Raw genomic sequence first — 114,487 nt, forward strand, 5'->3', positions numbered from 1 at the left:
CGAGGATGACGACGCTGGCGCCGTCGGCGAGCAGGGCCTTGGCGGTGGCGAGGCCGAGGCCCGAGGCGCCGCCGGTGACGAGGGCGACGCTGTCGTTGACGATCATGTGGGTTCCTTCCGGATGTTCTTGTGCTTCAGGGTCGTTCGATGATGGCGCGTTGGCCGTTCCCGCGCCTTCGCGGATGGTCTGCAGACCGTACCGCTCGCCTGCCGCTTCGAGGTGAATGACGAGTGGCGGGTCCCTTTCCCAACAATCTTACTTATCGATCGCTAAGTGTTATTACCACGGGGGCCGAGGGAGGTCAACGTGTGGGTCAGTGCTGTTCGACCCCGACCATCTTCGACGCGATCGCCGCGTACTTGGCGGCCACGGCCTGGGGTCCCAGTTTGCCCTCGGTGTGGTACCAGCGGGGAATCGCCTGGCACATGCCCAGGATGGCCCGGGTCGTCTCGGCCGGGTCCTCGACGTCGAAAGCGTCCGCGCGGTTTCCGTCCCGGACGATTCCCAGTACAAGGTTCTCGATGCCCTTGCGGACGGTCCGGTAGCGCTCGTAGGCCTCGGGGCTCAGGTAGCGCGCCTCGCCCTCGACGGCCGCCAGTCGCGCCCGATCGGTCATCCGCAGCACGATCGCGGACACCACGTTCTCGAGCCGACGGGCGGGGTCGTCCTCGCCGGCGTCGTCCGCGGCGTGTGCGCGCGTCAGCACGTCCCTGGTGGACAGCTCGGTCAGGGCGACGAGCAGGCCTTCCTTGCTCTCGTAGTGGTAGTACAGCGCCGGCACCGTGACCCCGACCCGGCGGGCGATCTCGCGCACGGATGCGCCGTGGAAGCCCTTCTCGTAGAAGGCATCGAGCGCCGCTGACAGGATCGGCGTGAGCTCCAGCGGCTCGAGGCGCTGCCACTGAGGCTGAGGTGCGTCACCAGCTGTTGTGCCCATCTACGGTCTCACCTGTCGATCGTCGGTCAATGCTCGTCGAGAATACGCACGGTGCGGGTGTCCCGGGGCGCCCCGCCCTGAGTGCCCCGCGGAAGCGGAAGGTCCCTTCACACGCTGACAGCGTGTGAAGGGACCCTCCGCTCGAGCGGTGACCGCTTACTTGCCGGTGAAGTTGGGGGAGCGCTTCTCTGCGAAGGAGCGCGGGCCCTCCTTGGCATCGTCGCTCTTGAAGACCGCCATGCCGATCTGGGCCTCGAGCGCGAACGCCTCCTCCTCGTGCATGCCCTCGGTGACCCGGATGGTCTTCAGGATCGCCTGCACCGCGATGGGGCCGTTGGCGGCGATCTGCTCGGCGATCTCGAGTGCCTTGTCGAGGGCCGTGCCGTCGGGGACGACATGGCCGATGAGGCCGAGTTCCTTGGCCTCGGGGGCGGGAACCGTCCGGCCGGTCAGCAGGATCTCCGCGGCGACGGTGTACGGGATCTGGCGCACCAGTCGGACCGCGGATCCGCCGAGCGGGAACAGTCCGAGTCGCGCCTCGGAGACGCCGAACCGCGCGCTCTCGCCGGCGACGCGGATGTCGGTGCCCTGCAGGATCTCGGTGCCGCCGGCGATGGCCGGGCCCTCGACCGCGGCGATGAGCGGCTTGGTGAGGCGGCGGCCCTTCAGCAGTGCCGGCAACCGCGTCACGTCCATCCCGGCGCCGAACTTGTCGCCCGGGGCGTTGCGGTTCATCTCCTTGAGGTCCATTCCGGCGCAGAACGTGCCACCGGCGCCGGTGAGGATCGCGACGCGAATGTCGGGATCGGAGTCGATCCGGTCCCAGGCGTCGGTCATGATCGCCATCATCTCGCCCGAGAGCGCGTTCCGGGCCTCGGGGCGGTTCATCGTCACGATCATGACGTGGCCACGCTTCTCGATGAGGCAGTGGGGCGATTTCGCCGAAACGTCTGTGTTTTCCGTAGTTTCGGTGGACACTGAGGGCTCCCGCTATGTGTGTGAGTTGAGTCTCAAATTGGGTCTTGTCACCGACAGTAACACGTTCTACTTTGTTGACGTGGCCATTAATATCGCAGATCTCGTAGAACACTCGATCGACCTCAACCCGGACCGCCTCGCCCTCGTGGACGCCGACCGTGAGCTGACGTTCGCGCAACTGGAGGAGAAGGCCAACCGTCTGGCCAACTACCTGCGGGATCAGGGCGTCGAGCCGGGTGACAAGGTGGGCATCTACAGCCGGAACACCATCGAGGCCATCGTGTCGATGGTTGCCATCTTCAAGGCCCGCGCGATCATGGTCAACGTCAACTACCGGTACGTCGAGAACGAGTTACAGTACATCTTCGAGAACTCGGACATGGTCGCGCTCATCCACGAGCGCCGCTACAGCGACAAGGTCGCGGGCGTCCTGCCCGAGACCCCTCTCGTCAAGACGGCAATCGTCGTCGAGGACGGCACGGATCTCGACTACTCGTCGTACGGCGGCGTCGAATTCGAGAAGGCGCTGTCCCAGGGTTCGCCCGAGCGCAACTTCGGTGAGCGCAGCCCCGACGACATCTTCATCCTCTACACCGGCGGCACCACCGGCATGCCCAAGGGCGTCATGTGGCGGCACGAGGACTGGTGGCGGGTGCTCGGCGGCGGTGTCAACTTCGTCACCGGTGAGTACCTGCAGGACGAGTGGGAGCTGGCGAAGCTCGGTGCCGCGCACCCCGCGATGGTCCGCTTCCCGATTCCCCCGATGATCCACGGCGGTTCGCAGTCGGCGGTGTTCCACAGCCTGTTCGGTGGCGGCACGCTCGTCATGCACCCGGAGTTCGACGGCCACGAGGTGTGGCAGGTCATCGACCGTCACAAGATCAACCTCATCTTCATCACGGGCGACGCGATGGCGCGTCCCATGATCGACGCGCTCATTGCCGGCAACCCGGAGACCGGTGAGCCGTACGACCTTTCGTCGCTGTACGTGATCGCCAGCAGCGCGGCCCTGTTCTCGCCCGCGCTCAAGGAGCAGTTCCTCGACCTGCTCCCGAACCGTCTGCTCACCGACTCGATCGGCTCCTCGGAGACCGGATTCGGCGGCCTTGCGACCATCACCAAGGGCTTCGAGCACACCGGTGGCCCGCGCGTGAAGATCGACGCGGCCACCGTCGTCATCGACGACGACGGCATCCCGGTCGTGCCCGGTTCCGGCCAGGTCGGCATGCTCGCCCGCAGCGGCCACATTCCCCTCGGCTACTACAAGGACGAGGAGAAGACCAAGGCGACGTTCAAGGTCCTCAACGGAACTCGCTACTCGATTCCGGGCGACTACGCCACGGTCGAGGAGGACGGCACCGTCACGATGCTCGGCCGCGGATCGGTCTCGATCAACAGTGGCGGCGAGAAGATCTACCCTGAGGAGGTCGAGGGCGCCGTCAAGACGCACCCCGACGTCTTCGACGTCCTGGTCGTCGGTGTGCCCGACGAGCGCTGGGGCAACCGTGTCGCGGCCGTCGTCGCACCGCGCCCCGGAACCAACCCGAGCCTGAACGATATCGTCGAGGCGGCCCGCAAGGAGATCGCCGGCTACAAGGTGCCGCGCAGCCTGTGGCTCGTCGACGAGATCAAGCGCTCGCCGGCCGGCAAGCCGGACTACAAGTGGGCCACCGCGGAGACCCAGTCGCGCGACGCCGACGATCACTACACCAACGGCAAGGACGCTTGATGCACACCGATCTCGCCGAGAAGTTCGGCATCCAGTACCCGATCTTCGGTTTCACGCCGTCCGAGCATGTGGCAGCAGCAATCTCGCGGGCCGGTGGACTCGGTGTCCTCGGTTGCGTCCGGTTCAACGATCCGGAAGAGCTCGAGGCCACCCTCACCTGGATGGACGAGAACACCGACGGAAAGCCGTACGGCGTCGACATCGTAATGCCGGCCAAGGTCCCCACCGAGGGCGCGGCGGTCGACCTGGACAAGCTGATCCCGGCCGAGCACCGCGCATTCGTCAACCGGACTCTCGAGGAGCTCGGGGTCCCGCCGCTGTCGGACGATGTCGAGCGCGCGACGGGAACGCTCGGCTGGCTGCACTCGGTGGCACGCTCGCATGTCGATGTGGCACTCAATCACCGGATCGCGTTGATCGCCAACGCTCTCGGCTCGCCGCCGAAGGACGTCATCGACCTCGCTCACGAGAAGGGCGTGCCGGTCGCGGCCCTCGCCGGGGCCGTCGGGCACGCGCGCAGCCACGTCGAGAACGGTGTCGACATCGTCATCGCGCAGGGCTACGAGGCCGGCGGCCACACCGGTGAGATCGCCTCGATGGTGCTCGTCCCCGAGATCGTCGACGCCGTCGGCGACTCCGCCGCCGTCCTGGCGGCGGGCGGCATCGGCAGCGGCCGTCAGATCGCCGCCGCGCTCGCGCTCGGTGCGTCTGGTGTGTGGATGGGGTCGTACTGGCTCACCACGTCGGAGTACAAGCTCGGCAGTGCCGCCGACGGGCCGTCGTCGATCCAGCGTGCCCTGCTCGGTGCCACGTCGGCCGACACGGTCCGCTCGCGGATCTACTCCGGCAAGCCGGCCCGGCTGCTCAAGACCAAGTGGACCGAGGCGTGGGCCAAGCCCGACGCCCCCGATCCGCTGCCGATGCCGCTGCAGAACATCCTCGTCAGCGAGGCACACCAGCGCATCTCGGCGGGTGACGACCCCGAGGTCGTGGCCATGCCGGTCGGACAGATCGTGGGCCGGATGAACGAGATCCGCCCCGTCGCCGAGATCATGGCCGAACTCGTCGAGGGCTTCGAGTCGACGGTGGCCAGGCTCGACAGTCTGAAGTAGCCTTCGCGGTCACAGAAGAACTGGAGCCCGGAACGACGAAAGTCGTTCCGGGCTCCAGTTCTTCGTCGGAGCTAGGCGTCTGCGGTCTGACGCTCCAACGTGAGCGCGAGCTCCGGTGTGAGGAGTGCGAATTCGTCCTGGCCGCGCTCACGGATCCACACGGGCTCGGGGCAGTGCCAGCGCTCCGCACTGAGCGTGCGGGTGACGACCTTGAACGTTGCGGTGCGCGGGAACTCGCTGCACACCCGCAGCAGGGTCGGGCGCTGCTTGGGCCCCAGATCGGGCTGCCCGTCCAGGAACTCGGCGAAGGCGACCGGATCGAAGTCCGCCGCATCCGCGGTGGGGATGACGGCGGCCATCACGCGGTCGCCGACCTCCCGATCCGGTACCGCGTACACCGACACCTGCGCGAAGCCGGGATAGCGCACCAGGATCCGTTCGATCGGTGCGGCGCCCAGGTTCTCGCCGTCCACCCGGAGCCAACCGGAGCTGCGTCCGGCGAAGTAGACGAAGCCGTCGGCGTCGCGGTAGGCGAGGTCGCCGCTCCAATACATGCCGTCGCGCAGGCGCTCGGCGTCCGCCTCGGGATTCTTGTAGTAGCCGGCGAACGCGCCCGCGCCGGAAACGTTGACCATCTCGCCCGTCGACTCCTCGGCGTTCACGAGGCGGCCGGAGGCGTCGAATTCTGCAGGCGGGCAGACGGCGCCGGTGTCCGGGTGGCGGATCTCCACGTTGTCCGGAAGGAGCCCGAGGGCGCCCGCCGGGGAGTCGGGGTGCGCCGAGATGGACACGCCGCCCTCGGTGGAGCCGAAGCCGTCGATCACGCGCGCCCCGAAGCGACGCGAGAACTCCCTGACCACCGGCGCGGAACCCTCGTTGCCGTACATGATCTTCAGCGTGTTGTCGGCGTCGTCGGAGTGCTCCGGGGTCGCCACAATGAACGACAGCGGCTTGCCGACATAGTTGGCGTACGTGACGCCGTAGCGGCGCACATCCGGCAGGAAGCCGGACGCGGAGAACTTGCGTCGCATCGCGATACCCGACCGTCCCCGCAGGGCGACGGCCCACGCGGCCATCATCGCGTTGGAGTGGAACATCGGCATCGACATGTAGACGACGTCGTCGCTGGACAGGCCGAACCGGTCCGCGAGCATCACTCCGGGATCGGCGATCTTGGTGTGCGTGCACCGCACGGCTTTCGGATCGCCACTCGTACCCGACGTGAAGATGAGCATCAACAGGTCGTCGGGCGCGGCCGTGGGCGGGATTGCGGGGCTGCCCGCGAAGGGGGACAGGATCTCCGCCCAGTCCGGGGAGTCCACGTTGATCACCCGGACATCGCCGAGGTCGATGTCGTCGAGAAGGTGGGCCTGGGTGTTCTCGGTGAACACGATCTGGCAGTCCGACAGTGCGATGTCGCGGGCCAGGGCCTCACCGCGCCGGGTGGTGTTGAGGCCGGCGAGAACGGCACCGGAGAACGCGGCGGCACCGAGCAGGGAGGAGAACTCGGGGACGTTGTCCATGAGGACACCGAAATGCCGCGGTCGCGCCGGATCGAGGAGGCGGTTCAAAGCGGATGCGCGGTCGTACATTCCGTGGACGTGATCCGTCCACGGAATGTACGCATCTTCGAATCGGATTCCGTGCGTATCGATGTGGCGGACCTGCGCGAGCAGGTCCGCCACCGTGGGAGTCGCTGTCATTCCCACATCATGACGATTGTGACGCCCGTCATGTTTCCCGATTTCACTGTGTGGGACCGATCCGAGTCGTTCGTTTCGGACCGCTTGTGTCCGTGGTGCTTACGCCGGAGTCGTGGCCAGGACGGCGCCGAGGCGGCGGAGTTGATCGGTCGCGGAGCCGAGCAGGAACTCCTGGCGCTTCGCGGCCAGGAAGTATCGGTGCGCCGGATGGTCCTCGTCGAGACCGACACCGCCGTGGATGTGCACGACGGAGTGGGCGACGCGATGGCCCGCATCCGCGGCCCAGAACTTCGCGATCTCGATCTCGCCCTCCGTCGGCAGTCCCTCCGCGAGACGGAAAGCGGCCTGCCACAGGGTCAACCGCACACCCTTGACATCGATGTACCCGTCGGCGAGTCGCTGCGCGACGGCCTGGAAGCTGCCGATGGGCCGATCGAACTGGACGCGTTCGCGCGCGTAGTCGGCAGTGATCTTGAGCCCCTGGTCAAGGACGCCGAACTGGAAGGCACTCGAGCCCACTGCGCCGCGGTCGAGGATCCACTCGACGATCTCGCCGCCCTGCTCGACGGTGCCGAGCACCCGGTCGGCGTCCAGCTGGACGTCGGACAGCTCGACGATGCCGGTGCAGCCGAAGTCCGTCGTCTGCTGGCGCGTGATCGTGACACCCGCGTCGCCCGGCTGGACCAGCAGCAGCACGGTGCCGCTCTCGGTGGCGGCCGGCACGAGGATCAGGTCCGCGATCGGTGCCGCGTCGACGACGATCTTGGTGCCGCTCAGCGTCCACCCGTTCGCCGTCTGCTTCGCCCGGGTGACCGGCGCCGCGGGGTTGTCGTTGAGCTCCTCGGCGAGCCCGACGGCGATGATCTTCGATCCTGCGGCCGCGGGTGCACCCCATTCGGCACGCTGGGCATCAGAACCGAATTCGGCGATCGCGCCGGCGCCCATCACGATCGACGACAGGTACGGCACCGGCGCGACGCCGCGACCGAGTTCGATGAGGATGCTGCACTGCTCGAGAATGCCGAAGTCGTCGCCGCCGACCGACTCGGGCAGTGCTGCGCCGAGCACGCCGGACGACGCGAGCGCGTCCCACAGCTTGCGGTCGAACCGGTCCTCCGCGGAGTCGAGTTCGCGCAGGTGCTCGTTGGTGACGATGTCGGAGACGATGCCCTTGGTGAGACCTGCCAGGTCCTGCTGGGCCTCGGTGAGAGAGAAGTCCATGGTGTGGTCCTTGCTTATCGCTTGGCGTGGGGCTGGCCGAGGGCGGTCATGGCGATGATGTCGCGCTGGACCTCGTTGGTGCCGCCGCCGAAGGTGAGGATCAGTGCCGAGCGGTGCCACCGCTCGAGCCGGCCGCGCAGGACGGCGCCGGGCGAGTTCTGCCGGATGGTGGCGGACGGGCCCATGATCTCCATCAGCAGTCGGTACGCCTCGGTGGCGAACTCGGTGCCGTACACCTTGTTGGCGGACGCGGCCTCGGGGCCGGGAGCGTGGTCGGTGGCCGACGCGATCTCCCAGTTCATGAGCTTGAGGTACTCGGTCTTGGCGTGCACCCGAGCCAGATTGATCTGGACCCATTCCTGGTCGATCACCCGGCGGCCGTCGGCCAGCTTGGTGTTCTGTGCCCACTCGCGCACTTCCTGCAGCGCGGTCATGATCACGCCGGCCGACGTGAGCGCGACGCGCTCGTGGTTGAGCTGGTTGGTGACGAGCTTCCAGCCGCCGTGCTCCTCGCCGACCAGCGAGCTCTGCGGCACGCGGACGTCCTGGTAGTAGGTTGCGCTGGTGTCGGGCCCGGCCATCGTGTGGACCGGCGTGTACGAGAATCCCTCTGCGGTGGTCGGCACGATCAGCATGCTGATGCCGCGGTGCTTCTTCGCGGCCGGATCCGTGCGGCAGGCGAGCCAGACGTAGTCGGCGTACTGGATGAGGCTCGTCCACATCTTCTGGCCGTTGATGATGTAGTCGTCGCCGTCCTTGACCGCGGACGTGCGCAGCGACGCGAGGTCGGTGCCGGCGCCCGGCTCGGAGTAGCCGATCGCGAAGTGCAGTTCACCCGCGGAGATCTTGGGCAGGAAGAACGCCTTCTGTTCGGGTGTACCGAAATGCATGATCGTCGGTGCGACCGAATTGATCGTCAGGAACGGCACCGGCGCACCTGCAATCGCGGCCTCGTCGACGAAGATGAGCTGATCCATCGCGGACCGCTCCTGGCCGCCGTACTCCTTGGGCCAGCCGAGGGTGAGCCACCCGTCCTGGCCCATCTGCTGGACGACCTCGCGGTAGACGTTTCCCGCGCCGTACTCGCCGGTGGTCGCCATCAGTGCTTCTCGACGTTCCGGAGTCATCAATTTCGCGAAGTAGCTTCGCAATTCCTCGCGCAGCTTCTGCTGCTCCGCGGTGTAGGTGATATCCACTTGGTTTCTCCAATCCAGGCTATCGTCGGCGCGGAATCGCGGGATTCGGCACGGTTTCTGGAAAGATCGCGGGCCACGGCCGTGGTGTTCGAGGCCGTGCGGCGGGCTGTCCGTCACCGAGGCGGAGCCGTGCAGCAGCCGCGTCGAGGATGGTTGTCCGAATCATTGCACAGCAGTGAAACGGGTTCTAGTCTTATGACCGAAGTCGTTGGACCGCAGCCCGGTGCAACGCGCTTTCCGCGAGTCTTTCGAACGAATGTGAAAAGAGGAATGGTCATGGAGGTCAGGGTCGACAGGGATCGCTGCGAGGCGAACGGCGTGTGCGTCGGAATCGCTCCCGACATCTTCGATCTGGATGACGACGAGGAGTTGATCATCTCGGCACCCGTGCCCCCGGCCGACAGGGAAGCCGACGTTCGTTCCGCGATCGCGCAGTGCCCGCGCGCTGCACTGACCGAACACTAGACCGAGCCTTGCGGCCAATGTAGAACACGTTCTACATTGGCCGCGTCGCCGGCAGCCGCAGCGACGAGGCACCGATCGGCACGAGGCCGGTCGACGTCACGGGTACGGGAGTGCGTTCATGAGTGCAGTCAACAGTCGCGAGGTCAGCCTGGAGGGCAAGGTCGCAATCGTGACCGGCTCGGGTTCCGGCCTCGGCCGGGCCGAGGCGATCGGCCTGGCGCAGTCCGGGGCGGCGGTCGTCGTCAACGATCTCGGTATCAACGACGCGGTCGAGTCCACGCTGGACGAAATCCGCACTCTCGGTGGAAAAGTCGAGTTCGTCGCCGGTGACGTCGGCGAGCGGTCCACTGCGGACGCGCTCATGGCCGCGGCGCAGGGCCTCGGCGGCGTCGACATCGTCGTCAACAACGCGGGCATCGTCCGCGACCGCATGCTGTTCGGTATGTCCGACGAGGAATGGGACCTCGTCCTCAAGGTCCACCTGCGTGGACACTTCCTTCTTTCCCGCAACGCCGCCACGTTCTGGCGGGACCAGTCGAAGGCGGCCGGTGCGCCCGTCTACGGCCGACTGATCAACACGTCATCCGAGGCCGGACTGCTCGGCCCGGCCGGGCAGCCGAACTACGGCGCCGCGAAGGCCGGAATCACGGCGCTGACGCTGTCGGCAGCGCGCGGCCTGTCCCGGTACGGTGTGCGCGCCAATGCCATCTGCCCCCGCGCCCGGACGTCGATGACGGAGTCCGTCTTCGGTGACGCTCCCAAGGGCGAGATCGATCCGCTGTCGCCCGAGCATGTTGCCGCGCTCGTGTCGTACCTGGCGTCGCCGGCGGCGGACAAGGTCAACGGTCAGGTATTCGTCGTCTACGGCCCCATGGTCGCGCTGATGGCGGCCCCCGTCGTGGAACAGCGGTTCGACGCGGCGGCGCAGTGGACGCCTGCCGATCTCGCGAACGAGATGGGCGCGTACTTCGACGACCGCGATCCCGAACGCATGTTCTCCGCATCCGAGGCGCTGAAGGGTCTCGGCTGATCGAGGCCGCTCCTCGCGACCGTGTCCCGCAATCTCCCCTGTAACGGGAGATTGCGGGATTTTCGATACATGCAGGACGAATGCGGACGAAGATGGGGCGGACGCGCGCGACGTGAGTCGGTGCGTCGGGGGAGTGGTACTTCGGGGGCAGAACGCTGTACTGGTGTCTAGAACGCGTTCCAGTTTTTCTGTCGGCTCCTGCCGGTCCGGGGCGCTCGGGGATGGGGTCGATTGCGGTTCTGGACGAGCGCGGCGATCGGAGTGGGTTGTCGATCCGGGCTATTTCGGGACGTCGGATCGCGGCGCCGGACGGCTATGGCGTCTCCTTCACGGCCGCGGCGAAGGCGCTGTTCAGGCTCGTTTATGGGATGGATCGACGTTCCGGGCGTTCGGCCGCTCGGCGTCCCGGCCGGCCGTGTGCAACGTCCGGTGTCGCCGCTTCGGGGCGTGGCGCGCGTCGGGGTTTCGGGTCCCGCGAGCGGAATTCCGAAAGTCGGACACCGTGGACCTTTGACAGGTGAACACGTTCTAGTTAATATGACCTGGATCACAGGGCGTTTGTGCTGTTCGGGCGCTCTGGGGGATGTGTTGCGTCGCGGAAGCGATCGGCGCACACACGATCGACAACGACGAGTTTCGAGTACTGGTGAGGAGGAAGAGTGGTCGACCTCCTCGAAGTACCCCTGAGAGCGGCCGGCGGATTCTTCGCGATGTCGGCGGACACGCTCAAGGCCGTCTTTTCGCGTCCGTTTCAACGGCGGGAGTTCATCGATCAGGCATGGTTCGTCGCCCGTGTGTCGATGATTCCGACCGTGCTTGTCGCGATCCCGTTCACGGTGCTGGTGAGCTTCACGATCAACATCCTGCTGAGGGAGATCGGTGCGGCCGACCTCAGCGGCGCGGGTGCGGCCCTCGGCGCGGTCACGCAGGTCGGTCCGATCGTCACGGTGCTCATCGTTGCCGGTGCCGGCGCGACCGCGATCTGCGCGGACCTCGCGGCGAGAACCATCCGCGAGGAGATCGACGCGATGCGCGTGCTCGGCATCAATCCGATCCACCGGCTGGTGGTGCCGCGAGTGCTGGCCTCCACCGCGGTTGCGCTCCTACTCAACGGCCTGGTCTGCACCATCGGCATCCTCGGCGGTTTCCTCTTCTCCGTGTACGTGCAGGACGTCAATCCGGGTGCCTTCGTCAACGGCATCACCCTCCTCACCGGCTTCGGCGAGTTGATGATCTCGATGCTCAAGGCCGGTCTGTTCGGAATGATCGCCGGTCTCATGGCCGCGTATCTCGGGATGAATGTCCGGGGCGGCGCCAAGAGCGTCGGCGACGCCGTCAACCAGACCGTCGTGTTCTCGTTCATGGCGCTGTTCGTGGTCAACGTGCTCATCACCGCCATCGGTATCAAGCTGACGTCCGGATGAGTGACAGGGGGGTGAAGTAGATGGCTCTGGTGGCATCGGGGCGTTTCGTCCGCACTCGGCGGCGGATCGCAAGAACGTCGCGGTCGGTGGACAAGGTTGGCGAGCAGGCGCTGTTCTTCTGGCGCGCGCTCGTGGGGGCGCCGCGCGCGCTGGTGCACTATCGGAGGGAAGTAATCCGCCTGATCGCCGAGATCGGCATGGGCACAGGCGCGCTCGCCGTCATTGGCGGCACCGTCGTCATCGTCGGCTTCCTGACGCTGTTCACAGGCGGTGTGATTGCCGTCCAGGGCTTCAGTTCGCTCGGGAACATCGGCGTCGAGGCCCTCACCGGCTTCTTCTCCGCTTTCATCAACGTGCGCATCGCCGCCCCGGTCATCGCGGGCATCGGCCTGGCCGCCACCATCGGCGCCGGCTCCACCGCGCAGCTCGGTGCCATGCGCGTCTCGGAGGAGATCGACGCGCTCGAATCGATGGCCATTCCGTCGGTTCCGTACCTGGTGTCGACACGTGTGATGGCCGGCATCATCGCGATCGTCCCGCTGTATTCGCTCGCGGTGATCGCGTCATTCGTGGCGAGCCGGTTCGCGACCGTTGTGCTCAACGGGCAGTCGGGCGGCGTCTACGACCACTACTTCTCGACGTTCCTCATACCGACAGACATCCTGTGGTCGTTCGTGCAGGCGATCGTGATGGGCGTGGCCGTGATGCTCATCCACACCTACTACGGTTTCAACGCGAGCGGTGGACCGGTGGGTGTCGGTGTCGCGGTCGGTAACGCGGTCCGCGCCTCGCTCATCGCCGTCGTGACCGTGACCCTGCTGATCTCACTGGCCATCTATGGCCAGTCCGGCAACTTCAACCTCTCGGGATAGGGGGGACGATGCCCGAAGCAAGGTGGAAGACGAAACTCGCTGCGGCCGTGATGGTGCTCGGCCTCGTGGCGATCGTCGTGGTGGCGCTGACGATGTTCGTCGGTGGATTCACGAAGAGCGAACCGGTCACGGTGACAGCCTCACGCTCAGGCCTGGTCATGGAACCCGACGCCAAGGTCAAACTCCGTGGTGTCGAAGTCGGTCGGGTGGCTTCGATCGACGAGGTCGACGGCCAGGCCCGGATCAAGCTCGACATGGATCCGTCGCAGATGCACCTCATTCCCGCGAACTCTCCCGTCGAGATCAAGTCGACCACGGTGTTCGGCGCCAAGTACGTCAACTTCGTTACTCCGAGCGATCCGTCGCCCAAGTCCCTTCAGCCGGGCTCGGTGATCGGCGCCGAGAGCGTCACTGTCGAGTTCAACACGCTGTTCCAGAACCTGTCGACGCTGCTGCAGCAGATCGAGCCGGAGAAGCTCAACGCGACGCTCGGTGCCATCTCGTCGGCGCTCAATGGGCGCGGTAACGAGCTGGGAGAGCTGCTGGGCGAGACGGATGCGTACCTGAAGAAGATGAATCCGACTCTGCCGCAACTGCAGCGGGATCTCGACGCTGCGGCCACCGTGACCAACACGTACGCCGACGTCACACCGGACCTGATGACACTGCTCGGCAATCTGACCGCGACCAGCGGCAGCATCGTCGAGGAGCGGGAGAACCTGCGCATGACGCTGGAGAACGCTGTGGCCCTCGCGAACAACGGCAACCAGTTGCTCACCGACAACGAGGCGAACCTGACGCGGTCGCTTGCGCTGCTGGAGCCGACCACGGCTCTGCTGTCCGGATATTCGCCGGCCATCTCGTGCCTCATCGTCGGGCTCAACAAGGCCCGCCCGATGGCCGAACAGATCGAGGGCGGTGGTCAGGCCGGGTTCGCGATGAGCTCGAGCTTCCTGGCGGGACTGGAGCCGTACACGTATCCGAGGGATCTACCCAAGGTCAACGCCACGGGTGGTCCGAGCTGCTGGGGCCTGCCCGACTTCGACCCGCGGCGTGACGGCAACGCGCCGTTCGTCGTGACGGACAACGCGAACACCCCGTACATGCCGGCGACGAAGTCGACCCTGAGCATGCCCACGCTGTTCCAGATGCTCTACGGCGGAACCCCGGTTGCGGAGGGTCGGAAGTGATGCGCGCGACCACAGTCAAGTTCCTTGCGTTCACCACTGTCATGGTGCTGATCTTCGCCGGTCTGGCAATCGTGTTCAGTCAGGCCCGATTCAGCAGCACCGACGGCTACCGTGCGGTGTTCACCAACGCGTCCGGTCTCAAGTCCGGGGAGAAGGTGCGGATCGCGGGTGTCCCCGTGGGCACGGTCAAGGGCGTCGAGGTGAACTCCGACAACCTCGCCAAGGTGACGTTCGACGTCGATGCGAAATACCCTCTGGTGCAGAGCACCCGGGCCACGGTCCGCTACGAGAACCTCGTCGGTGACCGGTACCTCGAACTGCTCGAGGGCGAGGGCTCGACGGCGCCGCTCGACACGGGCGGGACCATCCCGGAGTCGCAGACAGCGCCGGCCCTCGACCTCGACCTGCTTCTGGGTGGCTTCAAGCCGCTGCTCCGGGGACTCAGCGCTGAGCAGGTCAACGATCTGAGTGGCGCGCTGCTGCACGTCCTTCAGGGACAGGGCGGCACGCTGGTGTCGCTGCTCGGCAACACCAGTTCGTTCACGTCGACGCTCGCCGACCGGGACAAGTTGATCGGCGACGTCATCACGAATCTGAACACCACGTTGACGACCATCAACGACAAGGGTGACCAGTTCTCGTCGACGATCGACCAGCTCCAGCAATTGGTGAGCGGCTTGGCGCAGGACAAGGACCCGATCGGAGCCGCGATCCCGAAGATCGCCACGGCGACCGACGATCTTGCGCAGCTGCTCCAAGGAGCACGTCCGGATCTGCAGTCGACGATCGCCCACGCGAGCGATCTCGCGACGAACCTGCAGAACGGCCAGGACGACATCAACTGGGTGCTCGAGCGGTTGCCTGAGGCGTACCGGAAGCTGATCCGCACGGGTTCATACGGCGCGTTCTTCCAGTTCTATACGTGCGAAGTGGCGTTCAAGTTCTCCGGGCCCGACGGGAAGGAGCTGCGGGTGGACCTGCCGACCACACCGCTTCAGACAACGGGGAGGTGTGCATTCGATGGCCAAGGGTGAGCGGAATCTCACGCGCATCGGCATCATCGGTGTCGCTGTCTCGGCGTGCCTGGTGTTGGCTGGACTGCAGTACGACAGACTGCCGTTCCTGTTCGGCAACGTGCGCTACGAGGCGCTGTTCGAGGACGCGGGCGGGCTTATGCCCGACGACTTCGTGACCCTCGCCGGCGTCAACGTCGGCAAGGTGGAGAGTATCGAACTCGACGGTGCCGAAGTGCGGGTCGCCTTCTCGATGAACGAGGGTATTCGCCTCGGCGGCAGTTCGGGCGCCGACATCAAGACCAACACGATCCTCGGACGCAAGTCGCTTCAAGTGACCTCCGAGGGCGAGGACGTCATGAAGGTCGGCAGCACCATTCCGTTGGAGCGCACCAACTCTCCGTACTCGCTCAACGATGCGCTCGGGGACCTCACCTCGACCGTCTCGGATCTCGACACGAACCAGCTCAACGAGTCGCTCAACGCGGTGTCGGAGACGCTCTCCGACACCCCGCCCGAATTGCGCGCCGCGCTCGACGGCGTCACTCGCCTGTCCCAGAGCATCAACTCGCGAGACGAGTCCCTGAAGGACCTGCTGGGCCGGGCCGAGGGCGTGACGAAGATCCTTGCGGACCGCAGCGACCAGATCAACACGCTGATCCTCGACGGCAACCAGTTGCTCGGCGAACTCGACCGTCGCCGCAACGCGATCAGTGAGCTGATCACGAACGTCTCGGCCGTCTCGCAGCAGCTCACCGGTCTGGTTCAGGACAACGAGCAGCAGATGAAGCCGACGCTCGACAAGCTCAACGCGGTCGTCGCGAACCTGCAGAACAACAAGGACAACATCGGCCAGGCGCTCGAGGGTCTGGCGCCGTACGCGCGTTCGCTGGGCGAGGCTGTCGGCAGTGGCCCGTTCTTCATGGCGTATGTCGCGAACTTCAGCGTCAGCGCGCTCACGCAGACTGCGGTCGATCAACTGTTGTGGCCCGAGCATGTGCCGCAGGACCTCGCCCAGCTCCCGCCATTGACGACCGAGCTCAAGGATCCGAACCGATGAGCGACGAACAGCAGCAGACAAGTACCAGGAAGAAGTGGCTGACGATCGGTGGTGCTGCCGTCGTCGTGGTTGCCCTTCTCGTGGCCGGGGTGATCTACCTGTTCCCCGGGCTCGGAAAGACCACCATCACGGCGCAGTTCCCCTCCACCACAGGCTTGTACGCCGGCGACGACGTTCGAGTGCTCGGTGTGACGGTGGGCTCGATCGAGAGCATCGACCCCACCGGAACCGGCGCGACGGTCGTCATGAACGTCGATCGCTCGGTGGACATCCCGGCCGACGCCAAGGCGGTCATCATCGCGCCCAGCCTCGTCGCTGCGCGGTTCGTGCAGCTCACCCCGGTGTACACCGGGGGAGAGGCGATGGCAAACGGTGCTGAGATTCCGATGGAGCGCACCGCTGTTCCGGTGGAGTGGGACGAGATCAAGACGGAGCTGACGAAGCTGTCGGACGCACTCGGTCCACAGGGCGGTGCCGATCAGGGCTCGCTCGGCAACTTCATCGACACCGTCGGGGACAATCTCGACGGCAACGGTGATGCACTGCGCAGCACACTGCGCGAGCTGTCCGACACGATGAAGACCCTGTCTGACGGGCGAACCGATCTGTTCGCGACGATCCGCAACCTGCAGGTGTTCGTGTCGGCACTCGCGTCGAGCAACCAGCAGATCGTGCAGTTCGGCGGACGCCTGCAGTCCGTGTCGTCGCTGCTGGCCGACACCAGTGACGAACTCGGCACGGCGCTGCAGGATCTCGACGTCGCGATCGGCGACGTGAACCGCTTCGTCACCGAGAACCGCGCCTCACTCACCGAGCAGGTCGGCCGGTTGGCGGACGCGACCTCGGTGCTCGTCGAGAAGCGCCCGCAGCTCGAGCAGATTCTGCATGTCGCACCGAACGCCCTGGCGAACTTCAAGGACATCTACACCCCCAAGCAGGGATCGGTGAACGGTGTTATTGCCGCGAGCAACGCAAGGAACCCGATCAATATGGTCTGTGGCCTCATCGCGGGGCTCGAAACCAATGATTCGGATCGATCGGCAGACCTTTGTGCTCAGTTCCTCGGCCCGGTGCTCAACTCGATCACGACGAACTACCCGGCGATCCTGACGCGTGTAGCGGATTCCCAGGGTGCGCTGCCAGAGCAGATCGAGTTCAGCCCGCCGAGTCTCGCCGGCCAGGTGCCGGCGCGGGCGCCGTCGGGACCGTCCTCCTCCGAGATTGCGCCGCTCTTCACTATGCCGTCGGTCCAGGTGCCCAAGGACCTCAGCGAACTGCTCAATCCGGGAGGTGGGCGATGACCGGGAACCGTAAGCGAACCCGAGTGCTGGCCACGTCGGCCATCGCCCTCACCCTCACGCTGGCCGTGACAGGCTGCGAGTGGAACGGTCTCAACTCGGTTCCGTTGCCGGGCACCGAAGGCCGAGGAGACGACTCGTACACCGTGCAGGTTCAGATGCCGAACGTGACGACTATGTCGCAGAACTCACCGGTTCGGGTGAACGACGTGACGGTCGGCGCGGTCACCGGCATCGAGGTACAGGACTGGCACGCCCTCGTCACGGTGTCGCTCAACAAGGATGTGCAGTTGCCGGCCAACACGACGGCGAAGATCGGGCAGACCAGCCTGCTCGGTTCGCAGCACCTCGAGTTGTTGCCCCCGGTGGGCATCGCCCCGCAGGGAACCCTGAAGGACGGGGACGTCATCCCGCTCGAGCGAGCGGGCGCATACCCCACGACGGAGCAGACGCTCTCGTCCCTGTCGGTCGTGCTCAATGGCGGTGGCCTGGCGCAGATCAACGACATCACCCGGGAACTCAACGCGGCCCTCGGCGGGCGCGAGGATTCGATCAGGGACCTCCTACCGCAACTCGATCAGCTTGTGGGCAGTCTCGACGATCAGCGCACGCAGATCATCTCCGCCATGGAAGGGATCGATCGACTGGCCGGCACGGTGAACCAGCAGACCGACACGCTGAACCGCGCTCTCGACGGGATTCCGCCTGCCCTCGAGGTGCTGGTGGCGCAGCGTCAGAACCTGACGAATGCGCTTGTGGCGCTGGGTAACTTCAGTGACACCGCGACGCGGGTCATCAACGAGAGCGGCGACGATCTGAAGGCGAATCTTGCTTCGCTGTCACCGCTTCTGGAGCAGCTCGCCAGCACGGGTAACAACCTGACCGAGGTGCTGTCGCTGATGCTGACCTTCCCGTTCACGATGAAATACATGGATCAGGTGTTCCAGGGTGACTACGCGAACCTCAACATGATGATCGATCTGACCAACGAGCGCCTGACCAGCAACTTCATCGACTCGACGGGTTTGGGGCCGACACTCGCAGGTGTCGAGGGCGCGCTCGGGACGTTGGCGGGCACTGCCGGCCAGACCAACGATCCGCTCAAGATCCCCGAGCCGAAGAAGCCTGATCTGATCCAGCCCCAGCCCAAACCTGCGACGGCGGACGATATTCCGTCGCTGCAGATTCCTGGCCTTCCGCAACTAGGAGCGCCGACGCCATGATGCTCTCGAGGTTCGTCCGCATTCAGTTGGTGATCTTCTCGATCCTGACCGTCATCGGTCTGGTCGTGATGGGCACCCAGTACGTGCAACTGCCCGCGCTGTTCGGCATCGGGCAGAACCGCGTGACCGTGCAGCTGCCCTCGAGCGGTGGGCTGTACGTCAACGCCAATGTCGCGTTCCGCGGCACCAATATCGGCAAGGTCGAGGACGTCGTGCTCACCGAGGACGGTGTGGACGCGAAGCTGTCCATCAGCAGCAGCTACGACATCCCCGCGGACCTCGACGCGGCGGTCAAGAGCGTGTCCGCGGTCGGTGAGCAGTACGTCGACCTGATTCCGCGCACAGATTCGGAGCCGTACCTCACCGACGGGGACGTGATTCCCGTGGACCGCACGAGCATTCCACAGGACGTCGGCGTGATGCTCGACCAGGCGAACACTCTCGTCCAGAGTATCTCGAACACCCAGTTGCGCACCGTCGTCGACGAGTCGTTCAAGGCGTTCAACGGCGCCGGCCCGGACCTGCAGCGGCTCATCGACTCGGCGCGCCTGTTCGTCCAGGAGGCCAACGCCAACTCGGACGCCACCAAGACACTGATCGAACAGGCCGAGGGCCTGCTTGACACGCAAGTGGTCACGAGCGACGCGATCCGTGCGTGGACACAGAACCTGGTGACCTTCTCGAACCAGTTGCGCGCCAGCGATCCCCAGATTCGAAGTGTGCTGGCGCAGACGCCGAACGCCGCGACCGAGGCCAATGCCCTGTTCCAGGAGCTGAAGCCGACCCTGCCGCTGCTGCTCGCCAATCTGGTGAGCGTCGGTGAGGTCTCCACCATCTACCACAAGAGCATCGAGCAGGTGCTCGTGATCTATCCGCCGCTGGTGGCGTCGCTGCTGACCATGGCGATGAACGGGCCGATCGACGACGGCGCGATCGTGAACTTCGCGCTGCAGGTGAACGATCCGCCGCCGTGCACCACGGGCTTCCTCCCGGCCGACCAGTGGCGTGCACCGAACGAGAGGACGACGCCTCCCACGCCGTCGGACCTCTTCTGCAAGGTGGCCCAGGACGACCCGAGTGTGGTTCGCGGTGCGCGCAACTACCCGTGCATGGAGTTCCCGGACAAGAGGGCCGCTTCGCCCGAGGAGTGCGGTAGCGCAGCCGGATACGTTCCGCTGGGCAACAACCCGCCCAGTGGGCCGCCGCAGGATCCGTCTGTACCCTCGTACACGACGGCTCCGGCGAGCGTCGGGAGCGCGAATGTGCCTGCCACAGCGCGCCCCTACGACCCGACGACGGGCAAGTACGTCGGGCCCGACGGCCTGCTGTACTCGCAGCCGGGGCTTGCGGGAGGAACACCGAGAGAGGACACGACGTGGCAGACGATGATGACACGTCAGCAGGGCTGACACCCGACGAGTACAAGCGGCCGACACGTCGGCGTGCCAGTCGCAGTGCGGGACCGGCGAACGGCGACGGCGCACAGTCGGTGAAGAACGTACAGTCTGCCGACTCGGGTACCGGCCCCACAGGCATTATCACGTTGGAGAAGGCCCGGACGCCGGTCGTGGATGCCTCGGCGACGGAATCCTCCGCGGACACCGAGGCGGCAAACCTCTCGGGTCCGGCGGGGGAGGCTGCGTCGGACGATCGGAACCCGGTCGCCTCGACCGAACCCGGTCGGAGCCGCGGTGCGCTGGCGGCCATGATCGCTGTGGGCTTGGTGATCGTGGCGCTTCTCGGGGTCGGTGGGTGGTTGGTGTTCGAGCGGATGGCCGCCAATGATCGTGACGCCCGGCGAGAAGCCTTCATGGGAACCGCTCAGCAGACGGTCCTCAATCTCACGACGATCAAGCCGGAGACTGCCAAGGAAGACGTCGAGAAGATCCTGGCGGGGGCGAGCGGCGAGTTCAAGTCCGAGTTCGATGGCCGCGAGGACCCGTTCGTCAGCATCGTGAAGGAAGCCGGCGTGACCACGGTGGGCCGGATCGTCGCGTCCGGAATCGAGAGCGACAGCGAGGACACTGCAAAGGTTCTCGTGTCCGCGCGCGCCGATGTGACTACCCCCGACGGAGCGCAGAACGGTACGCGTGACTTCCGGATGCGAGTCACGGTGACCGACAACGACGGGACGTTGACCGCTTCGAAAGTGGAGTTCGTGCCGTGACCGACAAGAGTGTTGAGAACGAGGGCGCTGCTATGAGCACCGACACAGGTTTGCCGCCGACCGAGCTCGCGTCCGAGTCCGTGCCCGTGAAGTCCTCGTTGCCGACGGCGCTCGTGGCCGTCGCCGGCGTGGTGGTTGCAGCCCTGCTGGTGGGCGTCGGGTTTCTGGGCTGGGGCTACCTGCAGGATCGGGCCACCGAACAAGCCAGGACCGACGCGGTCCAGGCGGCAACGGCTCAGGCTACGGCGATGCTGTCCTACAACTTCAACGACGTCGACCAGCAGTTGGCTGCCGCCGGTGACGGTCTCACCGGTGACTTCAAGGCCGACTACGACAAGTTGGTGAAGGAAACGATCGCGCCGGGCGCCAAGGAGAAGAAGATCACCGTCGAAGCCACAGTGCAGGCGGGGGCGATCGAATCGGCGAGCCCTGACGACGCAGTGGTCCTGTTGTACGTCAACCAGATCACGACCAGTGAGGAAATGCCGGACGCCGCCACCACCGGCAGCCGGGTGCGGATGGAGATGCACAAGGACGGCGATCGCTGGCTGACAGGGCGACTCGCGCCGGTATAGCGATGCCCCGCGTCGCAGGGTGTCGAGTCGACGATGGCCGCAACTTCCTAGATGTGGAGGAGCGCCCGATCTGAGGGGATGCTGGGATGGTGCGTTCGGCTCCATACCGCTCCTTTCCCAATGGAATACTTCTGGACGCCATCTGTTTCGACCGGGGGGTAGTCACATCGATGAACCGGCAATCGACAGTCTCGAGGTCGATCACGACCGACGAACTTCGCAGTCTGGTGCGAAAGTCTCCCACTGCGCTCGCAGCTCATGACAAGTCGGCATGGCTCGAGCTGTTCGCTGAGGACCACACAGTGGAGGACCCGGTGGGTGGACGTCCGGTGATCGGTGGAGGATTCGACAAGAAGTCCGGGTCCCGGGGACGCGGACCCTTGTCGCGGTTCTGGGACACATTCATCGAGCCGAACAACATTCGGTTTCACCAAGAGCGAGACGACATTGTGACCGGGCTGTCGGTGGTCCGTGATGTGACCATCGAAGTAGGGTTCCCAGGTGGAGTGACTGCGCGTGCGCCAATGCACTTACTCTATGAGGTCACTCTGGACGAGGAGGTGCCTCGCATCCGTCGACACGCCTCGCACTGGGAGCCCGGACCCATGTTTGCGCAAGTCCGGGGTGTGGGTCCGACCGTGCTTCGTATCCGAGCGCGCACGGTCGCGCGGATGATTCGACTGCAAGGAGTGGGAGGGGCACACGCGTACGGCCGCTCGAGGAACAGCGTCGGCGAAGCGGGTAAGCGGTCCGTTCTCGACCTGGTACATGCCAGTCAGTCCGGAGATCAAGCGGCTCGGAACCTCCTTGGGGGCAAGGACGTTCGAGATATCGTCAAGATCATTGCGGCGGGCGATACCGTGACAGTGTCGTGCACTGCCGATGGGGTGCAGGCCGTTGTCTTCTTCTACCTCAACAGAAAGACAATGACCATCCGTCGATGCGACGTCTACAGCTGATTTCAAACCCGACATCGCGGGCTGAGTAGCAGCCTGTTCGCGGCGGAGGCGGGCGTTCGGCGGTCCGTAGCGCGACGTGCCCAGTGGGGCTCCGGACCCGGCCGGCGGAAGGGACGGGATCCGATATCTCTCGGGGCCCGGAGGTATTCGGACTAGCGGATGGGTGGCGCTGTGGCCAACTACTGTCGCGCGCATCGCGGAAGGTTTCTGGCGGTTCCCGGCAGAGCCTTTGTCCCTGCCTGCAGCGCGCCTGCGTTGGGCCATGCCTGCGGCATCCCCTGAGCGGACACGGTGTCCTTCCCTCTTCCGTCCTCGAGCCTCGAGTGGTCTCCCGTTGGACAACCCTGGTCCATGAGGTCGCGCCGCAACTGCGCACTTGATCCTTCCCGCTAGTACTTGGAAGACAGTTGCTCGCGGCGCGGGATCCGGCGCGGGACCATCGAAATCGTGAGACGAACCCGTCGGCGGCCGGCCGTCCCAATCCACGGCAGACGCAAGATAGACGCCGGTGCAAATTGTGAGTCAGATCATAATTCGGTGGCTGTTGGATTCTCCGAAATGTGGTTGATGGGTCCTTCGTCGTGCTTAACTGGCTTTGGTAGCGGCACCGAATCCGGGGGGTGGTTATCCAAAGCTTCTGCTCTTGTCGGTTATTCGATCAGTGTGGGTCGAGTACAAAATGCGGGAGGTCGGAGTTGTTCTCATTGTTGTGGCGCAAGAAAATCATTGGTTTGGCGAACGGCGCTGTGGCACTCTCTTTTGGGATGGTGGCGGCGCTCGCGCCGCCGGCCTCGGCGCACACGTTAACCAATATGTTCGATACAGGATGTCTGGGAAAGTCTCCCACGACGTTGTTTCCAAACAGCCACCTTCCGGGTAATACCATGTCAATCGAGGTATCTCACCCGAGCTCTGGCGTTTATCACCTTCAGACCGGAGTCGGAACTTTTGCCAACACGCCTACCGGGCCATCAGTACCGGCGGGAACTCTGGCGACGGCGATGTCGAGGTTTAGGCTGCTGTACAAGATCAACCCATCCACGTTTGTTTCTGCGTCGGTCGTTCCGGGTACCGGAATTGGTTTGGTGGGTCCCTCTTCGGTCACGCGGGTAAACGCGACTGGTGCCGCAGATCCCGGCGGCGATTACATCGCGCTGTCCGGCGGAGCCACCATCGCGGGGGCGAGTCCCTCTGGATCGAACGGATCGGTTGCTGGACTAACCGCTCCTGCTGTGGGTGGACCCACTAGTACGACGTCTTTTCAACTTCCAGCGGTGTCCATTTCGACAACGGCGAATGAATTGGATGCCGTTGTTGCAACGAATGGGTCGGCGGGGAAGTACGGGAACCCTGCGAACTTCTTGACCTTCCTGGTTTCAGTGAGCTACTACGGTGTTGCTTCGCACGCTGCGACGATGTGTATGCCGACCGACGTATCTGCATTGTCTGATTCGGATATCGGAAGCTATCTACCCTTGAATGGCGGCGCAGGTTCGCTTCATTCGTGAAGGTTGTCATGTCTGATTCGTCGACCGTCAAAAGGCTCACCACCTCTGCACGGCTTATCTGGGGGCCGTGAGAATGTAGCCGCTTCCGATCTGCGGCGGGTGCGATTGGCTAATTGGTGCGAGTCGGGAAAATGTTGCAGCGCCGTAGTGGGGTGCAGGCTTTAGAATTGCGATTTTGGCAACGGGTATTCCTTGTTCGTCCATACGGCCGGAATCGGTGTTGAATCTCTTGCGGCGTTGGGGTTCCGGCGACCGAATTTCGGGAAGAAGTTGGAGGAGATCGTACTGATGACTGATGACGCAAAGCTCCGGGAATATCTCGAACGAGTGACGGTCGAGCTGCGTAGAACAAAATCCTCTCTATCCGCACTCGAAGCGTCGTTGTCGGAACCGATTGCGATTGTCGGCATGGGTTGCAGATTTCCAGGGGGAATCGATTCGCCCAAGGCTTTGTGGCAGGTTGTGGATTCGGGTACCGACGTAGTGGGGTCGTTTCCTGAGGACCGTGGATGGAGGCTCCAGGATCTCTTCGACGACGACTGGGAACGCAAGGGAACGACCTACGCGAGGGAGGGAGGTTTCCTGGACTCCATCGCGGACTTCGACGCGGGATTCTTCGGTTTGTCGCCGCGGGAAGCGCGTGTAACGGACCCTCAGCAGCGACTGACGCTCGAGGTGGTCTGGGAGGCACTGGAGCGCGCCCACGTCGATCCTGCATCCTTGCGCGCCAGCAATACGGGCGTGTATCTCGGCGCCATTTTCGACGAGTACGGAGATCGACTCCGTACCCCGTCAGGCGGTATGGGCGAATACGAAGGTCAAGTTCTTCTGGGGAATTCGCGAGGAATCCTCTCCGGACGTATCGCATATGTACTCGGTCTAGAAGGGCCGGCGATCACTATCGATACGGCTTGCTCGTCCGCGCTCGTCGCGCTTCATCAAGCGGTGACGTCGTTGCGGATGGGGGAATGTGACCTGGCAATCGCCGGCGGCGTGACGATCATGGCCACGCCGTCATTTCTCTTGGAGTTCTCCAGACAGCGGGGGGTGGCGGCTGACGGTCGAAGCAAGGCATTCTCCGCCTCGGCCGACGGTATGGGCGTTGGCGAGGGTGCTGGTGTCGTTGTCGTGGAGCGACTTTCGGATGCCGTCCGCAACAACCGTCCAATACTTGCCGTCGTACGCGGGTCTGCGGTCAACCAAGATGGCGCATCGAATGGATTGACGGCACCTAATGGCCGAGCCCAGCAACGCCTCATCCGCAGCTGTCTAGCAAATGCCGGCCTGGGTTTCGAGGACGTCGATGTGGTCGAAGCTCACGGGACCGGTACCAAGCTGGGAGACCCCATCGAAGCAGAGGCGTTGCTTCGCACGTACGGGCAGGCTCGGCCGCCGGAGAGGCCGCTCTGGTTGGGCTCGGTGAAGTCGAATATCGGCCACTCGCAGGGTGCAGCGGGGATCGCGGGAATCATCAAGATGGTCGGCGCCATGCAGAACGAAGTGCTACCGAGGACATTGCATGCGGATACGCCTACGCCGCTGGTGGATTGGCAGTCCGGCAACGTCCGGCTACTCCAGGAACCGCGACAATGGCCAGTGGCGGACGACAGGCCACGGCGTGCCGGCGTCTCTTCGTTCGGTGTGAGTGGGACAAACGCTCATGTCATCCTCGAGGAATACAGCGTGCAACAGGACTCGCACCGGCCTGAGGCGCGTGACGCGTCGGACCCGCCGGTGCCGTTCACACTGTCTGCGCGGAGCGAAGTCGCGCTCGAGGCCTATGCGTCGCGGCTCCTCGACCATCTGTCCGATCGTCCAGACGTCGATCCAGTTACCCTCGCGCGGTCACTGTTTCACACCCGCACGCACTTCCAGCACCGCGCTGTCGTCGTAGGTCGGTCGGTGGAGGACTTCGCCATGGGACTTCGATCGCTGGAGACCAACGGGTTCGACCATATGACCATTACCGGACGGGCGAAGGCGCGGAAGGTGGCGTTCGTGTTTCCCGGGCAGGGATCGCAGTGGGACGGGATGGGGCGCGATCTGCTGGAGAGTTCGGCGGTGTTTGCGGACAGCATCGACGCGTGTGACGCCGCGTTCGCCGAGCACCTTGGATGGTCGTTGCGGAGCGTTATCAGCGGTGCTACGGACAGCCCTGCGTCCGACCGTGTCGACGTGGTCCAGCCCCTCCTGTTCGCCATCAACGTGTCGCTCGCAGCGATGTGGCGGTCCCTGGGCGTCGAGCCGTCCTGCGTGATGGGGCATTCACAAGGTGAGATCGCCGCCCTCCACGTGGCGGGTGCGCTCTCTCTGGAGGACGCGGTACGGGTGGTTGCGCTGCGGAGCCGGTCGATTCGCGAACTTGCGAGCGGTGGCGCGATGGCCGTGATCAACGCAGCCCCCGAATCGGTGTCGGCAATCCTCGGTGGCCGGATCGATGTTTCCATCGCGGCTGTCAACGGGCCACGCACCGTCGTCATATCCGGCGAGTCGTCCGCGGTCGATCGCATTGTCGGGGAATGCGATTCGTCGGGAGTGACCGCCCAACTGATCCCAGTCGACTACGCGTCCCATTCGCCGCAGATGGATGTGCTATTTTCGCGCTTATCGGATGCCCTCGGCGACATCGTGCCGCGCCCGTCGGGTATCCCGTTCTATTCGGCCGTGACCGCAACGCTCGAGGAGCCGGGTGATCTGGGTAGCGCCTACTGGTTCGAGAACCTGAGGCGGCCTGTCGATTTCGTGGGAGCCGTGAGGTCTGCGCTCAGCGACGGAGTCGATGTGTTCATCGAAGTCAGTCCTCATCCGGTCCTGGTTCCTGCGCTCGAGCAGATATTCGACGCGGAATCGAGCGATTTGACGGCAGTCGGTACCGTCAATCGGAACGACGCCGAGCGGACGTCCCTTGTCCTCAACGCTTCACGGTTGTTCTGCTGCGGCGTAGATGTCGATCTCGACGCGGTGGCCCCCGTGGTTCGGGACGCTGTCGGTACCGTCGATCTGCCGACGTATCCGTTCGAGCGCAAGCGATACTGGGTGGATCCGCCGGAAGTGGTCGGGATTTCATCCGGAACTGAAGAAGTTCAACATCCATTTGTCGGTAGCATGGCGCGACTGGCTTCCGGCGATGCAGTTCTCTTCTTCGGCGAGATATCTCCGGTGAAGCAACGGTGGCTCCTGGATCATGCAGTCTGCGGGCAGGTGCTGGTTCCTGCAACAGCTTTGCTCGAGATTTCGATGTTCGCGGCCAAGAGTCTGGATATGAGCCGGCTGGACGAACTCACAATCGTCACGCCGATCGTGATTCCAGACCGTGAAACCGTAGATATCCAAATAGTGGTGAAGTCGCCTGGTACTGATTCTTGCCCGATCGAAATATATGCTAAGAGTGGTTGCCTGGAAACGGGAGGTTCGGCGGAATGGGTACTCAGTGCGACCGGGGAGCTCCGCGGGGAGGCCGCGGGGGGGCTGAACTCCCGTAGTCTGGGCGAATCATGGCCGCCCGGTGTGGTGCGTGAGATCGATGTGTCCGAGTTGTATCTCAAACTCGATGCGGCCGGTTACCAGTACGGGCCTACTTTCCGCGGACTCTCGAGAGCGTGGCAGGCGGAGTCCGGCGTGTATGCCGAAATTGATTGTCCAGCAGAGATATTCGATCAGATCCCGCTCTTCATGATCCATCCGGCGATGCTGGATTCGGGGCTTCACGGTGTCGTCGATGCTCTTTCGCTCGGCGCCTCGGGGATGATGCTTCCCTTCTCCTGGAGGGGTGTCGAGTTCTCGGAGATGAAACCGAGCAAGTTTCGAATCGCGATTTCCATGCGCGAATCGGCGAGCATCGAAATTTGTGTGTATGACGGTCATGGGCAGGCGATCTGGTCGGCGGATTCATTGTTCATGCGATCGCTTCCGTCGGAGGGCTTCGCATCCCGGCGATCGGGAGTGGACAACCTGTTCGACCTTCGTTGGGAACGACTGACCCGGACCCAGGTCCCCTCGGGGAAGGAACTCGGCGAAGTCGCCGTTCTCGGAAAACCGGTCGGGGAGTTTGCCGAAGTTCTGGACGCCGCGAGCGTTACCTTCCATGAAGACATGGACTCCCTGCTGAAGGACATCGAAAACGGGCGAGAAGTTCCATCCCTCGTAGTGATCGATCTCGTGGGGACGGGTTCGGAGGACGCAGCACCCTCGCTGGAGCTAGTCACAGTCGTGGTGTCAGAGATCCAGCGGTTCCTGACCTCGGACAAGTTGAGGAATGCGCGTCTTTCTCTATTCACTGTCGGCGGTGTCGCGTGCGCGGGTGCGGACGCGCGTTTTCCGTCAGCCGGGGCTGTGTGGGGCGCCGTCAGAAGCGTTCAGATGGAGCACCCTGACCGGGTACGACTGATCGACATCGACAGCCCTGTGCTCTCTTCCGACAGGATCCATGACGTTCTCAATGCGGATGATCCTCAGTTCGCGGTCCGGCGGGGGCAGGTCTTCGTCCCGAGGTTGGAGAGGCTCGGAACGGCAGGTCCGCGCGACCCGCTGACGATTCCCGCGGACGGTAGCGACTGGCGGCTGACCGTTGGGAACGACGGCGTGATCGACAGCGTGGCGCTTGCGGCTGTCGATACCGTTGGTTCCGAGCTGAGCAGCAATCAAGCTCTGATCGAGGTCAGAGCCGCGGGCCTCAACTTCCGCGATGTGCTCATAAGCTTGAACTCGTACAACGGAGTTGGAAGCGCGGGCAGCGAATGTGCCGGCGTCGTGACAGCGGTTGCGGACAACGTCTGCGACATAGCAGTCGGCGACAGGGTCTTCGGCCGATGCATCGATTCACTGAGTTCGATTGCCGTAGCGGACGCTCGCGAACTCGTCCGTATGCCCGATGACTGGACGTTCGCGGAGGCGGCGGCAATGCCCATCGCATACGGCACCGCCTACTACGCCCTCGTCGATCTGGCGGACCTGCGGCGTGGGGAGCGAGTGTTGATTCACTCCGCGGCGAGTGGCGTCGGTATGGCGGCGGTCGGGCTGGCACAGCACTTGGGGGCTGAGATATACGCGACGGCGAACCCCGAGAAGTTTGCGGTCCTTGAATCCATGGGTATTCCGCGTGACCACATCGCGTCGTCCCGAAATGGAGATTTCGAGGAGGTCTTCGCACGTCGGACCCGGGGAGCGGGCATGGACGTGGCACTCGATGCGTTCTCCGGCCGACTGGTGGACGCGACATTGCGACTCATGGGTAGTACGGGCTCGCGGTTCGTCGAGATCGGACGCGCCGACCTCCGTGACCCGGTCGAGGTAGCGCAGGCATATCCGGGAGTCGACTACAAGGTCTTCAACTTGCTCGGGATGTCACCGGAACAGGTCGGCGAGCGGCTGCGGACGATTACCGATCTGGTTCGGGACGACCTGTGGCGTCGGATCCCGGTCAGGGCCTGGGACATTCGTCTAGTTCGGGATGCCCTCCGGCATATGGGTGATGGACGTCAGGTCGGAAAGAATGTCGCTACGATGCCGCCCGTAGCGCTGAGATCGTTCCGCGACGGAACGGTTCTCATCACCGGCGGCACCGGAATGGCTGGATCGAACGTCGCCCGTCATCTGGTTCGGCAATGGGGCATTCGCAACCTGGTTCTTGCCTCGCGGAGCGGTGTCGATTCTCCTGGGGCCGTGGAGCTGTCGTCGGAGCTGGAAGCGATCGGCGCCTCGGTCCGGTTTGTTGCCTGCGACGTCTCGAATCCCGACGCGGTCTCGCGTCTGGTCGACTCGATCACTGCGGACTTCCCACTGATCGGGGTGGTGCACTGCTCGGCGGTCCTCGATGACAAGGCGGTGGAATCTCTGGATGCCGAGTCGATTTCGAAGGTGTTCGACACGAAGGCGACCGGTGCATGGAATCTGCATGCGTCGACCGCGGATCTGGACCTGGCGTTCTTCGTCGTGTTCTCCTCGGTCGCAGGAGTACTGGGCAGCCCGGGCCAAGCCAACTACGCGGCTGCCAACGGGTATCTCGACGGTCTGGTGAGGTGGCGGCGGAGCCTGGGTTTGGCCGGTACGTCGATCGCGTGGGGGCTCTGGAGTGAGCCGAGTTCGTTGACCCAGAACATGCTTGCCAGCGACATCAATCGGCTGAAGCGAATCGGATTGATCGGCATGGAGTCCGAGGAGGCGCTGGATGCGTTCGATCGCACGGTGCTCTCTGCGTGTGCGGTTCCAGTCGCAACACGGCTCGACGTGGAGTCTGCGATGTCGCGGCCCGAGCACCGGCAGTTCGCGAGTGTCTTCGAGAACCTGGTCAAGAAGCGCGGGGGAGGACGAGGGGCCGAACCGGCGACCACGAGCCCTGAGCTCAGCACCACCCTCTTGTCCGCGCCGGCGAACCGACGGAACGACATCGCGTTGACGTCGATACAGCGTGAAATTGCAGCCACTCTCGGGTTGGAGTCCGCCGCTGAGGTCGAGCCCGATGTCGCGTTCCGATCTCTCGGATTCGACTCACTTACCGCTGTCGAACTGCGTAATCGGTTGAACAACCGAACGGGACTTCGTCTACCGACCACCATCGTTTTCGATCGACCAACGCCACGGCAGCTCGCCACGGCAATCGTCGAAGCTCTTTCTGAAATCTCTTCGGTCGACCCCGACGATGCCGAACTCGATGAGGTGGAGGCACTTCTCGCCCAGCTAGAGAACGCAATCATGAAGTCGGGCAAGCTGTTAGAAGATTCGGTCCTGATCAGGGGGCGAATCGACGCGTTGCTCGAAAGCGTCGGGGTCGGATCCGGTGACGAGGGCGGCGAACGTAGCGTCTCGGAACTGTCCGACGACGAGCTGTACGAAGCCATCGACCGGGAGATCGGGGCAGGCAATGATGGGCGGTGATTTCGAGATGGCAGATTCAATCGAATGCTCGGACAGTCGATCGGATGGCGAACTGCGTTTCCGTGAGATCGATACCGGAATCGACCTCGACCGATTCGCGCGGGGATGGCACTGTCTGGGCCGCGAGCAGGATTTCCTGGACGGACTTCCACACGCGGTCGATGCCTTCGGCGGCAAACTTGTGGTTTTCGCGGACTCGGCGAAGCGGATCCGTGTACTCGATGCGTATTGCAGGCACATGGGCGCGGATCTGAGTCAGGGGACTGTCAAGGGTGATTCCATAGCCTGTCCTTTCCACGATTGGCGATGGGGCGGTGACGGACGGTGCACGGAAGTGCCCTACGCCCGTCGCGTCCCTGCCCTTGCTCGTACACGTTCCTGGCCTACGATGGTCGAGAACAAGCTGTTGTTCATTTGGCATGATCCGGAAGGTCGGCCACCGAGCGTCGGAACTCAGATCCCCCGAATCGACGAGATCTTTACCGATGAATGGACTGACTGGATATGGGGTGGTGTCCAGGTCGAGGGCTCAAACTCCAGAGAGATTATGGACAACATCGTCGATGTGGCCCACTTCTTTTACTTGCACTTCGGTATTCCTGACTATTTCAAGGTCAGTCTTGACGGTGAGAATGCGGTGCAAAGCATCGGGATGGCTGGGCGTAAGGATATCGGGCCAGGCCGGGATTTCGACGGGTCGATGTACGTGGATTCTGTTGCGGCATATTTCGGACCGGCATACATGGAGAATCGACAGCATTTCAACTACAGCGGAATCGAAATGGATGCGATCGCTGTGTTCACCCACTTTCCGGTGAGTAAGAACGTGTTCAGACTGCAGTGGGGAATAGCCGTAAACAAGACTCCGGGATTCGACGATAAGGTTATCGATCTCGTGGCCCGTCGCCTCTATGACGCGGCAACCGAGGGATTCATGCAAGATGTGGAGATCTGGAGAAACAAAACCAAGATGGAAAATCCGCTTCTGTGTGACGAGGACGGGCCGGTCTATCAGCTACGTCGGTGGTACAACCAGTTCTTTATCGATGTACACGATATCGCGCCGGACATGCATGCGAGGTTCGAATTCATCGTGGATACGACGTGGTCGCGGGAGCGTTGGGAAGCGGAGGTCGCGAGCCGCATAACTGCAGAATCAGAACGACTCGAGGAAATGGCGGATGCGAGCGAATAGGGGAGATTATGCGTGAAACGGCTATCTTGGCTGCGGTTCGGACACCATTCACCCGTGCTTTCACCGGCGGGCTCGGCCAGGCATCGGAGTTCGATCTTGCGAAGTCTGTGATCGAAGGGTCGTTGGTCCAATCGGGCCTGCCCCCGGAAGCGGTCGATGACGTCGCGCTCGGTGAGGTTTACCAGGGAGGCGGATGCATCGCGAGATACGCGGCGCTTGACCTCGGGCTGCCGGTCGATACGCCAGGGGTCGCGATCGGGGGTTTCTGTGCATCCGGGATGCTTGCCATTCATCACGGCGTTGCGGGCATACGATCCGGAATGAGCCGCGCTGTGATCGCCGGTGGAGTCACGTCTGTAACGCATGCGCCGGTGACCTATCCGATGTCGGCGGACCCGGCGAATTCTGCGCCGGTCTGGTCGCCGAGTCATCCCAGCACTTCGGCCGCTCCTGCAGGGGACTTGACCTTCACCATCGGTGAGGCCACCGCGCGCTCGTTGGGCATCGGACGCGAGGAACTCGATGAATGGGCAGTGCGGGCTCACGCGCTGGCAGTGTCCGCGCTGGACAAAGGGATCTTCGATGCCGAGAAGGTCTCCGTCCGTCTCGCGGCTGGCGGGACGGCCGAGGCGGACGAGTTGCCCCAGCGGGGAGTCACAGCAGAAGGATTACGTGAGTTGGAGCCTGTCCTCGGACCCGGAAACACAGTCACTGTGGGGAACCAGACCGGCCTGACCGATGGTGCAGCGGCGCTGTGCTTGAGCGGTGGACGGGAAGCTGGGGATTTCGGAATCAAGCCGCTGGGCTTCGTGACCGGATGGGGTAGCGCCGGGGTCGAACCCAACGAGAGCATGTCCGCGGCGTTCGTGTCCGTACGAAGGGCACTGACAGTCGCGGGCGTCAGGTTGGACGACGTCGATCTGTTCGAGATTCACGATTCCTTCGCAGTAATCGGTCTGGCGTTCGAGAAGGGCTTAGAGATCGAACGGGAGAAGATCAACGTTCTGGGCGGCGGTCTGGCGTTGGGACATCCCTTCGCAGGGTCGGGCGCGCGAACCGTCGTCACTCTGGTTCATGAACTCCAACGACGTGGAGGTGGGACCGGTCTGGCAGCAATTCTCGGTGCGGGTGGACTCGCGACAGCAACGGTGGTTCAAGTTTGAAGGGAAGCGCCCGGCCAGATGAATGGACCGCGATTGTCATCCGCGGTGGCGGGAGCTCAAAGATCGTAGTAGACGCCGGTCGCTGTCTCAGATCTTGTCCACAGTTTTGCGGCCAGATCCGAGTCCAGCGCCGTCTTGCTGGGCCGCGTCAATGCAGGTAATCCCCGGATCTGAAGAAGGCCTGACGGGCCGACGAGGGTTCCGCCGGTGATTTCGGGGACCGTGGAAGCGTGAATTGCAGGGAGGCAACCCGACTCCGGGCTCTGGCCGGCGACGGCGCAAATCGCCTTCCATGCGATATCGCCGATCGGGGACTCGGTGTGCAACCCTACCGTAGTTCGGCAAATTCCAGGATGGACGGCGACGGATTTCAACTGACGACCCGACGAGGTCAACCGGCGGTGCAGCTCGTTGACGAAAAGGAGGTTGGCGAGTTTGGACTGACAGTAAGCGCCGAATGGGGTGTACCGACGCCGTTGCCAACCAAAATCGTTCGGATCCAACGTCCCCATGTGGAGGAGGCCCGCGAAATGATGCGCCATACTGGAAACGACGACCACTCTGTCCGTGATCTTATCGAGGAGGAGGCCGATCAGTGCGAAGTGGCCGAGATGATTTGTTGCCATGTGCAACTCGAACCCGAGGCTTGTTTGTTTGAACGGAACAGCGGAAATTCCGGCGTTCGCTATTACTACATCGACGGTGTCGACGGACTCCGCGAACTGAGCGATCGAGATGGCGTCGGTCAGGTCCAGTTTCAGTGAGGTCACCCTCGGACTGATCGACGCCGCTAGAACTTGGGCTCGTTTCGTATCGCGACAGGCCAGTATGACATTGGCGCCTCGGTCGGCGAGGACCCGGGCAGTGGCAGCTCCCAACCCGCTGTTGCCGCCGGTGATGATGAAGTTTCGTCCGGACTGATCGGGGACGGATACATGAGATTCATTCCGTTGCACTATCGAACCTTCCCTGTTCCGTTCCGGTGCCGATCCCCGAAACCTCCGAGATTCGACAGGCTTGCACGGGCCATTGCGCGAGGGGTGAACAGGGTCAGTGGTGATTTGTTTCGGGTGCTCACCCCGAAAAGTTGGTCTGCTATCCAGGGATCTCGTGTCGCCGCGCGATAAAGGAAATCTACGACCGACGAGAATTCGCGGCGATGGCTGAAGTCGATCGCTGCGTGTTGATGAGGCAACAAGTGCCACCGGTGTCGCAGTTGGTAGCGGAACAGAGCTCGATCCAGGCCGGCAGTCGACCCGGAACCGTCGAGAACCGAGGAGACTTCGTCAGCCAACCATTCAGCCGATTGCAGCGCCCAGCCGCAGCCGGCACCAATCAGGGGGTCAGTCACCATTGCAGCGTCGCCGATCAGGGCAACTCCTTTTCGAACGATCTTCCGACGTAAGACCATCGGGTAGTCCCGCGTGCCGATGACATCCGATAGTCGGGTCGCACTCGACAGATCCGGGGCGGAATCGAGGCCGATGAACGTTTTGCATAACGCGCCCTCCCGGTCGCTCATGAACTCACCGATACGCTCCTTGTCCGGCATCGCAGCAACGACAACCACGCCATCGTCGTGGACGGAAATGGATGCCGCGTCCGGCTCGAGTAGCCAGACGCGCAGGCTCTGATCGTCGGGAACAACGACGTCTCGATACTGTGCAAAGAAGGTGAACCGTCGATTCGGATACTGCTTACCCGGTAGATCTGATTGACACGCAACCCGCGAGTGGCGTCCATCGGCGCCCACGACAAGGTGACTGTCGACTCGATGTGTGGTGCCACGGGACGCGAACTGGACGCCATCGACTCGATCATCGGACGAGCGTGTGAGCCCGATGACCTTGGCGCCTAGAACAAGTTCCACCCCAGGTGTTTCCGCGGCAACCCGACGAATGATGGGGTCGAGGGTTTCGCGACGAATATTATAGCCATAATTTGGTCGGTTCGGGGTCGGACTTTCCCGTAGCCATCCATGTCTTGTCCACAGGCTGTCGCGCGTTCGAACTCCACCGGCATCTTCGATTTCGGAGTGTATCCCGAGCCTTCTCAATGTGGGCACAGCGCTCGATCGAATGACATGCGTGCACAGCCGTTTGTATGAGTTTTCGTGTGTGTGGGTCTCGAGAAGGGCTACCTTCAGTCCTTTCCTGCCGAGGAGGATTGCGGCAGCACTACCGGCGAGACCGGCTCCAGCGATAACTACATCATATTCAGGCACTGGTCCTCCTGTAGCGGCGGGAAGATCGAATCCAGCGTAGCCGTCGGATCGGGAAGGATTGCAGGTTCGACGATATTCGTAGAAATCACCGCCTGGGGGACGGTATGGGCGTGTTTGGTCAATTCACTCATGTATTGAGCCGCCCGCGGCTAGAGTCGAGAGTCGTGGGGCCTCCATTGATGTGGATGCATGCCGGCGGTGGCCAGAGCGTTCGGGTTAGCAGCCTTTCGTTCGGTCGGTTCCTGCGATCGCTCGGTGGTTAGCTTTCGGAAGCGAAGTCGGGGAGTACTTCTACGCCGTTAAGGAGGGCAGCCTCAGGCCTCAGGCTAAATCTCTCGCCGCCGCGTCGCCACCGGGGCGTGGGTGGGATTCGTATCGGCGGGGTCAGGGTCGACGCGGATGCGGTGGATTCATGTTTTCTGCAGCTGGAATTGAGGAGTTTATATGTCTGTTCTCGACAGCAGGAACTCGGGCCGATCGGTGGCATCACGGGTCCCGCTGCTTGGCTGGATCGTCAATTTTTTGGTGAGAAGTTCTGAGCGGGGGTCGCTCCCGAAGATTATCTACGGGGCCGTCACGGAGATGACGGTTGTGGCGGTCTTGATCATGCTTGCCCTGTACATCTGGGTTTTTCCAGACGGCTCTTCAACCGACGACATCGTCTACTTCTTCACCACATATCGCGGCTATGTCAAGGCTGCGATGCTCTTTGCGGCCTTTCTGTTCGTGCTTCTGTTGTGCATTAGTGGGGCGATTGCGGGGCGGTTGTTCAGTCTGGATTCCAGTCCGGGGCACAGGGTGAGTTGGATCGGCTTCGGAAGCGACATAGCTGTCATGACGATATTTGCGATGATCACCGGAATAACGGCATCGGTAAATCTGCTGGCCGGTCAGGTTTCTGCAGATATCGTACACGCCCTCCATGTTGTCAGCTTCACGTCTGCGTTCATTCTGGGCGGGCTCTGGATTCCCTTTCTTGTGTCATTTATATTGATTTCTGTCCGATCGCGAGAATTTCCGATTTGGCTTAATTGGTTCGCGGTCTGCACAGTGATCCTGAACGGTTTCAGCCTGTTCGCGTGCCTGACTCTATCCGGGCCGTTCAACGGCCAGAACGGCTTGTTGGCACTCGGGGGTGCAACGGTCGGACCCATACCATTCTTGTTCTTTGTCTCCGCCCACATCTTCCTCCAGGAAGTTTCTGAGAAGGCCGTGAAGGTCAAGGCTGATTTGGGGATGGTTCAGCAGGCCGTGTAAATCAATCGTCGGAAAGGTTGCGAATGGTTGTAGGGATTTCTTTAGGAGCTGTGACCGATGGGCGCGACGGCATTGTTTCCAGGACTCGACGCTGGCTGAGTGAAGGTGTGAAGTTCCTCGGGTTGGTGTTCCGAGTGGGTTCTGGTACGTCGAGTATCGGACGTGCATACGACATCATCGGAAGTCGAAACTGGTTCTCTGAGAGTTCGTTGTTCTTGAACCTCGGCTACTGGGTAGGCGCGCCGACCAGCCTCGATGAGGCAAGTGCTCAGTTGGCGCGTCTCGTTGCGCGGGAAGCTGATCTCGAAGCGGGGGATGTGGTTGTCGACGTCGGTCCGGGGTTCGGAGATCAGAATGTCCTGTGGTTGAAGGAGTTCGGACCACGGCAGATCGTCGGAGTCAACATATCCGCTACTCAGATCAAGCTTGCAGAAGATCGGGCGCGCGACTTGGGGATGTCCGATAGGATTATCTATCGGGAAGGGTCCGCGTCTGCCCTTCCCGTTGGGAACGGTTTTGCGAGCAAGGTAGTCGCCCTCGAGTCTGCTTTTCATTTTCCATCCCGCCGAGAGTTCTTCTCAGAGGCCAATCGAATATTGGCTGATGGCGGCCGAATTGTCACGGCGGACATGATAATGAAAGGTGCCCGAAAGGAAGCAAGGCGCAAGTATTCCTGGCTGAGGCGGTACTACGACAACGAGTTCGTGGATATTGACGGCTACACGCGGATGCTCGAGGAATCGGGCTTCTGTAATGTCCGCGTCTACTCGATATCGGATCAAGTGTTCCTGCCGTTTGCGCGCTATGTGAAGGCGCGTAAGCGCGACCGCGCGGTGCGTCATGTCAACCCGATGGTCAGGGTGTTCTACGGTAGTACCTCAATCAAGGCGCTGGCGCGCACCTGTGACTATGTGGTCGCTGTAGGCGACAAGAAGGCAATCGGATAGAGGTCTACCAGCCGGCGTCGGGGAAATGCCCAGCACTCGACGTCGGCGGGGTGGAGCCCGTCAGTTCTGCTCCGTGTACTCGCCGTCCGCGGGCAGCAGAGCCGCCCCGGCGACGCCCTGCTGGCTGAGTGCGTCGAGGAAGGACCGGGCCCAGCGGTCGACGTCATGGGCCAGGACCTGGCGGCGCAGGGCGCGCATGTGGCGTCGGCCGTCCTCCCGGTTCTGGTTCAGTGCTTCCTCCATCTTGTCCTTGACGTCGTCGAGGTCGTGGGGGTTGCACAGGAAGGCCTGGCGGAGTTCGGCTGCGGCGCCGGTGAATTCGCTGAGCAGCAGGGCGCCGCCGAGGTCGCTGCGGCACGCGACGTACTCCTTGGCGACGAGGTTCATGCCGTCACGCAGCGGCGTCACGAGCATGACGTCGGCAGCGACGAAGAACGCGATCAGCTCGTCGCGGCCGATGGGTCGGTGGATGTAGTGCACCACCGGGCGGCCCACCTCGGCGTACTCGCCGTTGATTCGGCTGACGGTCTGCTCGATCGCACCACGCATCTGGACGTAGCTCTCCACACGCTCCCGGCTGGGGGTGGCGAGCTGCACCATGACGGTGTCGGCCGGATCGACCCGGCCCTCGTTGAGCAGCTCGTACAACGCGTCGAGTCGGACGTCGATGCCCTTGGTGTAGTCGAGGCGGTCTACGCCGAGCATGATGTGCTTGGGGTTGCCGAGTTCCTTGCGAATCTGCTTGGCGCGGTCGCGAATCGACTTGCGCCGGGACAGCTCGTCGAGCTTGCCGGAGTCGATGGAGATCGGGAAGGCGCCCACCCGCACGGTGCGGAATCCGACCTGGACGACGCCGAGCTTGGACCGCACACCGACCGTGCCGCGCGAGGTCTGCTGGCCGGCGAGACGGCGCGCGAGGAACATGAAGTTCTGTGCGCCGCCGGGCAGATGGAAGCCGATGAGGTCGGCACCGAGCAGTCCCTCGACGATCTCGCGCCGCCACGGCATCTGCATGAACAGCTCGACCGGCGGGAACGGGATGTGCAGGAAGAAGCCGATGGTCAGATCGGGGCGCAGCATCCGCAGCATCTTCGGCACCAGCTGCAGCTGATAGTCCTGGATCCAGACGGTGGCACCCTCGGCGGCCGCCTCGGACGTGGCCTCGGCGAAGCGCCGGTTCACCTCCACGTAGGCGTTCCACCATTCACGCCGGTACTCCGGCTTGACGATGACGTCGTGGTACAGCGGCCACAGGGTGGCGTTGGAGAAGCCCTCGTAGTAGTCCGCGACCTCCTGCGAGCTCAGCCGCACGGGGTACAGGTCGAGGCCGTCCTCGACGATGGGCTCGAGGTCCACGTCGGGGACGCCCGGCCAGCCCACCCAGGCGCCCTTGTTGTTGCGCAGGATCGGCTCGAGGGCCGTGACGAGACCGCCGGGGCTGCGCTTCCAGCGCGTGGTGCCGTCCGGCAGCTTCTCGAGATCGACCGGCAGACGGTTTGCGACGACGACGAAGTCGGATCCTCCGCGCTCCGCGTCATCGGAGTCGGCGCCCGCAGCGCCCTCGGAACTGTTCGATAATTCCGAGAGCTCAGCCACGGATTTCCTACTCTTTCTCAGTCGTCGTTCGTCAGTCGAGCTTCGCGGCAGGTCCGATGCCGAGCATCGAGAGCAGCATGCGGCACTCGTCGGCGTCCGTGGCATACGCAGCGACGACGCGCTGGGCCTGCCGGGCGGTCTCGTCGGCTACGGGCTCGAGGTCCTCGTCCGCGATCTCGTTCTCGGCGGTCGTCTTCGCGGCCATCTTGTTCCTTCCGGCTTGCTGCTACTTCACGAGCAGGTAGTTCCTGACTGCGACTCTATGAGAACTGCCCCGGTCAGCGCCACTCACCACCGGGTTAGGGTCTACTAACACACGCTGTGGTCGAGGGCTGGAGGGTTGATGGCAGGTGGTACCGCGGTGCTGCGCCGCACGTTGGCACGGAATCGTGCGCGTCTGATCGCGGGCACGGTCCTGGTGAGCCTGCATCAGGTGGCGGAAACGGCGGTGCCGATCGCGATCGGCGTGATCGTCGACCGCGCCATCGAGACCGGCGACGTCACCGCGCTGGTGGTGTGGCTGGCCGCGCTCGCCGCGCTGTTCGTGGTGCTGACGTCGGCGTGGCGTTTCGGTGCCCGATTCATCGTCGTCGCCGTCCAGCAGGAGGCGCATCGCCTCCGCGTCGAGGTCGCCGGACGGATCCTCGATCCGCGCGGGGTCCGCACCGACCTGCGGGCCGGTGAACTGCTGACGGTGTCCACGTCCGACGCGGACCGCGAGGCCTGGATCCTCGACGTGGTCCCGCGCGTCGCGGCCGCGCTCACCGCGTTGATCGCGTCGGCGATCGCGCTGCTGTGGATCGACGTTCCGCTCGGACTGGCGGTGCTGATCGGCACCCCCGTCGTGCTCGGCCTGCTGCAATTGGCGGCGCCGTTGATCACTCGTCGGGTGACGGCCCAGCAGGAGACCACCGCGCGGGCGGTGGGCATGGCGACCGATCTGGTCAGCGGTCTGCGGCCGCTGCGGGGCATCGGCGCGGAGGCCACCGCCGCGCGGCGCTACCGCGACGTCAGCCGCGGCGCGCTGGCCGCGACGATGCGGGCCGCGAAGGCGACCGGTGTGTTCGTCGGGGTGTCGACGACGGTCAGCGCGCTGCTCGCGGTGGCGGTGGCCGGGTTCGCGGGCTGGTTCGCGCTCGACGGCCGCATCTCGGTCGGCGAGCTGATCACCGTCGTCGGCCTGGCGCAGTTCATCTCGGAACCGCTCGGCATGCTCGCTCGGGTGCCCGGCTACTACGCGAACGCGCGGGCGTCGGCGGATCGTCTCGCGTTGGTGCTCGACGCCGAGCCGCTGCTGCCGACCGGGACCGTCGAACCCTCCGGCGCGAGCGACGTGCGGCTGCGGTCGGTCGCGTACCGGTCCCTCGACGGCGTCACCCTCGACGTCGCACCGGGCGAGCTCCTCGGAATCGTCGCGTACCGGCCCGAGGACGCCGAGGCGCTCGCCGAGGTCCTGTCGGGGCAGGTGCCGCCCGACCGTCGCGCGGGCGAGGTGCGGATCGGCGGCGTCGACGTCACGGAGCTGGGGCTCGTGCACGCGCGCCGCACGATCCTCGTCGAACCTCACCACACGGATCTGTTCGCCGGCACCGTCCACTCCAATGTCACGGCCGGGGCCGCGGACGCCGACCACGACGTCGTGCAGCACGTGCTGCGGGCGTCGGCCGCCGTCGACGTCGTGGACGCGCATCCGGACGGTCTCGATCACGAGGTGACCGATCGGGGCGCGAGCCTGTCGGGTGGTCAGCGGCAGCGGGTCGCGCTCGCCCGGGCGCTGGCGGCGCAGGCCCCGGTGCTGGTGCTGCACGATCCCACCACCGCGGTCGACGCCGTGACCGAACACGCGATCGCCGACGGCATCGCGGCCGGCCGTCACGGTGGCACCCGCGCGCACTCGACGATCCTCATCACCAGCAGCCCGGCTTTGCTGTCCGTCACCGACCGCGTGGTGGTCCTCGCGGACGGCCGCAGCGCCGCCGAGGGCACCCACGCCGGGCTGTCGGCCACCGACGAGAACTACCGGAAGGCGGTGCTGCGATGAGCGCCCCGGAGCGGCAGTTGCTGCCGATCGCGTCGGCCTCGGAGAGCTGGCGCTGGCTGCGCGGCGAACTGGGCCGGCACAAGGGCCTGGCGACACTGACCCTGCTCGTCGGGCTGATCGCGGCGGCGGCCGCGGTGGTCCCGGTGTACGTGTTCGGTGTCCTCGTCGATCGGGTGTGTGAGGGCGCCCCGGCGTCGACGATCGTCGGGGTCGTCGCCGTCATCACGGCCGCCGCGATCGTGGCGGGCGCGCTCACCGGGCTGGGTTCGTATCTCATCGCACGCCTGGGCGAGGGCACGCTGGCGCGGCTGCGGGAACGGGTGGTGGCGCGGGCGCTGCGGCTGCCGATCCCGACGGTCGAACGCGTCGGCAAGGGGGATCTGCTCTCCCGCGTCGGCGACGACGTCTCGGTGATCGGCAAGGCCGTCGCCGACGTCGTGCCGGGACTGGTGTCCGCGCTGCTGCTGGTGGTGCTGAGCATGGTGGCGATGGTCGGCATCGACTGGCGGCTGGGTCTGGCCGGGATGGTCGCGCTGCCGATGTACGCGCTCGCGCTGCGCTGGTATCTGCCCCGGTCGGGCCCGCTGTACGCCGAGGAGCGCGTCGCGATGGGGCGGCGCTCGCAGGCGCTGATCAGCAGCATGCAGGGTGTGCGCACGGTCCGTGCGTACGGACTCGAGGACCGTCATCTCGCGGACATCGACCGGGCGTCGGCGGAGGCGCGTGATGTTGCCGTCGGGGTGTTCGGGCTGTTCACCCGCTTCGCGGGGCGTGGCAACCGAGCCGAGTTCGTGGGACTGGCGGTGATCCTCGCGGTCGGGTTCGCGCTCGTGAAGCAGGACGTCGTCACCGTCGGTCAGACCACCACCGCGGCCCTGCTGTTCCATCGTCTGTTCAACCCGATCGGCACGCTGCTCTTCACGTTCGACGAGGTGCAGTCGGCCGGCGCGAGTCTCGCCCGACTGGTGGGCGTGCTGCGGATCCCGGAGTCGGACGACGAGGGCAGGACCACCGACCCTGCCGATGCGTCACTCGAGTTGGTCGATGTGCGGCACAGCTACGACGACGACCACGAGGTGCTGCACGGCGTGAGCGTGCGGATCGAGCCGGGGGAGCGGGTGGCGCTGGTCGGTTCCACGGGCGCCGGCAAGACGACGCTCGCGGCGCTGGCGGCCGGTTCGCTGCTGTCGACGTCGGGCGCGGTGCGGCTCGGCGGCGTGCCGATCGCCGACCTCGGGGACCGGCTGCGGCGTCACGTCGCGATCGTCAGCCAGGAGGTGCACGTGTTCGCGGGCCCGCTGATCGAGGACCTGCGGCTGGCCCGGCCGGACGCGACCGTGGACGACGTCACCGCCGCACTCGACGCGGTCGGGGCGCTGGCGTGGGTGCGCGCCCTCGACACCGGCCTCGACACCGTCGTCGGCGAGGGCGGCCATGCGCTGACGGCGGCACAGGCGCAGGAGCTGGCACTGGCCCGGTTGGTGCTGGCCGATCCGCCGGTCGCGGTCCTCGACGAGGCGACCGCGGAGGCCGGCAGCGCCGGCGCCCGCGAACTCGAACGGGCCGCCGATGCCGCGACCCGGGGTCGGACGACGCTCGTGGTGGCGCACCGGCTGACCCAGGCGGCGGCCGCCGACCGCGTCGTGGTGCTCGAGCACGGCCGGATCGTGGAACAGGGCACTCCCGCCGAATTGGTCAGCGCAGGTGGCCGTTACGCACAGCTGTGGGCGGCTTGGGAGGGCGCCGGTTCAGGCGAGCAACTTGGTGCGCAGGGCGTCGACGGTCTGCTGATCGACACCTAGCCCCTTGCGCACGTAGTTCTCGACGCTGCCGTACAGCCGGTTCACCTGCGCGAAAGAGGCGTCGAGCCAGGACTTCTCGACGGCGTCGGAGCGTCCGAGGTAGGTGTTGCTGGCGAGGAAGTCGGCGTACACCGTCTCCTTCGGGACCCCGAGCAGCGTCAGCAACACCGCGGTGCCCCAGCCGGTGCGGTCCTTGCCGGCGCTGCAGTGGTAGACCGTGGCGCCGTCGGTGTTGCCGGCGATCGCCGTCAGCAGGTCGCGGAACGCGACGTCGGAGCCGCGGTAGGTGACCATGAACGGGTAGCCGATGGACTGGCCGATGTCGGACGATCCGTTGACCGCCGCGTCGATCAGCGCGCGGCCCAGCGTGAGCGGCACGAACTCGTGGAATGCGATCCCGTGCTCGAACGAGACGACATCGGCCACCTGATAGCGGACGCCCTCGGGGATCCGGTCGGGGTCGTCCTTGCGCTCCCACATGTTTCGCAGGTCCACGTCGAGCGTGACGTTCGCGGCGGTCAGCGCGGCCTGATCGGCGTCGGTGAGCGAGCTGAGCCTGTTCGACCGGAACACGAGGCCGGTGCGGACCCGCTTGCCGTCGGACGTCTCGTAGCCGCCGATGTCGCGGAAGTTCTTCGCGCCCTCGAGGCGGATCGCGGTGGTGGGCTCGGTAGCCGGTTCGGCGGATGCGAGCGGAGCGACGAAGGCCGGCGCCACCAGGGCGAGCACGCCCACCACGAGCAGCAGTAGGCGGTTGACGGCGGAGCGGACGGAGCGTGTCGATCCCATGGGGTCCTCACGTCAGACGGGGTAGGTGAGCGGCCCAGTGCCCCTCTCCGATTCGGTGGGAGGGTAGCCGGTCCGGAGCGGTGGCAGCAGGCGAATCGTCGAACCCGGCAGCGCGCCGGCCACATCCGGACCGCGACGCGCTCGATGTTCACGCGTCCTTCACCCGGCGGCCAGCGGGGGCGCACCTCGTACTATCCGGCGCCACCTGGCTTAATTGGTCCAGACCAATTATCGGATCGGGTCTGGTCACCGCGCCCGAAGACAAAGGAATTCTCGTGAGACGCAAAACTATCGTGATGACTGCCGTGGCTGCGGCGCTCGTCGGACGAAGGTGGTCTCGTCGAAGGTGCTCTCGGACTTCTACTTCATGCCGCGCCCCAACGTCCTGGACATCCCCGTCCCGGATGCGGTGGCGGGCAACACGTACGAGGCCAAGGTCGTGGCGGTGGACGCGTACGGCAATGCCTCCCCCGAGGCGACGCTGACGTTCACTCGCTGACCGTCGACCGGAACGTTCCGAACTGGGGAAGACTGTTGCCGCAGGGGTTGTCGTGCTGTCGCACGGGTTGTCGGTACTGAATCGGCATGCGGCACTCGCACAAACCCTGCGGCAACTAGCCTGTGCGCGACTCGACGGCGGCTTCGATCACGACCAACTCGACGGATCGGATGATCTGGGCCGCATCGAGACCCCCGACTTCGACGGTGACGTGTGCTGATCGTGTCGAAACAATTCCGCCGCGTGGGGCCGGGATTCGTGGCACACTGGGCGCCCGGAAGTCAGCCACGCGATCAGGAAGGAACAGTCGGATGCACATCAATACGTATTCGCAGTGCATGTCGCATCCGCTGATTCAGTGCATGGACCGGCACTCCGAGAATCCTGTCGCCACAGCCGGATTCCGCGTCCTCTGACGCCCCACTTCTCGGGGCGTGCGCGCCCCGACGGTGTAGTCGCCTTCCGGTGATCCACTGGCCGATTCAGGCCGCCACGGGCCGTGCATACCTCGAGAACCCGCCGCTCCCTTTGTGAGAGAACGAGGTTGTCGATTGTCATGGCCCGTATATCCCCCAACGCAGTCACCGCGCGAACCTGGATGAACACCCACGTTCGGGTGCTCAACGTCACGTACGAGGACTTCGACGTAGTACCAGCAGCGCGCGCAATCGTGCTGATCGCCGAAGGGCTCGCCGTCACGCTGGTCGAGCGCACCCCGCGATTCGTGGTGCGCTCCCAGCACGTCGCGTTCCCGCTCCCGTGCACGATCCAGCTGCTCGAGTACGTCCACACACCGCCGCGTCCGGTCGTCGACGACGACTCCCGGGCCGCGTTCCCGGCGATCCTGGTGCGCGATCACTACCGGTGCGCGTACTGCGGCCGGACCGGCGCTCGCACGGTCGACCACGTGTTTCCCCGCAGTCGGGGCGGTGGAGACACGTACGACAACCTGGTCGCAGCGTGTGCGGACTGCAACGGCCGCAAGGCGGACCGGACCCCCGAGGAAGCCGGCATGCCACTGCTGTGGATCCCCCGGGCGCCGCGCGAGGACCTCAAGCGTCAGCGTGCGATCTGGCGCGATCTGACCCCGACGGCGTGAATCACCCTGTAAGGAGGCACAACCGATGACCACCGTGATCTTGGCCGATCTGTTGCCGGTCACCGACGACTGCGACGACTGGGATGTCGCCGCCTGCCGCGGCGACAAGCACCCTGACCGCTGGTTCCCGGACCCGAGCGAGCCGCTCGACTACGCCGCCAGCGTCTGCGCATGCTGCCCCATCGCGGCCGCGTGTGGCGACTACGCCGTGGCCACCCACCAATCCGGTGTGTGGGGTGGACGGGAGTACCGGCGCGGCACCATGGTGCGGTAGCCCGGCGGTTTCGAGGCGGTCGCGGGGTGACCTCGCTGATCACGGGAGTGTTCGTGCACGGCTCAGTCTCGAAACAGCGCCGCGGCCGCGAGTCCGTCGTCCAGGTGCTCGTAATCTCCGATCATCGCAGCGCGAAGGATCGCTTCGTCCATGTCGGACCCGGCGGCCAGCAGTGTCTCGAGTGCCGTGTCGTCTCCGCGCACCGCTGAACCGAACAGGTCCTCGGATGCCTGCTCGAGGAAGTCGGCGAGGGTGGAGAGCGCGGACGTGGGCTCCCGTGACGGGCCCGGCGCCAGCATCATCGGCGCGATGCGCATCGGGTCGTGGCCGACCGCAAACCACCGTCCACTGTCGTACCCGTACGCGAAGTTCGAGATGGCTTCGCTGCATGCTGATTCGAGCCACCAAGGAGTGGATCCGAGGTCCTGCAGCACCTGGCGATTGTCCTCGAGGGTGGGATCGGGGCAGGCGCGATCGAAACCGAAGATCGTCGCCCGACCGTTCGAGAGTCGGGCGAAGTGGAAGTGGGAGCCGCCACCATCGTGGTAGGTGACCCGACCAGCGTCGATGGAGAAGGCACTCTCGAGTTCCGGCAGGGAGAAGATTGCCGCGTGGACGGCAGCCCATCCCGCGAGCATCCGATGAACTGAATCCGGATCCGGTAGTTCGACCTGAATCTGTTCCATGGGGTGTGCTCTGCCGGGCAGCCCGGACCTATTGACCGGCGGGGGGCTCGTGTGCGGCGCTCGACGCGGCGAGCAGCTGGTCGAGCAGCGCCGGGATCGCGTCCTTGGGCTCGAACCCGAACAGGCGGCCGATCGAGGTGAGCATTCCCATTCGTGTCTCCTGAGGTCTCGGTCCGGCCGAAGCCGTGCCCGGTGGGGGAGAAGTGATCTCCGCTGTGCCGTCGGGGACGGTATCAATCGGGTTGGGAGCGCCGACGCGATTCGGCCGAAACCGGGTGTGCGGTGCATTCGAGCAGGGTGACGCCCGGCACCGCCTCACGATCCGGGTCCGGGACGGACTGCGGGGTACCGTTGCCCCAGGATTGGTAGCCCCAGCCCGATCGCAACTAGCCGGAACGTCACGAGGAAGGCCGACATGCCCATCGCCACCATCAACGGGATTCCTCTGAACTACCAGGTCAAGGGTGACGGCGACCTGGTCGTGATGATCATGGGCACCGGAAGCCCCGGCCGGGTGTGGGACCTGCATCAGGTTCCGGCCCTGCTGTCCGCGGGATATCGGGTGTGCACGTTCGACAACCGTGGGATCGCCCCGTCGGGGGAGAGCGTCGACGGCATCACGATCGAGGACCTGGTGGCCGACACGGCGGGGCTGATCGAGCTGCTCGGCGGCGGCCCCGCGCATGTCGTCGGCACGTCGATGGGTGCGCGTGTGGCGCAGGAGCTGGCGCTCGCGCGTCCGGAGTTGGTGCGCAAGGCGGTGTTCCTCGCGGGCCACTCCCGGATGGACCAGTTCCAGCGGACCCTCAACGAGGGCGAGCGCGAGCTCGAGGATGCCGGGATCTCGCTGCCGTCCAAGTACCGCGCCGCCATCACGGCCGTCATGAACCTCTCGCCCGCGACGCTCGCGGACCAGCATGCCGCGCGGGACTGGCTCGACGTCTTCGAGTTCTCCGGCGGCAAGACGTCGGCCGGTGTGCGGGCCCAGCTCGCGATGGACCGCGACTTCGACCGGGCCGACGCCTACCGCGCCATCACCCGTCCGTGCCTGTCCGTCGGATTCGCGGACGATCGGATGATTCCGGCCTACCTGTCGAAGGAACTCGCCGACGCCATCCCGAATGCGGTGTACCAGGAGATTCCGGACACGGGGCACTACGGTTACCTCGAGCGTCCCGAGGCTGTGAACAAGGTGGTTCTGGACTTCCTGGCGGACTGAGACCGACGGGCTGAAGAAAGCTGCAGGACATGACCGGCCTATCGGTGACCGCTGCGCAGTCCCGGATCCTGATCGCACAGCAACCGGATCCGCAGAGCCCCGCACACAACCTGTCGCTTGTCGTCGAGGTCGCCGGTCCGATCGATCTGGATCGGACCGCGGAGGCGATCCGCCGCACCGTCTCCCACGCCGAGGCGCTGCACGTGCGGTTCCGGGCGGGGGAGGACGGCACGCCGCGGCAGGTGCCGGTCCCGGCCGACGCCTGGCCGCTCGATGTGGTCGACCTGCGCGAGGCCGCCGATCCGGAGGCGGCGGCGCAGGCGTGGATGGACCGCGACGCCCGCACCCGCGTCGACGTCGCCGGGGCCGACGCGCTCTTCGCGCACGCGCTGCTGCGGCTCGCCGACGACCGCACCGTCTGGTACCAGCGCTACCACCCCGCCCTCGTCGACGGTTACGGGATCGCGCTGCTCGTCGCCGACACGGTCGCCCGCTGCGACGACCCGGACCTCGAATCGAATGCGGGGGAGTGGGCGCTGCGCGATCTGGTCGACGCCGACCGCGACTACCGCGGCTCGGCCCGGTTCGCCGCGGACCGCGACTACTGGCTCGCCGAGGTCCTCGGATCGCCCGAGCCGCCGCAGCTGTGCGCCGGTGCCATCGACGCGTCGGCGCCCCCCGAATCGACGACCGTCCACATCGACGCCGGCATCGCGGATGCGTTGTCCGCGTTCGCCGCCGACGTCGGTATCCGTCGCAGCCGGCTGCCGATGGCGTTGCTCGTCGCCTACCTGCACCGGATCACCGGACTGCGCGACCTCACGGTGTCCGTGCCGATCGCCGCCCGCGTGGGACGCGGGATCCGTCGCACGCCGGGCGCCGTGTCGACGGTCCTGCCGGTGACGTTCCACGTGGATCCGGACGCCACCGTCGGCGAACTCGCCCGCGCGATCGACGTCCGACTGGTGGCGGCGCTGCGCCACGGCCGCTTCCCGGGCGGGGATCTCGAGCGCGAGGTCCAGGCGATCGACCCGGACCGCCGGGTGTTCGGCCCCGGCATCAACTCCATGATGTTCGAGCATCCGCCCGCGCTGGGCGGTTCGCCCGCCGGCGTTCGGGACCTGGTCACCGGGCCGGTTCGCGACCTCGACTTCTCCATCCTCGGCGGCGGGGACGGTGAACCCGTCCGCATCGACCTGCGGGTTCCCGCGGGTCGGCGCGCGGACCTGCTCCGGCACCAGGATCGGTTGGTGCACTTCCTGTCCCAGTTCTTCGCCGACCCCATGGCCACGGTGGGCACGCTCGACCCGATGACCGACGACGACCGCAGCCCGACGCTGGTCCCGACGGACGGGTCCGGGCCGGTCCCGCTCGCGCCGTCGCAGCGCCTGCACTGGCTGCGGCATCGCGCGGCGGGCAGGTCGGCCCGTGCCGACCACGCGCTGGCGCTGCATTTCGCCGGATCGGTGGATCCCGAGCACCTGTCGCGCGCGCTGGACGACGTCGTCGACCGGCACGCCCCGCTGCGGACATTGTTCGCAACGGACGGGCGGGAGGTGCTCGCGTCCGACGGCCCGCGACCGCGCCTCGAGATGATCGAGATCGGTGACGACGACCTGCAGCGCCGGGTCCACGGACTGGCGCAACTGCGGATCGACCTCACCGAGGAGGCGCCGGTGCGGCTGCACCTCGTGTGCGACGACGCCGGACGGCAGGTGCTGCTCCTCACGATGCACTACCTGGCGGTCGACGACCGGTCGGTGGGTCTGCTTCTCGCGGACCTGTTGTCCGCGTACGCGGCTCGATCCGGTGGCGGCCGTCCGCAGTGGGCGCCGCTCGAGGTGGCGTACCCGGACTACGCCCTCTGGCAGGACCGGTTGCTGGGCGATCCCGCCGACCCGGACAGCAGGCATGCCCGGCAGCTCGACTACTGGCGGAATCGGCTGTCGGACATGCCTGCCCGGCTCCACCTACCGGCCCCGGCCGGTGTCCGCGAGCCCCGGCGCGAGACGATCCGGGTCGAGATCGGCGCGGCGCTGCGCGACGGCATCGACCGCCTCGCGGACCGGACGGAAACCAGCACGTTCATGGTGCTGCAGGCGGCGTTCGCCACGATCCTCACGAGACACGGTGCGGGGAACGACATCCCGATCGGTTCGCTGGTCGCGGGTCGTACGGAGGACGCGCTCACCGGCCTGGTCGGGTGCTTCTCCAACCTGGTGGTGCTGCGTACCGACACGAGCGGCTCGCCGAGATTCGACGAGTTGCTCTCTCGCATCCGAGCGTCGAACCTCGAGGCTTTGGATCATCGGGATGTCGGATTCGCCTATGTCGCAGCCGAACTCGGTGGTCGGGCGGGCACCCGCTACCCGCAGGTGCTGCTCGTCCACGACGAGCAGCCCCGGGTCGACGCCCCCGACGGTGTCCTCGACGGACTTCTGCCGGTTCCGGTCGGGATGCCCTCGGCGGAACTGACACTCGGCTTCCGCGAGCCTGCGGGCGCAGGTCCCGTGCATGCGTACTTCGAGTTCTCCACGGGAGTTCTCGATCGGGATACCGTCGAGCGGTGGGCGCGAGAGATGCCGGTACTGCTGGAAGTGGTTTCGGACGCCGAAGCGCGCGCCTGAGCGGGGCCGCGAGCGACGAAGCGCGCGGTCGGTCCTCCGTTGGTGCTCCCCGAGTGAGGATAGCCTTTGCTATCTTCCGCAATGCGCCCGACGCGCGGATCACCGCACGCTTCTTCGAGAAGCAGGATCAGTTCGGCTGGCACCAGGACATGCTGCTCGACGGCGCCACGATGCAGATCGCGTCTCCCGAAGGACCTGGTCACGTTCCGTAATCCGTGCAGCGGAGCGGGTCGAGGCCGACGTCCGCTACGGCACGGTCGACGAACTGCACGCCGCTCCGGCGGAGGAACGCGCCCGACTGCTCGAACTGCACCGCAGCACCAACTATTCGGTGGTCGACATCGAACTGATCAACGAGCTGTACGCGACCGAGTACCGGGAACGGGTCCGCGGTGAGCGGCGCCTGTTCATGCGCCGCGCCTCCGAGATCGACGGCGTCCGCGAAGTAGAGGACGGCATCGAGGTGTCGGTGCGCAGCGCGGTCGACGGGCTCACCGACACGCTGACCTGTGACGCGCTGATCCTGGCCACCGGGTTCTCGGCCGCGCCGCTCGAGTCGCTGTTCGGGAGTTCCCTCCCCGAGGTGAGCGTCGATCGTGGTGTCGGCCGGGACTACCGACTCGAGGTCGGTCCGGGTGTTCGCGGCGGCATCTACCTGCAAGGTGGGATCGAGAAGACCCATGGTCTGACAGCATCACTGTTGTCCGATGTTGCGGTGCGCGCAGGAGAGATTCTCAATTCGATTCTCGCTCATCGAGATCTCGGCGGCAGCCTTGCTAGGCTGAACGCAGACAACCCGTACGCGACAAGCGAGGTTAGATGAGCACCAATCCGTTCGACGACGAAGACGGCCGCTTCTACGTGCTGGTCAACGACGAAGACCAGCACTCACTGTGGCCCACGTTCTCCGAGGTCCCGCAGGGCTGGAGGATCGTTTTCGGTGAGGATTCGCGTCAGGCATGCGTCGAATACGTCGAGAAGAACTGGACCGACATGCGGCCCAAGAGCCTGCGTGAGGCGATGGAGCAGGACCAGAAGAACGCCGGGAAGTAGCCGCTTCCGGCCCGCCCCGTCGACCTACTGCGTCACGGAATCGGGCACCGAATCGCTCATCACGACGCTGCGTCGTCCGAACCTCGGACGGCGCAGTGTCGTGTTTCGGCGAACTATCGCATTCCGGCGCATCCGGGGCGGCCGCCGTAGCGTCCGGGCGCCCCATTCTCCGAGCGTGACCCCCGCCGCCAGCGCACACCCGATGCCGAACGCGGACAGCAGGGCGCTCAGCCCGATGATCAGTTCGTCGTTCAGCAGCGCGTACAAACCCCGGTAGAGCGACAGGCCGGGCAACAGCGGGGTGATGCCCGCGACCGCGACCACGAGTGGCGGTGTCAGGGCGCGGCGTGCCATCAGGCCACCCGCGAAACCGACCACCGTCGCCGCGATCGCGGACGAGATGACCGGGCCGATGCCCACGCTCTGGGCAATCACGAAGAAGAGGAGCCCGGCGGCGCCGCCCAGTCCGGCCGCTGTGAGTGCCCGACGCTCGGCGTAGCAGGCCAGCGCGTAGAACATGGACGCCAGCGCGCCCGCGGCCATCTTGACCGGAAGCTGTGTGAGGTCCGGTTGCGCGGCGTTGCTGATCACCGGCAGGTCCGCCCCCAGCGCCGACGCCACCCGCAGCGACAACGCGACGCCGGCAATGATGCCTCCCGTCATCATCACGACCTCGAAGAACCGGGCGGCCGCCGTGATCGGAGCCCCCGTGATCGCGTCCTGCACCGAGCCGACCAGCGACAGCCCGGACAGCAGCACCACCACACCGGCGGCGATGACCTGGGAGGGTCTGATGACGACCCCCAGGTGGTCCTGGACCGTGTACAGCGCGGTCGCCGGCGCCGCCGCGATCAGTCCACCCATCATCTGTTGGAAGAAGTACGGAAGGCCGAAGCGGTTGAGGACCCGGTTGACGCGGTCGATGACGACGGTGGTGAGGAACGCGACGGCCGTGATGAGCGGACCACCGCCGAGCAGCACGGCCACCGCGGCCGCCAGTCCGGCCCAGCCCAGCGTCGCGATCCACCGGTTGTAGGGGTGCGGCGCGGAGACGATCGCGTCGAGCGCGGCGTGCGCCTGCGCGGGGGTGATCGCCTCGAGGCGGATCCGCCGCGTCAGGCGGTCCGCGGCGGCGAGGCGGGTGAAGTCCATCGACCGGTAGTGCACGATGCGCATCGTGCCCGCCGGCGGGATCAGCGGACCGCGGTGCGCGGAGACCACGATCGAGTTGTAGGTGACGTCCACGTCACACTGCGCCAGCCCGTAGGTCGCCGCGATGAACTTCACCTGTGTGGCGGTGTCCATCGCGGCGGTGCCGGCTGCGAGCAGCACCTCGCCGACCCGGACCGCGAGATCGAGCACTTCGGCCACTCGCGCATCGTCGGTGAGGTCGATCGGCTGCAGCGGGGTCGGCGCGGCGGTGACCGAGTCGACCGTCGCCCGGCGGTCCTTGACGAGACTGCCGATCGACGCTGCAAACCTGCGCACGTCAGATGTCGGTGACGAGATCCTTCTCGCTGAGATCGGTGGCCTCCAGTGCCTCTTCGAGGGTGTCGTGCCGGAAGACGGTGGTCACCTGGTCGTTCACGACACGGAAGGCGGTCGCCACGGTCTTCGACTGGTCCGGCTGAGACGCCCAGGTGGCCTGCTCCTCGACGACGATCACCCCGTCGTGCATGAACATCCGGCCGGGAACCAGTGTAAGGCCGGACGACGAGGCCCATTCTCGGAGCACCGTGAGCCCCTGCGCCGCGCCCTCCTCCCCGGCGATGTCGATGTCGTCACTCGAGACCGCGAGGAGAGTGTCGATGTCGGATGAGTTGAGAGCGTCGTGCCACGCGAGGACAGTGGCGATCTCCGAGATGCGCATGGGACAACGCTAACGAAAACGGGCGGTCGCGGCACGGTTACGCACACCACTGTCGGCTATGGATATGATGAGCGCGCTCGAATGCCTCCTTAGCTCAGTGGTAGAGCACTCGCCTTGTAAGCGAGCGGTCGTCAGTTCAATCCTGACAGGGGGCTCCACCAGCGGAAACGCGTCGAAGCAGGTCAGGGGTCGGTACCGGAAACGGGACCGGCCCCTTCTCGCGTTCCGGCCCACTTCTCGCCCACACGTGGGCCTCAGGGGTGCAGTGGCGCCTGGAGGAGCACGTGGTCGTTGCCGGGGGCGCTGATTCCAAGCGTCGTCACGTCCGACATCGGTAGTGCCACCGCCAGTTGCATCGACATCGTCCGATCGCCGCCCGCGATGAAACTGCCTGCGTTCATGCGACTTCCGTCCGGGCGCTGCAGCCAGACGTTGTAGGTGCCCCCTTGCGGGAGTCCGGTGACGTCGAGGCTGATGCCGGTTCCCCAGGCCCGGTTCTCCACCCGTGCGGACGCCTCCACTCCCGGGGACAGCGCGGTGAACGCCACGGCCTGTCCGGGCGGATCGCCCGCGGTGGCGCCGCGGAGCAGGAACCCTGCGGTCACCAGGCCCACGGCGATCACGGCGGCCGCGGCGACCAGTCCGATCCGGCGGTACCGCTGCCGTCCGCGTTCGCGGTCGAGGGCTCCGAAGATCGTGTCGGGCAGAGTCGGTGGCGGCAGTGGCGGCGGCTCGGCGAGCCGATCCGGGTCGGCCTCGGACAGGGCCGCCGCGACGGGCGCCAGCTGGTGCAGCTCGGAGCGGCAGTCCGGACATCCGTCCAGGTGGGCGCGCAGCGCGACGGTCTCGCGGCCGTCGAGGTGTCCCAGCGCGTACATCCCCAGCAGGGGACGCGTCTGCCGGCAGTGCTCACTGGTCACCGTGCCACCCCATTTCCTCCAGTACGAGTCTCAGTGCCTTCAGCCCGTAGTACACGCGACTGCGGACGGTGCCCACGGGTATGCCCAGTTGTGCCGCGACCTCGGCGGCGGGGCGATCGCGCAGATGGATCTCCACGAGCACGAACCGATGCTGATCGGACAGCCGTCGCAGCGCCTCCTCCATCTGCAGTCCCACGAGGAGTTGTTCGAGCGGTCGTTCCGCCGTCGGCAGGTCCGGGGGCTCGGCGTCGGCCAGGCGTGGGCGGGCGGCGAGGGCACGACTTGCGTCGATGACGACGTTGCGGCAGATGGCGTACAGCCACGTCCGGACCGTCGAGCGCCGCGGGTCGTATCGGTCGGCGCCGCGCCAGGCCCGGAGAAACGTCTCCTGGACAGCCTCTTCCGCGCGTCCCCGGTCCCCGAGCGAGCGGTAGGCCAGGGCGAAGAGTTCGCCGCCGTGGTCGTCGTACGCGGCCCGCAACACCGTGCCGTCGGCCAAACTGCCGACCGACTCGTCCGTTTGCCGACGCGACCTGCGTAGCCGCACGCCGTCACCTCCTGCCTCAGCGGAAACTCGTCGGTGCGCCCGACGTCCACCGAGGAGTACGTGACCGAGAGCCGCGGCGTTCACGGTCGATCCTCGCATCGGTCCGAGTTGCCGCGTCGAGTTACCCGTGAACGGTCCGGGTGGACGGTCCGTACTCCTGTGCGTCGCCCGCAGCGAGTGGGTGACTGCCCCGAAACCTGACGATGGAGACCCTGATGAAGTCCAAGAAGTCGATCATTGCCGCGGTCTGTGCTGGTACCGCCCTCGTATTGACGTCGGGATGCGGCGCGAACACCGACGAGCAGGTGGCCGCCCCCGCGATGGTCAGCACGAGCGCCGCGCCGGCGGTGACGAGCACCACCGCTGCGCCGACGGGCGGCCTCGAGATCGGCACCGCCGAGACCGCGCTCGGCACCGTGCTGACCGATGGCGACGGCTTCACCCTCTATCGATTCGACGAGGACGTGCCGGGCGCCATCAAGTGCACCGGTCAGTGCGCCGAGATCTGGCCGCCCGCGATCGGGGCACCACAGGCCGCCGGGCCTCTCTCGGGTGCTCTGGGAACTGCCGCGCGTCCCGACGGGACCACACAGGCGACCTACGACGGCCAGCCCCTCTACAGGTTCGCGAAGGACACCGCGCCGGGCCAGACCAGTGGCGACGGGGTCAAGGGCACCTGGCACGTGGTGAGGGTGGACACCGCCGACGAGTGACGTGGCGGAGCGCTCGCGTTACAGGGCGAAGCCGTCGCCCACGCTCGATTCCGCGACGGCGAACAGTGGGTACTTCCCGCCGGCGTCGTGCTGCAGGAGTTGGACGCGCACACCGGACTCGCAACGCCGTCGTCCGACGATCCTGCCGAAGCACCAGTTGCCGCTGTCGAGAGCAACGAGCGTCTTACGTCCGCGACGCATCATGAACTGTTCACCTCAACCGTCGTCCTGAATTGGTCTACTACCAGGTTCTCTCGGGAGGGGATCCGGGGCCACGTCAGAACTACCTGTTCCACTACCTGTATTCGGCCCGTAGGCAGGGGCTTTTCCGGGCCGCGCCGCGCACCGACATGCGCGCGGCGCGGCCCGCCCGACCGGGCGTCACCGAACGGGGACGAATCCGTTCAGGCCACCGGTCGGCTTGATGACCTCCAGCCCTTCGGGCAGGTACGGATCGACGTACGTGCGACCGGGGCGAGTGACGTCGTGGTCATGACGCCGAGGGGTGGCGAACATGCGTCCGTCGGGGGCGATCGTGAGAATGCCCTCGGTGGTGTCGGTCGCGAAAGCGACGTTGCGGCGGCCCTTTCCGGTCGCCGGGTCGATCTCGACGACGGCCGACTTCACCGGCACGGACACCTGCTGTCCCTGCAGTGGCGCGTTGTACCCGTAGACACCTCGATCATCACCGCGCCGTCGACCACGGTCGGATTGCCGTTGCCCCGGACGACCGGTGCGCCGTAGGCATCGCTGACGGGGAGGGCATCGAGGGCCTGCGCGGCCAGGTCCGCATCCCACAGCTTGTCGCCGGCATCGTCGAACGCGGTGAGCACGCCCGGATCGGTGAGCACGTAGATCGACCCGTCCGGGGACAGGCCCGGGCTCGATCCGCTGCCCGGGCCCATCTGCGCGGCGAAGGCGATGTCGACGCTGCCGGGGGTGGTGCCGGCGGGCGGCGTGACGTCGATGCCGTACAGCGCGCCCCGGTCCCCGTTCGGTGCTGATGCTGAGCACCACGATGCTGTCCCTGCGTGTACAGGACCTGGCCGGTCGACGCGGGTTGCCGCTCGGCGCAGTCGATTTCGAGAAGAACCTCGTATCGATGGTGACGGCGGCCCTCACCGCGCCGGCGGACGGGTAGCAGGAGTTACGTCGCCGGACCGCGTTCGATCGGATTGCGCGGGTTCGCCGACCACTGCGACCACGACCCGGGAAACAGGGTGATGTCGAGTCCGGCCGTCTCGGCCGCGGCGAGGACGACGGCGGCGGTCACCCCGGAACCGCAGTAGGCGCCGGCCGGCCTCGTTCCGTCCAGGCCGTGCTCGGCGAACAGCGCGCGCAGTTCCTCGCTCGACTTGAACCGCCCGTCGGCCGCCAGCACCCAGGTCGACGGGAAGTTGCGGGCCCCGGGGATGTGCCCCGCCACGGGATCGACGGGTTCGACCTCGCCCCGGAAGCGTTCGGGCGCACGCGCATCCAGCAGCCGGCCCGAGCGTCCGAGGGCCGCGGCCTCGCTCTCGGTGAGGGTGCCCGCATACAGGTCCCGACGCGCGAGCGATATCGTGCCGGCGGGCGGTGTCACCTCCCCGGTTTCCACCCGACCCGACGCCTCCCGCCACGCCGACCACCCGCCGTCGAGGATCCGGACATCGCCGAGCCCGGCGGCGCGCAGCACCCACCACGCCCGCGACGATCCGGCGGCGTTCCAGTCGTCGTAGACGACGACCGTGTCGCCGTCGTCCACGCCCCACCGGCGCAGGGCCGCCTGCAGGTCGTCCGCGGCGGGCAGGGGATGGCGGCCCCGATCGGCGACGGCATGGTCGCTGAGGTCACGCTCGAGGTCGACGTAGACCGCGCCCGGGATGTGCCCGGCCGCGTGGCCGGCGCGGCCGTCGGGCTCGGGCAGCGACCATCGGACGTCGAGGACCCGTGTGACTGTGCCCGAGGCCAGTCGGTCGGCGAGGTCCGGTGCGGAGATCAACGTCATGCTGGGTCCTGTCTGAGGTGCTGCCGGATGGATTGCCCTGCCGGGGTGGATGATTAACGCTGTCCGGCCAACTCTGCGGGGGTCGTCAACGGTGGGATCGCGGGGTACTCTGCACGGTACCCGTGCCCGCACTGCAAGGAGTGACGAGATGATGCCGACCAGTGGACTGCAGCCTCCTGCGCTGCGCACGGTCTGGCACAGCTGGCGGTTGTATGTGGACCTGTGCCGAGTCGGCGCCCTGCGCTGTCGTAGCTGATCCTTCCCGATCGCCGAGGTGATCGGGGCATTCGGCTCCCGCGTCATCCCGACACACGAAGGTATCTCGTCATGTCCGCTACGTCCTTGTCGTTCCATTGGTTCCTGCCCACCTCAGGCGACAGCCGCAAGATCGTCGGCGGTGGCCACGGCGCAGATCTGCGCTCGTCGGCCGGCGACCGGCCCGCGACGTTGGAGTATCTCGGCCAGATCGCGCGTTCGGCCGAACAACTCGGCTTCGAGGGGGCGTTGACCCCGACCGGCCTGCAATGTGTGGACGCCTGGGTCACCACCGCAATGCTCGTCGCGACCACCGAGCGGCTGAAGTTCCTGGTCGCGTTCCGCCCCGACGCGCTCTCACCGACCCTCGCCGCGCAGATGGCGACGACCTATCAGCAGCATTCGCAGGGACGCCTGCTGGTCAACATCGTCACCGGCGGCGAGAGCGCCGAGCAGCGGGCCTTCGGTGACTTCCTCGACAAGGACGATCGCTACCGCCGCACCGACGAGTTCCTGTCGGTGGTCCGGCGCCTGTGGCGCGGCGAGCGAGTCGACTTCCACGGCAACCATATTCGGGTCGAGGGAGCCGAACTCGAGCAACTGCCCGATCCGGCGCCGCAGGTGTACTTCGGTGGCTCCTCGGCGGCGGCGCTGCCGGTGGCGGGTGCGCACTCCGACGTGTACCTGACGTGGGGCGAGCCGCCGGCCGCGGTCGCGGCGAAGATCGCCCGCGTCCGGGCCGCCGCGGCGGAGCGCGGCCGCACCCTCCGGTTCGGTGTGCGCCTGCACGTGATCAGCCGCGACACCTCGGCGCAGGCCTGGGCGCAGGCGCAGCTGCTGCTGGACGACATGGACCCGGCCGACGTCGCCCGGGCGCAGGCCGGGATGGCGGCCAGTGAGTCCGAGGGGCAGCGCCTGATGCGGGAGTTGCACGGCGGGGCCACCTTCGGAGACGGAGACGCCCGCTCCCTCGAGATCTACCCGAACCTGTGGAGCGGTGTCGGCCTGGTCCGCGGCGGTGCCGGGACGGCCCTGGTCGGCAGCCACGCCGAGGTCGCCGCGCTCATCGAGGAGTACCGCGCCGCCGGGATCGACGAGTTCGTGCTCTCGGGTGCGCCGCACCTCGAGGAGGCGTACTGGTTCGGGGAGGGCGTGCTCCCGCTCCTCGAACGCAAGGGGCTGTGGACACACCCCGCCTCCGCCACCGCTGTCCCGACCACTGTGCGGGGGCTGGCGGGGGTGTCGGCGTCGTAGGGCCGAGGCCGGAGCACAGGCGGTGGCCCGGTGCTCCGGCCAGGGCCAGGCCGGCGTCAGCGAAGGCGCTGCGCGCGGACGACGCTGTCGTGGATGGTGACCTCGTGGCCGTCGTGCTCGACGGTGCGCGACGTCGCGGCCGCGGTGACGATCTTCCATTCCTTCGGATCGATCCGGGACACAACGTCTTCCGGCGTGAAGTACAGATCGGCGTGGCGTGGACGCTGCAGGTGGGTATCCAGATCCGACGGGTGATGTCCCACGATCAGCAGGGTGCCGCCCGGCGCGACGAAGTCGGCGAGGCGGTCGTACAGCGCCTCGCGCGGACCGCTGGGCAGGTGCACGTACTGCGACGTCACGAGGTCGTACCGGTCGGTGCCCGGATCCCATTCGAGCAGGTCGGCCTGCTGCCAGGTGATCCGGCCGGCGATGTCGTCGCCGGAGCTCGCTGCGTGCTCGGCAGCGCGCTCGACCGCCACGATGGACAGGTCCAGGGCCTTCACCTGCCATCCGCGGCCGGCCAGCCAGATCGCGTCGGCGCCCTCGCCGCAGCCGACGTCGAGTGCCGTTCCGGGATCGAGGTCCGAAACCTCGTTCACGAGACCGCCGTTCGGGTTCCCGCTCCACACACGGTGGCTCGATCGGTAGCGCTCGTTCCAGAAATCCTCGTCGAACTGCACGGTCATGCGTCCACTCCCTTCGATTCGCTTGCGCGGTGTTCCGCGACGGCAAGCTGTGTGTCCTCGGCGATCAGATCGTTGTTGATGGCGACGGCGGCGATCGCGGCGCCCGCCGCGGCCCCGAGCACCTGCAGCTTGGCGTCGGCGACGTTGCCCGCGACCCAGACCCCGGGCACCTTCGTCAGTCCCGACCAGTCGCCCGGCACGAACTGGCCACCACTCATCGGCTCGACCTCGGTCTCGAGGCCCAGCGAGGTGAGCGCGTCGACGCGTGCCACGAACCGCGGCGCCACGACCAGCGCCCGACGGTCGACGACGGTGCCGTCGTCGAGACGGACCCCGGTGAGGCGTCCGTCGTCGGTCACCAGCGACTGCACGTGTCCGGGCACGACGCTGATGCCGCGCGCCGCGAGCTGCTCGTGCTCGTCGGCCGTCGGCTCGGGGCCGGTGTGCTGGAACAGGACGACGTCGTCGCTCCACTGCCGGAACATCAGCGCCTGGTGCACGGACATCGGTCCGGTCGCCAGCACACCCACCGGCTGATCGGCGATCTCCCACCCGTGGCAGTACGGGCAGTGCAGCACGTCGTGCCCCCACAGTTCCCGCAGGCCCGGGACGTCCGGCAGCTCGTCGACCAGCCCGGTCGTCACCAGTACGCGTCGCGCCTGCACGGTCCGGCCGTCGGCGAGCGCCACGGTGAACCGGGACCCGTCGCGGCGGATGTCCGCGACGGTGCCGTCCACGATGTGCCCGCCGTAGCCGCGGACCTCTTCCCGGCCGACCCTCACCAGCTCGGCGGGTGGGACGCCGTCCCGGGTCAGGAAACCGTGGACGCCCTCTGCCGGCGCGTTGCGCGGATCGCCCGCGTCGATCACCAGCACGCTCCGGCGGGACCGAGCAAGTATCAACGCCCCCTCGAGCCCGGCCGCGCCGCCCCCGACCACTACTACGTCGTATCCGTCCGACATCTGTTCGCTCATCGATACCTCCCTTGGTGCCACCACCATGCCGACCCTCGGCCGGATCGAGCAAGCTTTATTGCCGAAGCGGCAACTTCCGGGCAGTCTGGAGGGCATGGACGACGTCGAGGACATGGACCGGATTCTCGGGGCGGTGGGCCCGCGGTTGCGGGATCTACGGCAGCAGCGGGCGGTGACGCTGGCGGATCTGTCCGCGGACACCGGGATCTCGGTGAGCACGCTGTCGCGGCTCGAATCGGGTCAGCGCAAGCCGAACCTGGAACTGCTGTTGCCGCTGGCCAGGGCGTACGGGGTGCCGCTCGACGAGCTCGTCGGCGCACCACCGACCGGTGACCCGCGGATCCACATGCGTCCGGTCACCCGGGGGGACAAGACCATCGTGCCGCTCACCCGGCGACCGGGCGGAATCCAGGCGTACAAGCACGTCATGCCGGGCGTCACCGGCCGGCAGGCTCCGGATCCGCGGGTGCACGAGGGCTACGAGTGGCTGTACGTCCTCAACGGGAAACTGCGACTGGTGCTCGGCGACCAGGACATCGTGATGCTCCCGGGCGAGGCGGCCGAGTTCGACACGCGCGTCCCGCACTGGTTCGGGGCCGCCGACGCGAACCCGGTGGAGTTCCTGGGGCTCTTCGGGCGCCAGGGCGAACGCGCGCACATCCGGGCGCGTCCGGCGCGGGACGAAACGGGGGAGTGATCGAATTGGGAAGGGGCCGGGACTACTTGTCCTGATGGCCGGCGGGGGCGTCTCCGAACATTGCCGCGATGCGTGACTTGATCTCTTCGGTGCTGATGGATCCGGTGCTGATACCGCTCGCGGTGGTCTGACGAGAGTTCGAGATGTGGTTCATCGACTGCTTCCGTGCCTTTCCAGGTACTTCCATTGCCGTCCGGTGCATTTCGCACCGGTATGACCGGCGGCGCCGCATCCGAGGTGGAGCAACTGCGCCAAGGCCAGGCTAGCGACGGAACGACCCCGCGGGAGGGCCTCGGCGAAGTGGTTACGCAACCGGAATGAAAGGGCGGCAGCGGCGGTCGAATCGTTACGAATCCACCGTGTATCCGGGACCGAGGACCCTAGTCTCGGAGGATGTCCACGGTTTCGCTGCCCACACCGGACGGTCCGATCGACGCGGTGCTCGAGACTCCGGGGCACGACGGACCGTGGCCCGGCGTGGTGGTCGTCCACGACGCGCTCGGGGTCGGCCGCGACATCCGCGAGATCACTGCCCGTGTCGCCGCGCGCGGATACCTCGCGCTCGCCCCCGACCTGTATTCCCGTGGGGGTCGAGCCCGATGTGTCACCCGGGTCTTCCGCGAGTTGATCCGGCGGCAGGGGCGCGCGGTGGACGACCTGCTCGCCGCGCGGGACCTGCTCGCCGCCCGACCCGACTGCACGGGACAGGTCGGCGCGGTCGGGTTCTGCATGGGCGGTGGGTTCGCACTCGTGCTCGCGCCCAAGGGGTTTGCTGCCTCCGCGCCGTTCTACGGGCCGCTACCTCGGCACCTCGAGGAGGCCCTCGGCGGGACGTGCCCGATCGTCGGAAGCTACGGCGCACGGGACCCGATCCTGCACGGTGCCGGACGCAGACTCGACGCGGCCCTCACCGGCTTGGGCGTCGCGCACGATGTCGAAACGTATTCCGGGGTGGGACACAGCTTCGCCAACCGCATCGTCTCGGGTCGGGCGAACACGCTCGCGCGGATCGCCGGGATGGGGTACGACCACGAGACGGCCGAGGACGCGTGGCGTCGGGTGTTCGCGTTCTTCGACGCGCACCTGTCAGGCGGGTCCGAGGGTTAGGTCGGGTCCGCGGCCGCCCTTGAGCCAACGTCCGGGCAGGCGTCCGGCGAGGTCGCCGAGCGGTCCGACCGCGGCACTGAGCACCCCAACGGTCTCCTGGAGCAGATCGATGCTCGCGCTCATCCGCTGCAGGTTCGGGGCCAGCGCCGTGAGTGTCTCCGACAGCGCGACGATCTGGTCGAGCGGACCGCCCTCCGCGATGAGTCGCTCGAAGGCGCCATCCTCCGCGAGCAGCGTCTCGAGGATGCCGTCCTCGGCCAGCGCGCGGTCGACGATCCCGTCCTTCTTCGTGAGCCGTTCGACCGCGCCGTCCTGCGCGGTGAGCCGCTCGAGCGGGCCGTCCTCGGCGGTGAGCCGGTCCAGCAGACCGCCCGGTGCGAGCAGGCGTTCGAGCGGGCCGTCCTCGGACAGCACGCGGTCGAGCGGGCCGTCCTCCGACGTCACGCGGTCGAGCGGACCACCCGGTGCCAGCACGCGATCGAGCGCTCCGCCGGGCTCGAACAGCCGCTCGAGGGTGCCGCCGTCGGACGTGAGCCGGTCGACGACCCCGCCCGGCGCCAACAGTCGATCGAGCGGACCGCCGGGACGCAGTGCCTGGCCCAGCGGGCGGTCGTCGGAGGCCAACGCCGCCAACTGCTGCACCAGCTGCAGCGGTCCGCGAGGATTGGCGAGTGTTGCCGCGCTGACGCTGGTGACGGTGGTGCTGGACAGCGCCAGCCGGGTCGTGGCCAGCGCCGTCTCGGCGACCTCGAGCGCCGCGTCCGTGATGGCGAGGCCGGCACGGACCGGGAACGTGATCGCTGACACCAGGTTCATCCGATTACTGTAACCCCCGCCACACAGTCAAACGGGGTGTTCGGTACGCGGGGCGCGGGTCCGTCGGGCGGTCAGTGCAGGACCTTCAGGCCGACGACGCAGCCGACGATGCCGAGGATCAGCAGGACCTTGACGAACGAGGCGCTCTCGTCCCCGGTGAGCATCGCGTAGGCGACGGTCAGGGATGCGCCGATGCCCACCCAGACCGCATACGCGGTACCGGTGGGCAGGGTGCGCATCGCGTAGGCGAGTCCGGCCATGCTGAGCGCGATGCCGACGGCGAACACGATCGAGGGGGCGAGGCGGGTGAAGCCTGCGGACTTACCGAGGGCGGTCGCCCACACGGCTTCGAGAACGCCGGAAATTACGAGAACGATCCAGGCCATGGTGTTTCAACTCTCCAAACACCGTCTTGTCGCTGGCCGGGTACGGTGTGCTCGTCCGGATGTCGTCTTGACCGGTACCAAGGTACCGAATTCGCGCATCGATTCCGAGTTCGGTGGCCGCTCTCACCACCCGTTCAGGCGCTCGCCGGGCATTCACAGGAACATCCCAGGGAACGTCCAGCATGCGACCAGACATGTACGGGAGTCTGGAGCTGTGAGTGAGATGCCGCAGGTCCGGGTGCTGATCGTCGACGACGAGCCGTCGCTCGTCGAACTGCTGTCCGTCAGCCTCCGCTTCCAGGGGTTCGAGGTGGAGACCGCGTCCAACGGGGCCGAGGGCCTCGACAAGGCGCGCATCTTCCGACCCGACGCGCTGATCCTCGACGTCATGATGCCCGGCATGGACGGGTTCGGGATGCTGCGCCGCCTGCGGGCGGACGGCATCGATGCTCCGGTGCTGTTCCTGACCGCCCGGGACGCCGTCGAGGACAAGGTCACCGGATTGACGATCGGCGCCGACGACTACGTCACCAAGCCGTTCAGTCTGGAGGAGGTCGTGGCCCGGCTTCGGGTGATCCTGCGGCGCTCCGGTCACGGCGACCAGGACAAGCAGCCCGCCCGGGTCCGGTTCGCGGACATCGAACTCGACGACGACACCCACGAGGTGTGGAAGGCGGGCGACCAGGTCTCGTTGTCGCCCACCGAGTTCACGCTGCTGCGCTACTTCATGGTCAATGCGGGCACGGTGCTGAGCAAGCCACGGATCCTCGACCACGTCTGGAACTACGACTTCGGCGGCGAGGTGGGCGTGGTGGAGTCCTACGTCTCGTACCTGCGCCGCAAGGTCGACACCACCGAGCCGCGCCTGATCCACACCCTGCGCGGCGTCGGCTACGTGATGCGCGAACCTCGGTAGGCGGACGGATGAGGCGCCTGCGCGCGTTACCGCTGCGGATCACCCTGGTCGCGGCGCTGCTGCTGTTGGCCGCGGCCGGGCTGCTCGCCTCCGGTGTCGCGGTGACCTCCGCGATGGAGAGTTCGCTGATTGCCCGCACGGACCGGCAGTTGTTCGACGCGGCGCACGGGTGGGCGAAGCCGCGGGACTCGCGCCCCGGTCCACCAGTCGCCGAGCCAGGACCGAATCGGCCGCCCAGCCCGTTCTACGTCCGCGTCACCGCCCCGGACGGCACGGTCCACCTCGAAGTGAACGACGAGAGCACCAACGCGACACCACAACTCGTCGCCGACCCCGGACCGGTGACCGTCGGATCCGCCGGTGGTGGCGACATCCGGTGGCGGGAGATGACGGTCACCACCCCCTCCGGGACGACGACGGTGGCGATCAAGCTCACCGACATCGACGAGACCGTGGACCGGTTGGTGGTGCTGCAACTCGGAATCGGCATCGTGGTTCTGGCGGTACTCGGATTCGCGGGGTACTTCGTGGTGCGTCGCAGCCTGCGACCGCTGCAGGAGGTGGAGGAGACGGCGGCCGATATCGCCGCGGGCGATCTGCACCGACGGGTGCCGGAGCGGGACCAGAGCACCGAGGTGGGTCGGCTGTCTTCGGCGCTCAACGGGATGCTCGCGCAGATCCAGTCGGCGTTCGCCGCGACGGAGGCATCGGAGGAATCGGCGCGTCGGTCCGAGGAACGGATGCGGAGGTTCGTCGCCGACGCCAGCCACGAACTGCGCACGCCGCTGGCCACGATCCGGGGCTTCGCCGAGTTGTACCGTCAGGGCGCGTCGACGGATGCCGAGATGGTTCTGAGCCGGATCGAGAGCCAGGCCACCCGGATGGGTCTGCTGGTCGAGGATCTGTTGATGCTGGCGCGGATGGATGCGCAGCGACCGTTCGAGCGGCATCCGGTGGACCTGCTGACGGTCGCGGCCGACGCCGTCCACGACGCGCGCGCGCTCGCGCCCGGGCGGCGGATCACGTTGGAGGTCTTGCCCGGTTCGGAACCCGCCCAGGTGATGGGCGACGACGCCCGACTGCGGCAGGTGCTCGGCAATCTGATGGGAAATGCGCTCGAGCACACCCCCGGCGCGGCGTCGGTGACGGTGCGCGTCGGCACCGATGGCACCGACGCGGTCCTCGAGGTGTCCGACACCGGACCCGGCCTCGGTGACGAGGACGCGGCCCGGGTGTTCGAGCGGTTCTACCGCGCCGACGAGTCCCGGACTCGGGCGAGCGGCGGAAGCGGACTGGGGCTGTCGATCGTCGCGGCCATCGTCGCCGCGCACGACGGCACGGTCACCGTCGACAGCGCACCCGGGAAGGGTGCGACCTTCCGGGTGCGGCTGCCGAGAGGCTGACCGGTCAGGCCGGAACGTTCTCGGCGTGGCCGAGGTCGCGCAGCGCGGCCTTGATCTTGGTGGCGGCCTCGTCCATGGACTCGGGCGACGGGTCGGTGTCGGCGCCACTGATGTCGAAGTTCCCCATGGTGTACGCGGGAAAGACGTGCATGTGCAGGTGCGGAACCTCGAGGCCCGCGATCAGGAAGCCGGCGCGGGGCGCGTCGAACGCCTTGCGGACCGCCTTCGCGATCGTGCGGGAGACGGTGGTGCACTTGGTGAACAATTCGTCGTCGACGTCCTGCCACTGGTCGACCTCCTTGCGGGGGACGACGAGGGTGTGGCCCTGGGTGACGGGCGCGATGGTCAGGAATGCGACCACGTCCTCGTCCTCCCACACGAAACGACCCGGCAGATCTCCGGCGATGATGGCGCTGAACACAGAAGGCATATGGCGAGGATAGGTCCCGGCCGTGGCCTCCGGTACTCGGACCGCGATCGCGGCCGCGCACCCGGGCGTGCCCGCCGGCGACCCGGGGAAAATCACGGTTCGTGATGTGCGAGCGCATTGCGTGGGTCACACTGTAATCCGTCTTTCACATCTCGGTCGGGGGACCGTTACGCCAAGGAGCGTCATGTCCGTCCGTTCGTTACGCCCCCGCCGGATCCTCGTTTCGGCCGTCATCGCGGCGGCCGCCGCCGGACTCGCGCTGCCCGGCCAGGCCGGTGCCGAGTCCTCGCTCGACATCGTCAATGCGGTGTCGCCCACCACGCTCGTCAACGGTGCGCTCTCCGTCGTCGGCGGATGCCAGACGCCGGTCCGGGACCTCATTGTCAGCTGCACCCGGCTCGAGACGCTGACCACGCAGGTCCCGGTGATGCTGGCGATCAATCCGTTCACCACGAACATCGTCGTGCTCGGCGCCGGACTGTTTCCGGACGGCACTATGCGGCCGGTGCTCGAATCCCGTCTGCGGGCGGCCCTCCAACTGGCGCAACAGTATCCGCTCGCGCCGATCATCGTCAGCGGCGGCGTGCCGCAGTCGGGTGTCACCGAGGCGCAGGCGATGCGTCAGTGGCTCGTCGCGAACGGGGTCGTGCCGTTCCGGATCACGGAGGAGAACACATCCCGCTCCACCGTCGAGAACGCGGCCAACACCAACGTGATCCTGCAGCAGCGCGGGGCGGTCGGCGCGGTGGTCGTGACCAGCCCCGACCACTTGCAGCGGGCCATGGTCGACTTCCGGGTCGCGGTGGCCGGCCGCATTCCGATCGCGGGCGTCGTCGCACCGTAGGCGGAGTTCCCCGGAGGTTCGTGGCCGCTTCGCGCAGGCTTCCGTGAAATGTTGACACCCATCACGCGCTGAGCCACTATGTGCACCGAGCGATCGATCGGTCGGCTCGGTGGTGAGGATGGAAGAGGATCGCTTTATGGCGCCGTCGGCGCGTGCTCGGCAGGCTCCGGATGCTCGCGACAAAACTGTCATCGACCGTCCGGAAGGGTGAAACATGCAGCTGCTCATCGTGAGACATGCTCTGCCGGAACGCATCACGGTTGCGGAGGGGCCTGCTGATCCCGGGCTCGCCGAGCTCGGACATCGGCAGGCGGGCCGCCTGCCGCAGGCACTTGCCGAGTACGACATCGCACGGATCGTCACGAGTCCGCAACGTCGGGCACGGGAGACTGCCGCGCCGATCGTCGAGGCGACGGGGCTGACACCCGAGGTCGACGAGGAACTGGCCGAGTACGACTCCCAGATGGACCACTACATCCCGATCCACGAGGCGCGGGACAGGGCTCCGGAGGTGTTCGAGCGGATCCGCGGCGGTCTGCTGCCCGAGTTCGTCGACGAGGACGCCTTCCGGGCCCGGGTGGTCGGTGCGATCGAGCGGGTGGTGGCGGGCTCACGGCACGAGGACACCGTGGCCGTCGTCGCGCACGGTGGCGTGACGAACGTCTTCCTGCAGCAGGTTCTCGGTCTGCCTCGGCCGTTGACCTTTCCGCTGGACTACACGTCGATCACGCGGGTGCTCGTTTCGCGCAACGGCAATCGACGTGTGGCCTCGGTCAACGAAACCGGACACGTGCGGGACCTGCTGCACCACTGACGGCCGTCCCCGGCACGACCGCCCGCCGTCGCTGCCGGGGTCCGATTGGCAGGTACCTCACAGCTGGGCTCCAGCCGGGCCGCAGGCGCGAGCGCCAACCTGGGCTCCATGACGACCGAACCCCAGCCCTCGACGTAGTGGTGCCGGTGTACAACGAGCAGCAGTTATTCGAGGGATGCGTGCGGCGCCTGCGCGCCTACCTGTCCACCGAGGTGCCCTTCACCGCGCGAATCACGATCGCGGACAACGCCAGCACCGACCGGACCCTGGAGATCGCGCGGACACTTGCCGACGAGTTCGGCGACGTCCGGGTGGTGCACCTCGACGAGAAGGGCCGCAGTCGCGCGTCGCGCACCGTGTGGAGCGGCTCCGACGCCCGCGTCCTCGTCTACATGGATGTGGACCTGTCCACGCGACGGTATGGGCGGCGGTCGCGACGGCGCAGGCACGGCGTCGCAGATCTCCGAATGGGTGCAGGCGAACTTCACCGCGACCACCGTCGACGGGATCACGATCTACGACCTGACGCGGTAACCGGACAGCGCTGCCGATCCGGTTTACCCTGAGGTGGGAGGCACACCATGTCCGAGCACGACATCATCGAGAGCATCGACGAACTCGTCCGTGAGGAAAGGGAATTGCGCTCACGGGCCGAGGGGCAAGGGCTCTCGGACGAGGAGAGTGCCCGCCTGACATTCCTCGAGCAGCGGCTCGACCAGTGCTGGGACCTGCTCCGGCAGCGCCGTGCCAAGGTCGAATTCGGCGAGGATGCAGCGCGGGCCGCTCCGCGACCGGTCGACGAGGTCGAGTCCTACCGTCAGTAATCGGCCGGTCGGGATTGTCCGATCGATGAAAGCGGCTGCGCACCAGGATTTCCGGTGCGCAGTCGCAGTGCGCGGCGGTGTGCCTGCCGGTACGGAACAAAGAATCGAACTGCTTGGTGGTGATTGTCATATGACTTTGGTGGAAGACGTGTACACGACCCGGGTTTCGGATGAGCCGCGGGTGATCGGCCGCCCGGATCCGGTGTTCTGGGGCGATCCCACCACTGCGGAGTATGCGGATTTCGACCGACGCGGATATCTGCATCGCGAGGACGTGATCGGCGACGCGGACGTCGGGGCCTGCCTCGCGGAGATCGAGCGGATCCAGCACGATTCGGCGTTGCGGGATGACGAACGCATCGTCCGCGAGGACGGCTCCGATGCGGTGCGCTCGATCTTCGACATTCTCGAACTCAGCGATGCCGTTCGTCGGGTCGTCGAGTTGTCCGGCGCGTACGACATCGCGCGCGACGTTCTCGGCTCGGACGTCTACGTCCACCAGAGCCGGCTCAACTACAAGCCGGGATTCCGGGGCGGCGCGTTCTACTGGCACTCGGATTTCGAGACCTGGCACGCGGAGGACGGCATGCCCCGTCCGCGCGCGGTGAGCGCCTCGATCGCGCTCACCGGAAACACCGAGTACAACGGCCCACTGATGATCATGCCCGGCACCCAGCGGTCCTTCGTGCAGTGCTCCGGGGCCACACCGGACGACTTCTATCGCGAGTCGCTCGTGACCACGACGCCCAGGATCGGGGTGCCGTCGGAGCGCGTCATCACCGACATGTGGCAGCGGCACGGCATAGAGGTGCTGACCGGCGGCGCCGGTTCGATGACGATGTTCGACTGCAACGCCCTGCACGCGTCCGGTGGGAACATCTCGCCGATGCCGCGCGCCAATGTGTTCGTCGTGTTCAACAGCGTCGAGAACGTCGTGCAGGCGCCCTACTCGGGTTCGGCACCGCGGCCCTCGTTCCTGGCGAAGCGCCCCCGCTGACGAGGGTGGGGGTGGTCGAGGCGTCGGCGTCCGGCCCGTAGTCTGAGACCCGTGCGCGTACTCGTGATCGGCTCCGGAGCCCGTGAACATGCCCTCCTGTTGGCCCTCGCCCGTGACCCGGGCGTCGACAAGCTGATGTGTGCCCCCGGCAATGCCGGCATCGCCCGCATCGCCGAGACGCATGCGGTCGACGTCGCGTCCGGTGACGCCGTCGTCGAGCTCGCGAAGTCGCAGGCCGCCGACCTGGTCGTCATCGGCCCCGAGGTGCCGCTGGTGCTCGGTGTCGCCGACGCCGTCCGCGCCGCGGGGATCGCGTGCTTCGGCCCGTCCGCCGAGGCCGCCCGCATCGAGGGCTCCAAGGCGTTCGCCAAGGACGTCATGGCGGCCGCCGGTGTCCGCACCGCGCACAGCGAGGTCGTCGACACCCCGGCCGATCTCGACGCCGCCCTCGATCGCTTCGGCCCCAACTGGGTCGTCAAGGACGACGGACTGGCCGCCGGCAAGGGCGTCGTCGTCACCACCGACCGCAGCGCCGCGCGCGACCACGCCGCCGAGTGCCTCGAGATCGGGCACCCCGTGCTGCTCGAGTCGTTCCTCGACGGCCCCGAGGTGTCCCTGTTCTGCCTGGTCGACGGCGAGACCGTGGTCCCCCTGCTGCCCGCGCAGGACCACAAGCGCGTCGGCGACGGCGACACCGGCCCCAACACCGGCGGCATGGGCGCCTACACGCCGCTGCCGTGGCTGCCCGCCGAGGCCGTCACCCAGATCGTCGACGACGTCGTCAAGCCGGTCGCGGTGGAGATGGCGAAGCGTGGTTGCCCGTTCACCGGCCTGCTGTACGCGGGTCTGGCCATGGGCAAGAACGGCCCGGCCGTCGTCGAGTTCAACTGCCGCTTCGGCGACCCTGAGACCCAGGCCGTGCTTGCGCTGCTCGAGTCGCCGCTCGGCGAGGTGCTGAACGCCGCCGCGACCGGCACCCTCGCGTCGGTCCCGCCGCTGCAGTGGCGCGACGGCTCCGCGGTCACCGTCGTCCTGGCCGCCGAGAACTACCCGGCCACCCCGCGCACCGGTGACGTCATCACCGGGTCCGACGCCGAGCGCGTCCTGCACGCCGGTACCGCCGCCCGTGAGGACGGCGCGATCGTCTCCGCCGGTGGGCGAGTCCTGAGCGTCGTCGGCGTCGGCGCCGATCTGACCGAGGCCAGGGAGGATGCGTACGCACGCCTGTCCGAGGTCAAGCTGCCCGGCGGCCACTTCCGCACCGACATCGGCCTCGCCGCCGTCGAGGGTCGCATCTCGATCTGACGATCGGCCGTACAGCCGTCTGGCCCGCCGCTTTCTTCTTTGTCGTGCCGCGCCCCCGAATGGGGGATCGGCACGACTGTTTCCGGCGCGGCAGCGGGGCCTCCGCCGGTGCGCGGCGGGGCCTGTTCACCCATCCGATCAGCAGCCCTGGTCTCGGAAGATGTACGGGGGAACCCCGGCGGCCTCACCGCGCACAGTCCGATCGCCGCGAGCCGCCGCGTCCTGCTCGACGACTGACCTCGCGACGTCGAATTCCGGTACCTCGTTGCACAAGTTCGGGCCGTTGCTAGCGTCGAAGATGTGCGTACCGAATCCCAGCGATCGTCCATCCCCGCCTTCCACGTCATGGACGTGTGGAAGGCCGCCACCGAGCGGCAGCGCACGCACGGCGATGTGCTCACGCTCGCGGCCGGTCAGCCGTCGACGCCGGCCCCGCAGCCGGTACTGCGCGCCGCGCGGGAATCGCTGGACAACCACCTGCTCGGGTACACCGAGACGTTCGGCATCGAGCCGCTGCGCGAGGCCATCGCGGGATACCACAGCAGCCGGTCCGGGATCTCCGTCGACGCCGACGACGTCGTGGTCACCACCGGTTCGTCGGGAGCGTTCACGCTGCTGTTCCTCGCGGCGTTCGACGCCGGCGACACCGTCGTCGTCGCCCGGCCCGGCTACCCCGCGTACCGCAACACGCTGACAGCGTTGGGCTGCAACGTGATCGAGATCGACTGCGGACCCGAGACCCGGTTCCAGCCGACCGTCGCGATGCTCGAGCAGATGGACACCCCGCCCGCCGGGCTGATCGTCGCGAGCCCCGCGAACCCCACCGGCACCGTCATCGACCCTGCCGAGTTGGCCGCGCTGGCCCGCTGGTGCGAGGAGCACGACACGCTGCTGATCTCCGACGAGATCTATCACGGGATTGGGTTCGGAGCGCAGGTCACGGCATCGGCGTGGGAGACGTCGCGGCAGGCCGTGGTGATCGGGTCGGTGTCGAAGTATTTCTCGATGACGGGCTGGCGTCTGGGTTGGATGCTGGTGCCCGAGAGCCTGCGCCGTCCACTGCAGCGGCTCGCGTCGAACATGACGGTGTGCCCGCCGGCGATCTCGCAGTACGCGGCCGTCGCGGCGTTCACCGACGAGGCGCGTGCCGAGCTCGACGGTCACGTGCAGCGGTATGCGGTGAACCGGGAGCTGCTGCTGACCGGGCTACCCGAGCTGGGGCTCACCGAGCTGGCGCCCGCCGATGGTGCGTTCTACGTGTACGCGGACATCGCGCACCTCACCGACGACTCGACGTCGTGGTGCGCGCGGCTGCTGGCAGACACGGGTCTCGCGCTGGCGCCGGGCATCGACTTCGACACCGTGCACGGCGACCACACGGTGCGGTTGTCGTTCGCGGGTTCCACCGCGGAGATCCGGGACGCGCTGGCCCGGCTCGAGCGGTGGCTGCCCGCGCCGAAGTAGGACCGAGGCAGGGCGAGACAGGGCGAGAAAGGTCGAGAAAGGTCGAGAAGGGTCACTGCCTGCGCTGTTTGGTCGAATTCACTCGGGCGTGTCGCCGTGGCTGGCACGATGGAGGGATGACGTCCGCGGCGACCCCGAAGGGTGAGAGGCGCCGTCAGGCGCTCGTCACCGCCGCGGCCGACCTGCTCCTCGAGGGCGGCTTCGACGCGGTCCGGCACCGTGCGGTGGCCTCCCGTGCGGGTCTGCCGCTCGCGTCCACCACCTACTACTTCGGCTCGCTCGACGAGCTGGTGGCCCTCGCCGTCGAACACAACGGCAACCGGGAACTGGACGCGATGCGCGAACGCATCGACGACGTCACGCAGCGGCGGCGCGGCGTCGAGGCGACGGTCGATCTGATCGTCGACCTACTGATCGGTCCCGACGAGGTCGGCGACGGTGCCCGGGAACGGCTGATCGCACGGTACGAGCGGTTCGTGGCGTCGGCGCGACATCCCGAGCTGCGGGACGTGCAGCTGCGGCTGCGGGCGCAAACCGACGACCTCCTCGCCGAGGTGCTGCGCCGGTCCGGCCGCGTCGTGCGCGAGCCGCAGCTGCGTCGCCTGGTCGCCGTGGTGGACGGGGTGGTCGTGGGCGCGCTCAGCGAGGTGGACCCCGATCCGCGGGGGATGGCGCGCGCGATGCTGCTCGACCTGATCGACGAGTTCGCTCCTCCGAGCACGCACTGACGAGGGGCTTGGGGTCTCGCCGTAAACTGGGATCTCGTGAGCCGCATCCCGAATGTCCTTGCCAACCGTTACGCCAGCCCCGAGCTGAAGGCGCTGTGGTCGCCGGAGTACAAGATCGTGCTCGAGCGTCAGCTGTGGTTGGCGGTGCTGCGGGCGCAGGCCGAGCTGGGGATCGACGTTCCCGCCGAGGCGCTCGCCGACTACGAGCGGGTGCTCGAGAGCGTCGACCTGGACTCCATCGCCGACCGTGAGCGCGTCACCCGCCACGATGTGAAGGCCCGCATCGAGGAGTTCAACGCCCTCGCCGGCCACGAGCACGTGCACAAGGGCATGACCAGCCGCGACCTCACCGAGAACGTCGAGCAGCTGCAGGTGCTCCGCTCGCTCGAGCACGTGTACAACCACGGTGTCGCGATCGCCGCCCGCCTGGGCGAGCGGGCCGCCGAGTACACCGGTTTCGTGATGGCCGGACGCTCCCACAATGTCGCCGCGCAGGCCACCACGCTGGGCAAGCGTTTCGCGTCGGCCGCCGACGAGCTGCTGGTGGGTCTCACCCGGCTGCGTGAGCTCATCGACCGCTACCCGCTGCGCGGCATCAAGGGCCCGATGGGTACCGCGCAGGACATGCTGGACCTGCTCGACGGCGACGCCGCCAAGCTCGAGCAGCTCGAGAAGAAGGTCGCCGAGCACCTCGGCTTCGCGCACGTGTTCACCAGCGTCGGCCAGGTGTACCCGCGCTCGCTGGACCACGACGTGCTGTCCGCGCTGGTCCAGGTGGGTGCCGCGTCGTCGTCGTTCGCGCACACCATTCGCCTGATGGCCGGCCACGAGCTGGTCACCGAGGGCTTCCAGCCCGGCCAGGTGGGCTCGTCCGCGATGCCGCACAAGATGAACACCCGCTCGTGCGAGCGGGTCAACGGCCTGCAGGTGGTCCTGCGCGGCTACGCGTCGATGGCGTCCGAGCTGGCGGGTGCGCAGTGGAACGAGGGCGACGTGTTCTGCTCCGTCGTCCGCCGTGTCGCGCTGCCGGACGCGTTCTTCGCGATCGACGGCCAGATGGAGACCTTCCTGACGGTGCTCGCCGAGTTCGGTGCGTACCCGGCCGTCATCGAGAAGGAGCTCACCCGCTACCTGCCGTTCCTGGCGACCACCAAGGTCCTCATGGCCGCGGTCCGCGCCGGTGTCGGACGCGAGACCGCGCACGAGGTCATCAAGGAGCACGCCGTCGCCGTCGCGCTCGCGATGCGCGAGCAGGGCAAGGAGCCGGATCTGCTGGATCGCCTGGCCGCCGACGACCGGCTGCCGCTCGACCGCGCCGCGCTCGACGAGGCCCTCGCCGACAAGTCCGCGTTCATCGGTGCCGCCGGCGCGCAGGTCGACTCGGTGGTCGCCGAGGTGCAGAAGCTGGTCGACGCCAACCCGGATGCTGCGCGCTACGCGCCGGGCGCCATTCTGTGACAACGGGTTCCACGGTGAGGTCACGGACCGTCACGGTCGGTGACCTCACCGCGCACCTCGCGCAGCCCGACGGCGGCAGCGATACCGTCATGCTGCTGCTGCCGATGATCAACGGCGTCGATGCGCAGGTGCGCGATTACGCCGCCGACATCGCCGCGGCGGGGATCACCGCACTGGTGTGGGATCCCTGGCACGGACCGAGCCTGGACGACACCCCGAAGGAGCGCCTCTTCGAGCTCATGGGGCAGCTCGACGACGAGGAATGCCTGTCGGAGATGGGCGCTCTGCTCGACTACGCCCGAGGTGAGCTGGGCGCACGGCGCGTCGGAGTCATCGGCTGGTGTCTGGGCGGCCGGTTCTCGCTGCTGCTCGGCGCGCGTGACCGTGAACTCGCGAATGTCGTTGCCTACCATCCGTCGATCTGGGATCCGGCCGCGGCGAACCACGCGCTCGACACGGTGGCGCTGGCTCCGGCGATCGCCGCACCGGTCATGGTGCTGCACGCCGGCGCCGACACGATCCTGTCGGCCGGAACTTTCGGGGCCTTGCAGTCGGCGCTGCAGTCCCGCGACAGCGGCGCGACGATCGTGCACGCGTATCCGGGTGCCGCGCACGGCTTCAGTGCCCGTGCGCGCCAAGACGATCCGGTGAACAAGGCCGCGTGGGACATCTCCTGGCCGCAGGTGCTCGCCTTCGCTTCCGCATCGATGGCCCGGTAGCGGTCGGGACGTCTGCACCACGCCAGGCGGATCAGCCGGAAGTCGGCGGAGTCAGGGTGCCGTCGACGACTTCAGCGGCAACGTCGTGGAGCGGTCGGCCATGGGTGCGGGCGTAACGGCGGAGCGCGTCGAATGCCACCGCCGGGGTGCATCCGGCACCTTCGGCGAGCATCCCCTTGGCTTGCTCGATAATGATTCGGCTGGTCAGCGCCTGCCGCAGTTGTGCGGCCTCTTCCTGCGCGTTGCGCGCGGTGCGATTGTGCAGCAGCCCGATGGTGGCGATCCGCGCCAGCGCCCGGCTCGTGTCGACGTCCTCCGCTGGGAGGCTGCCGGTGGCGACACAGAACATGTTGAGCGACCCGATCACCTGGTTTCCCAGCTGCAACGGAACGGCATGGACGGCCCCGAAGCCGACCTCTCCGGACAGGTGCTGAAACCGTGGCCAGCGCGCCGAGGTCGCGTCGCGGCCGAGGTTGACGAGGGGGCGCCCCGTGGTGAAGCAGTCGTAGCAGGGGCCACGTGCGTCCGCCACCTCCAACTGTTCGAGGGTGTGCGCCGGCTCGGTGGTGGACGCCACCGAAGCAAGGTGCCCGCGTTCATCGGTCAGCAGGATGCCGGCAGCGTCGATCGCGACCAGTGCCACGGTTCGGTCGGTCAGAGTGTGGAGAAAGTCGGTGGTGTCGAAGCCGGGTACGAGGGCGTCCGCCAGTTCCTCGAACACATGGACCAGTCGTTGTTCACTCATGAGTTTCCGGTCTTCCTGGCCGCTCGTCGCCGCAGTCGGTTCCAGGCTAGCCACGTCTGGCGTTGTCGGCACGGAGCACTTCGAGCGGTTGGCGCGTGTCGAGTGGCTCTGGCAGGATGGGTGAGCGGCCACCAAGTGGCCCGAGACGTCACAGGCGTCATTTCGCCACCCCGGACCCGGTGGCACGGTCGGCACGTTCGAGCGAGAAGACTCCACCGCAGCTCCGATATCGGGCACTCGCCGAGCAGGTCGGCGTCACCGCGCGTCGGCGGTTCGTCCCTCGGGACGTGGTGCGTGACGCGCCACTGCGCCCGCTTGTTCACGGGCCGGTTATTCCACCCGCGACAGCCAGGTCGCGACGACACGACCAGATTGCACTCTGATGGACGAACAGGCGGAGTCGACGTCAACCGGATTCGGGACATCTCCCATGGAAGTTTCTGCCCTGAAACCCTTTCCGCTGTCGTCGGCGCAGTACGAGGTCTGGCTCGCGCAGCGACTGGCCCCACACCTTCCGTACTGCATCGCTCAGTACGTGGAGTTCCACGGCGACCTCGATCTCGACCTGTTCCGATGGGCGGCCGTGACCGCGGGACGTGAGACTCAGGGCGCCTTCCTCCGGCTGATCGAGGTCGACGGGGAGCCCAGGCAAGTTGTTGATCCGTCCTTGGATAACTCGTTGGGGTTCATTGATTTTCGTGGAGAGAGTGATCCGGTGGCGGCCGCGGATGGGTGGATGCGCGAGGACCGGTCGAGTCCGGTGGACCCGATGCACGACCCCCTGGGGGTGTCGACCATATTGCAGGTCGGCGATGCGCAGTACCTGTGGTACAGCCGTGCTCACCATGTCGCGTTGGATGGGTATGCCGCGATGACGTTGGTCAACCGCATCGCGGCTCTGTACTCGGCTGCGGCGTCGGGCCGGGACCCGGAACCCAGCAGAGCTGCCGATCTGCGAACGTTGTACGAACTCGACTGTCGGTACCGTGCCTCGAGTCGGTTCGAGGCGGACCGTGCGTACTGGATCGAGCGGTTCCAGGGGCTGGCGGAACCCGTGAGTCTGGCCGACCGAGACGGCACTGCGGTGGCCCGCGACATGCTGGTGGCCACATCACTCGACGAGGACACGGCCACCCGGCTCGAGGACTCCGAGGGTCGGGCGAGCAGAACGTCCGCTGCGGTGATCATCGCGGCGTTCGCCTGCTACCTCTCACGGATGACGGGCCGGGAGGAGGTTCGCGTGGATGTCCCGGTCTCCGGGCGGACCACTGCGGTGTTACGCAGTTCGGGTGGGATGTTCGTCAACGTCGTTCCGCTCCGGATTCGGGTCGGTCCCAGCGACACCGTGGGCGATCTGGTCGAGCGGGTGAGTCTGGAACTGATGGGCGCGTTGCGACACCAGCGCGGCAACCTCGCCGAGATTGCGCGAGAGGTGAGCGTCGGTACCGAGGCCCACCGGACCGCCGCGCCGATGGTCAACGTGATGCTCTTCCGTCAGGAGCTCGATTTCGGTTCGGTGACGGGTGAATTTCATGTGCTCACCTCCGGTCCGATCGCGGACCTGCTGATCAATGTCTACCAAAGCGGCACACCCGCAAAGACGTTCGTCGAGTGCCGCGGAAATCCGCTGCGATACCGCATCGACGAGCTGAGGCTCCATCACGAGCGGTTCGTCGGCGTGGTCGAGGACTTCGTCGCGGCCGGTCCGGAGTCGCTGATAGCGACGATCCACCCTGACAGTGCCAGGGAAGGCGAGCGCCGGCTGGAGGCGGCCCGGGACCTGGACTATTGGCGACGGACGCTGGCGGGGTTGCCGGTACTGCTCGGGCTGCCGACAGATCGGCGGCGACCGAAACAGCGGTCCCTGGACTCCGGAAGCCTGCAGTTCACGCTCGGCGCGGAGCTGCATCGCAAGCTGCAGCAGCGTGCTCGCGAGTACGACTCGACGATGTTCATGACGATGCATGCGGGGCTGGCCGCACTGCTGGCCCGGGTGAGCGGCTCCGACGACATCGCGGTCGGTGCGCCGATTGCCCGACGGGCCGACGCCGCGCTCGACGACGGGGCGGACGCGTTCGTCGATGCCGTGGTGTTGCGGACCCACGTGGATCCGGGACTCTCGTTTGCGGACCTGTTGGAGCGGGTGAAGCGCTGTCAACTCGGCGCATTCGCGCATACGAGGGTGTCGTTCGACCGGTTGGTCGAGGCGCTCGCCCCGGACCGCACTACGCCCTGCCCGCCGCTCGTCCAGGTTGTCCTCGGCCCCACTCGTGCCGAGCCGACCGCGGTCGCCGACGTGTCCGTCACGGCACCCGAGAACTGTTGTCCCGAACGCTGCGATCTGCAGATGACCGTAGGTGAAAGCTTCACCGACTCCGGTCGACCGTCGGGACTGTCAGTCGACCTCGTGTTTGCCACCGATCTGTTCGACTCGGCGACAACGCAGGCATTCGCGGATCGGCTGGTGCGGATTCTCGAGTATGCGGCGGCAGATTCGTCGGCTCCGGTCGGCGACGTCGATGTGCTTGCCCCCGAGGAGCGTGAGCAGTTGATGCCGGTGTCCGGGGCAGCGGCGTTGCCCGCGTTGACTTTGCCGGGGCTGTTCGCGGCATCGGTGCGCGCGGACCCGAATGCGGTCGCGGTTGTATACGGCGACCGGAGCTGGACGTACGGCGAGCTCGACAGCCGGTCGAACCGTCTGGCGCGCTGGCTGATCGGTCATGACGTGGGGCCGGAGAAAGTCGTGGCGGTGGGACTGCCGCGGTCGCTCGAGTCGGTCCTGGCGGTGTGGGCCGTCACAAAGACCGGTGCGGCCTTCGTTCCGCTGGATCCGGGGTATCCGTCGGCTCGGCTCGAGTACATGCTCACCGATTCGGGCGCCATCCTGGGGCTGACGACGGAGGACGTGTCGAGAGACCTGCCACCGACCGTGCCGTGGCTGGTGCTCGACGACGAAGCGGTCGAGGCGGAGGTGGCGGGGACTCCCTCGACGGCGGTGACCGACGGCGAACGGGTCTCGGCACTGACATCCGACCATCCGGCATACGTGATCTACACATCCGGGTCGACGGGGGTCCCGAAGGGCGTGGTGGTGCCGCATCTGGGTTTGGCGGACCTGGCGGCCGAACAACGCGACCGTTTCGCGACGGGGCCCGGTGCGCGGGTCCTGCACTTCGCATCCCCGAGTTTCGACGCGTCGGTGTTCGAGCTGGTGTGGGCGTTCGCGGCGGGCGGGTGCCTGACGATCGCACCACCGACGGTGTACGGCGGCGACGACCTGGCGGCGCTGCTCGATCGTTGCCGCGTGACCCATGCGATCCTGACACCGTCGGCGTTGTCGTCGGTCGATCCCACGGGTCACTGCTGCTTGCGGTGTCTCGTGGTGGGGGGTGAGGCGTGTTCCCCGGAGTTGGTAGCGCGGTGGGCGCCGGGGCGCGCGATGTTCGACGCCTACGGCCCGACGGAGTCGACAATCATGGCGAATCTCGGAGTGATCGGGTCGGCGGAAGAGCCGGTGACACTCGGCGGCCCGATCCGGGGTTTCGAGGAGTTGGTGCTCGACGGGCGGCTGCGGCCGGTGCCGGTCGGTGTGGCGGGGGAGCTGTACCTGGCCGGTCCGGGCCTGGCACGTGGGTATCGGAATCAGGCCGGTCAGTCGGCCGCTCGATTCGTCGCCGATCCGTTCGGTGCACGGGGACAACGCCTCTACCGCACCGGGGATGTGGTGAGGTGGCTGCGCGATCGGGAGGGGGACCTGACGCTCGAGTACCTGGGCCGGACCGACTCCCAGGTCAAGATTCGTGGCTTCAGGATCGAGCCCGGCGAGGTGGATGCGGCGCTGACGGCTCACCCCCATGTGAGATTCGCGGCGACACTCAGTCGTGCCGGCCCGACCGGCGACCCGGTCCTGGTGTCCTACGTGCTTCCCGCCGCCGAGCACGTCCCCGACCCCGCCGACCTGAAGGCCCAGGTTCGTGTGGCGGTACCGGACTACATGGTGCCCGCGGCGATCACAATGATCGACGAGATTCCGCTGACCCCGGTCGGCAAGCTCGATCGCACCGCACTACCCGCACCGGACTTCGGGACGAGGCCCACCGAGTCCCGGCCGCCACGCACGCCGACCGAGGAGACAACCGCAGTCGTCTTCGCCGAGCTCCTCGCGGTCGACCACCTCGGTGTCGATGCAAACTTCTTCGATCTCGGCGGAAACTCCCTCGTCGCGACCAAGGTGGTCACGCGGATCAACTCGGCGCTGGATCGGAACATCGATATCCGCGACCTGTTCGAGGCGCCCACCATTGCCGCGCTCGCGGCCCGGATCGACGGGATCGACGGTATCGACGATCGATCGTCGGCCCGACCGGCACTGACCACGGGCACTCGGCCCGACAGTGTTCCGACCTCCCTGGCACAGCACCGAATGTGGGTCGTCAACCAACTGGATACGTCGTCGCCTGCCTACAACATTCCCATCGCGCTCCGATTCTCGGGCGATCTGGACACCGATGCCCTGCGGTTGGCGCTTGCTGACATCGTGGATCGGCATGCCACGCTCCGGACCGTCTACCCCGACTCCACGGACGGTCCCCGCCAGGTGGTGGTCCCGACGGGACAGGTGCATCCCGACCTCACGCCGATGTCCGTGTCCGGCGCGGCAGACCTGCGGGCGCACCTCGTGCGGGGTGCCGCCGCCGGATTCGACGTCACCGACGAGACGCCCATCCGAACGGCACTGTTCCGGAACGGTCCGCAGCAGCACGTGCTGATGATCGTGGTGCACCACATCGCGGCGGACGGTGCGTCGATGGCGCCGCTCGCCCGGGACCTGACGGTCGCATACACCGCCCGCCTGCACGGGCGGGCACCCGACTGGGCGCCACCGGCAGTGCACTACGCCGACTACACCCTGTGGCAGCGCCGCATGCTCGGCAGCGAGTCCGAGCCCGATTCGCCGATCGCACGCGAGTTGGCGTACTGGCGGTGGGCGTTGTCAGGGATGCCTGCGACAGTCGAATTGCCGACGGACCGACCACGACCGGCGCAGCGATCGATGCAAGGGAAGAAGGTTCATTTCGAGATCGGTTCGGATCTGCACGAGCGATTGCAATCCCTTGCTCACGAACATCATTCGACAGTGTTCATGGTCATGCACGCGACGCTGGCCGTGCTGTTGAGCAGGGTGAGTGGGAGCACGGACATTGCGGTGGGTACGCCGACAGCGGGGCGAGGCGAGGCTGCACTCGACGACGTGGTGGGCATGTTCGTCAACACCGTCGTGCTGCGGACGCCAGTGGAGCCCGAGTCCACGTTCACCGACCTGCTCGATCGGGTGAGGGAGCGCGATCTCGGCGCCTTCGCCCACGCGCAGATGCCGTTCGAGCAGGTCGTGGAGGCCATCGATCCGGTGCGGTCGACGGCGTACTCCCCGCTCTTCCAAGTGATGCTGGAGTTTCGGAACGCCGAGTCGCCACGCCTGGACTTGCCGGGGCTGACGGTCGAGCCTGTCGACATCGATCTCGATGTCGCCCGGTACGACCTGCATCTGAGCCTCGCCGAGAAATTCGACACCGGCGCCGGCGCTCCCCTCGGGATGTCGGCTTCCTTCGGCTTCGCTGCCGACATCCTCGACTCGGACACCGTGCAGCGCCTTGCGGGCCGATTCGTCCGCATTGCCGAGGAAGTCGTTTCCTCGCCCTCGATTCGGGTCGCGGACATCGATCTGCTTTCCCGGGCTGAGTGTGGGGAGTTGGTGCCGGTGTCGGGTGGGTCGGGGGTGTCGGGGCGGGTGTTGGTGGAGTTGTTGTCGGCGTGGGTGGTTCGGGATCCGGGTGCGGTTGCGGTGGTGTGTGGGGGTCGGGGGTGGACGTATGGGGAGTTGGATGAGCGGTCGAGTCGGTTGGCGCGGTTGTTGATCGGTCGGGGTGTGGGTCCGGAGTCGTGTGTGGCGGTGGCGGTGGCGCGGTCGTTCGAGTCGGTGTCGGCGGTGTGGGCGGTGGCGAAGTCGGGGGCGGCTTTCGTGCCGGTGGATCCGTTGTATCCGGCTGGTCGGATTGGGCGCATGTTGTCGGATTCTGCTGTGGTGGTGGGGGTTACGGTGGCTGAGTGGCGGGATCGGTTGCCTGGGTCGGTGGGGTGGGTGGTGCTCGATGATCCGGTGGTCGAGGTGGAGTTGGCGGGGTTGTCGTCTGGGCCGGTGAGCGACGGGGAGCGGACGGCGTGCCTGGGTATCGATCATGCGGCGTATGTGATTTATACGTCGGGGTCGACGGGGGTGCCGAAGGGTGTGGTGGTGACGCATCGGGGGTTGGCGAATCTGTTGGCGGAGCAGGGGGTTCGGTTCGGGTTGGGTCCGGATGCGCGGGTGTTGCATGTTGCGTCGCCGAGTTTCGACGCGGCGGTGCTCGAGCAGTTGTGGGCGTTCGGGTTCGGTGGGCGGCTGGTGGTGGTGTCGCCGGCGGTGGTCGGCGGTGCCGATTTGGCGGGGATTCTGCGGCGGGAGAGGGTGACTCATGCTGCGTTGACGCCGACGCTGTTGGGGACGGTGGATCCGGTGGGGCTCGACGATCTCGGGACCGTTGTGGTCGGTGGTGAGCGGTGTCCGCCGGAGTTGGTGGCGCGGTGGGCGGCCGGTCGGCGGATGTTCAATACCTACGGTCCGGCGGAGGCGACGATCCAGTCGAATGCCAGTGTGCGCATGACGGTTGCGGGTGGGGTGACGATCGGTGGTCCGATTCGGGGTGTCGGGGAGTGTGTGCTCGACGGTTGGTTGCGGCCGGTGCCGGTGGGGGTGGTCGGGGAGTTGTATCTGGCGGGTTCGGCTCTGGCGCGTGGTTATCGAAACCGGGCGGGATTGACGGCGGCGCGGTTCGTTGCGGATCCGTTCGAGGGTTCGGGTCGGCGGATGTATCGGACGGGGGATCTGGTGCGGTGGTTGCGGTTGCCCGGTGGGGGTCTGACGCTCGATTACGTCGGTCGCGCGGATCTGCAGGTGAAGGTTCGTGGTTTCCGGGTGGAGTTGGGTGAGGTCGAGTCGGTTCTGTCGGCGTGTGTGGGGGTGGCGCGTGCGGTGGCGGTGGTGCGTGCGGACGATGGTGCCGGTGATCGGTTGGTCGGGTATGTGGTGCCCGGGGTGGGTGTGGATCTGGATGTGCGTGAGGTTCTTGCGTTTGCGGGGGAGCGGTTGGCTCCGCACATGGTTCCGGCGGCGGTGGTGGTGGTCGATGCTGTGCCGCTGACGCCGAATGGCAAGCTTGATCGTGCGGCGTTGCCGGCGCCGGATTTTGCTGCGGGCCGAGCAGAGTACCGGGCACCGGACACCGAGATCGAGAAGGTACTCGCCGGGCTGTTCGGGGAGGTGCTCGGCGTCGATGTGGTGGGCGTGGAGGATTCGTTCTTCGCGCTCGGTGGCGACAGCATCATGTCGATCCAGTTGGCGGCGCGGGCGAAGGCGGCGGGGGTGGTGTTCTCGCCTCGGGACGTGTTCGAGTGCAGGTCGGTGGCAAGGCTGTCGGAGGTTGCCGTCCGCGGCGACAGTGGTTCGACGCAGTTGCTGGAGGAGCTTGCCGGTGGCGGGGTAGGGGAGATCCCGTTGACGCCGGTACTGAGGTGGTTGCTCGAACGCGGAGAGTCCGGGTTCGGTCGTTTCTCCCAGGCCGTGATGCTGAATCTGCCGGAAGGCATCGGAGCGGACGGCCTGGTGAACACAGTGCAGGCGGTGCTCGATCACCATGACATGTTGCGCGCTCGGTTGCGCCAGGATGCCGATGGGGTGTGGGCGTGGGAAGTGTTGCCGCGCAGTACGATCCTTGCGGACGGGCTGATTCGTCGGGTGCCCCTCGACGTGTCGCCGGGAACGGTCGAGTTCCACGAGCTGGCGGCGGCGGAGTTGAACGCCGCGGCGGATCGGCTCGACCCGGCGGCCGGGATCGTGGTGCAGGTGGTCTGGTTCGATCCCGTGGACGAGGCGGAACGGGGTCGGGTCCTGGTGGTGGTCCATCATTCGGCGGTCGACGGGGTGTCCTGGCGGGTGCTGGTGCCGGACCTGGCGGCAGCGTGGTCGCGGATCGAGGCGGGTGAAGCGCCCGATCTGGCCCCGGTGGGGACGTCGATGCGCAGGTGGGCGCACGGGCTGGTCGAGGCGGCGCACCGGCCGGAGCGGGTTGCGGAACTCGAGATGTGGCGGGCGCTGGCTGCGGTGGACGATCCGGTGATCGGGTCCCGACTCCTCGACCTCACGATCGACCTGGTCGCCACCACCCGGAGCGTGGAGGTCGACATACCGCCGGAGGTAACCGAGGCCCTGTTGACCACAGTCCCGGGGGCGTTCCACGGCGGGGTGGGCGACGGGTTGCTGGCCGCGTTGGCGGTGGCGGTGACGAAGTGGCGGCGCGAGCGTGGAGATGGGGTTGGCGGTTCCCTTCTCGATGACGCGGTGATCAGGCTCGAGGGGCACGGGCGCGAGGAGAGTGTGGTCGCTGGTTCGGACCTGACTCGCACGGTCGGGTGGTTCACCACGAGTTTTCCTCTGCACCTGGATCTTTCCGGAATCGATCTCGACGATGCGTGCGCCGGTGGGCCGGCCGCGGGAGCGGTGGTCAAGTCCGTCAAGGAGCAACTCCTCGCGGTCCCGGACCACGGGATCGGCTTCGGACTGCTGCGCTATCTCAACGAGGACGCCGGACCGGTGCTGCGGGACCAGCCTGCGCCGCAGATCGCGTTCAACTACCTCGGCCGTATCGCCGGCGGCGGGCGTGGGGCCGGCTGGCTCCCGGTCGACGACGCCACCGATCTCACCGGTGCGCAGAATCCAGACATGCCGGTGCCGGCGGTGCTCGACATCAACGCTTTCACCCTCGACGACGGAGGCCGACCGAGGTTGCGGGCGATCTGGTCCTTCCCCAGCGGAGTGCTCACCGCCCGTGAGGTGGGTGCGGCGGCCCGGATGTGGCGCAATGCGCTGGTCGCGCTGGCCGCGCATGTCGCGACGCCGGGGGCGGGCGGGAGGACCCCGTCGGATCTCGACCTGGTCGGGCTCGGGCAGGCGGAGATCGAACGTCTCGAGGACCGGTATCCGAACATGACGGATGTGTGGCCGCTCTCGCCGCTGCAGGAGGGGTTGCTGTTCCACACGTCGGTGTCCGAGGAGTCGGTGGACGCCTACGTGGTGCAGTTGGTCGTCGAGCTGCGCGGGGACGTCGACCCGGCGCGTCTGCGGCGCGTGGGACAGGTGCTGCTGGAACGGCATCCGAACCTGCGGACCGCGTTTGTCCCCGGCGTCACTGGGGGCCCGGTACAGGTGGTTCAGGACCACGTCGTGGCCCCGTGGTCGGCGAGCGACCTGTCGGGTTCGGACGACGATCAACGGAATTGTGCGTGGGATCAACTGATGTCTGCCGACCGGGCGACGCGGTTCGATCCGGCCCAGGCCCCACTGCTGCGCTGGATGCTGGTCACCACCGGACCCGAGTGTCACCGACTGGTGCTGACCAATCATCATCTGCTGCTCGACGGTTGGTCGACGCCGCTGCTGTTGCGCGAACTGTTGCTGCTCTATGCCACCGACGGCGACGGCGCGATGCTGCCTCGTATCCATCCCTATCGGGACTACCTGACCTGGGTAGGTGGGCAGGATGAGCCCAGGTCACTCGAGGCCTGGGCTCGCGCGTTCGACGGCGCCGACGAGCCGACCCTGGTGGCGCCGGCCGACCCGGGTCGTCGATATTCGGAATCGCGGGACTTGCTCGGTGGGCTGACCGAGGAACAGACCGCGGCGCTCACCTCCCTCGCGCGCGCCCGCGGAGTCACCCTCAACACCGTGGTCCAGGCGGCGTGGGCGATCGTGTTGGGCACGTGGACATCCCGGGACGACGTGACGTTCGGTGCGACCGTGTCCGGGCGCCCTGCGCAGGTTGCAGGCGTCGAGTCGATGATCGGGCTGTTCGTCAACACACTGCCGGTCCGGGTCCGGCTCGACACCGCAGACAGTCTGGGACAGCTACTCGACCGGATCCAGGCGGAGCAGGCCGGACTACTCGATCACCACCACGTGAGGTTGGCCGACGTCCAGCGGGCGGCCGGGCCTGGAGCAGTTTTCGACACGATGACCGTGTTCGAGTCCTATCCGGTCGATCGGGGTGGGCTCACCGCCGAGACCGACATAGCCGGCATGCGGGTGGTGGATGTGAGTGGGATCGACGCCTCGCACTATCCGATCGGTCTCGTTGCCCACGTCGACACGCGACTGCACCTGCGAATCAGCTACCTGCCCGAAGTCTTCGACCGCGACACGATGGAGGCGATCCTGCAGCGGGTCCTGCGCGTGATCGATGCCGTCGTCGCCGACCCTGACCTGCCGCTGGCCCGGCTCGATCTGCTTTCCCGGGCTGAGTGTGGGGAGTTGGTGCCGGTGTCGGGTGGGTCGGGGGTGTCGGGGCGGGTGTTGGTGGAGTTGTTGTCGGCGTGGGTGGTTCGGGATCCGGGTGCGGTTGCGGTGGTGTGTGGGGGTCGGGGGTGGACGTATGGGGAGTTGGATGAGCGGTCGAGTCGGTTGGCGCGGTTGTTGATCGGTCGGGGTGTGGGTCCGGAGTCGTGTGTGGCGGTGGCGGTGGCGCGGTCGTTCGAGTCGGTGTCGGCGGTGTGGGCGGTGGCGAAGTCGGGGGCGGCTTTCGTGCCGGTGGATCCGTTGTATCCGGCTGGTCGGATTGGGCGCATGTTGTCGGATTCTGCTGTGGTGGTGGGGGTTACGGTGGCTGAGTGGCGGGATCGGTTGCCTGGGTCGGTGGGGTGGGTGGTGCTCGATGATCCGGTGGTCGAGGTGGAGTTGGCGGGGTTGTCGTCTGGGCCGGTGAGCGACGGGGAGCGGACGGCGTGCCTGGGTATCGATCATGCGGCGTATGTGATTTATACGTCGGGGTCGACGGGGGTGCCGAAGGGTGTGGTGGTGACGCATCGGGGGTTGGCGAATCTGTTGGCGGAGCAGGGGGTTCGGTTCGGGTTGGGTCCGGATGCGCGGGTGTTGCATGTTGCGTCGCCGAGTTTCGACGCGGCGGTGCTCGAGCAGTTGTGGGCGTTCGGGTTCGGTGGGCGGCTGGTGGTGGTGTCGCCGGCGGTGGTCGGCGGTGCCGATTTGGCGGGGATTCTGCGGCGGGAGAGGGTGACTCATGCTGCGTTGACGCCGACGCTGTTGGGGACGGTGGATCCGGTGGGGCTCGACGATCTCGGGACCGTTGTGGTCGGTGGTGAGCGGTGTCCGCCGGAGTTGGTGGCGCGGTGGGCGGCCGGTCGGCGGATGTTCAATACCTACGGTCCGGCGGAGGCGACGATCCAGTCGAATGCCAGTGTGCGCATGACGGTTGCGGGTGGGGTGACGATCGGTGGTCCGATTCGGGGTGTCGGGGAGTGTGTGCTCGACGGTTGGTTGCGGCCGGTGCCGGTGGGGGTGGTCGGGGAGTTGTAACAGGCGGGTTCGGCTCTGGCGCGTGGTTATCGAAACCGGGCGGGATTGACGGCGGCGCGGTTCGTTGCGGATCCGTTCGAGGGTTCGGGTCGGCGGATGTATCGGACGGGGGATCTGGTGCGGTGGTTGCGGTTGCCCGGTGGGGGTCTGACGCTCGATTACGTCGGTCGCGCGGATCTGCAGGTGAAGGTTCGTGGTTTCCGGGTGGAGTTGGGTGAGGTCGAGTCGGTTCTGTCGGCGTGTGTGGGGGTGGCGCGTGCGGTGGCGGTGGTGCGTGCGGACGATGGTGCCGGTGATCGGTTGGTCGGGTATGTGGTGCCCGGGGTGGGTGTGGATCTGGATGTGCGTGAGGTTCTTGCGTTTGCGGGGGAGCGGTTGGCTCCGCACATGGTTCCGGCGGCGGTGGTGGTGGTCGATGCTGTGCCGCTGACGCCGAATGGCAAGCTTGATCGTGCGGCGTTGCCGGCGCCGGATTTTGCTGCGGGCCGAGCAGAGTACCGGGCACCGAAAGCGGGCGTCGAATCCGCTGTGGCGGCTGCCTTCGCGGTCGAACTCGGTGTGGCGAGGGTCGGTGCGGACGACAACTTCTTCGCCCTCGGCGGCAACTCGTTGACGGCCACGGGGGTGGCTGCGCGACTGCGGGAATCGACCTCCACGGAGGTACCGGTCGAGTGGATCTTCACACATTCGACGCCCGAGTCGCTGGCACACCGGATCGAGACGCGCGAGGCCGAGACCGTCGAGAACGACGGCGCCGGTTCAGCGGTCGAGGTGCTACTCCCGCTGCGTGCCACGGGCAGTCGGAATCCGCTCTTCTGCATACATCCCGCCATCGGGCTCGCCTGGTGTTACAGCGGCCTGGTGCAGCACGTCGACGACGACCGACCGATCTACGGAATCAATTCCCCCGCGCTGACCGATCCCGATGTACGTTTCGGATCGCTCGACGACCTTGCCCACCGCTACGTCCGGGAGATCCGGTCTGTGCAGCCACACGGTCCTTATCACCTGCTCGGCTATTCGGTGGGCGGGCAGATTGCGCACGCGATGGCGGTCCAACTTCGTCGAGAAGGTGACGACGTGCTCACCCTTGCCATGATGGACAGCCGCGCGCCGTCCGGAGCCGAGGTCGACGGTGAGATGCCCACGGCCGCAAGGTTGGTCGCCGAGTTCGGTGGGGTGGAGTTGGTCGACGAGGGGGAATCGGACATGACGACCGAGCAGGCTGCACGGCTGCTGCGTGCGAAGGGTGGACTCTTTGCATCACTGACTCCGGATCACCTCGACACCCTCTACCGGGAGTACCAGGACCTCGTCCATGGCGCTCTCGCGCATCGGCCGTCGACCCTCGAAGGTACCGTGGTCGCGTACTTCAGCGCGGCGACAGACTCGGACGACGATCACGGTCTCGACCGTGAGGCCGGAGCAGCGGGCTGGAGAAAGTACATCATCGGTGAAGTACGCGAGTACCGAATCCCTACGCGTCACGAGCAAATGACGAGCCCGCAGGGCCTTTCGGTCGTGGGCCCCCTCCTCAACCGGCACTTGAATCTGGTCGACCGAGAGCGGGGGGCACCCGAGTAATGCGCAGCACGACACAAACCGTGCACCCGTTGCCCGACTCTTCAGCGCGGACTACCGTGGTGTCGAGCGGGCCGAATGGATGTACAGGTCGTGCTCGATGCCCTTGGCTGCCCCGGACCCGGCAGTCCCATTGGAGGACAGCGATTCGCCGAGAGGGTTCCTCAGGACTGCAGCTGTTCACGGCACTCGCCGAAGCAGTGTCTCTAGTCGGTCTTTCGCCTGATCGCCAGGTGCGGACGCACCGCAGTCGACCCGGAAAGCATGCTTTTGCGTATGGCGCGGAGCGCCACCGGTCCCTTCCTCTCGTCGGCGCCTTTGCGCGTCGGATGGTGGTCGATGCGAATCGGGTAGGAGGACAAATGACCGCGATTCGGCTCGAGAAGTTGTTCGGAGAGGACGCGGTCGTGGGCTCCGAGCATCGGTGCTCCGAGGTGCTGCGTAGTTGGGTTTGCGACTACCTGATCCGACCGCATCCGGATCTCGGCAGATCGGGTCCGGTCTGCCCGTTCACCAATCCGTCGATCTCGCGAGGACTGTTGTGGGTCGGATTCATCGATGGCTGCGACGTCGGTGTTCAGCAGATGACCGAGGCGGTGGACGAGATGTTCGCTGCTTTTCGTGAATTGCCGCCGGTTGACGGCGACGATGCGCTCCTGAAGGCCGTGCTCCTCGTGTTCGCCGACGTCTCGGACTACTCGTTGATCGAGGAGGCGCAACGCGAAGGTAAGTCCAAGTTCGTCCAGGAAGGACTCATGCTCGGCCAGTTCTATCCGGGATGCACCACGTCCGGGCTACGGAACAAGGCGTTCCCGGCACTGGACGCGCCGCTTCCCATTCTGGCGGTGCGCAGTATGGTCGGCTCCGATTTTCCGTTCCTGGCGGAGCGGAGCGAGTGGGTCGACGCCTATCTGAAGAAGTTTGCAGACCGGATCCCAGGTCCGGTCAGGAGCAGCATCACGGAGAAGGTGGTCGGGGAATTCGCGGTGGACACCTGCCCGGACCGGTAGACGAGACAGGATTGATCGGGTGTGACAGGTGACTGCCGCGACGCGGTGGCAGAGCGGAGTGCCGGTCACAGAGTCGACAGGTTGCTCCCGAGGGCTGCGTCCCATAATCGGAGTATGGCGATCACCATGCGACGATCCGGGCCGCAGGACCGGGAGGCGATCCTCGCGCTGATGGCGGCCTCGCGCTGATGGCGGCCTGTCCGCCCAGGAGCGCGCCGAGCGCGGCTTCGTCCAGGGGCGCATGGACGCCGATGTCCTCACCCGGTTCCAGGAGGGCACCGGCGTCTTCATCGCCGAGGAGACCGGCAGACTCGCCGGGTTCGCGATGACGTCGGAGCCCGGCGCGGTCGCCTCGGGTCCGCCGCGCTTGGCGCTGGATGCGTTGGGGGACGGGGACGGCCGATTGTTCCTGTACGGGCCGGCGGCTGTGGACCCGGGCTTCCAGGGGCGCGGGGTGTTGACGATGCTGCTCACCGCGCTCAGTCGTGAGCTTCGGGACCGCTTCGATCTCGGCGTCGCCTTCGTCGAGGCGGCGAACGCGAAGTCGCTTGCGGTGCACCGGCATTACGGGATGACCGCGGCGGCGACGTTCGTGTTCGACGGGCGCGACTACTTCGTGTTCACGTTCGACCCGGCCGAGTTCGCGGCCCGCCCCAACCCCTGAACGGGAGTTCAGCACACGCCGTCGCGCTCGAACCGTGCCGTGAACTCCCGTTCAGGGGTTCGCGGGGCGCGCGCGGGGTCAGCCGTCGCCGGCGGTGAGCTTGCCGAGGATGCGGCGCAGCTGCGCGCGGTCGTCGGCGTCGAGCGGGGCGAAGAAATCGGCGGCCTGGGCGTCGCGGGCGTCCGACATCTCGGCGATCAGCTTGCGGCCGGTGTCGGTGAGCTGGACGCACACCGCGCGCCGGTCGCCGCCGTCGGAGACGCGCTCGACGAGCTCGCGCTTCTGCAGGCGGTCGACCACCTCGGTGGCCGACCGGGGCGCGATGCGCAGCGCCTTCGCGACGTCGCCGAGGCGGGGGCGGCCGTCGGACTCGGTGCCGATCACGCGCAGCGCGCGGAACTCGTGCGGAGAGAGTTCCCATGGTTCGAGCGCGGTGAACCACTTGCGCCGCAGGGCGCGGGACGTGGACATCACGAGGTCGCGGAGCTGTTCGGACGATGCCTCGGTCATGGTGTCGGAGCTTACCTCACTTGACAGTCACCTCATGTTGAGGCAACCTCAGTAAAGGCTTGCCCCGACTTCTGAGAGGGGTGGTTAGATGACAAGCCCACCATTCGGTGGACCCGGTGGGGGTCACATGCGTTCCCGCAAGATCGATCCCGCCGACCGCGCCCAGCTCGAGGATTCCCCCGTGAGCCTGCGCCGGATCGGCTCCCTGTTCGCGCCGTACCGCTGGCAGATCGCCGTGGTGATGGCGCTGATCGTGGTGGCGTCCACGATCTCGCTCGCCAACCCGTTCCTGGTCCGCGAGGTGATCGACCGCGCGATCCCGGAACAGAACGTCAGTCTGCTGGTGTGGGCCGTGCGCGGCATGCTCGCGATCACGGTCGCGGGCTCGGTGCTGGGCGTGATCCAGACCTGGATCTCGACGACGGTCGGCCAGCGGATCATGCACAACCTGCGCACCCGCGTGTTCACCCATCTGCAGCGGCAGTCGCTCGGCTTCTTCACTCGCACCCGCGGCGGCGAGATCCAGTCCCGGCTCACCAACGACATCGGAGGCATGCAGACCGTCGTCACGTCGACCGCGACCTCGATCGCCTCCAACGTCACCACGGTCGTCGGCACCGCGATCGCGATGGCGGTCCTCAGCTGGCGGCTGTCACTGCTGTCGCTGATCGTGCTGCCGCCGGCGATCTGGCTCACCCGCAAGGTCGCGCTGATGCGCCGCGAGATCACCGCGCAGCGCCAGCGCGCGCTCGCCGACATGCAGACCCAGATCGAGGAGAGCCTGTCGATCAGCGGTGTGCAGCTGGGCAAGACGCTCGGCGCCGGCCCGGCGATGTCCGACCGCTTCACCGACACCTCGCACCGGCTGGTGGACCTCGAGGTCCGCTCGCAGCTGTCCGGACGCTGGCGGATGGCGACGATGAGCATCATCTTCTCGGCGATCCCCGCGCTGCTGTACCTGGCCGCGGGGCTGCCGGCGACGTCCGGCGGCATGACGATCGGCACCCTGGTCGCCTTCACCGGACTGCAGACGACGCTCTTCCGCCCGCTGATGGGCCTGCTCGACGTCGGTGTGTCCGTGACGAGTTCGCTCGCGCTGTTCAGCCGGATCTTCCAGTACCTCGACCTGCCCGTCGAGATCGACGACCCGGCGAAACCGGTGCCGATGCCGCGCGAGAAGGTCGACGGCGGCGTGCGGTTCGAGGACGTCGGCTTCCGCTACGAGAACGCCGACCGCGACGCACTCACCGGCATCGCCATCGATGTACCGGCCGGATCGTCGCTCGCACTGGTCGGTGAAACCGGTTCGGGCAAGACCACTCTGGCATCGCTGGTGGCGCGGCTGCACGATCCGACGTCCGGCCGGGTGACCATCGACGGCGTCGACCTGCGCGACATCTCGCTCGCGGAACTGTCCGAACTGGTCGGTGTCGTCTCGCAGGAGACGTACCTGCTGCACGCGACGATCCGGGAGAACCTGCGGCACGCGAGGCCGGAGGCGAGCGACGCCGAGATCGAGTCCGCGGCACGGGCGGCTCAGGTGCACGAGCTGATCGAGTCGCTGCCCGACGGCTACGACACCGTCGTCGGCGCCCGTGGCCACCGGTTCTCCGGCGGCGAGAAGCAACGTATCGCGATCGCGCGAACCCTGTTGCGGGACCCTCGGACTCTGGTGCTCGACGAGGCCACCAGCGCGCTCGACAACGAGACCGAGCGGGCCGTGCAGACCGCGCTCGACGTCGTCAGCCGCGGCCGCACCACGATCACGATCGCGCACCGGCTCTCCACGATCCGGGACGCCGACCAGATCGTGGTGCTCGACCACGGCCACGCCGCCGAGCGCGGCACCCACGAGGAGTTGCGCGTGCTCGGCGGCCGGTATGCGGCGCTACTCGCCCGCGGACGCGGCGATGCCGGCGCGGCGGCCGAAGAACGTGCCGTCGCCGAGCGAGGTGCCGCTGATGTAGCCCCACGAGTGCAGGCCCGACGTGGCGCGGCCGGCCGCGAAGAGTCCGGGGATCGGGTCGCCGTCGAGGTCTAGGACGCGGCCGTCGACGGTGGTCCGCAGGCCGCCGATCGTGAACACCTCGGCGCCGCCCCCGCCGGTCCCGCCGTCGCCGTACTCCGGCGGGGCCATGCCGCGCTGGACGTCGATCGCGGCGAACGGCGACTGCAGCGGCCGCAGCCACCGGGCGGACTTGTGGAAGTAGGGGTCCTCGCCGTCGGCGGCGAAGCGGTTGTACTCGCCCACGGTGCTGCACAGCGCGCCCTCGGGCATACCGATCTCGCGTTCGAGTTCCTCGAGTGTCTCGGCGACGAAGTGCGGCTGCACGCCCCAGCGCTCGTCGACCGGGACCTCCTCGTACGCCTGCTCGTCGAGGATCACCCACACCTTCAGGTTGTGCTTGAACAGCGCCGCCTGGCCGACCAGGCCGGGGTAGACGTCCTCGTTGATGAACCGCTGGCCCACGCCGTTGACGATCATGCCGCGCACCATCATTCCCGGCACCAGCGAGATACCGACCTGGCCGGCGGACATGTGCTTGACGGCCGCGCCCACGGCCTGGGCCATCACGATGCCGCGGCCGTCGTCGCCGCCGTCGCTGTTGACGCCCAGGCCCACCAGTTGCGGCGCGTGCTGGGCGAGCATCTCCTTGTTGTCCGCGAAGCCGCCGGTCGTGATGATCACGCCGCGGCGGGCCCGGTAGGTCACGGTCTCGTTGAAGTGCCGGGCCACGACGCCGACCACGCGGTCACCGTCGAGGATCAGCCGCAGTGCGGTGGTGTCGGCGTGCACCGCGATGTCGCTCTTGCCGACGGCCTCGCTCAGCACCGCCATCAGGACCTTGCCGCCGAAGCCGTCGGAGGTGACGCGGTGACCACGCGGGGCGGGTTTGGCGATCTCGTAGAACGGATAGGCGTTCTCGCCCATCCACATCAGACCGTCGTCGGTGGGCGGCACCCAGGTGGGGGAATCCCACAGCGACGGCTTGAACGGCACGCCGTGATCGACGAGCCACTGGTAGTGCCCGACGCTCTCGCGGCTGTAGAGGCCCACCTTCTCCTGGTCGGCGTCCGGGCCGAGCGCGGCGAGGAGGAACTTCTCCATGTCGTCGGCGGCGTCGACGAATCCGCACGCCTCCTGGATCGGGGTGCCGCCGCCGAGGTACATCTCGCCGCCGGACAACGCCGACGACCCACCGCCACCGCTCTGCCGCTCGAGCAGGATCACCTCGGCCCCGGACTCGACGGCCTCGAGCGCGGCCGACGCGCCGGCGCAGCCGTAGCCGACGATCAGGACGTCGGTTTCGTAGTCGTAGGTGCCGATCTCCGCGGCGTCGATCGGTGTGACGGGTACGCGAGCGCTCATCCAGAACTCCTGTGTCCTCGGGGCTTGACCTGCCTGTGGTGCCCGTCACGCTAGGGTAGGCGCCCGTGGCCGAGAAGGTGGTTGTCCGTTGAGCGGGACGCCGGGTATCGGTTCGAATTCGTCTGGGCCGCTGGAAATCTCCGCACCAACAGACCGATCAGGTCGGCTCGATCTGCAGGGGCAGGGACCGGTGGCGGCGAACGAACAGGCTCGGTACCCAGCGGGCACCGCCGTCGGCGATCGTGAACGACGTCGTGCGCTCGAGCAGTGCGGTGAGGGCCGCGAGTGCTTCCATTCGTGCGAGCGCCGATCCGACGCAGAAGTGCACACCCTTGCCGAACGCGAGATGGCCCTTGAGGTTCGGTCGGTCCAGCACGACGGTGTCCGGGTTCTCGAACGCGGACGGGTCGCGGTTGGCCGCACCCCACAGCAGCAGGACGTGGCTTCCGGCGGGTAGCCGCACCCCTCCCAGCGTGGTATCCGCGACCACGTGCCGGTGATGTCCGCGGAACGGGGACTCGAGGCGCAGGGCCTCGTCCAGGAACGGATCGATCAGCGATGGGTCCCGGCGCAGTCGTTCCTGCAGTGCCGGATCGGCGGCGAGGATCCGGGCGCCGTTGGCGATCAGGCCCGCGGTGGATTCGCCGCCCGCGCCGACCAGTTGCACCAGGATCAGAACCGCGACGTCGTCGGTGAGCGCACCCTCGTTGCACGCATGCGCGAGGACGCCCAGCAGATCGGTCTGCGGATCGCGCTTGGCCGCAGTGAATTCGGTGTGGAGGTAGCCGGCCAGTTCGGCCGCCGACGTGACCAGTTCGCCCAGTCTGTCACCGGTGACCACCCCGCCGAGCAGTTCGGTGCTGTCGTATGCCCACGCGAGGAGTTGTGGAACGTCGTGGTGGGGGAGCCCGACGAGGCTCGCGACCAGCGCGAGCGGCAGTTTGTCGGCCATGTCGGCGGCCCACTCGAAGGAGTCGTCCGATCCCAGTCCCGCGTCCCACAGTTCGTCGACGAGCGCGCGGACGGTGGGGCCGAGCGTGCGGATGCGCTTGGCGAGGGTGGCGAGCACCAGTCTGCGGTGCACCGTGTGGGCGGGGTCGTCCGCGGTCGCCAGCACGTGCACCGCCCGTCCGCCGCCGTCCATGTCGAACGTGACAGGCGGGCCGTCCGGCCGCTGCACCAGCACGCCGGTCAGATTCGACGAGAAGTCCTCCGGTCGGGCCAGTGCTTCGGTCACCAGTTCCCGCGACGACACGAGGTGGAAGTCGGTGCCGGGGACCCGGTAGACGGGCGCATGGGCGCGGAGTTTCCCGTACAGCCCGTACGGATCGTCGAGGTGCTCGGCGGCGAAGACGTCGATGCCGTCCAGTGGTGTCGCGGTCACGAGCCCGCCCTTCGATGTCATGGAACGCGTTGCAGTGATGCCACGGTTCACGGTGTCGGGGAGCGCTGTCAAGAGGCCGTCGGCAACTGAGAAAGCGGCGGTGAACTGCATGTATGCCCTGTCTCATATCGGAGCCGGCGGTGGGGCGTCCGCGCAGATCGGAGGGGAGTCGGTGACGGAGCGGGACGACTGGCTGACGGGCGGGAACCGTCGGGCGCTCGCGGTCGCACGGATCACCGCCGGTGACCCGCGCCGTGGCGCACCTCGACGGTGCGGAGCGGGTGGTCGAGGCGATCGTGACGGCGGTGGCGGCGGTTCGAGCGGATGCGACGTTGTCCTACTGGTTCGCCCACACCCGCACCGGTGACGCCGACGACTACCTGGCGTCCTCGCCGGATCTGAGCCGGGTGGCCACCGCCCTCACCGGTATCGCGCCCGACGAGGCGGGCGGGCAGTGGGTCGTCCGCGTGGTGCTCACCCTGCTCGCGTGGCCCGTCGCCGACACGCGCATGGAGCGACAGATGGTACAACGCTTCGTTGCTCCGGCATTCGACACATAACATCAACCAGTATGAGCCACTGCGTCTTCTGCGCCATCGTCGCCGGCGAGGCCGAATCGAGCCTCGTGTACGAGGACGCGCGCACGATCGCGTTCATGGACATTCGTCCGTTCACGCCCGGCCACCTGCTCGTGGTGCCGAAGAAGCACGCAGCGGATCTCGCTGAGTTGGATCCCGATGACGGAGGACGATTGTTCCAGGTGGGGCAGCAGATCGCGGCAGCGTTGCGAGACAGTTCGGTGGCCGCGGAGGGGGTGAACTTCTTCCTCGCCGACGGCGTGGTGGCCGGCCAGGAGGTGTTCCACGTGCACCTGCATGTCGTTCCGCGGACGGTGGGGGACGGGTTCGGGCTGCGGGGCCGGCCCACGGTTCCACCGAGGCCCGACCTCGATTACCTCGCCGGATCGATCCGCGGTCGGGCTGGGTTCGCGGGATGCCTGACGTGACCACGGCACCGCTTCTGCATCAGCGCTTTCCCGAACTCGCAGAGTCGCTGCCCCATGTTCCCCTCGGTGTACCGCCCACCCCGGTCCGCAGGCTCGACGGGCTGGGCACGCGAAACCGGATCTGGGTCAAGGACGACAGCACGTTCGGCTCCGGTGGCTGGGGCGGCAACAAGGTCCGCAAACTGGAGTGGATCATCCCCGACGTTCTGGCGCGGAAGTCGCGGCGGATCATCACGGTGGGCGGGCTGGGGACCAACTGGGGTCTGGCGACCGCGTTGTACGCCAGGGAGTTCGGCATCGAAACGGCGATCGCGCTGATCGATCAGCCCGTCGACGACCATGTGCGGGCGCAACTGGCCCGGCTGCAGCGCTCGGGCGCGACCCTGCACTTCACCCGGAACAAGGTGCGGACGTTCGCGTCCGCACCGTGGTTGATGCTGCGGCACATTCGCGGCGGACGGCTGCCGTACTACCTGCCGCCGGGCGGTTCGTCCCCGATCGGTGCGCTCGGATACGTCGAGGCCGCACTGGAGTTGGCTGCGCAGGTCGAGGCCGGGGACATTCCGGAACCGGCCCACATCGTGGCGCCGGTCGGATCGGGTGGCACCGTGGCGGGTCTGCTGCTGGGTCTGCAATTGGCGGGCCTGCGCACGGGTGTCGTCGGGGTCGTCGTCAACGACACCCTGCCGCTGGGCGCCGCCGAGATCCGGGACCTCGCGGGTCGGGCCGAGTCCCTGCTGCGTCGTCGTGGCGCGCAGCTGGGCGAGATCGACCTCCGCTCGGCCGGTCTGACCGTGACGCGGGAATATCTGGGTCCCGGTTACGGATACGCCACCGCGGAGGGTCGCGCAGCGCAGCGCGTCGGTACCGAGTACCGCGTCCCGCTCGATCCCGTGTACACGGCAAAGGCATTCGCCGGGTTGCTCGAGATCGACGCGAAGACGCGGGTCGACGACGGTCCCATCGTCATGCTCGACACCTTCGGGCCGCGGCCGGACTGACCGATACCGTGGCGCCATGAAATGGTGGCTCCTGTCCGGTGCGATCGTGTGCGAGGTCGCGGCGACGTTGTCGTTGCGCGCCGCGACCGAACACCCCGCGTGGTACGTCCTGGTGGTGACCGGGTACCTCGCGTCCTTCGCGTTCCTCGCGGTTGTGCTGCGTCACATGGCGGTCGGTGTCGCATACGGGATCTGGGGTGCATGCGGGATCACCCTGACGGCGGTACTGGCCACCGTGCTCTTCGGCGATGCACTGACCGCGCTCATGGGCGTGGGCATCGCCCTGGTCATCGCCGGCGTGCTGACCGTCGAACTCGGTTCGCAGGCCGCCGAGAAGGACAGGGGCGGCGACGGCCGGGAGTTTGAGGCGACGCCGTGACCTGGGTGCTGCTCGTCGGGGCGATCATCGCCGAAGTGACCGGTACCTTGTGCCTCAAGGCATCCGACGGCCTCGCCCGGCGGTGGTGGTTGATCCCCACCGGGGTCGGCTATCTGGTGGCGTTCGGCCTCCTCGCCGTCGTCCTCGACCGTGGCATGGCCGTCGGTGTCGCGTACGGCGTCTGGGCGGCCTGCGGTGTGGCGCTCACGGCGCTCCTAGGTCGCGCGATCTTCAAGGACCCGTTGACGCCGCGGATGGGGTTCGGGATCGCGCTCATCGTCGCGGGGGTGCTCGTCATCGAACTCGGTGCCTCAGCGAGCTGATCTGTACCGATTCCACCTGGACCCATGTCCAGAAAGGTGTCGTGGAACGCTCCGGCATGTGGTAGAACACGTTCCAGTTCGTTGTTCGTCCGTGGTGGGTGCGTCGTGTGCTCGTGCTGTACCGGCCACGTCCACCGAAGGATCTCGATGCACTGGTACACCGGCAACACCGTCTACGACACCGTCCTCACATGTGCGTTCGCGTTCGCCGCGTTCGTCATCGTCGGCGGGTTCTTCGCGCAGAGTTCGTACGGCAGGTTCTCCTCGACCAACCTCGGTTTCAACCTCAACCCGAAGCTCGGGTGGTGGCTGATGGAGATCCCCGCCACCGTCGTCTTCGCGATCTTCTACCTCACCGGACCCAACAGGTTCGAACCCACGTCGATGGTGCTCGCCGCGGTCTGGCTGCTGCACTACGCGAATCGCGGCTGGTTCTTCCCGCTGTCGATCCGGCAGGTGCCGGGCAAGCGCAGCACCTTCAACATCTCGGTCATCGCGATGGGCGTCATCGTGACCTCGATGCACGGCTACCTCAACGGCGCGTTCTTCAGCCACGACTACATGCATCAGTACGACACCGCGTGGCTCACCGATCCCCGGTTCCTGATCGGCCTGGTCGTCTACCTGTGCGGGTTCGCTTTGCTGGTGAACTCCGAATCCATCGTCCGCAACCTCCGGGACAAGAAGAACCCCGGCGCGACGGAGTACCGCATCCCGGAGGGCGGCGGCTTCCGATTCGTCTCCAGCCCCGCGTATCTCGGCGAACTGATCGCATGGGCCGGCTTCGCGCTGCTGACATGGTCGCTCGCGGGCGTCGTCATCTTCCTCATCACCGCCGGCAACCTCATCCCGCGCGCCCTCGCGACGCACAAGTGGTATCGGGACAAGTTCGTCGAGTACCCGACCGACCGCAAGGCGTTGATCCCGGGCCTCGTCTGATCGGTTTGTCAGGCGTCCGGGGCGTTCATCGTGGCGGCGGCACAGGTTTCGGACAGGCCCCAGGCCTCGCAGCACGGGATACCGAGGCCCAGGACGAACTCGACGGTGTCGGGTGAGATCGGGGCGGCCGCGGTCACCGCGATCTGGACACGGTCGAGACCCAGTTTCTTCCTGATCGTGGTGAGGACCAGCCGGTCCGCCAGAGTGTGCTGGACCAGTAGTTTCCGTGGGAGTGGTGCGCCGTCGGATTCGAGGCGCGCCTTCCTCCGTCCGACGCCGATCGCCCTTCGGTGACCCCGTGGTGCCGGAGGTGTCGATGACGGTCAGAACGTCGTTGGGTCCGACGGCTTTCCATGCTCCTTCGAAGTCGAAGTCGAAGTCGAAGTCCGGGTCGCCGTTCGCCTCGAGGTCCTCCAGGCTCGTGGTGCCTTGCGGGTGCGCCGTCCACGCAGACGGTCGTTTCGACCGCGGTGCCCTGCAACGCCTCCCGCACGACGGGCAGGAACTGCTCCTCGCAGACCACGACCCGATTCCCGGCGTTGGTCAGCACGTATTCGAGCTGCTCGGGGGCGAGCGTGTTGTAGACAGAGAAGGGGGTCGCGCCCGCGTGGAGCGCTCCGATGTCGACGAGGTGGATTCGGGTCGGTTGGTCAGCATGATGCCGACGGTGTCCCCGTGGCGAACACCGAGTTTCGCCAGACCGGCGGCGATCCGGCGGACCCGCTCGCCGTACCGGCGCCAGGTGATGACGACACCGTCGTCGGGGGTGCGGAGCGCCACGACGTCCGGGTGGGTCGCGACGGGTGGACTGGAACGCCTCACACAGTGTCCGGGGTTTCGCGCCGGTGACCGGGGGCATCGTGATCCTCCTCGATGTCGTCGACCCCAGCTTTCTCAGGGCCGGTACAGCCTGCGAATCAGCTTGGCCGCGCGCTCGGTGTAGGGCGGGTAGGCGATCCGGAGATCGGGCTTGAACAGCTTGACCAGCACGGCCTTTCGATGGCTGAGTTCATCGAACCCCCACTTGCCGTGGTACCGCCCCATCCCGCTGGATCCCACGCCTCCGAACGGAAGCTGGGGCGCCACGCGCTGGTAGCTGAGGTGATTGACCACCGCGCCGCCGGAGCTCACTTCGGACAGCACCCTGCGGCCGGTCCGGGTGGACTTCGTGAAGACGTAGGCGGCCAGGGGTTTCGGTCGCGCGTTGACGAAGGCGATCGCCTCGTCCAGCGAGTCGACGGCGAGCACCGGCAGGATCGGCCCGAAGATCTCCTCCCGCATGACCGGCTCGTCGGGGCTCGGGTCCATCAGCACGGTGGGCTCGATCGTCAGCGCGGCTCGATCGGATCCGCCGCCGTGCGCAACCGTGGCCTCGGTGTCTGCGAGGTACCCGGCCAGCCGGTCGAACTGATGCTCGTTCACGATCCGCACGCCTCGCCCAGGTGGTCCCGCCCGGAACTCCTCGAGGCTGCGCACTATGTGATGCACCAGCTCGTCCCGGGCGGCGCGCTCGACCAGCACGTAGTCTGCCGCGATGCAGGACTGGCCGGAGTTGAACACCTTCGTCCAGGCGATGCGACGGGCGGTGACGGCGAGGTTCGCGTCCCGCATCACGATCGCGGGGCTCTTGCCGCCCAGCTCGAGGGTTACCGGCGTCAGGTGCGGCGCGGCCCCCGCCATGATCTTCCGGCCGATCTCGGTCCCGCCGGTGAAGACCACGTGATCGAGGCCCTGAGCGAGCAGGTTCTGGGTGGTGCGCCCGTCGCCCTCGACCACGGCGACGGCATCCGGGTCGAGGTACTCGGGCAGCAGCCGGGCCAGCAGGCGCGACGACGCGGGTACCAGCTCCGAAGGCTTGATCACGGCACAATTGCCTGCCGACACGGCGGCGATCAGCGGTCCCAGCGTGACCGTCAGCGGGACGTTCCACGCCCCTATGATCAGCACCACCCCGAGCGGCTCGTACTGCACCCACCCCAGTGCGGGCATCTGGTGCAGCGGCAGTCGCCGCGGCCTGCTGAGCATCCACCGGCGTACCCGTCTGCGTGCGTACGCAGCCTCGAGCCTGACGTCGAGGACGTCGATCATCCAGGACTCGAAGGTGTCGCGGCCCAGATCCTCGGCGAGGGCGCGGGTGATCTCGTCCTCGCGCTCGTTCAGCATTCGTTCGATGCCGCGGAGCTGTTCGATCCGCCACTGCGCGGTTCTGGTGCGTCCGCTCGCGTGCACCTTCCGAAGCCTGGCGACGACTCCCGCGATCACATTCGTGGTGTCCGAATCGGTTGCGCCGGTTTCTGCCTGATCGGTGGTCATGACGGCCTCAGCTCCATTGTGCGGTGGCACAGCTGTATCAGTGCGGCCGACGCGCGACGGGATCGGCCGTTTCACGGGGTGCGGTATCGCCCCATATGTCTCTGATCAACAGTGGTCGCTGATCGAGTGACCGTCAAGACCTCGAGCTCAGTTGTTGTGCTTGCGATCTGCGTGCCCGAGGTCCCGGTCCGGCACGACCGCGTCACGCACCAGCTTCTTGAGTGTCACGATGTCGGGAAAACCGCTGTCGCGCTTACGATCCCACACCACTGTGTCGCCCGCAGTGACCTGGAAGATCCCGCCGGTACCGGGAATCATTGCCACCTCGCCGAGTTCGGTGCCGAACGTGTTCAGCAATTCCTGTGCCATCCATCCGGCTCGGAGCAGCCAGTTGCATTGCGTGCAGTACGTGATCGTGACGCGGGGCGAGGCGGAGGTCATGGCTCCAGGGTGGCAGACGGACCGCCGGCTACGACCCCCAGCGCGTTCAACCACAGGGTCGTCAGGTGCTCGGACGCCTCCTCCAACGCCGGGGGCTCGCCGAAAACGAACCAGATGTACGCGCATCGTTCCGTCATGGCGCCGAGCATCGCGGCAGCGGCATCGACGTCGAGATTCGCGTCGATCAGGCCCTCGTCCTGCCAGCGGGTGAACGCGCGGCAGGTTCGCCCTTGGTAGTAGCGGCGCCGGTCGGTGAGCGCCCGGCGCGCCTCTGCGCTGGAGAGGGCGGCTTCGCCGAGTACCTTCCAGAAGTCGGAATTGCGTTGGAAGGCTTCAAGGTACAGCAGGTTCGTCTCGGCTATTCGGGCACGCGGTTGATCCGGTCCGGCGACTGGGGACGAGAGTTCGCCGTAGACCTCGTCCTCGACGTCGATGATCAGATTCGTGAACAGCTCGTTCTTGTCCTCGAAGTACCGATAGAACGTACCGACGGAGACGCCTGCTTCTGCGGTGATGTCCGCAACGCGTGCCTGATGGAAGCCCCTTTCGGAGAAGACACGCCGGGCTGCGCGCAGGAGCGATCCGCGGGTGCGTAGCCCCTGGCGGGTCATGGACGTCTTGTCGCTCATTTCGTCAATCCCTCGGTGGCAGCGACAACGACAACGCGGCACCAGAGGTCGGTCAGCTGGTCCGCGGCGGCATCGATCGCTGGAGGGCGGTCATCGAGCACGAACCACTGGAAGGCGCATTGTTCGGTAGTTGCGACGAGAGCGAGCGCGGTGAGGTCGACGGGGACGCCGGGCGTGACCAATCCGGCCTCGACCCAGGCGGCGATCGTGTCGCGCACGTGGGCGACATAGACCTCTCGTCGTGCGGCCAGCATGCGGCTGATGTCGCGATTTCCGAGTGCCGCCTGCTCGACTCGTCGCCAGAAGTCGGCGTGGCGTGTGAACTCCTCGAGATAGTGGTGGGCATTCGTGCGAATCCACTGGTGGACGCCGTATTCCGGTGACCAGGATGCCGGCATGATTGCGGCGTCCAGTTCGTCGAGCATGGCTTCGAAGACGAGTTCCTTCGAACTGAAGTACGTGTAGAAGCTGCCCGACGCGACTCCGGCTGCGGTCGTGATGTCGGTGATGCGTGTGTCGAAGAAGCCGCGATCGACGAAGACGTCTCGGGCGGCCGTCACGAGGAGAGTTCTGGTGGGCGTCGATCCGGTGGTGGATTCGGCCGCACGGGAGTTGCGCTTGTTGTCCATACCCCGCCCTGGTTTGCGCCCCGATCAGGGGCGTTGTCTGTTGCCGGTGCCCGATCCTACTCGGCGGTTCGCTGCCGACCGCCCGGCCCGATGGGTGCTGAGGTGAGGAATTGTTCAACGTGGCTGGAAGCTCCTCTGCGCAGTGCGACGCGGATGGTTCGTGTCCTTGAACGCTGATGTTTAACACAGTGATTCGGACACACGTGCGAGATCGCATCGAATTCGTCCAGTCGTTGACAACCGTCGACTCCGGGTGGATAGTCGCCTCACCTGAATGGTTCTTCAATAGGCTCGAATGACCCTGGATGTGAGGGCGGTTCAATTGAGAGATCTGGAGGGATCCGTCGCTGTTGTCACAGGCGGCGCCCGCGGTATAGGTGCAGCGATCGCCAAGCGGCTGGCGGCGGCCGGTGTGGATGTCGCGATCTGGGACGCGCCTGAATGGAACGATCCGCCGCTCGGATACGCCCTCGGCGATGAGGCTGACCTGCGGGATATCGAAACGGAAGTCCGTGCGCACGGGCGCCGCGCGCATGCGATCGCCATCGACGTGCGTGACCCGGCTGCTGTCGAGTCCGCGGTGGCCGAGACCGTGTCCGCGCTCGGCGGGCTCGACATACTCGTATGTGCGGCGGGCGTGCGGAGTGCTGTACCCGTTGCCGAGATGACCGACGTGCAGTGGGAGTCGGTGGTCGATACCAATCTGCACGGTGCGTATCACTGCATTCGGTCGTCGCTCGCGCACCTCGAGTCGTCCGGTTCGGGCCGCGTGGTGATTGTGGCCGCGGAGGAAGGCAGACGCGGTGCTGCCGGACTCTCCCACTACGCCGCAGCAGCGTGGGGGTTGATCGGGCTGGCCAAGTCGTTGGCGCTCGAGTCCGCGGAGTTCGGGCTCGCGGTCAACGTCCTCGCTCCCGGTCCCGTCGATACGACGATGTCGCGGACCTCCGACTTCTGGGCCCTGGCGCAGGCCGGGCGTGCTGGAAACGACCCGGTGGGAGAGGTGAACGAGGAGTCCGCCCGTAGCGCCCTCGAGCTGATTCACCCCAGCAGATCCGCGTACGTGTCGATCGAATCCATCTGTGATGCGGCGATGTTTGTGATCGGGGCAACGGGGCTGGATATGACGGGATCGGTGCTCGATGTCTCGGCCGGATTGGCCGCAACCAATACGGCGTGAGGAGAGGTGATGAGGAGCTTCGAAGGACGAGTCGTCGTCGTGACCGGTGCCGGCAAGGGTCAGGGACGTTCCCATGCGCTGTCGTTCGCGCAGCAGGGCGCGTCGCTGGTGCTGTGTGATCTGGGACAACAGATCCCGTGCGCGTCGCCGATGTCGACTCCCGAGCAGTTGTCGGAGACGGCCCGGATGGTCGAGTCGGTCGGTGGTCAGTGCATCTCGATGCTGGCGGATACCCGTTCGAGCGCCGACATGGACAAGTTGGTCGGCGCTGCCGTCGAACGGTTCGGCAGGGTCGACGTCTTCGTCGCGAACGCCGGCCTCGCATCGTTCGGCCCGCTTCGCGACATGTCTTATGAAGTTTGGCGTGAGGTGGTCGACGTCAACCTCACCGGCGTCGCGACGAGCATTCGAGCGGTTGTGCCGCAGATGATCGAACAGGGGAGCGGGCGGATCATCGCGACGTCGTCGTCGGTTGCGCGAGAGGGCGGGCCCAACAACGCGAACTATGCCGCCTCGAAGTGGGGTGTCATCGGGTTCGTCAAATCACTGGCGATCGAGCTGGCACCGCACAACATCACGGTCAATGCTTTCGCCCCGATGTCGGTGTCGACAGACATGTGTCACAACCAGTTGACCTATCGGCTGTTCCGGCCGGACCTCCGAGAGCCGACGACCGACGACGTGCGTGAGGTGTTCGCAGGACTCAATCCCATGGGTGTTCCGTGGCTCGAGGTGGCCGATGCGAGTGCGGCAGTGCTGTTCCTCGCCTCGGACGATGCCCGGTACGTCACCGGCAACGCCTTCGACGTCGCCGCCGGATGGAACGCATTCCACGTCGCGTAATCCCTTCTCGTGCCCCCGAATTCAGATCTCAGCAACAACGAAGGAGTTCTTCGATGACGATCGACCCGAAGCATCTTCTGTCGGACCTCGCTCAGGGCGGACCTGCCCTGTTCTTCCCGGACCCGCCGGCTGCAGTCACGTTCAACTTCGACCAGGGCATCGCCGCCGAAGAGACGTTTCCCATCGAGGACTTCAAGGAGCTGATGGGTGATGTACTCGACCGTGACGGCGGGTTGGCACTGGAGTACATCTCGTTCGATTATGACAAGTCCAACGACCAGATCGTCTATCTGCCCTCCTACATCGAACTGATGCTCGGCCACACCGGTCTTCGGGCGGAGCTGGCAACGTGGCTGGGCCGGACCCAGGGGATCGGCGGTCTCGGCGCGGACAACTTCATCCTGACCTCCGGGTCGGTCCAGGCAATCGCTTTGGCGGTCAATGCATTCGTCAACCCCGGCGACGGCGTTCTCGTCGAAGCGGCAACCTTCCCGTACGCAATGCGGTTCATGCAGATGCGGGGTGCCGACATTCGAACCGTCGACATCGACCAGGACGGCCTTGTCATCGAGTCCCTGGAGGCACGTCTGGAGGAGTTCCGCCGGGACGGCGTGAAACCGAAACTGCTGTATGTGATTCCGACATTTCAGCTTCCGACATGTGTGGTGATGCCGGAGGAACGCCGTCGGCGCCTCCTCGAGATCGCCGAGAAGTGGGAACTGATCGTTCTCGAGGACTCGATCTACGCCGATCTGCGCTACGGCGGAGATCCGGTGCCCTCACTCCGAAGCATGGACACCTCCGGTCTGGTCATCCAGTCTCACGGGTTCTCGAAGGTCCTCGCCCCTGCACTGCGTCTCGGGTGGATGTGCGCATCCGAGCAGATGATTCACGCGTTGGCCTCGGTCCGGCAGGACCTGGGCGTCAGCCAGTGGATGTGCCGGATGATGGCCGACTACCTTGCCCAGAACAAGCTCGATCCGCACATCGAGAGGGCAAACGCCGTCTATCGCCGCAAGCGCGACATCGCGGTGCAAGCCGTGCGTGAGCATTGCGGCGGTCTGGTCGACTTCGATGTGCCTGACGGGGGCTTCTATCTGTGGTTGCGGATCGACGACTCGGTGGACTGGGATCGAGCCCAGCACGCCGCTGCGATGAGTGGCGTCTTCTGTCGACCCGGCGAGAAGTTCCTCGGAAAGGAAGCGGGGCAGGGCTATCTGCGGCTGGCGTACAGCCATGCCCCCGACCACGAGATCGAGCGCGGGATCAAGGCGCTCGGTGACGCCATCACCTCCAACGTCCGGGCCACCGCATAGTCCGAAAACTCTGGAGCCTGCCCCGAGTTCTGCGGTGGGCACTCCATCGACCGAGTGAGAGGGATTGACATGACCGTGTCGGTAACACAGCGATCCACGCGCCGTCGCCTGTCGAGGATCATGCTCGGCGTTCTCGGGGCGGTGACGGCGACCGTCATGCTCGTCGGATGCGCCGGCGCCACCGGTGACACCGCAACCGATCCGGGTTCTGATCCGGCTGGTAGCGAGTGGTTGGCCGCCGCTCAGGATGCGGCGCAGGCCGCCACCACGGTTCCCACCGTCATCCGAGCGGCCCAGCTCGGTCCGGTGACCCCACCTGCGACCCGCACCATCTTCTTCGTCGGGTGTGACCAATCGATACCCGGATGCGTTGCACAGGTGGCAGGGGTTCAGGAAGCGGCCGCTGCCCTCGGATTCACCGTGAAGGTGTGCGACGCGAAGGCCGACGTCGCGTCCTTCCAGAACTGTATGAGCCAGGCGGTGAACGCCAAGCCCGACGTGATCGTCAACAATGCCCGGCCCGCGGCGGATGCCGCCGAGGCGTACGCCGGGGCGCACGCCGCCGGGATTCCCGTCATCGGCCAGTTCACCTCGGAGCAGCCCGATCCCGCCAAGGGAAACACCGTCGAGGTTGGCAACGTCTGCCGTCAGGAAGGCGAAATGCTCGGCAACTTCATCGTCGCCGAAAGCGGTGGTAAGGCCGACGTCGCAGTGTTCGCCGACACCGTCTACGGGTGCAACGGGCAGCGCGCAGAGGGAATCGAGGCCGCCCTCGACAAGTGCGACTCGTGCAAGACCACGATCAAGCGATTCTCGGCGGCCACGGCGCAAACGGACCTACCTCCCGCACTCCAGGCGGCCATCCAGTCGAATCCGAAGCTGAACTGGATTGTAGGAACACCCGGATTCTCCGGTCTGATGGCATCGGACGCGGTTCGTCAGGCGGGCAAGGCCGACTCCATCTCGGTCGGAACCTTCGACGGCGACGAACCGTCACTGGCGCTGGTGCGCAAGGGTGACATCATCAAGGCCGACGTTGCCTCGGGTGTGTACGAGAACGGGTGGACTGTCGTGGACGCGGCCGTGCGTCTCGCCGCCGGTCAGTCGATCCCGGACGGGATCTCGAACCCGACCCAGCTCCTGATGACCCAGTCGAGCGTTCCCCAGAACGGAACCTACGAGGGTGCAACGGGTTTCCGAGAGCAGTTCGAGACGCTGTGGGGTGTCGCGTGATCTCGGATGCGCCGGGTAGAGGTGAGGGTGCGTGATGACGGCTCTCGAAATGGCCGCTATCACCAAGACCTATCCGGGACAGCGCGCGCTCGACAATGTGGACTTCGCGGTCGCAGCCGGGGAGATTCATGCCCTGCTCGGCCACAACGGATCGGGAAAGTCGACGCTCATCAAGGTGATGTCGGGATATCACCTACCGGATTCGGGAGCGGGAGGTTACTCGGTAGCCGGGAAGCCGATCAGGTTCGGCGACGTGGCCGGGATACGCAACGCGGGAATGCGGTTCATCCACCAGGACATCGGGATGGTCGAGGGCCTGACCGTCCTCGAGAATCTGAGGCTCGGTGTCGGGAACTACGACGCCCGCCGCCTCGGTCGCATCAAATGGCGCCGTGAACGTGAACTGGCGAGACGCAGCCTCGAAGAACTGGATCTGGGCCACATCGACCTCGACGCCCCGCTCTCGGATCTGACGGCCGTGGAGCGGACCGAGGTCGCGGTCGCCCGAGCCCTCGGGGACCAGAGTTCGGTGACGGTGCTCGTCCTCGACGAGGCGACGGCGGCGATGCCCTCCGAGCAGGTCGGCAACTTGTTCCGCCTGGTCCGTCGGCTCGTCGAGCGCGGCGTGGGAGTCGTCTACGTGACCCACCGGCTGGAGGAGGTCCTCGAAATCGCGGACCAGGTGACCGTCCTCCGGGACGGCAAGGTGGCCCTGCGCTCGCGGGTTGCCGACCTGACGGGAGCGGAACTGGCGCGGGTGATCGCGGGCACGGAGTTGACGCCCGTGCGAAGCCCCCGGAACGAGGGCCGAGTGCAGGGCGATACTCGTCTCGAGTTCGTCGACGTGGTTGCAGGTAGGGATTTGAAGGGCGCCAGCTTCTGTGTGCGAGCCGGCGAGGTTGTCGGCATCGCGGGACTCACCGGATCCGGAGTGCACGAGGTAGTGCGACTGCTTCAGGGCGGTGCCCGAGTGGTCTCGGGGGAGGTGAGGGTGGAAGGGCGACCCGTGGGTCGATTCGGAACGCGGCCGATGCGCGAGCACGGAGTGGCAGTACTGCCCGGCGAGCGGCGCCTCAAGGCGATCTTCACGATGTCGGTGGCCGAGAACATGACGATATCGAGGCTCCGGCCGCTGTGGCGCAGGGGAATCCTCAGCCGGCGAGCGGAACAGACCGAGGTACTCGCCGGGATCGATCGCTTCGGCATCCGCCCGGGAGACCCGGACCGGCCGATCGAACTGCTCAGCGGCGGCAACGCCCAGAAGGTGTTCGTTCTCCGCTGGCTGCGCATCGATCCGCGTGTACTCGTCCTCGAAGAACCTACGCACGGTGTCGACGTCGGAGGATCAGCGGAAATACTCCGAGTCGTGTCCGAATCGGCAGCGCGGGACGGCATCGCAGTCCTGCTCTGTTCGTCGGATACCGACGACCTCGCAGCAGCGTGTGATCGCGTCCTGGTGTTCCGGGACGGGTCTGTCCAAGCAGAGCTACAGGAGGAGGAGATCACTCGTGAAAGAATCGTTGGACTCTGTTACGCCCCGTCCTGATCTCTCGGCGCGCGACATCGCCGGGACTCGTGCCAGACGCACGTCCGTGAACTCGCTCGCATCGAAATGGGCCGGCCCGGCGCTGCTGCTCGCGATGATCATCGGATTCACGATCGCCCTCCCCGGCGTATTCCTCACCAGCAGCAATCTCGTTGCGGTGGTGAACAACCAGGCGATCGCCGCGATAGTTGCGCTGGGGCTGCTGTTCCCGCTCGCTGCCGGTGTCTTCGACATCTCGATCGGAGGTGTGATCACGCTGTCGGTGATCTCCTCCGCGTCGATGTTCCAGGCGACCTCCGGCAGGATGCCGGTGATCGCGGTCATCGTCGTTACCCTCCTGGCCGGATCGCTGGCGGGATTCGTCAACGGCCTCCTCGTGGTTCGACTCCAGATCGATCCATTCATCGTGACTCTGGGAACCGGCTCGGTCTTCCTCGGGCTGTCCCAGCTCGTCGCGAACGGCAAAGCGGTATCGGAGAACATCCCGACCGCATTCACCGACCTCGGGCGGGGTGAGATCCTCGGGATACCCAACCCCATCGTGTGCGTCATCGTGCTGGCGGCGATCGTGTACTACGTCCTCGAACACACCCCGCTCGGGCGCATGATCTATGCGACCGGCGCCGGTCGTGAGGCCTCGCGGTTGGCGGGGGTGCCGACGGATCGCATTCTCTACCTTGCATTCTGGGCTTCGGCATTCTGCGCAGCCCTGGCCGGACTCGTGTACACGGCCCGCATCGGCACGGGGCAGCCGGATGTCGGCGGACAGTATCTGTTGCCGTGTTACGCGGCCGCCTTCCTGGGATCGACCATGATCAAGCCGGGACGATTCAACGTCCCAGGTCTGCTCGTCGGTCTCGCGATCATCGCAATCGGAATCAACGGACTGCAGCTGTGGGGCATCCCCTTCTGGGTCATCTCCACCTTCCAGGGCGGCGCTCTTGTCCTCGCCGTGGTCCTCACCAAGATTCGCAAGACCCCGAAGACGACCTGACCGGAACGACAGAAGGTACGAGAGGAGAACCCGATGGGCAATCTGGATGGCAAGGTCGCTTTCGTCACGGGAGCCGCACGCGGGCAGGGGCGCTCACACGCGCTGGCCCTGGCGCATGCGGGTGCAGACGTCGTCGTGTCCGACATCTGCCGCGACCTCGATTCGATCCGTTACGCACTCGCCACCGAGGATGATCTCGCCGAGACGGTCCGCCTCGTCGAAGAGGTGGGGCGGAAATGCCAGCCCTTCGCTCTCGATGTGAGGGACGGCGACGCGCTCGACGACGCGGTGTCCGAGACGGTCGACCGTTTCGGCTCACTCGACATCTGTGTCGCGAACGCGGGAATCTGTGGGCATGGAAGGTTCTGGGAGATAACCGATTCCATGTGGGATGAGATGATCGGAGTCGATCTGACCGGAGTGTTCAAGACGCTCCGTGCCGTCACGCCCACGATGGTGGGGCAGGGACGCGGACGGATCGTAGCGACCGCCTCGATGGGTGGTCGCATGGGCAACCCGAATCTGGCCCACTACGTGGCCGCGAAGTGGGGCGTCATCGGCCTGGTCAAGACCCTGGCGCTCGAGGTGGCCGAACACGGGATCACCGTCAACGCGGTGTGCCCGGCAACTGTCGACACGCCGATGGTGCACAACGCATCGATGTACGAGTTGTTCTGTCCAGGGGTCGATTCCCCGGACCGCAGCGACGTCGAGCCCATCTACTCACGGATGAGTCCCATGCGGATACCGTGGGTCGATCCGCAGGACGTCTCGGACGCAGTGCTCTATCTGGTCTCGGACCAGGCGCGCTACGTCACCGGGTCGACGCTCGACGTCTGTACCGGCGCAACGGCCGGGATGCCCTGATGACGCAGATCTCCGAATCGAGCGGGGTGCAACGAGGGTTCAGCCCACCGCATCTGACGTTTGCCGGGATGTCGCAGTCCGTCCGGTGTGGGGGACTCGTCCTCGTCTCCGGTCAGGTCGCACTGGGCGACGACGGAACCGTGGTCTCCGACGATCCGCGCGATCAGGCCGAACAGTGCTTCGCCAACATCGAGTCGGCCCTCAGCCTTGCCGGTGCGCGCGTCTCCGATGTCGTCAAGCTCGTCTGCTACCTCACCGACGCCTCATATTTCGGTGCCTACAGCGACGCCAGGGCGAAGTGCCTCGGTGACAATTCGCCTGCCGGTACGGCCGTCGTGGTGGCGAGTCTGCTGGATCCGGCGATGCTGATGGAGGTGGAGGCGTGGGCTGTCGTACCGCAGCCCGATTGAGTGGTGACGTGGAGCTACTCGGCGGGGTCCAAGGATCGCCGCACACCGTGCCACTCGGTGACGGGACGTCCCTCGACGAGGTGCTCGTCGACGAATCGCTCGACCCGGTCGGCGTGCAGTGCGGCGTACCAGGTGTTGTCGGGGTACACCACGGCGACCGGGGCCTGCGAGCACGGGAACAGGCAACCGGTCTGGGTGACGAGGACGTCGTCGTCACCCAGACCGCGGGCCTCGAGCGCGTGGTCGAGCGCCTGCGCGGCCTCCGGACCGCCGCGGGCCGAGCACCGCGGACCCCGGCACACCAGGACGTGCCGTGCGAAGCCGGGCACCTCGTCCCAGGCAGGGGAGGTCAGGGGAGCGGTGGTGGTGCGCGCCGGGGTGGTGGGGCCCGAGATCGCGGCGTCGAGCAGGTCGGCGTAGTTCGCGTTGTCGGAGAGCGGATTCGCGACCCGCACGTCGGGAATCCGTTCCTCGGAGTGCTCGCGGGAGTGCTCGCGCAGCCAGTGCCCGATGACGCGGCGGAACCACGCGTCGATCTTGCGGTCCAGCACCGTCTGGGCGCTCACCACGACGACCTCGGTCGCGCCGGACGCGGTCGCCTCGTCGAGCGCCGTGGTGACGGATGTTCCCGAGCCGCCGAGCACCGCCGTCACGAAGACGGTGTCCGGGTGCCGGTCCTGCAGGGTGCGCAGCGCCCCGAGTACCTGGTCGCGGGGATCGGCGCCGCGATCGGTGGGCGCGGTGACGACCACCCACCGGTTCTGCGCAACCGTGTTCATGAGAAAGACCTTTCGGCTGCCGCGTCGACGGTGCCGCACAGCACCACCATCGGACGGCCCGTTCGTGGATGGGGTTGCACCAGGGCGTCGAGGCCGTAGACGTCCGCCAGCAGTTCGGCGGTGAGTACCGACTCCGTCGGGCCCTCGGTGACGACCCGGCCGTCGCGCAGCACCACGAGGTGATCGCAGTACATGGCGGCCAGGTTCAGGTCGTGCATCGCGGCGACTGTGGTGAGCCCGCGGGCCCGGATCAGTTCGAGCAGTTCCAGCGACGCCGAGACGTCGAGGTGGTTGGTGGGCTCGTCGAGTAGCAGCACACAGGGGCGCTGCGCGAACGCGCGGGCCAGCTGGGTCTTCTGCTTCTCGCCGCCGGACAGGCTCTGCCACAACCGGTGTCGCAGGTCCGCGATGCCGGCCGTCGCAAGGCAGTCGGTGACGAGTTCACCCGTGCCGAGTGCGGCGGGGCGGGCCCAGCCACCGCGGTGCGGAATGGAACCGAGTTCGACGATCTGTTCCACCGTCAGGTCCAGTTCGGTGGCCGAATGCTGTTCCACCAGTGCGACGGTCCGGGCGAACTCGCGCCGGTGCATCGCGGTCGCCGGGACGTCGCCGATCAGCACCCGTCCGCTGTCGGGACGTTCGAGCCGGGCGATCGCCGACAGCAGCGAGGTCTTGCCCGATCCGTTCGGCCCGATCAGCCCGGTGACCCGACCGTCCGGGGCCGTGCACGACACCCGGTCGAGGATCCGCGTGCCTCCGGCCGACCAGGTGACGTCCTCGACCCGGATCTCGGGAGAGTGGTGCGTCATGAGGTGGCTCCCCGTCGTCGGAGCAGCCACACGAACGCCGGCACCCCGACGACCGCGGTGACGATACTGATCGGCAGTTCCCGCCCGGGCATGACCGTGCGGGCGGCGATGTCGGCCCACACGAGCAGCAGGGCGCCCACCAGAGCGACCACCGGGAGCAGGCGCGCGTGCAGCGGCCCGACGAGCATCCGGGCCGCGTGCGGCACCACGAGCCCGACGAAGCCGATGATGCCGGCCTGCGCCACCAGCGCCGCCGTGCACAGTGACGCCACCGCGTACAGCACCCAGCGCGACCGCTCGACGTTGGTGCCGAGGCTCGCGGCGGCACGCTCACCGAACGCGAACGAGTCCAGTACCCGGCTGTACGCCAGGAAGATCGTCATCGTCGCGGCGACGACGACGACGATGCCGACCAGACCCGACCAGCGCACGCCGGCCACCGAGCCCAGGGTCCAGTTCAGCACCCGGTGGGCGGAGTCGCGGTCGCCGAACAACACCAACGCCGACGTCAGTGCCGCGGTCAACTGCCCCACCGCGATACCGGCGAGGACGAGTCGACCGGGCAGCAGCGCCCCGGACCGGGACGTCGCGATGACGAACACCAGCAGCAGGCTCCCTAGGGCACCGAGGAATGCGGCGGACGACACGGCGCCGAATCCCAAGGCGCCCACCGCGCTCGCGCCGGTCGTCAGTGCCAGGACCGCACCCAGTGACGCGCCCCCGGACATGCCGAGCAGGTAGGGGTCGGCCAGCTGATTGCCGGTCAGCGACTGCAGCACGGCGCCGCACAGGGCGAGCCCCGCGCCGATCGCCGCGGCCGCCAGCACCCGCGGCATCCGCAGGTCCACGACGATGTGGGTGGTGAGCAGATCGGTGCCCGGGCCGATGCCGAGGCGTCCGGCGATCGACTCGACGACCGTGCCGATCGACAGGTCGGCCGCACCGATCGCGACCCCGGCCGCGCAGCTCACTGCGAGCAGCGCGACCAGGATCACCGACCAGCCGGTGC

The 114,487-nt window shown here is 66.7% G+C and carries 103 protein-coding genes, 1 tRNA gene, 4 pseudogenes and 1 riboswitch (1 of these 109 cut by a window edge); of the genes and pseudogenes, 69 read left to right on the forward strand and 39 right to left on the reverse strand.

Features of this window, described 5'->3' with window-relative positions; all coding sequences use genetic code 11:
- The 3 genes from J2X34_RS25000 to J2X34_RS25010 all read right to left on the reverse strand — a co-directional run.
- The coding region (locus J2X34_RS25000; protein WP_114720499.1) for an SDR family NAD(P)-dependent oxidoreductase at positions 1–106 on the reverse strand (106 nt) is incomplete at its 3' end.
- Positions 107–314: 208 nt separating this feature from the next.
- The gene (locus J2X34_RS25005; protein WP_429520027.1) at positions 315–938 is read right to left on the reverse strand and encodes a TetR/AcrR family transcriptional regulator; all 624 of its coding nucleotides are present in this window, start codon (positions 936–938) and stop codon (positions 315–317) included.
- A gap of 156 nt (positions 939–1,094) precedes the next feature.
- Positions 1,095–1,916, reverse strand: a complete 822-nt coding sequence (locus J2X34_RS25010) for a crotonase/enoyl-CoA hydratase family protein (RefSeq protein WP_174908200.1) — start codon at positions 1,914–1,916, stop codon at positions 1,095–1,097.
- Positions 1,917–1,995: 79 nt separating this feature from the next.
- Between J2X34_RS25010 and J2X34_RS25015 the strand changes: the two genes are divergently transcribed.
- Positions 1,996–3,645 (forward strand): acyl-CoA synthetase, encoded by a 1,650-nt coding sequence (locus J2X34_RS25015; RefSeq protein WP_174908202.1) that lies wholly within the window; start codon positions 1,996–1,998, stop codon positions 3,643–3,645.
- Positions 3,645–4,757 carry an NAD(P)H-dependent flavin oxidoreductase gene (locus J2X34_RS25020; protein ID WP_114720507.1) on the forward strand — a complete coding sequence of 371 codons (1,113 nt, stop codon included), beginning with the start codon at positions 3,645–3,647 and terminating at the stop codon, positions 4,755–4,757. The genes J2X34_RS25015 and J2X34_RS25020 overlap by 1 nt, the downstream gene beginning before the upstream one ends.
- A 71-nt stretch (positions 4,758–4,828) precedes the next feature.
- Here J2X34_RS25020 and J2X34_RS25025 read toward each other — a convergent pair whose 3' ends face one another.
- The 3 genes from J2X34_RS25025 to J2X34_RS25035 all read right to left on the reverse strand — a co-directional run bounded on the left by J2X34_RS25025 (position 4,829) and on the right by J2X34_RS25035 (position 8,877).
- Entirely contained in the window at positions 4,829–6,460 is a 1,632-nt protein-coding gene (locus J2X34_RS25025) for a long-chain-fatty-acid--CoA ligase (protein WP_429520028.1), read from the reverse strand.
- Positions 6,461–6,559: 99 nt separating this feature from the next.
- Positions 6,560–7,681, reverse strand: coding sequence for an acyl-CoA dehydrogenase family protein (locus tag J2X34_RS25030; RefSeq protein ID WP_114720511.1), 1,122 nt, complete (start codon positions 7,679–7,681; stop codon positions 6,560–6,562).
- A 14-nt stretch (positions 7,682–7,695) separates the two neighbouring features.
- Positions 7,696–8,877: an acyl-CoA dehydrogenase family protein gene (locus J2X34_RS25035; protein WP_429520029.1), complete on the reverse strand. Its 1,182-nt coding sequence runs from the start codon at positions 8,875–8,877 to the stop codon at positions 7,696–7,698.
- Positions 8,878–9,153: 276 nt separating this feature from the next.
- Between J2X34_RS25035 and J2X34_RS25040 the strand changes: the two genes are divergently transcribed.
- The 17 genes from J2X34_RS25040 (at position 9,154) to J2X34_RS25120 (ending at position 32,892) form a co-directional block, all read left to right on the forward strand.
- Positions 9,154–9,342, forward strand: coding sequence for a ferredoxin (locus tag J2X34_RS25040; RefSeq protein WP_114720967.1), 189 nt, complete (start codon positions 9,154–9,156; stop codon positions 9,340–9,342).
- 118 nt (positions 9,343–9,460) lie between these two features.
- Positions 9,461–10,372 (forward strand): 3-oxoacyl-ACP reductase, encoded by a 912-nt coding sequence (locus J2X34_RS25045; protein WP_429520030.1) that lies wholly within the window; start codon positions 9,461–9,463, stop codon positions 10,370–10,372.
- A 659-nt stretch (positions 10,373–11,031) separates the two neighbouring features.
- Positions 11,032–11,796, forward strand: a complete 765-nt coding sequence (locus tag J2X34_RS25050) for an MlaE family ABC transporter permease (RefSeq protein WP_114720517.1) — start codon at positions 11,032–11,034, stop codon at positions 11,794–11,796.
- A 20-nt stretch (positions 11,797–11,816) separates the two neighbouring features.
- Positions 11,817–12,668, forward strand: coding sequence for an MlaE family ABC transporter permease (locus J2X34_RS25055; protein WP_429520031.1), 852 nt, complete (start codon positions 11,817–11,819; stop codon positions 12,666–12,668).
- Positions 12,669–12,676: 8 nt separating this feature from the next.
- Positions 12,677–13,858 (forward strand): MCE family protein, encoded by a 1,182-nt coding sequence (locus J2X34_RS25060; RefSeq protein ID WP_429520032.1) that lies wholly within the window; start codon positions 12,677–12,679, stop codon positions 13,856–13,858.
- Complete coding sequence (locus J2X34_RS25065) at positions 13,858–14,892, forward strand: MCE family protein (RefSeq protein WP_429520033.1); 1,035 nt, start codon at positions 13,858–13,860, stop codon at positions 14,890–14,892. Before J2X34_RS25060 ends, J2X34_RS25065 begins: the two co-directional genes overlap by 1 nt.
- Positions 14,879–15,931: an MCE family protein gene (locus J2X34_RS25070; protein ID WP_429520034.1), complete on the forward strand. Its 1,053-nt coding sequence runs from the start codon at positions 14,879–14,881 to the stop codon at positions 15,929–15,931. The genes J2X34_RS25065 and J2X34_RS25070 overlap by 14 nt, the downstream gene beginning before the upstream one ends.
- Positions 15,928–17,232, forward strand: a complete 1,305-nt coding sequence (locus J2X34_RS25075) for an MCE family protein (RefSeq protein WP_429520035.1) — start codon at positions 15,928–15,930, stop codon at positions 17,230–17,232. The genes J2X34_RS25070 and J2X34_RS25075 overlap by 4 nt, the downstream gene beginning before the upstream one ends.
- Positions 17,229–18,452, forward strand: a complete 1,224-nt coding sequence (locus tag J2X34_RS25080; RefSeq protein ID WP_429520036.1) for an MCE family protein — start codon at positions 17,229–17,231, stop codon at positions 18,450–18,452. The genes J2X34_RS25075 and J2X34_RS25080 overlap by 4 nt, the downstream gene beginning before the upstream one ends.
- Positions 18,449–19,861, forward strand: a complete 1,413-nt coding sequence (locus tag J2X34_RS25085; protein WP_429520037.1) for an MCE family protein — start codon at positions 18,449–18,451, stop codon at positions 19,859–19,861. Before J2X34_RS25080 ends, J2X34_RS25085 begins: the two co-directional genes overlap by 4 nt.
- Entirely contained in the window at positions 19,828–20,619 is a 792-nt protein-coding gene (locus tag J2X34_RS25090; RefSeq protein WP_429520038.1) for a hypothetical protein, read from the forward strand. Before J2X34_RS25085 ends, J2X34_RS25090 begins: the two co-directional genes overlap by 34 nt.
- A 32-nt stretch (positions 20,620–20,651) precedes the next feature.
- The gene (locus J2X34_RS25095) at positions 20,652–21,194 is read left to right on the forward strand and encodes a h domain protein (protein WP_429520039.1); all 543 of its coding nucleotides are present in this window, start codon (positions 20,652–20,654) and stop codon (positions 21,192–21,194) included.
- 170 nt (positions 21,195–21,364) lie between these two features.
- Positions 21,365–22,153 carry a nuclear transport factor 2 family protein gene (locus J2X34_RS25100; RefSeq protein WP_429520089.1) on the forward strand — a complete coding sequence of 263 codons (789 nt, stop codon included), beginning with the start codon at positions 21,365–21,367 and terminating at the stop codon, positions 22,151–22,153.
- Positions 22,154–22,848: 695 nt separating this feature from the next.
- Positions 22,849–23,661 (forward strand): hypothetical protein, encoded by an 813-nt coding sequence (locus J2X34_RS25105; RefSeq protein WP_429520040.1) that lies wholly within the window; start codon positions 22,849–22,851, stop codon positions 23,659–23,661.
- Between the two features lie 288 nt (positions 23,662–23,949).
- Positions 23,950–30,534, forward strand: coding sequence for an SDR family NAD(P)-dependent oxidoreductase (locus J2X34_RS25110; protein WP_429520041.1), 6,585 nt, complete (start codon positions 23,950–23,952; stop codon positions 30,532–30,534).
- Positions 30,521–31,729, forward strand: a complete 1,209-nt coding sequence (locus J2X34_RS25115) for a Rieske 2Fe-2S domain-containing protein (protein WP_429520042.1) — start codon at positions 30,521–30,523, stop codon at positions 31,727–31,729. Before J2X34_RS25110 ends, J2X34_RS25115 begins: the two co-directional genes overlap by 14 nt.
- Positions 31,730–31,737: 8 nt before the next feature.
- Entirely contained in the window at positions 31,738–32,892 is a 1,155-nt protein-coding gene (locus J2X34_RS25120) for a thiolase family protein (protein WP_429520043.1), read from the forward strand.
- A gap of 56 nt (positions 32,893–32,948) precedes the next feature.
- On the opposite strand, the gene J2X34_RS25125 is transcribed toward J2X34_RS25120, so the two are convergent.
- Together J2X34_RS25125 and J2X34_RS25130 are read right to left on the reverse strand one after the other, a co-directional pair.
- Complete coding sequence (locus tag J2X34_RS25125; protein WP_429520044.1) at positions 32,949–33,848, reverse strand: SDR family NAD(P)-dependent oxidoreductase; 900 nt, start codon at positions 33,846–33,848, stop codon at positions 32,949–32,951.
- On the reverse strand, positions 33,848–35,116 hold the full coding sequence (locus J2X34_RS25130; protein ID WP_429520045.1) for an NAD(P)/FAD-dependent oxidoreductase: 1,269 nt from the start codon (positions 35,114–35,116) through the stop codon (positions 33,848–33,850). Before J2X34_RS25130 ends, J2X34_RS25125 begins: the two co-directional genes overlap by 1 nt.
- 444 nt (positions 35,117–35,560) lie before the next feature.
- Between J2X34_RS25130 and J2X34_RS25135 the strand changes: the two genes are divergently transcribed.
- Together J2X34_RS25135 and J2X34_RS25140 are read left to right on the forward strand one after the other, a co-directional pair.
- Positions 35,561–36,373, forward strand: coding sequence for a hypothetical protein (locus tag J2X34_RS25135; RefSeq protein WP_429520046.1), 813 nt, complete (start codon positions 35,561–35,563; stop codon positions 36,371–36,373).
- 50 nt (positions 36,374–36,423) lie between these two features.
- On the forward strand, positions 36,424–37,320 hold the full coding sequence (locus J2X34_RS25140; protein ID WP_429520047.1) for an SAM-dependent methyltransferase: 897 nt from the start codon (positions 36,424–36,426) through the stop codon (positions 37,318–37,320).
- 60 nt (positions 37,321–37,380) lie between these two features.
- On the opposite strand, the gene J2X34_RS25145 is transcribed toward J2X34_RS25140, so the two are convergent.
- Entirely contained in the window at positions 37,381–38,916 is a 1,536-nt protein-coding gene (locus J2X34_RS25145) for an alpha,alpha-trehalose-phosphate synthase (UDP-forming) (RefSeq protein ID WP_429520048.1), read from the reverse strand.
- Positions 38,917–38,947: 31 nt separating this feature from the next.
- Complete coding sequence (locus J2X34_RS25150; protein WP_174908216.1) at positions 38,948–39,121, reverse strand: hypothetical protein; 174 nt, start codon at positions 39,119–39,121, stop codon at positions 38,948–38,950.
- A gap of 138 nt (positions 39,122–39,259) precedes the next feature.
- On the opposite strand from J2X34_RS25150, the gene J2X34_RS25155 reads away from it, so the two are divergent.
- Together J2X34_RS25155 and J2X34_RS25160 are read left to right on the forward strand one after the other, a co-directional pair.
- Complete coding sequence (locus J2X34_RS25155) at positions 39,260–40,957, forward strand: ABC transporter ATP-binding protein (RefSeq protein WP_429520049.1); 1,698 nt, start codon at positions 39,260–39,262, stop codon at positions 40,955–40,957.
- Positions 40,954–42,759: an ABC transporter ATP-binding protein gene (locus J2X34_RS25160; protein WP_429520050.1), complete on the forward strand. Its 1,806-nt coding sequence runs from the start codon at positions 40,954–40,956 to the stop codon at positions 42,757–42,759. The genes J2X34_RS25155 and J2X34_RS25160 overlap by 4 nt, the downstream gene beginning before the upstream one ends.
- Here J2X34_RS25160 and J2X34_RS25165 read toward each other — a convergent pair.
- Positions 42,706–43,548 (reverse strand): tyrosine-protein phosphatase, encoded by an 843-nt coding sequence (locus J2X34_RS25165; RefSeq protein ID WP_174908220.1) that lies wholly within the window; start codon positions 43,546–43,548, stop codon positions 42,706–42,708. The genes J2X34_RS25160 and J2X34_RS25165 overlap by 54 nt on opposite strands.
- Positions 43,549–43,879: 331 nt before the next feature.
- Here J2X34_RS25165 and J2X34_RS25170 point away from each other — a divergent pair, with 331 nt between their 5' ends.
- From J2X34_RS25170 to J2X34_RS25185, 4 genes are all read left to right on the forward strand, one after another.
- Positions 43,880–44,047: a hypothetical protein gene (locus tag J2X34_RS25170; protein WP_429520051.1), complete on the forward strand. Its 168-nt coding sequence runs from the start codon at positions 43,880–43,882 to the stop codon at positions 44,045–44,047.
- Positions 44,048–44,099: 52 nt separating this feature from the next.
- A complete protein-coding gene (locus J2X34_RS25175; protein WP_429520052.1) occupies positions 44,100–44,267 on the forward strand; it encodes a hypothetical protein in 168 nt (55 codons plus the stop codon).
- Positions 44,268–44,603: 336 nt separating this feature from the next.
- Entirely contained in the window at positions 44,604–45,146 is a 543-nt protein-coding gene (locus tag J2X34_RS25180; protein ID WP_174908222.1) for an HNH endonuclease, read from the forward strand.
- 25 nt (positions 45,147–45,171) lie between these two features.
- Positions 45,172–45,420 carry a WhiB family transcriptional regulator gene (locus J2X34_RS25185; protein ID WP_429520053.1) on the forward strand — a complete coding sequence of 83 codons (249 nt, stop codon included), beginning with the start codon at positions 45,172–45,174 and terminating at the stop codon, positions 45,418–45,420.
- A 62-nt stretch (positions 45,421–45,482) separates the two neighbouring features.
- Here J2X34_RS25185 and J2X34_RS25190 read toward each other — a convergent pair whose 3' ends face one another.
- Both J2X34_RS25190 and J2X34_RS25195 read right to left on the reverse strand, forming a co-directional pair.
- Positions 45,483–46,106, reverse strand: coding sequence for a hypothetical protein (locus J2X34_RS25190; RefSeq protein ID WP_429520054.1), 624 nt, complete (start codon positions 46,104–46,106; stop codon positions 45,483–45,485).
- Positions 46,107–46,134: 28 nt separating this feature from the next.
- Positions 46,135–46,257: a hypothetical protein gene (locus tag J2X34_RS25195; protein WP_429520055.1), complete on the reverse strand. Its 123-nt coding sequence runs from the start codon at positions 46,255–46,257 to the stop codon at positions 46,135–46,137.
- A gap of 264 nt (positions 46,258–46,521) precedes the next feature.
- Here J2X34_RS25195 and J2X34_RS25200 point away from each other — a divergent pair, with 264 nt between their 5' ends.
- From J2X34_RS25200 to J2X34_RS25220, 5 genes and pseudogenes are all read left to right on the forward strand, one after another.
- Positions 46,522–47,325 (forward strand): alpha/beta fold hydrolase, encoded by an 804-nt coding sequence (locus J2X34_RS25200; protein WP_429520056.1) that lies wholly within the window; start codon positions 46,522–46,524, stop codon positions 47,323–47,325.
- A 29-nt stretch (positions 47,326–47,354) separates the two neighbouring features.
- Positions 47,355–49,952 (forward strand): condensation domain-containing protein, encoded by a 2,598-nt coding sequence (locus J2X34_RS25205; RefSeq protein WP_429520057.1) that lies wholly within the window; start codon positions 47,355–47,357, stop codon positions 49,950–49,952.
- A 53-nt stretch (positions 49,953–50,005) separates the two neighbouring features.
- Positions 50,006–50,164, forward strand: a complete 159-nt coding sequence (locus J2X34_RS25210; RefSeq protein WP_429520058.1) for a SidA/IucD/PvdA family monooxygenase — start codon at positions 50,006–50,008, stop codon at positions 50,162–50,164.
- A gap of 44 nt (positions 50,165–50,208) precedes the next feature.
- Positions 50,209–50,775: pseudogene (locus tag J2X34_RS25215) on the forward strand (SidA/IucD/PvdA family monooxygenase); the annotation flags it as partial.
- Positions 50,772–51,005 (forward strand): MbtH family protein, encoded by a 234-nt coding sequence (locus tag J2X34_RS25220; protein ID WP_031937199.1) that lies wholly within the window; start codon positions 50,772–50,774, stop codon positions 51,003–51,005. The pseudogene J2X34_RS25215 and the gene J2X34_RS25220, both read left to right, overlap by 4 nt.
- 24 nt (positions 51,006–51,029) lie before the next feature.
- Here the strand turns inward: J2X34_RS25220 and J2X34_RS25225 are convergent, their stop codons facing one another.
- Together J2X34_RS25225 and J2X34_RS25230 are read right to left on the reverse strand one after the other, a co-directional pair.
- Positions 51,030–52,493, reverse strand: a complete 1,464-nt coding sequence (locus J2X34_RS25225; RefSeq protein ID WP_429520059.1) for a threonine/serine ThrE exporter family protein — start codon at positions 52,491–52,493, stop codon at positions 51,030–51,032.
- 1 nt (position 52,494) lies between these two features.
- Positions 52,495–52,875 (reverse strand): nuclear transport factor 2 family protein, encoded by a 381-nt coding sequence (locus J2X34_RS25230; RefSeq protein ID WP_114720553.1) that lies wholly within the window; start codon positions 52,873–52,875, stop codon positions 52,495–52,497.
- An 83-nt stretch (positions 52,876–52,958) separates the two neighbouring features.
- Here J2X34_RS25230 and J2X34_RS25235 point away from each other — a divergent pair.
- Positions 52,959–53,033 (forward strand) — tRNA-Thr (locus tag J2X34_RS25235).
- A 96-nt stretch (positions 53,034–53,129) separates the two neighbouring features.
- On the opposite strand, the gene J2X34_RS25240 is transcribed toward J2X34_RS25235, so the two are convergent.
- Positions 53,130–53,795 (reverse strand): zf-HC2 domain-containing protein, encoded by a 666-nt coding sequence (locus tag J2X34_RS25240; RefSeq protein ID WP_429520060.1) that lies wholly within the window; start codon positions 53,793–53,795, stop codon positions 53,130–53,132.
- Positions 53,785–54,342, reverse strand: a complete 558-nt coding sequence (locus tag J2X34_RS25245; protein ID WP_114720555.1) for a sigma-70 family RNA polymerase sigma factor — start codon at positions 54,340–54,342, stop codon at positions 53,785–53,787. The genes J2X34_RS25240 and J2X34_RS25245 overlap by 11 nt, the downstream gene beginning before the upstream one ends.
- Positions 54,343–54,557: 215 nt before the next feature.
- On the opposite strand from J2X34_RS25245, the gene J2X34_RS25250 reads away from it, so the two are divergent.
- Complete coding sequence (locus J2X34_RS25250; protein WP_429520061.1) at positions 54,558–55,055, forward strand: COG4315 family predicted lipoprotein; 498 nt, start codon at positions 54,558–54,560, stop codon at positions 55,053–55,055.
- A gap of 18 nt (positions 55,056–55,073) precedes the next feature.
- Here the strand turns inward: J2X34_RS25250 and J2X34_RS25255 are convergent, their stop codons facing one another.
- From J2X34_RS25255 to J2X34_RS25265, 3 genes are all read right to left on the reverse strand, one after another.
- The gene (locus tag J2X34_RS25255; protein WP_114720557.1) at positions 55,074–55,259 is read right to left on the reverse strand and encodes an enoyl-CoA hydratase; all 186 of its coding nucleotides are present in this window, start codon (positions 55,257–55,259) and stop codon (positions 55,074–55,076) included.
- A gap of 177 nt (positions 55,260–55,436) precedes the next feature.
- Positions 55,437–55,694: a hypothetical protein gene (locus J2X34_RS25260; protein WP_429520062.1), complete on the reverse strand. Its 258-nt coding sequence runs from the start codon at positions 55,692–55,694 to the stop codon at positions 55,437–55,439.
- On the reverse strand, positions 55,679–55,960 hold the full coding sequence (locus J2X34_RS25265) for a hypothetical protein (protein ID WP_429520063.1): 282 nt from the start codon (positions 55,958–55,960) through the stop codon (positions 55,679–55,681). Before J2X34_RS25265 ends, J2X34_RS25260 begins: the two co-directional genes overlap by 16 nt.
- Before the next feature lie 98 nt (positions 55,961–56,058).
- Between J2X34_RS25265 and J2X34_RS25270 the strand changes: the two genes are divergently transcribed.
- The gene (locus J2X34_RS25270; RefSeq protein ID WP_181818728.1) at positions 56,059–56,196 is read left to right on the forward strand and encodes a hypothetical protein; all 138 of its coding nucleotides are present in this window, start codon (positions 56,059–56,061) and stop codon (positions 56,194–56,196) included.
- Between the two features lie 6 nt (positions 56,197–56,202).
- Here the strand turns inward: J2X34_RS25270 and J2X34_RS25275 are convergent, their stop codons facing one another.
- Positions 56,203–57,042, reverse strand: coding sequence for a sulfurtransferase (locus J2X34_RS25275; RefSeq protein ID WP_429520064.1), 840 nt, complete (start codon positions 57,040–57,042; stop codon positions 56,203–56,205).
- Positions 57,043–57,369: 327 nt separating this feature from the next.
- Between J2X34_RS25275 and J2X34_RS25280 the strand changes: the two genes are divergently transcribed.
- The gene (locus tag J2X34_RS25280) at positions 57,370–58,551 is read left to right on the forward strand and encodes an LLM class flavin-dependent oxidoreductase (protein ID WP_429520065.1); all 1,182 of its coding nucleotides are present in this window, start codon (positions 57,370–57,372) and stop codon (positions 58,549–58,551) included.
- Between the two features lie 56 nt (positions 58,552–58,607).
- Here J2X34_RS25280 and J2X34_RS25285 read toward each other — a convergent pair whose 3' ends face one another.
- Both J2X34_RS25285 and J2X34_RS25290 read right to left on the reverse strand, forming a co-directional pair.
- Positions 58,608–59,237, reverse strand: coding sequence for a class I SAM-dependent methyltransferase (locus J2X34_RS25285; RefSeq protein ID WP_114720561.1), 630 nt, complete (start codon positions 59,235–59,237; stop codon positions 58,608–58,610).
- Positions 59,234–60,199: an NAD(P)/FAD-dependent oxidoreductase gene (locus J2X34_RS25290; protein ID WP_429520090.1), complete on the reverse strand. Its 966-nt coding sequence runs from the start codon at positions 60,197–60,199 to the stop codon at positions 59,234–59,236. Before J2X34_RS25290 ends, J2X34_RS25285 begins: the two co-directional genes overlap by 4 nt.
- 106 nt (positions 60,200–60,305) lie before the next feature.
- Between J2X34_RS25290 and J2X34_RS25295 the strand changes: the two genes are divergently transcribed.
- Positions 60,306–60,908, forward strand: a complete 603-nt coding sequence (locus J2X34_RS25295; RefSeq protein ID WP_114720565.1) for a helix-turn-helix domain-containing protein — start codon at positions 60,306–60,308, stop codon at positions 60,906–60,908.
- Positions 60,909–60,930: 22 nt separating this feature from the next.
- On the opposite strand, the gene J2X34_RS25300 is transcribed toward J2X34_RS25295, so the two are convergent.
- Positions 60,931–61,062, reverse strand: a complete 132-nt coding sequence (locus tag J2X34_RS25300) for a hypothetical protein (RefSeq protein WP_258557772.1) — start codon at positions 61,060–61,062, stop codon at positions 60,931–60,933.
- 239 nt (positions 61,063–61,301) lie between these two features.
- Between J2X34_RS25300 and J2X34_RS25305 the strand changes: the two genes are divergently transcribed.
- On the forward strand, positions 61,302–62,015 hold the full coding sequence (locus J2X34_RS25305; protein ID WP_114720567.1) for a dienelactone hydrolase family protein: 714 nt from the start codon (positions 61,302–61,304) through the stop codon (positions 62,013–62,015).
- Here the strand turns inward: J2X34_RS25305 and J2X34_RS25310 are convergent.
- Complete coding sequence (locus J2X34_RS25310; RefSeq protein WP_114720569.1) at positions 61,995–62,831, reverse strand: ABC transporter; 837 nt, start codon at positions 62,829–62,831, stop codon at positions 61,995–61,997. The genes J2X34_RS25305 and J2X34_RS25310 overlap by 21 nt on opposite strands.
- A gap of 71 nt (positions 62,832–62,902) precedes the next feature.
- Positions 62,903–63,217: a DMT family transporter gene (locus J2X34_RS25315; protein ID WP_114720571.1), complete on the reverse strand. Its 315-nt coding sequence runs from the start codon at positions 63,215–63,217 to the stop codon at positions 62,903–62,905.
- Between the two features lie 15 nt (positions 63,218–63,232).
- A riboswitch (guanidine-III (ykkC-III) riboswitch) is annotated at positions 63,233–63,294 on the reverse strand.
- A 146-nt stretch (positions 63,295–63,440) separates the two neighbouring features.
- Here J2X34_RS25315 and J2X34_RS25320 point away from each other — a divergent pair.
- Complete coding sequence (locus tag J2X34_RS25320) at positions 63,441–64,133, forward strand: response regulator transcription factor (RefSeq protein ID WP_114720573.1); 693 nt, start codon at positions 63,441–63,443, stop codon at positions 64,131–64,133.
- A gap of 8 nt (positions 64,134–64,141) precedes the next feature.
- Positions 64,142–65,536, forward strand: a complete 1,395-nt coding sequence (locus tag J2X34_RS25325) for a sensor histidine kinase (RefSeq protein ID WP_114720577.1) — start codon at positions 64,142–64,144, stop codon at positions 65,534–65,536.
- A gap of 4 nt (positions 65,537–65,540) precedes the next feature.
- On the opposite strand, the gene J2X34_RS25330 is transcribed toward J2X34_RS25325, so the two are convergent.
- The gene (locus J2X34_RS25330; RefSeq protein ID WP_114720580.1) at positions 65,541–65,966 is read right to left on the reverse strand and encodes an HIT family protein; all 426 of its coding nucleotides are present in this window, start codon (positions 65,964–65,966) and stop codon (positions 65,541–65,543) included.
- 184 nt (positions 65,967–66,150) lie between these two features.
- Between J2X34_RS25330 and J2X34_RS25335 the strand changes: the two genes are divergently transcribed.
- The 10 genes and pseudogenes from J2X34_RS25335 to J2X34_RS25380 all read left to right on the forward strand — a co-directional run bounded on the left by J2X34_RS25335 (position 66,151) and on the right by J2X34_RS25380 (position 75,119).
- A complete protein-coding gene (locus J2X34_RS25335; protein WP_429520066.1) occupies positions 66,151–66,810 on the forward strand; it encodes a YdcF family protein in 660 nt (219 codons plus the stop codon).
- Between the two features lie 214 nt (positions 66,811–67,024).
- Positions 67,025–67,624, forward strand: coding sequence for a histidine phosphatase family protein (locus tag J2X34_RS25340; protein ID WP_429520067.1), 600 nt, complete (start codon positions 67,025–67,027; stop codon positions 67,622–67,624).
- A gap of 137 nt (positions 67,625–67,761) precedes the next feature.
- Positions 67,762–68,037: pseudogene (locus J2X34_RS25345) on the forward strand (glycosyltransferase); the annotation flags it as partial.
- 168 nt (positions 68,038–68,205) lie between these two features.
- On the forward strand, positions 68,206–68,448 hold the full coding sequence (locus J2X34_RS25350) for a DUF2630 family protein (RefSeq protein WP_429520068.1): 243 nt from the start codon (positions 68,206–68,208) through the stop codon (positions 68,446–68,448).
- A 130-nt stretch (positions 68,449–68,578) separates the two neighbouring features.
- A complete protein-coding gene (gene thpD, locus J2X34_RS25355) occupies positions 68,579–69,445 on the forward strand; it encodes an ectoine hydroxylase (RefSeq protein ID WP_429520069.1) in 867 nt (288 codons plus the stop codon).
- 51 nt (positions 69,446–69,496) lie between these two features.
- Complete coding sequence (gene purD / locus J2X34_RS25360) at positions 69,497–70,750, forward strand: phosphoribosylamine--glycine ligase (RefSeq protein ID WP_114720593.1); 1,254 nt, start codon at positions 69,497–69,499, stop codon at positions 70,748–70,750.
- Between the two features lie 300 nt (positions 70,751–71,050).
- Complete coding sequence (locus tag J2X34_RS25365) at positions 71,051–72,214, forward strand: pyridoxal phosphate-dependent aminotransferase (RefSeq protein WP_114720599.1); 1,164 nt, start codon at positions 71,051–71,053, stop codon at positions 72,212–72,214.
- A gap of 116 nt (positions 72,215–72,330) precedes the next feature.
- Positions 72,331–72,942: a TetR/AcrR family transcriptional regulator gene (locus J2X34_RS25370; protein ID WP_114720602.1), complete on the forward strand. Its 612-nt coding sequence runs from the start codon at positions 72,331–72,333 to the stop codon at positions 72,940–72,942.
- 36 nt (positions 72,943–72,978) lie between these two features.
- On the forward strand, positions 72,979–74,400 hold the full coding sequence (gene purB / locus J2X34_RS25375) for an adenylosuccinate lyase (RefSeq protein ID WP_114720605.1): 1,422 nt from the start codon (positions 72,979–72,981) through the stop codon (positions 74,398–74,400).
- The gene (locus J2X34_RS25380; protein WP_174908253.1) at positions 74,397–75,119 is read left to right on the forward strand and encodes a dienelactone hydrolase family protein; all 723 of its coding nucleotides are present in this window, start codon (positions 74,397–74,399) and stop codon (positions 75,117–75,119) included. Before purB ends, J2X34_RS25380 begins: the two co-directional genes overlap by 4 nt.
- A 31-nt stretch (positions 75,120–75,150) precedes the next feature.
- On the opposite strand, the gene J2X34_RS25385 is transcribed toward J2X34_RS25380, so the two are convergent.
- Positions 75,151–75,864 carry a GAF and ANTAR domain-containing protein gene (locus tag J2X34_RS25385; RefSeq protein ID WP_174908255.1) on the reverse strand — a complete coding sequence of 238 codons (714 nt, stop codon included), beginning with the start codon at positions 75,862–75,864 and terminating at the stop codon, positions 75,151–75,153.
- Between the two features lie 430 nt (positions 75,865–76,294).
- On the opposite strand from J2X34_RS25385, the gene J2X34_RS25390 reads away from it, so the two are divergent.
- From J2X34_RS25390 to J2X34_RS25405, 4 genes are all read left to right on the forward strand, one after another.
- Positions 76,295–87,322 carry an amino acid adenylation domain-containing protein gene (locus J2X34_RS25390; protein WP_429520070.1) on the forward strand — a complete coding sequence of 3,676 codons (11,028 nt, stop codon included), beginning with the start codon at positions 76,295–76,297 and terminating at the stop codon, positions 87,320–87,322.
- A gap of 96 nt (positions 87,323–87,418) precedes the next feature.
- Complete coding sequence (locus J2X34_RS25395; protein ID WP_429520071.1) at positions 87,419–88,906, forward strand: thioesterase domain-containing protein; 1,488 nt, start codon at positions 87,419–87,421, stop codon at positions 88,904–88,906.
- Positions 88,907–89,265: 359 nt separating this feature from the next.
- Positions 89,266–89,913: a DUF6875 domain-containing protein gene (locus J2X34_RS25400; RefSeq protein ID WP_174908259.1), complete on the forward strand. Its 648-nt coding sequence runs from the start codon at positions 89,266–89,268 to the stop codon at positions 89,911–89,913.
- 241 nt (positions 89,914–90,154) lie between these two features.
- Positions 90,155–90,577: an N-acetyltransferase family protein gene (locus J2X34_RS25405; RefSeq protein ID WP_429520072.1), complete on the forward strand. Its 423-nt coding sequence runs from the start codon at positions 90,155–90,157 to the stop codon at positions 90,575–90,577.
- 78 nt (positions 90,578–90,655) lie between these two features.
- Here the strand turns inward: J2X34_RS25405 and J2X34_RS25410 are convergent, their stop codons facing one another.
- The gene (locus tag J2X34_RS25410; RefSeq protein ID WP_114720622.1) at positions 90,656–91,087 is read right to left on the reverse strand and encodes a MarR family winged helix-turn-helix transcriptional regulator; all 432 of its coding nucleotides are present in this window, start codon (positions 91,085–91,087) and stop codon (positions 90,656–90,658) included.
- Positions 91,088–91,214: 127 nt separating this feature from the next.
- Here J2X34_RS25410 and J2X34_RS25415 point away from each other — a divergent pair, with 127 nt between their 5' ends.
- Entirely contained in the window at positions 91,215–93,128 is a 1,914-nt protein-coding gene (locus J2X34_RS25415; protein WP_429520073.1) for an ABC transporter ATP-binding protein, read from the forward strand.
- Here the strand turns inward: J2X34_RS25415 and J2X34_RS25420 are convergent.
- Together J2X34_RS25420 and J2X34_RS25425 are read right to left on the reverse strand one after the other, a co-directional pair.
- A pseudogene (locus J2X34_RS25420) lies at positions 93,048–94,457 on the reverse strand (FAD-dependent oxidoreductase); the annotation flags it as partial. The gene J2X34_RS25415 and the pseudogene J2X34_RS25420 sit on opposite strands and share 81 nt — an antisense overlap.
- A gap of 157 nt (positions 94,458–94,614) precedes the next feature.
- Positions 94,615–95,862 carry a cytochrome P450 gene (locus J2X34_RS25425; protein ID WP_429520074.1) on the reverse strand — a complete coding sequence of 416 codons (1,248 nt, stop codon included), beginning with the start codon at positions 95,860–95,862 and terminating at the stop codon, positions 94,615–94,617.
- 221 nt (positions 95,863–96,083) lie between these two features.
- Here J2X34_RS25425 and J2X34_RS25430 point away from each other — a divergent pair, with 221 nt between their 5' ends.
- From J2X34_RS25430 to J2X34_RS25455, 6 genes are all read left to right on the forward strand, one after another.
- Entirely contained in the window at positions 96,084–96,401 is a 318-nt protein-coding gene (locus J2X34_RS25430; RefSeq protein WP_429520075.1) for a hypothetical protein, read from the forward strand.
- An 11-nt stretch (positions 96,402–96,412) separates the two neighbouring features.
- Positions 96,413–96,847, forward strand: a complete 435-nt coding sequence (locus J2X34_RS25435) for an HIT family protein (protein WP_114720979.1) — start codon at positions 96,413–96,415, stop codon at positions 96,845–96,847.
- Positions 96,835–97,848, forward strand: a complete 1,014-nt coding sequence (locus J2X34_RS25440) for a 1-aminocyclopropane-1-carboxylate deaminase/D-cysteine desulfhydrase (RefSeq protein ID WP_114720628.1) — start codon at positions 96,835–96,837, stop codon at positions 97,846–97,848. Before J2X34_RS25435 ends, J2X34_RS25440 begins: the two co-directional genes overlap by 13 nt.
- A 16-nt stretch (positions 97,849–97,864) precedes the next feature.
- A complete protein-coding gene (locus J2X34_RS25445; protein ID WP_114720630.1) occupies positions 97,865–98,227 on the forward strand; it encodes a DMT family transporter in 363 nt (120 codons plus the stop codon).
- Positions 98,224–98,550 (forward strand): DMT family transporter, encoded by a 327-nt coding sequence (locus J2X34_RS25450; RefSeq protein ID WP_114720633.1) that lies wholly within the window; start codon positions 98,224–98,226, stop codon positions 98,548–98,550. Before J2X34_RS25445 ends, J2X34_RS25450 begins: the two co-directional genes overlap by 4 nt.
- A gap of 147 nt (positions 98,551–98,697) precedes the next feature.
- Positions 98,698–99,489: a methyltransferase gene (locus J2X34_RS25455; RefSeq protein ID WP_114720636.1), complete on the forward strand. Its 792-nt coding sequence runs from the start codon at positions 98,698–98,700 to the stop codon at positions 99,487–99,489.
- Positions 99,490–99,512: 23 nt separating this feature from the next.
- Here the strand turns inward: J2X34_RS25455 and J2X34_RS25460 are convergent.
- The 5 genes and pseudogenes from J2X34_RS25460 to J2X34_RS25480 all read right to left on the reverse strand — a co-directional run.
- A pseudogene (locus J2X34_RS25460) lies at positions 99,513–100,348 on the reverse strand (AMP-binding protein); the annotation flags it as partial.
- Positions 100,349–100,383: 35 nt separating this feature from the next.
- The gene (locus J2X34_RS25465) at positions 100,384–101,802 is read right to left on the reverse strand and encodes an aldehyde dehydrogenase family protein (RefSeq protein WP_114720639.1); all 1,419 of its coding nucleotides are present in this window, start codon (positions 101,800–101,802) and stop codon (positions 100,384–100,386) included.
- A gap of 147 nt (positions 101,803–101,949) precedes the next feature.
- Positions 101,950–102,243: a SelT/SelW/SelH family protein gene (locus J2X34_RS25470; protein ID WP_429520076.1), complete on the reverse strand. Its 294-nt coding sequence runs from the start codon at positions 102,241–102,243 to the stop codon at positions 101,950–101,952.
- Positions 102,240–102,872, reverse strand: a complete 633-nt coding sequence (locus J2X34_RS25475; RefSeq protein ID WP_429520077.1) for a TetR/AcrR family transcriptional regulator — start codon at positions 102,870–102,872, stop codon at positions 102,240–102,242. Before J2X34_RS25475 ends, J2X34_RS25470 begins: the two co-directional genes overlap by 4 nt.
- On the reverse strand, positions 102,869–103,501 hold the full coding sequence (locus J2X34_RS25480; RefSeq protein WP_429520078.1) for a TetR/AcrR family transcriptional regulator: 633 nt from the start codon (positions 103,499–103,501) through the stop codon (positions 102,869–102,871). Before J2X34_RS25480 ends, J2X34_RS25475 begins: the two co-directional genes overlap by 4 nt.
- Before the next feature lie 322 nt (positions 103,502–103,823).
- Between J2X34_RS25480 and J2X34_RS25485 the strand changes: the two genes are divergently transcribed.
- From J2X34_RS25485 to J2X34_RS25520, 8 genes are all read left to right on the forward strand, one after another.
- Positions 103,824–104,681, forward strand: coding sequence for an SDR family NAD(P)-dependent oxidoreductase (locus J2X34_RS25485; RefSeq protein ID WP_429520079.1), 858 nt, complete (start codon positions 103,824–103,826; stop codon positions 104,679–104,681).
- Between the two features lie 9 nt (positions 104,682–104,690).
- Complete coding sequence (locus J2X34_RS25490) at positions 104,691–105,524, forward strand: mycofactocin-coupled SDR family oxidoreductase (protein WP_429520080.1); 834 nt, start codon at positions 104,691–104,693, stop codon at positions 105,522–105,524.
- A gap of 53 nt (positions 105,525–105,577) precedes the next feature.
- Positions 105,578–106,840, forward strand: coding sequence for a PLP-dependent aminotransferase family protein (locus tag J2X34_RS25495; RefSeq protein ID WP_429520081.1), 1,263 nt, complete (start codon positions 105,578–105,580; stop codon positions 106,838–106,840).
- A 69-nt stretch (positions 106,841–106,909) separates the two neighbouring features.
- Positions 106,910–108,073, forward strand: coding sequence for a sugar ABC transporter substrate-binding protein (locus J2X34_RS25500; RefSeq protein ID WP_114720657.1), 1,164 nt, complete (start codon positions 106,910–106,912; stop codon positions 108,071–108,073).
- Between the two features lie 34 nt (positions 108,074–108,107).
- Positions 108,108–109,619, forward strand: a complete 1,512-nt coding sequence (locus tag J2X34_RS25505; RefSeq protein ID WP_429520082.1) for a sugar ABC transporter ATP-binding protein — start codon at positions 108,108–108,110, stop codon at positions 109,617–109,619.
- A 46-nt stretch (positions 109,620–109,665) separates the two neighbouring features.
- Positions 109,666–110,613 carry an ABC transporter permease gene (locus J2X34_RS25510; RefSeq protein WP_429520083.1) on the forward strand — a complete coding sequence of 316 codons (948 nt, stop codon included), beginning with the start codon at positions 109,666–109,668 and terminating at the stop codon, positions 110,611–110,613.
- 33 nt (positions 110,614–110,646) lie between these two features.
- Positions 110,647–111,480, forward strand: a complete 834-nt coding sequence (locus J2X34_RS25515) for a mycofactocin-coupled SDR family oxidoreductase (protein ID WP_429520084.1) — start codon at positions 110,647–110,649, stop codon at positions 111,478–111,480.
- Positions 111,480–111,890 carry a RidA family protein gene (locus tag J2X34_RS25520; RefSeq protein WP_114720668.1) on the forward strand — a complete coding sequence of 137 codons (411 nt, stop codon included), beginning with the start codon at positions 111,480–111,482 and terminating at the stop codon, positions 111,888–111,890. The genes J2X34_RS25515 and J2X34_RS25520 overlap by 1 nt, the downstream gene beginning before the upstream one ends.
- Positions 111,891–111,904: 14 nt before the next feature.
- Here J2X34_RS25520 and J2X34_RS25525 read toward each other — a convergent pair whose 3' ends face one another.
- The 3 genes in view from J2X34_RS25525 to J2X34_RS25535 are tightly spaced (each overlapping or abutting the next) and all read right to left on the reverse strand, a layout consistent with a single transcriptional unit that may run on beyond the window.
- Positions 111,905–112,669 (reverse strand): (2Fe-2S) ferredoxin domain-containing protein, encoded by a 765-nt coding sequence (locus J2X34_RS25525; protein WP_429520085.1) that lies wholly within the window; start codon positions 112,667–112,669, stop codon positions 111,905–111,907.
- Positions 112,666–113,478, reverse strand: coding sequence for an ABC transporter ATP-binding protein (locus J2X34_RS25530; RefSeq protein WP_429520086.1), 813 nt, complete (start codon positions 113,476–113,478; stop codon positions 112,666–112,668). The genes J2X34_RS25525 and J2X34_RS25530 overlap by 4 nt, the downstream gene beginning before the upstream one ends.
- Positions 113,475–114,487, reverse strand: partial view of a FecCD family ABC transporter permease gene (locus J2X34_RS25535; RefSeq protein WP_114720676.1) — the 3' portion only. The gene runs 46 nt beyond the window's last position; 1,013 of the gene's 1,059 nt are visible here — the last part of the coding sequence; its start codon lies off the right edge, out of view; it ends in the stop codon at positions 113,475–113,477. Before J2X34_RS25535 ends, J2X34_RS25530 begins: the two co-directional genes overlap by 4 nt.

It is taken from the genome of Rhodococcus sp. BE178, assembly GCF_050433545.1.
Taxonomy (GTDB): domain Bacteria; phylum Actinomycetota; class Actinomycetes; order Mycobacteriales; family Mycobacteriaceae; genus Prescottella.

Excerpts from the sequence above, each read along its gene's own strand:
- J2X34_RS25185 (WP_429520053.1), top strand. The coding sequence starts at position 45,172 with ATGACCACCGTGATCTTGGCCGATCTGTTGCCGGTCACCGACGACTGC.
- J2X34_RS25525 (WP_429520085.1), bottom strand. The coding sequence starts at position 112,669 with ATGAACACGGTTGCGCAGAACCGGTGGGTGGTCGTCACCGCGCCCACC.
- J2X34_RS25465 (WP_114720639.1), bottom strand. The coding sequence starts at position 101,802 with ATGACCACCGATCAGGCAGAAACCGGCGCAACCGATTCGGACACCACG.
- J2X34_RS25205 (WP_429520057.1), top strand. The coding sequence starts at position 47,355 with ATGACCGGCCTATCGGTGACCGCTGCGCAGTCCCGGATCCTGATCGCA.
- J2X34_RS25470 (WP_429520076.1), bottom strand. The coding sequence starts at position 102,243 with ATGACCTCCGCCTCGCCCCGCGTCACGATCACGTACTGCACGCAATGC.
- J2X34_RS25280 (WP_429520065.1), top strand. The coding sequence starts at position 57,370 with ATGTCCGCTACGTCCTTGTCGTTCCATTGGTTCCTGCCCACCTCAGGC.
- J2X34_RS25070 (WP_429520034.1), top strand. The coding sequence starts at position 14,879 with ATGGCCAAGGGTGAGCGGAATCTCACGCGCATCGGCATCATCGGTGTC.
- J2X34_RS25040 (WP_114720967.1), top strand. The coding sequence starts at position 9,154 with ATGGAGGTCAGGGTCGACAGGGATCGCTGCGAGGCGAACGGCGTGTGC.
- J2X34_RS25315 (WP_114720571.1), bottom strand. The coding sequence starts at position 63,217 with ATGGCCTGGATCGTTCTCGTAATTTCCGGCGTTCTCGAAGCCGTGTGG.
- J2X34_RS25300 (WP_258557772.1), bottom strand. The coding sequence starts at position 61,062 with ATGAACCACATCTCGAACTCTCGTCAGACCACCGCGAGCGGTATCAGC.
- J2X34_RS25045 (WP_429520030.1), top strand. The coding sequence starts at position 9,461 with ATGAGTGCAGTCAACAGTCGCGAGGTCAGCCTGGAGGGCAAGGTCGCA.
- J2X34_RS25100 (WP_429520089.1), top strand. The coding sequence starts at position 21,365 with ATGAACCGGCAATCGACAGTCTCGAGGTCGATCACGACCGACGAACTT.
- J2X34_RS25370 (WP_114720602.1), top strand. The coding sequence starts at position 72,331 with ATGACGTCCGCGGCGACCCCGAAGGGTGAGAGGCGCCGTCAGGCGCTC.
- J2X34_RS25025 (WP_429520028.1), bottom strand. The coding sequence starts at position 6,460 with ATGACAGCGACTCCCACGGTGGCGGACCTGCTCGCGCAGGTCCGCCAC.
- J2X34_RS25155 (WP_429520049.1), top strand. The coding sequence starts at position 39,260 with ATGGCAGGTGGTACCGCGGTGCTGCGCCGCACGTTGGCACGGAATCGT.
- J2X34_RS25085 (WP_429520037.1), top strand. The coding sequence starts at position 18,449 with ATGATGCTCTCGAGGTTCGTCCGCATTCAGTTGGTGATCTTCTCGATC.
- J2X34_RS25275 (WP_429520064.1), bottom strand. The coding sequence starts at position 57,042 with ATGACGTTGATCTCCGCACCGGACCTCGCCGACCGACTGGCCTCGGGC.
- J2X34_RS25055 (WP_429520031.1), top strand. The coding sequence starts at position 11,817 with ATGGCTCTGGTGGCATCGGGGCGTTTCGTCCGCACTCGGCGGCGGATC.
- J2X34_RS25325 (WP_114720577.1), top strand. The coding sequence starts at position 64,142 with ATGAGGCGCCTGCGCGCGTTACCGCTGCGGATCACCCTGGTCGCGGCG.
- J2X34_RS25390 (WP_429520070.1), top strand. The coding sequence starts at position 76,295 with ATGGAAGTTTCTGCCCTGAAACCCTTTCCGCTGTCGTCGGCGCAGTAC.
- J2X34_RS25305 (WP_114720567.1), top strand. The coding sequence starts at position 61,302 with ATGTCCACGGTTTCGCTGCCCACACCGGACGGTCCGATCGACGCGGTG.
- J2X34_RS25020 (WP_114720507.1), top strand. The coding sequence starts at position 3,645 with ATGCACACCGATCTCGCCGAGAAGTTCGGCATCCAGTACCCGATCTTC.
- J2X34_RS25505 (WP_429520082.1), top strand. The coding sequence starts at position 108,108 with ATGACGGCTCTCGAAATGGCCGCTATCACCAAGACCTATCCGGGACAG.
- J2X34_RS25265 (WP_429520063.1), bottom strand. The coding sequence starts at position 55,960 with ATGGGCCCGGGCAGCGGATCGAGCCCGGGCCTGTCCCCGGACGGGTCG.
- J2X34_RS25065 (WP_429520033.1), top strand. The coding sequence starts at position 13,858 with ATGCGCGCGACCACAGTCAAGTTCCTTGCGTTCACCACTGTCATGGTG.
- J2X34_RS25410 (WP_114720622.1), bottom strand. The coding sequence starts at position 91,087 with ATGACCGAGGCATCGTCCGAACAGCTCCGCGACCTCGTGATGTCCACG.
- J2X34_RS25500 (WP_114720657.1), top strand. The coding sequence starts at position 106,910 with ATGACCGTGTCGGTAACACAGCGATCCACGCGCCGTCGCCTGTCGAGG.
- J2X34_RS25340 (WP_429520067.1), top strand. The coding sequence starts at position 67,025 with ATGCAGCTGCTCATCGTGAGACATGCTCTGCCGGAACGCATCACGGTT.
- J2X34_RS25290 (WP_429520090.1), bottom strand. The coding sequence starts at position 60,199 with ATGTCGGACGGATACGACGTAGTAGTGGTCGGGGGCGGCGCGGCCGGG.
- J2X34_RS25405 (WP_429520072.1), top strand. The coding sequence starts at position 90,155 with ATGGACGCCGATGTCCTCACCCGGTTCCAGGAGGGCACCGGCGTCTTC.
- J2X34_RS25030 (WP_114720511.1), bottom strand. The coding sequence starts at position 7,681 with ATGGACTTCTCTCTCACCGAGGCCCAGCAGGACCTGGCAGGTCTCACC.
- J2X34_RS25230 (WP_114720553.1), bottom strand. The coding sequence starts at position 52,875 with ATGCGCATCTCGGAGATCGCCACTGTCCTCGCGTGGCACGACGCTCTC.
- J2X34_RS25095 (WP_429520039.1), top strand. The coding sequence starts at position 20,652 with ATGAGCACCGACACAGGTTTGCCGCCGACCGAGCTCGCGTCCGAGTCC.
- J2X34_RS25110 (WP_429520041.1), top strand. The coding sequence starts at position 23,950 with ATGACTGATGACGCAAAGCTCCGGGAATATCTCGAACGAGTGACGGTC.
- J2X34_RS25160 (WP_429520050.1), top strand. The coding sequence starts at position 40,954 with ATGAGCGCCCCGGAGCGGCAGTTGCTGCCGATCGCGTCGGCCTCGGAG.
- J2X34_RS25335 (WP_429520066.1), top strand. The coding sequence starts at position 66,151 with ATGTCCGTCCGTTCGTTACGCCCCCGCCGGATCCTCGTTTCGGCCGTC.
- J2X34_RS25515 (WP_429520084.1), top strand. The coding sequence starts at position 110,647 with ATGGGCAATCTGGATGGCAAGGTCGCTTTCGTCACGGGAGCCGCACGC.
- J2X34_RS25455 (WP_114720636.1), top strand. The coding sequence starts at position 98,698 with ATGCACTGGTACACCGGCAACACCGTCTACGACACCGTCCTCACATGT.
- J2X34_RS25475 (WP_429520077.1), bottom strand. The coding sequence starts at position 102,872 with ATGAGCGACAAGACGTCCATGACCCGCCAGGGGCTACGCACCCGCGGA.
- J2X34_RS25520 (WP_114720668.1), top strand. The coding sequence starts at position 111,480 with ATGACGCAGATCTCCGAATCGAGCGGGGTGCAACGAGGGTTCAGCCCA.
- J2X34_RS25285 (WP_114720561.1), bottom strand. The coding sequence starts at position 59,237 with ATGACCGTGCAGTTCGACGAGGATTTCTGGAACGAGCGCTACCGATCG.
- J2X34_RS25165 (WP_174908220.1), bottom strand. The coding sequence starts at position 43,548 with ATGGGATCGACACGCTCCGTCCGCTCCGCCGTCAACCGCCTACTGCTG.
- J2X34_RS25250 (WP_429520061.1), top strand. The coding sequence starts at position 54,558 with ATGAAGTCCAAGAAGTCGATCATTGCCGCGGTCTGTGCTGGTACCGCC.
- J2X34_RS25060 (WP_429520032.1), top strand. The coding sequence starts at position 12,677 with ATGCCCGAAGCAAGGTGGAAGACGAAACTCGCTGCGGCCGTGATGGTG.
- J2X34_RS25120 (WP_429520043.1), top strand. The coding sequence starts at position 31,738 with ATGCGTGAAACGGCTATCTTGGCTGCGGTTCGGACACCATTCACCCGT.
- J2X34_RS25005 (WP_429520027.1), bottom strand. The coding sequence starts at position 938 with ATGGGCACAACAGCTGGTGACGCACCTCAGCCTCAGTGGCAGCGCCTC.
- J2X34_RS25220 (WP_031937199.1), top strand. The coding sequence starts at position 50,772 with ATGAGCACCAATCCGTTCGACGACGAAGACGGCCGCTTCTACGTGCTG.
- J2X34_RS25445 (WP_114720630.1), top strand. The coding sequence starts at position 97,865 with ATGAAATGGTGGCTCCTGTCCGGTGCGATCGTGTGCGAGGTCGCGGCG.
- J2X34_RS25350 (WP_429520068.1), top strand. The coding sequence starts at position 68,206 with ATGTCCGAGCACGACATCATCGAGAGCATCGACGAACTCGTCCGTGAG.
- J2X34_RS25415 (WP_429520073.1), top strand. The coding sequence starts at position 91,215 with ATGCGTTCCCGCAAGATCGATCCCGCCGACCGCGCCCAGCTCGAGGAT.
- J2X34_RS25440 (WP_114720628.1), top strand. The coding sequence starts at position 96,835 with ATGCCTGACGTGACCACGGCACCGCTTCTGCATCAGCGCTTTCCCGAA.
- J2X34_RS25080 (WP_429520036.1), top strand. The coding sequence starts at position 17,229 with ATGACCGGGAACCGTAAGCGAACCCGAGTGCTGGCCACGTCGGCCATC.
- J2X34_RS25295 (WP_114720565.1), top strand. The coding sequence starts at position 60,306 with ATGGACGACGTCGAGGACATGGACCGGATTCTCGGGGCGGTGGGCCCG.
- thpD (WP_429520069.1), top strand. The coding sequence starts at position 68,579 with ATGACTTTGGTGGAAGACGTGTACACGACCCGGGTTTCGGATGAGCCG.
- J2X34_RS25480 (WP_429520078.1), bottom strand. The coding sequence starts at position 103,501 with ATGGACAACAAGCGCAACTCCCGTGCGGCCGAATCCACCACCGGATCG.
- J2X34_RS25150 (WP_174908216.1), bottom strand. The coding sequence starts at position 39,121 with ATGGCCGCGAAGACGACCGCCGAGAACGAGATCGCGGACGAGGACCTC.
- J2X34_RS25310 (WP_114720569.1), bottom strand. The coding sequence starts at position 62,831 with ATGAACCTGGTGTCAGCGATCACGTTCCCGGTCCGTGCCGGCCTCGCC.
- J2X34_RS25400 (WP_174908259.1), top strand. The coding sequence starts at position 89,266 with ATGACCGCGATTCGGCTCGAGAAGTTGTTCGGAGAGGACGCGGTCGTG.
- J2X34_RS25200 (WP_429520056.1), top strand. The coding sequence starts at position 46,522 with ATGCCCATCGCCACCATCAACGGGATTCCTCTGAACTACCAGGTCAAG.
- J2X34_RS25330 (WP_114720580.1), bottom strand. The coding sequence starts at position 65,966 with ATGCCTTCTGTGTTCAGCGCCATCATCGCCGGAGATCTGCCGGGTCGT.
- J2X34_RS25270 (WP_181818728.1), top strand. The coding sequence starts at position 56,059 with ATGCTGAGCACCACGATGCTGTCCCTGCGTGTACAGGACCTGGCCGGT.
- J2X34_RS25385 (WP_174908255.1), bottom strand. The coding sequence starts at position 75,864 with ATGAGTGAACAACGACTGGTCCATGTGTTCGAGGAACTGGCGGACGCC.
- J2X34_RS25135 (WP_429520046.1), top strand. The coding sequence starts at position 35,561 with ATGTCTGTTCTCGACAGCAGGAACTCGGGCCGATCGGTGGCATCACGG.
- J2X34_RS25255 (WP_114720557.1), bottom strand. The coding sequence starts at position 55,259 with ATGATGCGTCGCGGACGTAAGACGCTCGTTGCTCTCGACAGCGGCAAC.
- J2X34_RS25195 (WP_429520055.1), bottom strand. The coding sequence starts at position 46,257 with ATGGGAATGCTCACCTCGATCGGCCGCCTGTTCGGGTTCGAGCCCAAG.
- J2X34_RS25435 (WP_114720979.1), top strand. The coding sequence starts at position 96,413 with ATGAGCCACTGCGTCTTCTGCGCCATCGTCGCCGGCGAGGCCGAATCG.
- J2X34_RS25180 (WP_174908222.1), top strand. The coding sequence starts at position 44,604 with ATGGCCCGTATATCCCCCAACGCAGTCACCGCGCGAACCTGGATGAAC.
- J2X34_RS25530 (WP_429520086.1), bottom strand. The coding sequence starts at position 113,478 with ATGACGCACCACTCTCCCGAGATCCGGGTCGAGGACGTCACCTGGTCG.
- J2X34_RS25425 (WP_429520074.1), bottom strand. The coding sequence starts at position 95,862 with ATGACATCGAAGGGCGGGCTCGTGACCGCGACACCACTGGACGGCATC.
- J2X34_RS25490 (WP_429520080.1), top strand. The coding sequence starts at position 104,691 with ATGAGGAGCTTCGAAGGACGAGTCGTCGTCGTGACCGGTGCCGGCAAG.
- J2X34_RS25190 (WP_429520054.1), bottom strand. The coding sequence starts at position 46,106 with ATGGAACAGATTCAGGTCGAACTACCGGATCCGGATTCAGTTCATCGG.
- J2X34_RS25395 (WP_429520071.1), top strand. The coding sequence starts at position 87,419 with ATGTATCGGACGGGGGATCTGGTGCGGTGGTTGCGGTTGCCCGGTGGG.
- J2X34_RS25075 (WP_429520035.1), top strand. The coding sequence starts at position 15,928 with ATGAGCGACGAACAGCAGCAGACAAGTACCAGGAAGAAGTGGCTGACG.
- J2X34_RS25320 (WP_114720573.1), top strand. The coding sequence starts at position 63,441 with ATGCCGCAGGTCCGGGTGCTGATCGTCGACGACGAGCCGTCGCTCGTC.
- J2X34_RS25495 (WP_429520081.1), top strand. The coding sequence starts at position 105,578 with ATGACGATCGACCCGAAGCATCTTCTGTCGGACCTCGCTCAGGGCGGA.
- J2X34_RS25115 (WP_429520042.1), top strand. The coding sequence starts at position 30,521 with ATGATGGGCGGTGATTTCGAGATGGCAGATTCAATCGAATGCTCGGAC.